Below are 112,801 nucleotides of genomic sequence, written 5' to 3' on the forward strand. Positions count from 1 at the left end.
GGCGCGCAGGCGTCGTGGTCGTCGTGCGGGCTGCCGGCGCCCGGGCTGCCGGAGCAGCAGATGCGGTCGCGGTTGCGGCCGGCCTGGCCGGTGCGGCGGCGGCCGGCGCGCCGGGCTTGGCCTCGCCCTCGCCGAAGCGGCGCTTGGCCTCGACTTCGGCCTTGCGCTTGGCCTCTTCCTCGTGGCGGTGCCGCTCCTCTTCCGCCTTGCGGCGGGCCTCGGCGGCCTCGCGCTCGACCTTCTCGGCAGCCTCGCGGACGGCGCGGCGCTTGGCTTCCTCTTCGGCCTGGCGGCGCTCCTCGATGTCGCGCTGACGGGCGTCGGCCAGCGCGCTGGCACGCGCGGAACGCTCGTCTTCAGTCAAGGTCGGCAGCACCACGCCGGAGCGGGTGTTGCGTTGCTGGCCGGGAGGCGGGCCCGAGGGGCGGCCCTGCGGCGGCCTCGGGGCGGGCGCCACCGGCTTTGCAACCACGGGTTCCGGCGCATGCGTCTCGCCGGGGCCATCGCCACCGACGCGACGCTTGCCGCGTTTCTCGACCACGACCTGCTTGGTCCGGCCGTGGCTGAAGCTCTGGCGCACGGTGCCCGTCTCGACGCGCGGCTTCAGCGACAACGTCTTGCTCGGGACACTCAGAGTCTTGTCGCCAGGGGTCTTGGTATCAACCATTCAGCAGTCCTAATCTCGTTTTCGCTGTGCGCTTCCGCACAAATCGTTTTCAAGGCTCGTCTTTTGCTGAGCATGATCCGGTCGGAAAGACGGCGTCCGCCTTCCTGGATCAGGCTCTGGAATTTCTGGCCGCTTCGGCGGTCTTGTCGTCGTCGGCCATCCGGTATCGGACCAGCATCTGGCAGCGCGACAGGAACGTCTTGCTCGCCGGGCCCGCGAGCAGCGCAGCATGTATCACATTTGACCGCCCAAGTGCCAAATCCAATTCTTCCGACGTCAAAACATTGACGACGGCGATTACCGGCGATTCACCACGTTTTTCGCCCCTTTGCCTGACGATCGCGTCCAATTTGCGGATTCCGTCCGCTGCGCCGTCCGAAGCGTGGATCAGGGCTGCAGTTTCGTTCCGGTTGAGTGCGTCCTCGACCTTGCCGAAGCCCGAAACGACCTGACCGGCCTTGGCGGCCATCGCCAGGGCCTCGGTGACGCTGCGGATCAGGAGGGCGTCGGTGTCGGCGGGAAGGGTCGGCGCGACGCGGACATCGCGCTTGAATCCCTTGCTAAATTGGTGACGGCGGACCGCTTCAGCAACGCTGCGCCGCGATGCCGAAACCCATAATCCGCGGCCCGGCAGCTTGCGCTTGAGATCCGGGATCACCTCGCCCGTGGGCGCGATGACGAACCGGATCAACTCGTCGATCGGACGCACCTCGCGGCTGACCGCGCACATCCGCGTGGTCGCGGACTTCTGCGTCCGCGGTCCATCGTCGAGATCGGGGTCAGCCTGAGCAAGCATCCGTGGGGCATCTCCTTACGACGCCGCTTCTGCTTCGGCGGCCTCGGCCTCCTCAGCAGGCTTGGCAAGGTCGGCTTCGGTGATCCAGCCGGCCTTCACACGGGCCTGCATGATCATCGCCTCGGCTTCGTCGCGCGAGACCTCGATGCCATCGAGGAACCCGGCATGCTTGGTCGGCTCGCCGCCTTCCTTGCGCTCGGTCCAGCCGACCAGATCGTCGGTGGCGCAGCCGGCCAGATCCTCGACGGTCTTCACGTCGTTCTCACCGAGCTTCACCAGCATCTTGCCGGTGACGCCGGGCACGTCCTTCATCGCGTCCTCGACGCCGAGTTCCTTGCGCTTGGCCTCGAGTTCAGCCTCGAGCTGCTCCAGATATTCGCGGGCGCGGGTCTGCAGCTCGGTGGCGGTCTCCTCGTCGAAACCTTCGATACCGGCGAGTTCCTTGACATCGACCAGCGCGAGCTCCTCGACCGAGGTGAAGCCTTCCGAGGCGAGCAGCTGGCCGACGACCTCGTCGACATTGAGCGCCTCCATGAACACGCGGGTCGAGTTCTCGAAGTCGGCCTGGCGGCGCTCCGACTCTTCCTGCTCGGTCAGGATGTCGATGTCCCAGCCGGTCAGCTGCGAGGCAAGGCGGACGTTCTGGCCGCGGCGGCCGATCGCCAGCGACAGCTGGTTGTTGGTGTCGGGAACCACGACCTCGATGCGCTCGCGGTCCTCGTCGATCACGACCTTGGCGACTTCAGCCGGCGCCAGCGCGTTGACGACGAAGGTCGCGATGTCGGGCGACCACGGAATGATGTCGATCTTCTCGCCCTGCAGCTCGTTCACCACGGCCTGCACGCGCGAGCCGCGCATGCCGACGCAGGCGCCGACCGGGTCGACCGAGGAATCGCGCGAGATCACGCCGATCTTGGCGCGCGAGCCGGGATCGCGGGCGACCGCCTTGATCTCGACGATGCCGTCATAGATCTCGGGCACTTCCTGTGCGAACAGCTTCGCCATGAACTGCGGATGGGTGCGGGAGAGGAAAATCTGCGGACCACGGGTCTCGCGGCGGACGTCGAAGATATAGGCGCGGACGCGGTCGCCGTTGCGGAACACTTCGCGCGGCAGCATCTCGTCGCGGCGCACGATCGCTTCGCCGCGGCCGAGATCGACGATCACGCTGCCATATTCGACGCGCTTGACGATGCCGTTGACGATGTCGCCGATGCGGTCCTTGAATTCCTGGTACTGCCGGTCGCGCTCGGCCTCGCGCACCTTCTGCACGATCACCTGCTTGGCGGACTGCGCGGCGATGCGGCCATATTCCAGCGGCGGCAGCGTGTCGGCGATGGTGTCGCCGACCTGGGCGCCCGGATTGGCGCGCTGCGCATCATGCAGCGAAATCTGGTTCGACGAGTTCTCGACGACGTCGACCACCAGCATGTGGCGTGTCAGCCGAAGCTCGCCCTTCTTGGCGTCGATCTCGGCATGGACGTCGGTCTCGCTGCCGTAACGGGCACGTGCGGCCTTGGCGATGGCATCTTCCATCGCCGCGATCACGATGGAGCGGTCGATCGACTTTTCGCGCGCAACTGCGTCTGCGATCTGCAGCAGTTCGAGTTTGTTGGCGCTGACTGCCATGGCTTAGTCTCCTTCGAATGGATCGATCTCGCCACGGCGCGCGCGTTCGGCGGCCAGGCGGTGCTTTTTGGTGTTGGTCGGCGCCGGCTTGGTGCCGGGCTTGAGAGCAGGCTTGGGTTTCGGCTTCTGACTCTTCGCGGGATCGCTCTTCTTGGCGTGGGCCGGCGGCGGCGGCGCGAGGCCGAGCTCGCGGCGCAGCTCGCGCTCGGCGGCCTTGCCGCGGCGCATCGATTCCTCGATCAGCTCGTCGGTCAGCACCAGCCGTGCGTCCGAAATGTCCTCCATCACCAGGAGAACCTCGGCGTCCTCGGTCGGACGCGGATCGTCGCGCTTGATGCGCACCGCATTGCCTTCGACGCCGGCGAGCAGGCCGCGGAACCGCTTGCGGCCCTGATGCGCCACTGCCATCTCGATCTTAACCAGATGCCCGGTGTAGCGCTCGAAGTCGGAGCGGCGCACCAGCGGCCGGTCGATTCCGGGCGAGGAGATTTCCAGCCGGTAGGCGCGCTCGATCGGGTCGGCGACGTCGAGCACCGGCGACAGCGCGCGCGAGATCGCCTCGCAATCCTCGAGCTGCATCGAGCCGTCGGGGCGCTCCGCCATGATCTGCACGGTGCAGCCGGAGTCGCCCGAAACCTTGATGCGCACCAGGCGATAGCCCATGCCCTGCAGCACCGGGACTGCGACCGCGGCGACGCGCGCCGCAACCCCGGGCTCGACGACGAGCCGCGGCTCGGCGAGCAGTTCGGTGTCCACGGACGTGGCGGTCGGATCGGTCATATCCAGTGTCAAAGGCTGTCTAGGTTCTATCGGTTGTCTGAGGTCTGTTGTGTTGTTCAGGTGGCCTTAAGGGGCCGCTAACGCTACCTAAACTGGACCCGGCCTCGCTGGGTCCCGCCAGGTAATAAAAAAGAGCGGGTCCCGGGGGGCCCACTCTCCTACGCGATCGTATGAGATACCATAAGTTGCGGTGGATATAGCCCTTTTGCCGGGGTCCGGCAAGGCCTCCATATCAGGCTGGAGGCGATTTTGCGGCTTGGAGGGTGCAGGTTTGACCTAACCCTCCGTTTACGAACCGGGCCATAGATTGCCGAAAATCGGCAGAAGCCGCCGGTTGGACAAGGCTCATGACGACAGCCCCCGCGCTGATCCCGGAACTCGACGACATCGTTCGCCGTGGCGACCCCAAGCGCCGCGCCGAGGCCGCGCGGCGGCTCGGCGAGCTGTTCCTGCAGGGTGCCGCGGGCTTCCACCCCGACCATGTCGACCTGTTCGACGGGGTGCTGACCAGTCTGGTCCCGCATGCCGAGCTGGCTGCGCGGATCGATCTCGCCGAACGGCTCGCGCCGCTCGCCAACGCGCCGAGGCATCTGGTCGGGCAACTCGCGCGCGAGGACGAGGTCGCGATCGCGGGGCCGGTGCTGCGCCGCTCGCCGGTGATTGACGAAAAGGTGCTGGTCGAGATCGCCAATGCCAAGGGCCAGGGCCATCTGCTGGCGATGGCCGAGCGGTCCAGGCTCTCGACCGCGCTGACCGACGTCATCGTCCGTCGCGGCGATCGCGATGTGATCCGAAGCGCGGCCGGCAATGCGGGCGCGGCGTTCTCGGACGCCTCCTTCACGACGCTGGTGCGGCGCGCCGGTCAGGATGGCGTGCTGACCTTGCGGATAGGCCGCCGTGACGATCTTCCGCCCGTGCATCTGAAGAGCCTGCTGGCCGGTTCGATCGACGTGATCCGCCGCCGGTTGCAGATCGTCGCCAAGCCGGAACGGCAGGCCGAGATCAAACTGGCGTTGACCGAGATCGAAGGCGTCGTCGCGCAGGTCGAGGGCCGTGACTTCGCTGCTGCGCAGCGCACGATCCTGGCGTTGCATCGCGCCGGCGAATTGAATGAGGCCGCGGTGGCAGGCTTCGCAAAGGCCTTCAAATATGAGGAATGCGTGGCGGCGCTCGCGGCGCTGACCGGCGTGAAGATCGTCACGCTCGATCGCCTGATCTCCGGCGATCGTTACGATCCGATCCTGATCGCCAGCAAGACGATCGGCTTCGAATGGCCGACCGTGCGCGCCCTGATCCTGATGCGGCTCGGGCCGAACCGCGTGCCGTCGCCGGCCGATATCGAAGGCGCGCGCGTGAATTTCGTCCGCCTGATGCCGTCGACCGCGCAGCGCGTCGTGGATTTCTGGAAGTCGCGCTAAGGTCGAACGCCGACGTTCAAACTCGTCATCCTGAGGAGCGCCGCAGGCGCGTCTCGAAGGGTGTACGGCCCGGCTGGTGGCCGTCGACCCTTCGAGACGGCCTGCGGCCTCCTCAGGGTGACGGGGACCTAAAAAGACCTGCCAAACCTGAACCGGCCCGCTATGCTTTCCGCAAGGCGCGACACAGCGCCAACGGGGAGATCGCCATGCTGACGGACGCCGACATCCAATCGCACGCCGAACGGATCCGCGACGACGGGTTTACCGTGATCGAGCGCGCCGCCTCGCCGGACCTGGTCGAGGGATTGAAGGCGGCGGTGCTGCGAATCGAGAGCGAGCACAATCTCGCACCTGCCAGGACGTCGTTCGAGGGTTTCAAGACGCTGCGCATCAACAACCTCCTGACCTATGACGATCTGTTCTGGGAGGTGCCGCTGCATGAGAACGTGCTGCCGGTGGTCGAGCGCGTGCTGGACAAGGAATGCCTGCTGTCGTCGTTCTGCTCGCTGGTGCTCGGTCCCGGCCAGGAGGCGCAGCCGATCCACGAAGACACCCAGTTGATCCCGCTGCCGCGGCCGCATATCCCGATCACGATCAATGCGATCTGGGCGCTGTCCGATTTCCGCGACGACAACGGCGCGACGCGGATCATTCCGCGCAGCCACACATTCGATTCGTCGCCGGAATACGGCAAGGATTACGACGCGGTCACCGCGACTATGCCGGCCGGCAGCGTGATGCTGTTCGACAGCGCGCTGTGGCATGGCGGCGGCGCCAACACCAGCGACGCCAGGCGCTTTGCGTTTTCTTGCGCCTATTGCTGGGGCTGGATGCGGCAGCAGGAGAATCTGCAGCTCGGCATTCCGCGCGAGACCGCGGCCCGCTTTCCGCGCCGCTTGCAGGAATTGTGCGGCTACAGCGTCTACAAGGGCCAGTTCGGCCACATCGACAATCATGATCCGATCGAGCTGCTCGGTCGCGAGCGCGGCAAGCGCATGGTCTGGGAAGCGACCGACGTCAGGAAGGCGCGGATGGCGGGGCAGGGATAGAAGTTTTCGTCATTCCGGGGCGCGCCTCTTGGCGCGAGCCCGGAATCCATTTCTCCGCTACCGCATGTCGCCTGATGGATTCCGGGCTCGTGCTTCGCACGCCCCGGAATGACGCATCAAGGCAGGCGCTTGAAGCGCAGATACGCCGCCTTGCGCCCTTCACGTTCGGCCTTGGCGCCGTAGCGCGTCATGGTGTAGTTCGGCCACGGCTGCTGCCAGTCGATCGCGCGCTCGGCGAGCCAGGCGAAGTCGGGCGAGCGCATTAGATGCGCGAGCGTCCAGGCGCAGTAATCGTCGATGTCGCTGACGAAGCGGAATTCGCCGCTCGGCGGCAGCAGCCGGGTCATCGCCGCAACCGTCGCATCCTGCACGAAGCGCCGCTTCCAGTGCCGCCGCTTCGGCCAGGGATCGGGATGAATCAGGTCGATGCGCGCCAGCGAGCGCGCCGGCGCCCAGGCCAGTAGCTCGGCGGCGTCGCCGGCGAACAGGCGGATGTTGGCGATATTGTGCGCCTCGATCTGGGTCAGGATCTTGGCCATGCCGTTGACATAGGGCTCGCAGCCGACGAAGCCGGTCGCCGGAAAGGCCTGTGCTTCCGCGATCAGATGCTCGCCGCCGCCGAAGCCGATCTCGAGCCTGACGTTTTCAATGCCATCATCGAACAGTTCGGTCAGCGCCTCGGGCGCGGGCGCCGCGATGTCGATCGAAAGGTGCGGCAGCAGAGTGTCGATCAGGTCGGCCTGGTGCGCGCGCAGCTTGTGGCCCTTGCGCCGCCCGAAGAACGAGCCGCGCGAATGCGCCATCGCGCCATCGTCGGACGAATCGCGATCGCCGCTGTCGTTCGGAGCCGTGGTCATCGCAGCGTCTGATAGAGCCGGTAGAGCAGTCGCGCGCGCGGCTCGATCGACGAGATGTAGAGCTGCTCGTAATGGGTATGCGCGCCCTTGCCGTCGACGCCGAGGCCGTCGAGGGTTGCGGTATGCGGCGCGGTGAAATTGCCGTCGGAGCCGCCGCCGGTGAACACATCGATCAGCTCGAAGCCGAGTTCGCCTGCAAGCTCCCTGGCGTGTTCGTAGAGCGCGGCGCCGGCATTGCTCTTCTCATAGGGCGGACGGTTCAATTCGCCGGTCACCTTCACGGTGACGCCGTCGGTGCGCGAGGTGATGCCGAGGATCTTCGGCACCAGCTCGTCGGCATCGGCCATGGTCGGCACGCGCATGTCGACTTCGGCATAGGCCTCTTCGGCGATCACGTTCGGCTTGGTGCCGCCGCGGACCACGCCGACATTGACGGTGACGCCGCGCTTGAGATCGTTCATCGCCTCCAGCGCCAGGATCACATGGCCGAGTTCCCGGATCGCGCTGCGGCCATCCTCGGGGCGGGTGCCGGCGTGCGCCGGCGCGCCCTTGATGTGGACGTCGAAGCGCGCGACGCCTTTGCGTCCGGTGACGATCTTGCCGCCGTCGCGCGCCGGCTCGGTCACCAGCACGTATTTGGCCTTGCGACCCTCGGCCTCGATCAGCGCCCGCGAGGTCGGGCTGCCAATTTCCTCGTCCGAGACGTAGAGCTGGGTGACGCCGAGCGGCGGGCGCACGTCGTCGGCGCAGATCTGCCGGAACGCGTGGTATGCGAGATAGGCGCCGCCCTTCATGTCGTAGATGCCCGGGCCGAACGCACTGTCGCCTTCGATCTTGAATGGTAACCGTTCGATGAATCCCATCGGATGAACTGTGTCGAGATGGCTCAACACCAGAATGCCCGGCGCGTCCTGCCCCCACGACGAGCGCGTCACCAGGTGATCGCCGCAGCCGTCGCGTCCCGCAACGCGGTCGACGGTGGCCGGCAGGTCGCGATATCCCGACGCGACGAGATCAGCCAGCTTGTTGACCTGATCCGGCCGCTCCGTCGGCGTTTCGATCTCGACCCAACGGCGAATGCCGTCGAGGATCTCAGTGGTTTCGAACGGGTTGCTGGACATGCTGTTGTCGTCGCCTGTGAATTCGCTTTGTCATTCAGCGCACGCGCCCAAGCATGATCCGGAAAAGTGCGAAGCAGTTTTCCGGAAAGATCATGCACAAACAAGGAGCTAAAGCGCGACGACGGTTCGGAACTCGTCACGCCTTAACGCATGCCGGAATGACATATTCCAGATTTGACGATCTCTCAAACGGATATGGCCGGATCAGACCTGTTCGGCCGCCTCGCGCGCCGCGATCTGCTCGACCAGCTCGACGATGCTGCGGCGGAGCTTGGCGTCCGCGATCCGCGTGAACGCGCGGGTCAGGGCCAGGCCTTCGGCGGTTGCCAGAAAATCGGACACATAGGCCGGCGAGGAGCCCTCGCTGAAGCCGTCAGCGGTCTTGACGCCGCTCGGGCCGCCGTCGAACAGGAAAGAGACCGGCACCTGCAGGATTTCGGAGATCTGCTGCAGCCGGCTGGCGCCGACACGGTTGGTGCCCTTCTCGTATTTCTGCACCTGCTGGAACGTCAGGCCTAACGCCTCGCCCAGTTTTTCCTGGCTCATGCCGAGCATGATGCGTCGCATTCGGACGCGGCTGCCGACATATTTGTCAACAGGATTGGGCGCTTTGGTGGACATTCCAACTCTCCTAAGGGATTGCGCGCCCGGGGGGTGAGGCAAGTTGGACGTGGAGTATGCCTCAGGCGCCGGTGCCGTCAAATCCTGCAAGGAGGATCGGGACGAAATGCGGACAATTTGCGCAAAGGGGCTGACTTGGCTTGTTATTTCGCGTGGACCCGTACAATGCGAAGTGCACGGTCGATCTGTCAACAGGTGGAATCACACTGAGGTAAATTTCGACACTTTTTCGGGTTCGTGTGACAACCGGCGATAAGCGCCGTCAGGTCTTTCGCCTGACAAAACGCCTCCGCAAGACGATTGCGAGGGCAACTAACACAATCACAGCGGCGGGGATGTTGCCGACACGCGCGTAGATCGTCGGCGCGATGGCCGTCGGCAGGCCGGCATCGAGCACGCCCTCGATGCCGAGCCCGAGCTGGGCGACGATCCGCCCGACCGGGTCGATGATGGCCGAGATGCCCGTATTCGCGGCGCGCACCATCGGCAGGCCTTCCTCGATCGAGCGCAGCCGGGCCTGTTGCAGATGCTGATAGGGGCCGGTCGAGATTCCGAACCAGCCGTCATTGGTGACGTTGATGATCCAGCCGGGACGGTCGTCGCGGCTCACGACGTTGCCGGGGAAGATCGCCTCGTAGCAGATCAGGGGCAGCGCGCGCGGCGCATTCGGAATATCGAGCGTGCGGCGGATGGTGCCGGGAATGAAGCCGCCCTGCACCTTGGTGAGCTGCACGAAGCCGAGCTTCTCCATCCAGTCCTGGAACGGCAGATATTCTCCGAATGGGACAAGATGCAGCTTGTCGTAGACCGCAAGCACGCTGCCGTCATGGTCGATGACGTAGATCGAATTATATGCGCGCGTGACGCGGACACCGGGCGGCAGATCGGGTGCGCGCACCGAGCCGGTGATCAGCACGGTTCCCTTCGGCAGCAGATCGGCGATCTGCGCCATCGCGTCGGCTTCCTTGGTCAGGAAGAACGGAAACGCGGATTCCGGCCAGATCAGGATGGTGGAGTCGCTCACACCGGTGGAGTGCGGCCCGGACGCACGATCCGACAGAGTGAGATATTTCTGCATCACCGCCGCCTTGGCGGAGTAGTTGAACTTGGCGTCCTGCTGCAGATCGGGCTGCATGATGCGCAGCTTGACGCCGCTGACCATGCTGGTCGGCTGTTGCGAGAGGCGCGCCGCACCGAACGCCAGCATCGCGGCGAGCACCAGCACCGCGGCCACCGGCGCGCGCCACGGCTTGCGGCCGCGCGAGGCGCCGTCGATCAGCACGGCCGGACTTGCGAAGATCGCAACGGCCAGGAGCGTCATGCCCCACAGCCCGATCAGCGACGCGGTCTGGGCCAGTGCCAGCGGCTCGGTCAGCGCGTAGCCGAATGCATTCCACGGAAAGCCGCTGAGCAGATGGCCGCGCAGCCATTCCGAAATCGTCAAGCCAACCGCCAGCGCCAGCACGCGCGAGGCGTCGCGCGGCCAGATCAGCCGTGCCAGCCCGAAGCCGAAGGCGGTGAACAAAGCGAGATAGGCAGGCAGGCCCAGCACCGCGAACGGCGTCAGCCAGGCGAAGGTGTCTGCATCGACGAAGAAGGCGTAACCGATCCAGTACAGCCCCGGCACGAAATAGCCGAGGCCGAACCAGAAGCCGGACAGCGCTGCGGCAGGTACGCCGCGCCAGCGTCCCGCAGCGCTGCCATCGATCAGCCAGACCGCGATGGAAAAGGTCAGAAACAGTACCGGCCAGGCGTTGAACGGCGCCATCGCCAGCGAGGACAAGGCGCCTGCCGCGAGCGCGAGCACGACGCGCTTCCATCCCCAGGTCAGGATGACGGCGAGACCGATCGATCGGAGCTTGTCGGAGAGCCTCACTGCGGACCGGCTCCCTCGCCGGGCGGCGGCAGGTTGTCATTCGCCTGCGGGGTGCCGGAATCCGGCGCCTGCTCGCGGCGCCGCTCGCGCTCCTTGCGCGGTGCCGGCCGTTCCTTGCGCGTCGTGACCCGCACGCGCTTGACCCGCCGCGGATCGGCGTCGAGCACCTCGACCTCGTAATTGCCCGGACCGGAAATCACCTCGCCGCGCACCGGCAGGCGGCCGACGAACGACACCAGATAGCCGCCCAGCGTCTCGACCTCCTCGCCGGCCTCGCCGGTGACGAAGTCTTCGCCGATCACAGAACGGACATCGTCGAGGCTGGCGCGCGCGTCGGCAATGAAGGAATTGTCCGGCTGGCGGACGATGGACGGCGGCTCGTCGGAATCGTGCTCGTCGTCGATCTCGCCGACGATCTGCTCGACGATATCCTCGATCGACACCAGCCCATCGGTGCCGCCATATTCGTCGACCACCAGCGCGAGATGGATGCGCGAGGCCTGCATCTGCGCCAGCAGGTCGATCGCGCGCATCGACGGCGGGATGTAGAGCAGCTTGCGGATGATATGAGCGTCCGCCAGCGGCAGCGCGAGATCGACGCTGCGCAGATCGAGCCCGGCCGGGAACGGCTTCTTGCGCTTCGTCTTGGTCGCATCGGTGACGCGCGCCTTCGCGGTCATGAAGGCGAGCAGGTCGCGGATGTGCACCATGCCCTCGGGGTCATCGAGGGTTTCGTTGTAGACGACGAGCCGCGAATGCGCGGCGCTCTCGAACAGGCTCATCAATTCGCCGAGCTGAATGTCGCGCTTGACCGCGACGATGTCGGCGCGATGGATCATGACGTCGGCGATCCGCCGCTCGTTCAGCGACAGGATGTTGCGCAGCATGGTGCGCTCGATTGCCGAGAAGCCGACGTCGTCGGGCGTCGAGGCGTCGAGCACCACCTGCAGATCGTCGCGTACCGAGCCAGCCTTCCAGCCGAACAGCGTGCGGATCGCGCGCACCAGCCAGCCTTCGGCCGCCGGGCGCTGAACCTCGCCGTCATGCACGACGGCGGGCAGGTTGCTCACGTTGCGCGGATTGTCATGGGTCGGGTCGGAATCCGGCATGTCAGGCGATCCGATCCGCATAGGGGTCGGGAATGCCGAGGGAGGCGAGGATCTCGCGCTCGAGCGCCTCCATGTCCTCGGCATCGTCATCGTTCTCGTGGTCGTACCCGATCAGATGCAGGAAGCCATGCACCGCGAGATGGCTCAAATGATGGTCGAACGGTTTCTGTTCTTCATCGGCTTCCCGCCGCGTCGTCTGATAGGCGATCGCGATATCGCCGAGCATGCGCGGGGCATCGTCGGGTCCGCCGGGGCCTTCCGGCTGGAGCGCCGGAAACGACAGCACGTTGGTCGGCTTGTCGATGCTGCGCCAGTTGGCGTTGAGGGTGCGGATCCCTGCGTCGTCCGTCAGCATCACAGCAACCTCGGCGCCGGCGACATCGGCATCGGCGATTGCGGCGGCAGCCTCGATGGCGCGATGGATCACCGCGTCGGCATCGGGCTCGGCCTGCCAGCATTCGGCGGTGACGAGAACCTCGGTTGCAGGAAAAGCAGACACGTTGGTTTCAAAATCTGCGTTATGGCCGGAACCCGCATCGCGCGGGCTCGCGGCCGAAGCTATTGGTCTCAAGATCTGGCGTTTGCCGGCTTTTGCGGCAATCCCTCATAGGCGGCCACAATGCGCGCCACCAATTCATGGCGGATGACGTCCTCGGCCTTGAAATGTACCTGCGCGATGCCCTCGACGCCGTCGAGCAGCTTCACGGCTTCGGTGAGCCCCGAAGCCTGGCCGTGCGGCAGGTCGACCTGCGACGGGTCGCCGGTGACGATCATCCGGCTGTTCTCGCCGAGACGCGTCAGGAACATCTTCATCTGCATCGTCGTGGTGTTCTGTGCCTCGTCGAGGATGATGGCGGCATTGGTCAGGGTGCGGCCGCGCATGAAGGCGAGCGGCGCGATCTCGATCTCGTTGCCTTGCAGCGCGCGCTCGACGACGCGCGCATCCATCAGATCGTACAGCGCGTCATAGATCGGGCGCAGATATGGATCGACCTTCTCCTTGAGATCGCCGGGCAGGAAGCCGAGCCGCTCGCCGGCCTCGACCGCGGGCCGCGTCAGGATGATGCGATCGACTTCCTTGCGCTCGAACAATTGTGCTGCGTGGGCGACCGCGAGCCAGGTCTTGCCGGTGCCGGCCGGGCCGATGCCGAACACCAGCTCGTGCCGCTTCAGCGCGCGGATGTAGGAATCCTGCGCCGCGGTGCGGGCGCGCACCGGGCGTTTGCGCAGATTGATCGTTTCAAAGGTCGGCTTGGCGGTCTTGTTGTCGAATTCGAACAGCGAGCCCTGCGCGATCACGGCGCGGATCGCGCCTTCGACTTCGCCCTGATCGAGGTCGTGCCCTTCGACGGCCTGCGCGTAGAGGGTCTCGAGCACGCGCCGTGCCGCATCGCAGCCGTCCCGGGAGCCTGCGATGGTGAGATGGTTGCCGCGGGAATCGACCACGACGCCGAGCCGCCGCTCGATCAGTGCCAGATTCTGTCCGTAGGGGCCGACCAGCGCGGATGCGGCACGGTTGTCGTCGAAATCGATGACGACCTGAGTTTCAGGCGGCCGGGTCTCGGGTGGCATTTGCATGTCGCGGTCAGGTTTGCGGCTGGGAGCTAACGAAGACGAATCCGATGCGCTTTTGGGCAAGGATTTCAGGCTCCAATGGTCTGCGAAATGAGGCCGGGTGCGGATTGCGTGGCGAGCTCGCCGATCAGGCTGTAGCGCTCGAGGCTGTCGATCCTCACCGGGAGGATCTGGCCGATGATGTCAGGCGATGCCATCACGTGGGCGGGCTGCAGATAGGCGGTCCGGCCGACGATCTGGCCCGGATTGCGCGCGGCGCGCTCGAACAGCACATCGACCGTTGTGCCAATCGCAGCCCGGTTGAAGGCCGATTGCTGGCTGTCGATCAATTCCTGAAGCCGCCCCAAGCGCTCGTCCATCTCGGCTGCTGACACCGTCTCCCGCATCTCCGCCGCCGGCGTGCCCGGCCGAGGCGAATACTTGAATGAATACGCCGCAGCGTACCCGATTTGCGTGACAAGCGCGAGAGTGGCGGAAAATTCTTCCCCGGTCTCGCCGGGGAAGCCCACGATAAAATCTGATGAAAAAGCAATGTCTTGCCGCGCGGCACGGAACCGGTCGATGACGCGCCGGTAGTCATCGGCGGTATGCTTGCGGTTCATGGCGGCCAGGATCCGGTCCGCCCCCGATTGCACCGGCAGGTGCACGAACGGCATCAGTTCGGGCAAATCGCGATGCGCGGCGATCAGGCTGTCGTCGACGTCGCGCGGATGGCTGGTGGAATAGCGCAGCCGCATGACCTCAGGAATCTCGGCGAGCTGCTGCAGCAATTTGCCGAGTGGCCAGACACGGCCATCGGGGCCTTCGCCGTGATAGGCGTTGACGTTCTGCCCGATCAGCGTGAATTCGCGCACGCCGTTGTCGGCGAGCTGCTTCACGTCGTCGATGATCTTCGCGACCGGACGCGAGACTTCCGTGCCGCGCGTATAGGGCACCACGCAGAAGGTGCAGAACTTGTCGCAGCCTTCCTGCACCGTGACGAAGGCGGAGATGCCGCGGGCGCGGATCGCAGCCGGCTTCGGCTGCGGCAGGAAGCCGAACTTGTCCTCGACCGGAAATTCGGTTTCAAGCGCGCGGCCGCTTTCCTTGGCGCGCTTCAGCAGCGCAGGCAGATGATGATAGCTCTGCGGCCCGACCACGATGTCGACGGTCGGCGCACGATGGATGATCTCGGCACCTTCCGCCTGCGCGACGCAGCCGGCGACCGCGATCTTCATCTCGCGGCCCGCCCGCGCGGCTTCATCCTTGGCGACGCGCAGCCGGCCGAGTTCGGAGTAGACCTTTTCCGACGCCTTCTCGCGGATGTGGCAGGTGTTGAGGATCACGAGATCGGCGTCTTCGGCGCTCGCGGTCTCGACAAAGCCCTCGCCGGCCAGCGTGTCCACCATGCGCTGCGCATCGTAGACGTTCATCTGGCAGCCATAGGACTTGATGTGCAGCTTGCGCGGCGTCGTCATGGAACCCTGAATGCGAAAATGGAAACGGCGCCATCAGGGCGCCGTTGCTCAAATAAGGCTTAAACCGGGGAAAATCCAGCTTTTCACCCCGTCATTCCGGGGCGATGCGGCAGCATCGAACCTCAGGGCCGCAATTGCGCCCTGGGGAATCTCGAGATTCCGGGTTTGCTCCCTTCGGTCGCGCCCCGGAATGACGGAGTGTGCTCAGTCGGCAATCTGGATGTCAGCACCAATTCTAGCGATCAAATCGGGCAATTGGCGCATATCTGCGAAGGTTATGGCCGCGCCGGCCTGGCGCAGCGTGTTCTCATGTTCCGCCGTGCAGTGGCTGCCGCCGTAAAAGCCGAGCACGGTCATCCCGGCGGCGCGGGCGCCGGTGACGCCGGCCACGCTGTCCTCGATCACGACGCTGCGCGCAGGGCTGGCGCCCATCTGGCTGGCCGCGAACAGGAAGAGGTCGGGCGCCGGCTTGCCGCGCTTGACCTGGGTGGCGGAGAAAATATGCGGCGCGAGCTGGTCGTAGAGCCCGGCGCAGGTCAGGCCGTGATGGATCTTTTCCGGCGTGCCGCTCGACGCCACGCATTTCGGCAAGGTCAGCGCTGATATCGTCTCGCCGACATGCGCGATCGCGTTGAGATCGTCGGCATAGAGACTGAGCGTCGCGTGCTTGACCTCGGCCTCGAAAGAGTCGGGCAGCGCACGGCCGATCTCGCTTTCGACGATCCGCCGCGCCTCGCGGTCGGACACGCCGAGGAAACGCTTCAGCACGCCGTCGGGCGTGATCGGAAAGCCGTGCCGCGTCAGCGTGTCCGCATGCGCGCGACAAGAGATCACCTCGCTGTCGACAAGCACGCCGTCGCAATCGAAGATGACGAGGTCGAAGCTCACCCGGTTACGACTTGCTGTCGTCGTCGAGCGGGACGCAATAGAGCTCGAGACGGTGATCGACCAGCTTGTAGCCGAGCTTGCGCGCGATCTCGGCCTGTAGCTTCTCGATCTCCTCGGAGGTGAACTCGATCACCTTGCCGTCGCGCAGATTGATCAGGTGGTCGTGATGGCTCTCGGGCATCTGCTCGTAGCGCGCGCGGCCTTCGCGGAAGTCGTGACGCTCGATGATACCGGCATCCTCGAACAGCTTGACGGTGCGATAGACCGTCGAGATCGAGATTTTGTCGTCGACTGCCACGCAGCGGCGATAAAGCTCCTCGACGTCGGGATGATCCATGGCTTCCGCCAGCACCCGCGCGATCACGCGGCGCTGTTCGGTCATGCGCATGCCGGTCGCGGCGCAGCGCGCCTCGATGCCGGTATTTTTATGCGCAGGCGGGATTTTCACCGTGGTCATGGGTTTCGGGCCGTATTCTTCAAACCTTGGGTGGCAGAGCGGAGGGTGTTCTGCCATCGCGCCGATGTTACGACAAGTCGCGCCGCATCAGAAGCGCGTTCAAATGTTCCCCACCGGGCTGCTTGTAATAGCGTTCGCGACGGCCGATCACGCCGAATCCGGCCCTTTCGTAGAGCCGCCGCGCCGGCTGATTGTTCTCTTCCACTTCGAGGAAGATGGTGCGGATACCGCGGCCGGCAAGATGGCCGAGATGGGTCAGCAGCAGGTCGCGCGACAGGCCGCGCCCGCGCTGATTGGAATCGATCGCAATCGACAGGATTTCCGCTTCGTCCGCCGCCATCCGCGAGACCGCGAAGCCGATCACCCTGCGGCCGTGGCGCAGCCGGTGCACCAGCGTGTTGCGCTCGGTCAGCATCGCCTCGAACTCGCCTTCGCCCCAGCCGCGATGAAACGACGCGCCGTGCAACTGCGCGAGCCGCGCCGCATCGCGCAAGGATGCGGGCTCGACCGCGGGCGGACCGCCGCCCCACCATCGCGACAGCCAGCCGATCATGTCGATGGCGGCGCGCTGATGACCAGGCGATCCTTCGGCGGCTTCGCGTCGGGTGCGCGCAGATAGAACGGACGCGGCGGCGCAGTGTCGGGATCCACCGCTGCGCCGACCCAGGCGACCCAAATGATGTCGGGGGCGGACTGCCTGTCGACCTTGACCGGCGGAGCCGCATCCACGGGCCAGCGCTCGGCAAGGATGTTGGCGGCGTTGCCGACCAGATGCAGCGCGCCGAACTGTGCGGCCTCGAGTGCCTCTGCGATCGGCGCAACCTTCGGCTTGAGCATCAGGCTGCCGTCACCGCCGACCAACTGGAAATAGACGTGATCGTGCCGCGCGTCGATCGCCGACAGGATCGGGGGTGCGGCATTCTCGGCGACTACCGGCGCGGCGAAGGCGGCGAGCGTCGACAGCCCGACCACCGGCTTTTCCGCTGACAGTGCAAGGCCGCGCGCCGCCGAGAGCCCGACGCGCAGGCCGGTGAAACTGCCGGGGCCGGTGGTGACGGCGATGCGGTCAAGCCCGGCAAAGCCGATGCCGCTTTCTTTCATCACCCGCGCGATCAGCGGCATCAGCGCCTCGGCATGGCCGCGCTGCATCGCCTGCGATTCGATGGCGATGGTGTTGCCGGAGTTGGTGTCGAGCACCGCCGCGGAGCAGGCGTCGAGCGCCGTATCGATCGCGAGAATGATCATGGGAGGGCGAATGGCGAATACGAAATGGCGGACAGGGAGTTCGAGGAGAACGCTGTTCGCGATCCGCCATGCGCCATTCGCCGCTCCATCACATCGGCCGGACTTCCTGCACGTCGGGCACGAAGTGCCGCAGCAGGTTCTGGATGCCGTGTTGCAGGGTCGCGGTCGATGACGGGCAGCCGGCGCAGGAGCCCTTCATGTTGAGATAGACGATGCCGTCCTTGAAGCCGCGGAAGGTGATGTCGCCGCCGTCATTGGCAACCGCCGGACGCACGCGGGTCTCGATCAGGTCCTTGATCTGCTCGACCGTCTCGGCGTCCGCCTCGTCGAAGAACTCGTCTTCCTCGTCGCGGGCGTCATCGCTGGCAGCGGTGCCGTCGGCGAGCAACGGCGCGCCGGACATGTAGTGCTCCATGATGGCGCCGAGGATCGCGGGCTTGAGGTGCTGCCAGTCGCCGTCCGCTTTGGTCACGGTGATGAAGTCGGCGCCGTAGAACACCCCGGTGACGCCTGCGACGGCGAACAGCCGTTCGGCAAGCGGCGATCGCGCGGCGGTCTCGACTGAGGAGAATTCCAGGGTGCCGCTGTCGAGCACGGCGCGGCCCGGAATGAATTTCAGGGTGGCGGGATTGGGTGTGGCTTCGGTCTGAATGAACATTTGCTGTCTCCGGCGTCGCCGGTTCAAGGCCGGCGCGTTGGGTTCCCTTACCAAATGGCAATTTAAAAGCCTGCGATCAAGCCGCAAAACCGCGGTTCCAGGCCTCAATCCATGCTCTGGAGCGATTTCCAGGCCCGATAAGGTTAGGACAGGGCGTCGATCTCGGCGTCGGTCAGGCCGCCAGGCACGATGGTCACCGGGATCGGGAACGCCCCCATGGTCTTGGCCATGGTGGTGATGATCGGCCCGGGCCCCTCGGCGCCCGGATTGGCGGCCAGCACCAGCATCGCGATATCGACGTCCTTGTCGATCACGTCGAGGATCTGCTCGGTCGGGTCGCCCTCGCGAATCACCCGCTCCGGGGTGATGGCGGCGATCCCGTTGGCGCGGCCGGCGGCGCGGTCGAGCGCCTCGTTGGCAGCCTCCTCGGCCTCGGCGCGCATGATGTCGGCGACCCCCAGCCATTGCTGGTTCTGGTCCTCGGTTTCGATCACCCGCAGCATCAGGACGCCGCCGCCGACCCGGATCGCCCACCGGCTGGCGTAATAGACCGCGCGGTCCCATTCCGCGGTGTCGTCAACGATGACGAGGCATTTCGGCTTGTGACCTGTCTCGTAGCTTCGTCGCTGGGCGGTCATGCATGTCCCGGTGCTGAACCAAACCAACCCATGCTGCCACACTCCCTCCCTGTTGGGGAGAGGGCGCGCGCAGGTCCGCCGGTGATGTCAGCGCGGGCGGATGAAGCCGACGATGTCCTTGGTGAGGCGCATGGTCTCGTCGGCTATGCCGCGGGCGCGGTTGGCGCCGTCGATCAGGATCGAATCGACATGGCCGGGATCGGCGACCAGCTTCTTCATCTCGGAGGCGATCGGCGCCAGTTTTGCGACGCAAACCTCGACCAGTGCGTTCTTGAAGCTGGAGAACTGCCCGCCGCCGAACTGCGTCAGCACCTCCTGCTTGGAGACGCCGGCGAGCGCCGCGTAGATGCCGACCAGATTGTCGGCCTCGGGGCGGGTCTCGAGCCCCTTTTCCTCCGACGGCAGCGGCTCCGGATCGGTCTTCGCCTTGCGGATCTTCTGCGCGATGGTGTCGGCGTCGTCGGTGAGGTTGATGCGCGAATTGTCCGACGCATCCGACTTCGACATCTTCTTGGTGCCGTCGCGCAGGCTCATCACTCGCGTCGCCGGCCCCGTGATCAGCGGCTCGGGCTGCGGGAAGAACAGGCCGTCGGCAAAGCCGTGACCACGAATAGAATCGCCGAAGTCGTTGTTGAACTTCTGCGCGATGTCGCGGGACAGCTCCAGATGCTGCTTCTGGTCCTCGCCCACAGGCACGTGGGTGGCGCGGTAAAGCAGGATGTCGGCAGCCATCAGCACCGGATAGTCGTAGAGGCCGACCGAGGCATTCTCGCGGTCCTTGCCGGCCTTCTCCTTGAACTGCGTCATGCGGTTCAGCCAGCCGATGCGCGCAACGCAGTTGAAGATCCAGGTCAGCTCGGCATGGCCGGCGATCTGGCTCTGGTTGAACACGATGTGCTTCTTGGCATCGATGCCCGAGGCGATGAAGGCCGCGGTCACCTCGCGGGTGTTGCGCGCCAGCTCGGCCGGGCCGCCCCAGACCTCGACGCCCTGCGTGATCGCGTGCATGTCGACGACGCAATAGATGCAGTTATGGGTCTGCTGCATCTTCACGAAGTTGACGATGGCGCCGAGATAGTTGCCGAGGTGCAGATTGCCCGTCGGCTGGACGCCTGAGAAAACCCGTTCAACGAACGCCATGGTCTAATTCCCGGAAATAGGGCTGCTTTTGCCGGGTCGTTTGCCACTTAAGCCCTGCGCGCGCAAGTCAGGCAGGGCGCCTTTGCCTGACGGCGTTAACCGCCTGTCGCCAGCCGGTGACGCCGAAAAGCTGCAAGAACAGCCCGTAACCGGCGATGCCGGCGGCGATCAGCACGAGAAGGGAGGCCGCCTGCACGAAACCGTGGCGGCCGGCGGCCGGCAGCGCGCCTTCCGCGAGCCACAACAGGCCGCCCATCGCGAGCGCTGCGGCCAGGATACGTGGCAGCCGGCGGCGCGCCTCCGCATCGATCGAAAAGCCGAAGGTCGTAGCGCCCTTGCGGATCAGCGCCAGCGCATTGCTCCAGGCGCCGAGCGCGATGCCGGCGGCGATTCCGCTCGCGCCGAAGATATGGCCGAGCAGGAAGGCCGCGGCGATTGCGACCACGATGGCCTTCAGCGTCGCAAACAGCGGCGTCAGCGTGTCCTCGCGCGCGAAGAACGCCGGCGACAGTGCCTTCACCAGCACGTGTGCCGGTAAAGCCAGCGTCAGCCAGATCAGGGCTTGCGCGGTTGCCGCGGAATCCTCCGCAGTGAACGCGCCATGCTCGAACAGCATCCGTACGATCGGCTCGCTCAGCACCATCAGGCCGAGCGTTGCGGGCAGCGCCAGCCCGACCGCGAGTTCGAGCCCACGCGATTCCGCATGCGCGATCGCGGCATGCTCGCCGCTGCGCACCGCGCGCGTCATCTCCGGGATCAGCACCGTGCCCATTGCGACGCCGACAATGCCGAGCGGCAGCTCGAGCAGGCGGTTGGCGAAATAGAGCCAGGACACCGCCGATGGCGAGGTCGACGCGATCACCGCGCCCGCTACGACAAGCCATTGCGGCGCGCTGCTCGCCACCATGCCGGGGACCGCGCGGCCGAGAAAGCCGCGCATCTCGGGACCGAAGGAGAGGCGGAGCGGCGCGGCGAGTTTTGCGCCGCGCAGCGCCAGCATCGAGAGTTGCAGGAAGCCGGCGATGCCGATCGTCGCCGCCATGACCAGCGCGGCCTGCACCGGATCCTGCTGCCGCGCCAGCAGCACGGCCATCACTGATATCAGCGCGATGTTGAACAGCAGCGGTGAGAACGCCGTCAGCGCGAAGCGTCCCTGCGCGTTGAGCAGCGCCATCATCACGGTGACGGGGCCGGCGAAGGCAAGATAGGGCAGCATCAGCCTCGCGTTGTCGACGGCGAGTTGCAGCGTGTCGCGGCCGATGAAGCCCGGCGCGATCGCCGCGATTACCAGCGGCATCAGTGCGCCGATCACCAGTGCGGCCACGATCACGGCAGCGCTGACGGTGCCCAGCACGCGGCCGGCAAAGGCAGTTGCCGCGGCCATGCCGTCGGCATCGCGCGCCTTCAGCCAGGCCGGCACCAAGGCGGCATTCAATCCACCCTCGGACAGCAGCCGCCGCACCACATTCACGAGCTGGAACGCCGCCAGGAAGGCATCCGCCACCGGCCCCGCGCCCAGCAGCGCGGCGATCACGGAATCGCGCACGAAGCCGAGCAGTCGCGAGGCCAGCGTTCCCGAGGAGACCGTGAGGAAGGAGCGGAACATGGCGCCTGTATAGCAGCCGCGCGCTTTGCTGCCAGCAGTGCCCTGCTAGACCCGTCATCCTGAGGTGCGAGCGTAGCGAGCCTCGAAGGATGAATCGGCCAGAGCCGGGCCGTGCATCCTTCGAGGCTCGCCAAGAGGCTCGCACCTCAGGATGCGGGAACAGGCAGCTTCAGCTTCCCTTGCTGCCCCGAGGCCTAACGTGATAGGTCGCGGCTCTTGTTGGGTGGCGTTAACACAGGGCAGGTCTATGGCTGACGCAAAATATGACGTTCTCGGGATCGGCAACGCGATCTTCGACGTGCTGGTGCAGACCGACGAGGCATTCCTTGCCCGTCACGGCATGACCAAGGGCTCGATGCAGCTGATCGACGAGGCGCGCGCCACCGCGATCTACAGCGACATGGGGGTAGCGACCGAGGTGTCGGGCGGCTCGGCTGCCAACACCATCGTCGGCGTCGGCAATCTCGGCGCCCGCGCGGCCTATGTCGGCAAGGTCAAGGACGACCAGATCGGCAAGCTCTACGTCCACGACATCCGCGCCGCCGGCGTGGCCTTCGACACCGCGCCGGCCAAGAGCGGCCCGGCCACCGGCTGCTGCTACATCCTGGTGACGCCGGACGGCGAGCGCACCATGAACACCTATCTCGGCGCCGCGCAGGACCTCACGCCCGACGACATCGATCCGGCCCAGATCGCAGCCGCCAGGATCGTCTATCTCGAGGGCTATCTCTGGGATCCGAAGAACGCCAAAGACGCCTTCGTGAAGGCGGCCGATATTGCGCATGGCGCGGGCCGCCAGGTCGCGCTGACGCTGTCGGATTCGTTCTGCGTCGATCGCTACCGCGACGAATTCCTCGCTTTGATGCGCAAGGGCACGGTCGACCTCGTTTTCTCCAACGAGTCCGAGCTGCACTCGCTGTACCAGACCTCGGATTTCGACACCGCGCTGAAGCAGTTCGGCAAGGACACCAAGCTCGGCGTCGTCACCCGCAGCGAGAAGGGCTGCGTCGTGATCTCAGGCGATGCCGTCGTATCGGCACCCGCCTCTCCGATCGACAAGCTCGTCGACACCACCGGCGCCGGCGACCTGTTCGCCGCCGGCTTCCTGGTCGGCCTGGTGCGCAATGTCGGCCATGAGAACGCCGGCCGCCTCGGCGCGCTCGCCGCTGCCGAAGTGATCCAACACATCGGCGCCCGGCCGCTGGTGTCGCTGAAGGATCTGGCGAAGGGGAAGGGGCTGTTGGTCTAAGTGCCTCTTATCTCGCCCCGCTCGCGGGGAGAGGCCGGAACGCATCGTGAGATGCGTTCCGGGTGAGGGGGAGTCTCCGCGTACTCACTGCTTTCGAATTTGCGGAGGCGGCCCCTCACCCCGACGCTCTCCCCGCAAGAGCGGGGCGAGGGAGAAGGGACCTCACGCCGTCTTCGCAGCCTTCAATCCCAGCCGCTGCTCGACCGCGTCGCGCATCACGAATTTCTGGATTTTGCCGGTCACGGTCATCGGGAATTCCTCGACGAACTCGACATAGCGCGGGATCTTGTTGTGGGCGATCTGGCCCTGGCAGAAGGCGCGAACTTCGTCGGCGGTCAGCGTCTCGCCTTGTCGGACCCTGACCCAGGCGCACAGCTCCTCGCCATAGCGTGCGTCGGCGACGCCGAAGATCTGCACGTCCTGGATCTTCGGATGGCGATAGAGGAATTCCTCGATCTCCCGGGGATAGAGGTTTTCTCCGCCGCGGATCACCAGATCCTTGATGCGGCCGACGATGTTGCAATAGCCCTCGTCGTCGATCACGGCGAGATCGCCGGTGTGCATCCAGCCATTTGCGTCGAGCACGTCGCCGGTCTTTTCCTTCTCCTCCCAATAGCCTGACATCACGCTGTAGCCGCGGGTGCAGAGCTCACCGCGTTCGCCGCGCGGCACCACCTTGCCGTCAAGGTCGACGACCTTGACCTCGACATGCGGATGGATGCGGCCGACGGTGGAGACGCGGCGCTCCAGCGGATCGTCCGTCGCGCTCTGAAAGCTCACCGGGCTGGTCTCGGTCATGCCGTAGGCGATCGTCACCTCGCGCATGTTCATCTCGGTGTTGACGCGCTTCATCACCTCGATCGGGCAGGGCGCGCCGGCCATGATGCCGGTGCGCAGCGACGACAGGTCGAAGCGCTTGAACTCGGGATGGTCGAGCTCGGCGATGAACATGGTCGGCACGCCGTACAGCGTGGTGCATTTCTCCTTCGCGACCGTCGCAAGCGTCGGCAGCGGATCGAAACCTTCGCCGGGATAGACCATGGTGGTGCCGAGCGTGACCGATGCGAGGTTGCCCATCACCATGCCGAAGCAGTGATAGAGCGGCACCGGAATGCAGATGCGGTCCTGCTCGGTCAGGCGCATGGCGCGGCCGGTGAAGTAGCCGTTGTTGAGGATGTTGTGATGCGTCAGCGTCACGCCCTTCGGCGAGCCGGTGGTGCCGCTGGTGAACTGGATGTTGACGGGATCGTCGAACTGCAGGCTTGCGCCGAGCGCCGCAAGCTGTTCGCGATGGCGCTCCCCGCCCATCTGCGACACCTGCTCAAATGGAATCGTGCCCGGTGCCGCCGGTCCGCCGATCTGGATCACGGCGCGCAGCTGCGGCAGCCGCGCCGAGCGCAAATGGCCGGGCTCCGAGCTCGCAAGCTCAGGCAGTAGTGTGTTCAGCATCTCCATATAGGCCGAGGTCTTGAACGCGGTCGCGGTCACGATCGCGGCGCAGCCGACCTTGCCGAGCGCGAATTCGAGCTCGCTCAGCCGATAGGCGGGATTGATGGTGACGAGGATCAGGCCGGCTTTCGCGGCGGCGAATTGCGTCAGCGTCCATTCGGGCCGGTTGAGCGACCAGATGCCGATCCGCTCGCCGCGCTGCAGCCCGAGCGCGAGGAAGCCGGCCGCCAGCGCCTCGACCCGCGCGGCGAATTCGTTCCAGGTCCAGCGCACATTGTGGCTGGGCGAGACCAGCGCCTCGCGCTCGCCCCAGCGCGCGCGTGCGCGGTCGAGGCTGCGGCCGATGGTTTCGCCGAGCAGCGGCGTATCTGAAATGCCGCAGACATAGCTGTCTGCCTTGGGTGTGGATGCCAAGCTCGTCCTCCTCGTGGTCGTGTTCGTGTCGTCGCGCTTTTTCCGCGATCTTAGTCGTTTGGTGCCGGCAGGACAGGCCCGACCTATGGCGGGTATGAAAAATCCCTCCCCGCGAGGGGAGGGATTTGTTGCTGCTGGACTGGAACCTCAGGCTGCTCGCTGTCCGCTGCCGGCGTCGAGGCCGGCATAGATGCCCTTCTCGAAGCCGGCGAAGGCCTCCAGGCTGTGCTTGTCGGCGAACGGCAACAGCTGGGTCAGGATCACGCCGCAGACGTCGCGCGACGGATCGATCCAGTAATAGGTGTTGGCGAGGCCCGCCCAGGCGAGGCTGCCGGCGCTGCGGCCTTCCGGAGTCTTGGCGGTGTTGATCAGGAAGCTCAGGCCCCACTTCTTAACGATGTCGGGCCAGAGATCGACGTCGTTGGTGTACATCGGCGCCGCGGTCGTCATCTTGTCGACGGTGAGCTCGCCGATGTGGTTCTGCCCCATCGTCGCGACGGTCTCGGCCTTCAGCACCTGGTTGCCGTTGCCTTTGCCCTTGTTGAGGATCATCTGGCAGAACTTGAGGTAGTCGGCCGCGGTCGAATAGAGGCCGCCGCCACCCATGTGGAATTCAGGGTTCTGCTCGAGCTCGAACGGGATCGCGGCGAGCGTGCCGTCCTCGCCGCGGGCATGCATGCCGACCAGTCGCTTGCGCATGTTGTCCGAGATCTTGAATGCGGTATCGCTCATGCCGAGCGGCGCGAACATGTTGTCGCGCAGATAGGCATCGAGCTTCTTGCCGGACGCCGCTTCCACCGCCTTGCCGACGAAGTCGATATTGGTGCCGTATTCCCAGCGCGTGCCGGGGTCGGTCATGATCGGGGTCTTCAGCGCGGCATTCAGGCAGGTGATGATGCCCGGCGTGCCGGTCTTCTCGAGATATTTGCCGAGATCGGCGTCCCACATGTCGTAGGCGAAGCCGGCGGTGTGGGTCATGAGCTGGCGCAGCGTGATCGGCTTTTTCGCCGGCCGCAGCTTCGGCTCGCCCTTGGCGTCGAAGCCGTCGAGCACCTGCACGGCGGCGAGATCGGGCAACAGCTTGCCGATCGGCTCATCGAGCGAGAGCTTGCCCTGCTCGACGAGCTGCATCGCGCCCGCGGAGGTCACCGCCTTGGTCATCGAGGCGATCCAGAACACGCTGTCCGCCGTCATGGGATCGCTCTTGGAAAGGTCGCGCTTGCCGAACGCGCCCTCGTAGATCACGTCCTTGCCGGTGGCCGCGATGGCGACCACGCCGGGAATCTCCTTTGCCTCGCTCTTCTGCCGCAATACCTGATCGATCTGAGCCTTGCTCTGCATTGGGGGCTTCCTCCGGTGGGTTTATTGTTTTGAAGTGCGGGGATCATCCTCCCGCTTTTCCGCTCCCGCAAGGCGGGCGCGATGCGATGATGTCGCGATGTCGTGACAGCCGGGCCATTAGGAACGGCCGTGCTCAACAGATGTTCACCACGCGCGCAGATTTTGCGGTGGACTCCGCACAAGTCCCGGTGACCTCCGGCGACGGCCACGGTAACGTGATCAAGGAATGATTTTCGCACCTGATTATTTGCATTAACGCATTCAGATCGCTGCACAAACGGTGCGGCGAATTGGGATGGATTTGACGAAAAGATTCGTCATTTCGCGCCTTGCGGGGACGCAGCAATGATTTCGACATGGAGTGAATGGAAGCGCTATCCGCGGCTGGGCCGCGGCGAAAATATCGAGGCGCCAATCAGCCCAGGTCTTTATGAGGTTCGCTACGCGGGTACCGGCGCCCTGCACTCGTTTGAGGCCGTCGACAATGTCGCCCAGGCGCTGGCGCTGCTGCAGACCGGCGCCAAGTCCTGGTTCGGCCGCCGCGACGCGCGGGCGCAGGCCGACCTCGAATACCGGACCTGCGCGACCTCGACCAAGGCAGATGCCAAGGCCGCGGCCGAACGCATGATCGGTCGCCGCGAAACCTACATGTCGGGCGGCGCGATCTGACGAGATTCCCCGGTGCGCAATTGAGCACCTGAGGTTCGGTGCTGCGCTTCGTCCTGGAACAGCAGCTCGCAACGGCGCCGCGTTTGCGTCCAAGCAGGGTCGCGCTGGCCGCCAGTGCATCGCCGCGGCTTTCCGCCTATATAGGCGGCGAATACCCCTCCAAAGAAATTCCAGGAGTAACGCCATGACCCCGCCCGTTGCCGCACGCGCCACGCAATCCGCAGCCACCTCCCTGCAAAGCCGCCTGAAGGATCCGTCGTTGCTGCGCGACCGCTGCTACATCGACGGCGCCTGGGTCGGCACGCCGGAATTCGCCGTCAACAATCCGGCGACCGGCGTCGAGCTGATCAGGATTCCGCAACTGGGTGCCGATGATACGACCAGGGCTGTCGAGGCCGCCCAGCGCGCGTTTCCGGCCTGGGCCAAGCTGACCGCCAAGCAGCGCTCCAATATCCTACGCAAATGGTTCGACCTGATCATCGCCAACCGCGAGGATCTCGCGCTGATCCTGACCTCCGAGCAGGGCAAGCCGCTGGCGGAAGCGCTCGGCGAAGTCGATATCGGCGCGGCCTATGTCGAGTTCTTCGCGGAGGAAGCGCGCCGCGTCTATGGCGAGACGATTCCGACCCAGCGCCCGGATGCCCGTTTGCTCGCGATCCGGCAGCCGATCGGCGTCTGCGGCGCGATCACGCCGTGGAATTTCCCGAACTCGATGATCACGCGAAAAGTGTCGCCGGCGCTGGCCGCGGGCTGCACCGTCGTGCTGAAGCCCGCCAACGAGACGCCGCTGTCTGCGCTCGCGCTGGCGGTGCTGGCCGAAAAGGCCGGCGTGCCGAAGGGCGTGCTCAACATCATCACCGGTGATGCGCCGCCGATCGGCAAGGTCTTGTGCGAACATCCGGCGGTGCGGTTCGTCGGCTTTACCGGTTCGACCAATGTCGGAAAGATCCTGTACCGGCAAGCATCGGTCGGAGTGAAGAAGCTCGGCCTCGAGCTCGGTGGCAACGCGCCCTTCGTGGTGTTCGACGATGCCGACATCGACGCCGCGGTCGAAGGCGCCATCGTTTCGAAGTATCGCAACATGGGCCAGACCTGCGTCTGCGCCAATCGTCTCTACGCGCAGGACAAGATCTACGACCAGTTCGTCGAGAAGCTGTCGAAGAAGGTCGCCGAGATGAAGATCGGCGACGGCACCGAGCAAGGCGTGACCCAGGGACCGCTGATCAACATGAAGGCGATCGAGAAGGTCGAGCGGCACATTGCCGACGCGGTGAAGGGCGGCGCCAAGGTCGTGACCGGCGGCAAGCGCTCGGCGCTCGGCCGCAGCTTCTTCGAGCCGACCGTGCTGTCGGACGTGCGGCCCGATGCGCTGGTTGCACAGGAGGAAACCTTCGGCCCGCTCGCGCCGGTGATCCGCTTCAAGGACGAGGCCGACGTGATCGCGATGTGCAACGCCTCGCCGTTCGGCCTCGCCTCCTACTTCTATTCGCGTGACATCGGCCGCGTCTGGCGCGTCGCCGAAGCACTGGAGTCGGGCATGGTCGGCGTCAACTCCGGCCTGATCACCACCGAGGTCGCGCCGTTCGGCGGCGTCAAGGAAAGTGGCCTCGGCCGCGAAGGCTCGCGCCACGGCATGGATGAGTATGTCGAGATCAAATACGTGATGATGGCCGGCGTCTGATCGCGGAGCCGCGTCCCTTCGCCGTTGCGGGCGAAGGGACGCATGCCGGCGAACCCATCGATCGTGCTTGTCGATCGCTCCGTCTGCCAGCGTGCGACAATTCACCGCGTCCGCCGAAATGATGGCGCTCCGATCGCGACGGCGATCGCATCAAGAATCTTTCTAATCTCGAAGCGAGCTTTCAGAATCTAGCTGCGTACGCGCGATGCCGCGCAACGGAAGCAAATTCGAATCATCGAATCTGCCGCGTCGATATCGCTTCGCGCAGCAGGCTTCATCCCGTGTCCTAGATACGTTCTAGTTGGCGTCACTGCGCGTGATGCTTATGCCCCGGTGGTCGCGCTCGAACTCTGACGATGTTCGAGCCGAAACCAAGAACAAGAATCCGGGGACCTTATGCTCGTCACTTCAAACGTTCCGTGCGCATTCCGAGTCGTGTGCGCGTCTCTTCTCCTGACCACGGTCCCTTCGCTCGCGCAGTCGCCGGAGCAACCACCCGCAAGCAGTGCCGCGCCGCTTCCGCCGGTCGTCGTGGCCGCGCCACAGCATCGCGCCACGCCGGTCCGGAGGCCGTCATCGTCACGGTCGACGCGCTCGTCGGCATCGCATCAGGCGAGCAGGCGTGAGCATGTGCAGACACCCGCGGCCACGCCCACCGCCGGTGCGCGGCAAGCGGCGTTGCCCGTGCCCTATATCGGCGGCCAGGTCGCGCGCGGCGGGCAACTCGGCCTGCTCGGCAACAAGGACTATATGGATACGCCATATAGCCTGACGAGCTACACCGAGAAGACGATCCGCGATCAGCAGGCAACCAGCGTTGCCGAAGTGCTGACGAATTCCGATCCGTCGGTGCGCGCCGCGATCGGCAGCAGCAACCGCTACGACGCGCTCACCATCCGCGGCTTCCGGGTCGAGAACAGCGAAATCGCGTTGAATGGGCTCTACGGCCTCGTTCCGGCCTATCGCATCAACCCGGCTCCCATCGAGCGCATTGAGCTGCTCAAGGGGCCGGGTGCCTTCCTCAACGGTATGGCCCCGCAAGGCAGCATCGGCGGTACGGTCAATGTCGTGACCAAGCGGGCGGCGGAGGACCTCACGCGCCTCACCGCGGGCTACATTTCCGATGGACGTTTCGGAACGGAGCTCGACCTCGCCCGCCGCTATGGCGAACAGAAGGAGTGGGGCGTTCGCTTCAACGGCGGGATCGACGGCGGCAACACCTCGATCGATCGGCAGTCCACGCGCAACGGCGTGGGCTCGCTCGGTGTCGACTATCATGGCGAACGCTTTCGCTGGTCCGCGGACATCATCTCCCAGGACGATTGGATGAAGGCGGCCCAGCGTGGCTACACGCCGGTGCCCGGCATTGCCATGCCGAAGGCCCCCGATCCGCGCATCAATCTCGCGCAGCCGTTTGACCGTGCGCGGTCGCAGAGCCTGACCGGCTTGACCAGGGCCGAATACGATCTGAGCAACAGCGTCACCGTGTTCGGCGCGATCGGCGCCAACCAGTTCCGCTACGACAAGCAGGAAGATCCGGGCGCGACGATTCTCAATACCGCGGGCGATGCCCGGGGCACGTCCCGATTCCAGACCGGCAAGTCGGACGGCGTCTCCGGCGAGGCGGGCGTCCGTGCGCGTTTCGACACGGGACCCGTCGGCCATGAGGTCGTGGTCAGCGGCAGCGCGCTCGACCGGACCGATTGGCTCGGGCAGACCAACTACGCGACTTACCTCACCAACATCTACCGGCCGACTTTGCTGGCGACCGCCGGCACCCCGGTATCGACGTTCCCGGAGGGCAAGTCGGGATTCCTCGGGCTGCGCAGTGTCGGCGTTGCCGATACCATCACGACAATGGGGGGCATGCTCCAGGTGATCGTGGGTGCGCGCCAACAGCAGGTGATCGCGAGCAGCTTCGATCCCGTCAGCGGCCTGGAGACCACGCACTACGACGCAAGCGCAACGTCGCCTTCGATCGCGCTGGTGGTGAGGCCAGTCAAACAGCTCTCGCTCTATGCCAACTACATCGAAGGCCTGACGCCGGGGCCGACGCCGCCTTCCGGCGCGGTGAATACCAATGCGGTGTTCGCGCCCTTCAAGACCCGGCAGGTCGAAGTCGGCACAAAGCTCGATCTCGGAGGCTTCGGCGCGAGCCTCTCGGCGTTCCAGATCAGCCTGCCGAGCGGTGTGATCGATCCCATCACCAAGATCTACAGCCTCGATGGCGAACAGAGAAGCCGCGGCGTTGAGCTCAATACATTTGGCGAGGTCGCGCCCGGCGTCCGCGTGCTCGGCGGCGTGACCTGGCTCGATGCCCGGCTCACCCAGACGCAAGGCCATCTCTACGACGGCAATCGCGCGATCGGCGCGCCTGACCTGCAGGGCAATCTCGGCGTCGAGTGGGATACGCCCTTCGTGCCCGGCCTCACCGCGACGGCGCGAGCCATCTACACCAGCCGGGCCTATGTCAGCGCCGACAACATCCAGAGCGTCCCCGCCTGGGCGACCTTCGACATCGGTGCGCGTTACGCGACGACCCTCGCGGGGCGCCCGACCACGTTCAGGGCGTCACTGACCAATCTGTTCGACAAGCACTATTGGATCGGCAATCCGACCGGCTATGTGATCAGCGGCATGCCGCGGACGTTGTGGCTGTCGATGACGGTCGATTTCTAAACGTCGCAAAGGCCATCGCGCGCCACTAGCCGGTGCGCGACGGCCGTTCCGTTGTCGCGATCCGGCGATTGCCGGTCACACGCCCTTGTCGTTCGGATTGGCCACCGCGTCCTTCAGTGGCGCCGTCATCGGGAAATTCAGGTTCACGTTTTTCGGCGGGATCGGCCGCGTGAACCATTTGGCGTAGAGCTCCTGGAATTCATTGCTCTTCATCATTGCGACCAGCGTCCGGTCGACCAGCGCCTTGAATTCCGGATCGCCCTTGCGGATGATCAGCCCATAAGGCTCGGTACGGAGGCTGTCGTCGATGATGCGCCAGTCCGCGGGATTGGTGCTGCCCGCGATCAGGCTCGCGAGCAGAATATCATCCATGACGAAGGCGTCGCTGCGCCCGGTGGTCAGCGCCAGGAACGACGCGGCGTGGTCCGGGGTGAGGATATTCTTGGTCTGAAAGTTTTTCGCCTGGGCGCGCGCGCTCAGGAGTCCGATTGAGGTCGAGCCCGAGGTCAGCGAGACCGGCCTGCCGCCGAGATCCTCGAAGGTCTTGATCGGCGCATCCTTCTGCACCACCGCGCGGATGCTCGACACGAAGATCGTGGTGCTGAAGGCGACGACCTTCTGCCGTTCCAGCGTGTTGGTCGCGGGACCGCAGACAATGTCGATGGTGCCGTTCTCGATCAGCGGTATCTGGGTGGAGAGCTGGATCGGCTGCAGTTTGGTCTGCAGCGCCGGCAGCTTGAGCTCGTCCTTCACCGCATCGACGATCCGCGCGCAGAGGTCCATCGCGAAGCCGACCGGCTTCTGGTTGTCGTCGAGATAGGAGAACGGGACCGAGACATCGCGGTGTCCGAACCGGATTTCGCCAATGTCGCGGATCTTGGCCAGCGTGCCGCCGGGCGATTGGGCCTGCGCCGGCGCCGCTACCGTCGCCCCAAGAAAGGCTAGGTAAATCAATCGCTTGAGTGCTCTATTCATCAGATGCTCGCAACGCCGGCAGAAGTGGATACGATAGGTCAAGATTTTATACACAGGATTGCATAATTAGCAATCCGATTTTATACAATCATGGCCAAGTCGGATACCATGGCTTGGCGCCAGCGAGAGAGATGCCGGATGGAACCTGCAGCCGCCGCAACCCATCGAGGGGCCGGACCTCACGGTTCCGCGCCGGACGCCGTGCGCGAGGCATTGCGGGCCGCGATCAGCTCCGGCGAGCTCGCGCCCGGACTGCAGCTCCGCCAGGACGAACTCGCTGCGCGGTTCGGCACCAGCCGCATCCCGGTGCGCGAGGCGCTGCGCCAGCTCGAGGCCGAAGGCTTCGTCACGTTCCTGCCCAACCGCGGAGCGGTGGTTTCGGACCTGTCGATCGACGAGGTGATCGAGCTGCTCGAGATCCGCATCGCACTCGAATGCCACGCGCTGCGCTTGGCGATCCCCGCGATGGGCGAGATAGATCTCGAGGCGGCAACGAAGATCCTCCGTGCCTACGATGCCGAACCCGATCCGGTGCAATGGGGCGCCTTCAACTGGAAATTCCACGCCACGCTCTACGCGCCGTGCAACCGACCGCGCCTGCTCGGCATGATCGAGGCGAATTACGGCCACGTCGGCCGCTTCACGCGGGCGCTGGTGTCGCAGGCGACCGGCAAGGAGCGTCCGCAGCGCGAGCACTACCGGCTGCTCGAATTCTGCCGCGACGGCGAGGTCAAGAAGGCCGTCCGCCTGCTGCGCGATCACATCGAGGAGACGCAGAAGACGCTGCGCTCGGCGCAACGCCAGGCGGTGCGCGATGCGGGCCCGGAACGTCCCGCCTGATTGCCATGAGACAGTTTGAATCATCGCAGGCCACGTCGCTGGCCGCAGGAGAATATGCGTGAAGACCAATGACGTCGAAATCCTGGTGATCGGTGCGGGCATCGTCGGCATCGCCACAGCCTATTACCTCGCCGTCCAGCACAAGCGGTCGCGTCTGCTGATCGTCGACGAAGGCCAGCCGATGGCGCTGACCTCGGCGCAATCAGGCGAGAACTACCGCAATTGGTGGCCGCATCCGACGATGGCGGACTTCACCAATCACTCTACCGACCTGATGGAAGAGATCGCGCACCGCAGCGACAACCGCATCCACATGACGCGACGCGGATATCTTCTGGTCACGCGCGAGGAGAAGCCTGAGGAACTACTGCATCAGCTCTACGCCGGCTACGGCGAGCAGGCTGCAAAACTGATCCGCCTGCATGAAGGAGCGAGCCGCGGCTACCTGCCGCCGCATTCGGCGGACTGGCAGAGCGCACCCGACGGCGTTGACGTCCTGCTCGGCCGCGATCTTATTCAGGAGCATTACCCGACCTTCGACAAGGAGGTCGCAACCGCGCTGCATATCCGCCGGGCCGGCGACATCAGCGGCCAGCAGCTCGGCCAGTACATGCTGGAGACCATGCGCCCGCTCGGCGCGCAGTTTCAGCAGGCGAAGGTGGTCGGCATCGCAAAGACCGATCGCTTCGCCGTCGACGTGCTGGCCGATGGCGCGAGGCAGACAATTACGGCCGACATCATCGTCAATGCCGCGGGCCCGTTCGCCGCGGATGTCGCGGCGATGCATGGCGAGCAGCTTCCGATCGTCAATGTGATGCAGCAGAAGATCGCGTTCGCCGATCGCAACCGCGCGGTCGATCGCAAGATGCCGTTCGCGATTGATCTCGACGGCCAGACGCTGGCGTGGTCCGATGACGAGCGCGAGGCGCTGTCGGCGGCGCCGGAATTCGCGCAACTGCTGGCGCCGATGCCGGGTAGCATCCATTGCCGGCCCGATGGCGGCGATCATGGCGAGTGGATCAAGCTCGGCTGGGCCTTCAACACCGAGCAGACCACGGCGCCGGTGCGCGAGCCGGAACTCAACCCTTACTTCCCCGAGGTGGTGCTGCGTGCGGCGAGCCGGCTGCAGCCACGGCTCGCGCAATATCTTGGCGCCTTGCCGCGCGACCGGGTGCATTACGGCGGCTACTATCCGATGACGAAAGAGAACTGGCCGTTGATTGGGGCCGCGAAAACATCAGGCGTCTTCCTTGCCACCGCGCTGTCGGGCTACGGCACGATGGGTGCCTGCGCCACCGGCGACCTCTGCGCCCGCGCCGTCGTCGGCGCGCCCACACCCGGATTCGCCCGCAGCCTCTCGCTCGCGCGCTATCAGGACAAGGCGCTGATGGATGAGCTCGCGGCGAGCGCCAGCGGCTTGCTCTAGAGTATTTTCGGTTCTGATTGAATCAGAACCGAAGCTCTAGATTCTTGTTTTGACGCGTTTTCTTCACGCGAACCGGCGTCCACTTCGCTCGAAAACGCTCTAGCCGAGGCTGTCCATGAACGCGCGCAACCGCGGCGCCCATTTGTGCGCGTCGCGGCCCGACGCGGAGTGGCCGTAGTCGCTGTCGAGCAGGAAATAATCGGCGTCGACGCCGGCGGCTTTCAGCGCCGGCATCACCTGGGGCGCGAGCTCCGGCGGGAACAGTCTGTCGGTCCGTGACAGGACATAGAGCACCTTGGCCTTGATCCGTCCGAACTGCGCCGTGACGTCGAAGCCGCGCAGCGCCCTGGCCAACGTCAACAGCGAATTGGCGTCAAACCCCCTGGCCCATTCCGCCGCCTCGGCGCGGATCGCGGCCTCGATGTCAGCGGGGTCGGTCAGCGTGTCACGCAGCCGCGTTTCGATGCCGTAGGTCTTCAGCGTCGCGGTGCGGATCTGGATCATGCTTTCGAGCACGCCGCCGTGATCGTAATAGTCGCCGCCGTTCCAGTTCGGATCCTGCGACAGCGCCGCCATCAGGCGCGCGACATTGCCCTCGGCGCGCCCGCGCGGCACCAGCGGCGCGGTGACGACAGCGGCGATGCCGCGCATCGCGTCCGGATAGTTCACCGCCCATTGCAGTGCCTGGAAACCGCCATAGGACGGACCGACGATCGCGACGAGCTTGTCGATGCCGAGTTCATCGAGCATCGCGCGCTGGGTGGCGACGATGTCGCCGACGGTGATGTCAGGGAAGCGCGGCCCGTAACGCCGGCCGGTCCGCGGATCGATGCTCGCCGGATTGGTCGAGCCGTAGGACGAGCCCAGCATGTTCGGGCAGATTGCGAAGTAGCGGTTGGTGTCCACCGCCTTGCCGGGGCCGACGATCTCGTTCCAGCTGCCTTCGCCGGTCGATCCGCCGGGATCGATCATCTGCGGCCCGCTGGTGTTGCCGTGGGTGATCAGCACAACATTGTCGCGGTTGGGCGCCAGCGTACCGACGGTGCGGTACGCGATGGTGACTTCGCCCAGCACGCTGCCGTTCTCCAGGCGGAAATCGGATGTGGTGAAATGCTTCAGCTCGGTTGCGGGCATCATGGGTTTCCGGATGGCTGGGTCAGCTCAGCACGTTCGCGACAGGAACGCAAAGCCATGCGCCTACGCACCGCGATGGTGCAATTCGCAGACGTCAACCATTCCCGACCTCATTGCCGAAGGCGCCGTGACGGCCGATGCCCGAAGCAAAGCGCGTCGCACCCGCCAGCGTTTCGCCCGACCCGATCACCTCGAGCCCGCCGCGCATCTCGTTCTTGATCGCTTCTTCTTCCTCCAGATCCCACTGCCGCAACGCCGACAGCCGGTCGGCGCGCATGCAGTTCTGCGGGAATTTCGCGATGTCCTTGGCGAGCGCGATGGCGTGCGCGCGCGTCTCGCCCTTGGGCACCAAGCGGTTCGCCAGCCCCATGCGAAGCGCCTCGGGCCCTGCCACCGGGCGTCCGGTGAGGATCAGATCGATCGCCTGCGAATGGCCGATCAGGCGCGGCAGGCGGATGGTGCCGAGGTCGATCAGCGGCACACCGAAGCGACGGCAGAACACGCCGAAGGTCGCGTCCTCGGCGACGACGCGCATGTCGGCCCACAGCGCAAGCTCCATGCCGCCGGCGACCGCAAAGCCCTCGATCGCGGCGATCACCGGTTTCGACAGCCGCAGCCGGCTGGGCCCCATCGGCGCGATGGTGTTGTGGCCGCCGACCTCGCGCTTCTTCTCGGGATCGCCTGATGCCACCGCTTTCAGGTCGGCGCCGGCGCAGAAATATCCGCCGGTGCCGGTGAACACTGCGACCGACGCGCTTGCGTCGGCGTCGAAGGCCAGGAACGCGTCATACAATTTGCGCGCGGTGGCGCCGTCGACGGCATTGCGGTTATGCGGACGATTGATGGAGATGATGGTGACGGGACCATCGCGCTCGACGAGCACGGTATCGGCATCGGACATGGGTCGCTCCCTGAGTTTGTGGGTTGGAGCCAACCTAACGGTCCCCGTCAGGCAATGCCATCACGAACGAAGGCGACGCGGATGGTCGGGTCCCCGATCGCCTCGCGCGCATCCTCGAAACGAACGCAGCGGGTGATCACCTCTTCGGGGTGGTAATGTCCTGCCGCCACATGCGCGACGCAGTTTGGCAGTTCGGCGCGAACATTGACGCGGCTGACCTTCAACGTGATCCCAACGCCGTACATATGCCGCAGCGGCACCGGCGTCGTCTCGGCAAAGTCGCCATACATGCGCTGGCAGATGCCGTTGGGTTCCGTCGCGCGGAATGCCAGCAGGATGCTGGCGTCGGTCGCGGCCGCATCCATCACAATCGGAAACAGGCCGGGCGGCTCCATCGACAGGCCGCTTGGGGCTTCGATGATGTCGGCGCCGAGCGACTTCGCCTTGGCGAGGCGCGGCGCGTGGTCGTCGAGATAGACGACACGTCCCGCACCACGCGCCACCGCCGCCTGCACCGCGAACAGCGCGAGCGACTGCGCGAAACCGCCGATCACAAGCACATCGGCGCCGGGCCGTTGCGCGAGCCAGCGCGCCACCGCGCTGAACCCGTCGGTCGCTCCATCCGCAAGTCCTGCCGTCTGCGACAGGGCATGGCCGTTCGGCTGGCGGATCAGCATGTGATCGGCAAACGGCACGCGGATCAGGTCGGACAGGCCGCCGCCATATTCCACGCCGCAGACAGGCTTCAACCCGTAGGACGAGCGAAACGGCACCGCCGTGCAGGCATTGGTGTGGCCGCGCCGGCAGCGGTCGCAGGCCCCGCAACTGATCTGGAACGGAACGATGACGAGATCGCCGGGCGCGAAATTCCTCACCGCGCCGCCGATGTCGACGATGCGGCCCGCTGTCTCATGTCCGAGCGCAAATGGACCTGCGAGACCTGATCGGCCATGCACGATCGTAAAGTCGAGATCGCAGCGCGTCACCGCGAGCGGCTGCACCAGCGCGTCGCGGTCATCCTGGAGCCTCGGCTCGGGAACGTCCCACCATTCGACCTCGTTGTCGCCGATATAAGTCAATTGCCGCATCGTGCACTCTCCGCTTTGAGCTGAGAGTGCAGGGAGGCTGACGCGACGACAAAAGGTTTGTCTTCAACAGGGGTGAATTGGATTCACCTGGCCTAACGGGATTGCACGATCAGTCGATGCAGCCGCAACGCCCCTCTCCCCGTCATCCTGAGGTGCGAACGGAGCGCGCCTCGAAGGATGCCGGCCACCAGCCGGGCCGTCGACCCTTCGAGGCTCGCTTCCGCGAGCACCTCAGGGTGACGGTGATAGATCGGGGCGTGAGGACAGCAGCTAGACCGTCAGCTCGCTGCCCGTCACGCGGCGGTACGCCTCGAGGTACCGCTTGCTGGTCGCGTCCACCACGCTGGCGGGCAGCGGCGGGGGCGGGGCGTCGCCGTTCCAGCGGCCGGCGTGGCGTTCGACGTCGAGATAGTCGCGCAGCGGCTGCTTGTCGAAGCTCGGCTGCGGCTGGCCGGGCTTGTAGGCATCGACCGCCCAGAAGCGCGACGAATCCGGCGTCATCACCTCGTCAATCAGGATGATGCCGCCGTCTCTGTCGCGGCCGAATTCGAACTTGGTGTCGGCGATGATGATGCCGCGGGCGCGGCTGGTCTGTTCGCCATAGCCGTAGACGTCGCGCGCCATCTTCTCCAGCGTCGCGGCAACGTCGTCGCCCAGGATCTCGCGCACCCGCTTAACCGTGATGTTCTCGTCGTGGCCGGCCTCGGCCTTGGTCGCCGGGCTGAAGATCGCAGGCTCGAGCTTCTGGCTCTCCACCAGGCCCGCCGCCAGCTTCTCACCGGCGAGCGTGCCTTCAGCCGCGTATTCCTTCCAGGCCGATCCGGAGATGTAGCCGCGGATCACGCATTCGATCGGAAACACGGTGGTGCGCTTGCACAGCATCGCGCGGCCGAGAATGTCTGCACGATGGTTCTTCAGTTCAGGGACCGCGCGGATGATCTCGTCGGCATCGGCGCTGATCATGTGATGCGGCACAGTGCCTTCGAGCTGCCGGAACCACCAGGCGCTGATCTGGGTCAGCACCGCGCCCTTCATCGGAATGGTTTCGGCCATCACCACGTCGAACGCCGAGATGCGGTCGGTGGTGAGCAGCAGCACGCGATCGTCGCCGACGGCGTAGATATCGCGCACTTTGCCGCGGCCGATCCGGGGCAGGGGCAAATCGCTGGATAGCATCGCGGTCATTGGCGTGATCTTTCCGGGCTCGGGTCTCAACGCGGTGTTCAAAGACGTGCGCCCGCACGAGGCGTGCGGGCGCCGAAGATTATCACAGGAAATAGCTCACTCCGGCAGCGGAATGAACTCGTGTTCGTGCGGAACCTGCGCGAAACGCCCGGTTTTCCAGTCCTGTTTGGCCTGCTCGATCCGCTCCTTCGAGGATGAGACGAAATTCCACCAGATGTGGCGCGGCCCCTCCAGCGCGTCGCCGCCCAAAAACATCATGCGGGTCGGCCGCAGCGTCTTCACGGTGATGCGGTCGCCGGGCCGGAAGATCAGCAGCCGCGGCCCCTCGTGGCGGTCGCCCGCGATCTCGACCTCGCCGTCGACGAGGTAAATCGCGCGCTCCTCGTGGTCAGGGTCGAGCGGCACCGAGGTGCCGGCCTGCGCGGTGACTTCCGTGTAGAACCACGGCGACACCATGCTGACCGGCGAGCTGATGCCGAACCCCGAGCCGGCGATGACGCGCGCGGTGAAATCGCGCTCCGAGATCATCGGCAGGTCGCCGGCGCCATAATGCTGGAACGACGGCGCGATCTCCTCTTTGCCTGCCGGCAGTGCGATCCAGCTCTGAAGCCCGAGCATCTTCTGGCCGTCGCGGCGCTGCACGTCGGGGGTGCGCTCGGAGTGCGTGATGCCGGCGCCCGCGGTCATCAGGTTCATGGCGCCGGGCTGGATCTCCTGGATGTTGCCCTCGCTGTCGCGGTGCATGATGCTGCCGTCGAACAGATAGGTGACGGTCGCGAGCCCGATATGCGGATGCGGCCGCACATCCATGCCCTTGCCGGCGAGATATTGCACCGGGCCGAAATGGTCGAAGAAGATGAAGGGCCCGACCATCTGCCGCTTGCCATGCGGCAGCGCGCGCCGCACCGCAAAGCCGTCGCCGAGATCGCGGGTGCGCGGCACGATGATCAGATCCAGCGCGTCGCAGGTCTTGGGATCGCCGAGTTCGGGATCGGTCGAGGGCTGCCAGCTCATGGAAAGTCTCCTTGCAGTTTTGCCGGATCATACTCTTTTGCCGCGATCATACTCTCTATCCGTCGTCCCGGCCAAGCGAAGCGCGAGCCGGGACCCATAACCACCGATGCCGATGTTACGAAGGCTGCGGCCCCAGCCCTGCTCACCAAGTGATATCGGTGGTTATGGGTCCCTGCTTTCGCAGGGACGACGAATTTATTTGTGGCTTGCACCTGTTCTCGATGGCAGCAGTACAATCCTGGAAACTGGAGCATGTGATGGTTTCTCTGATCAAGCCGGGCGCAAAGCTGTTGCAGATCGATGGTCCGGTGATCGAGACCGCGCGTCTCATCCTGCGGCCGTGGCGCGCTTCCGACATCGCTGACAACACGAAAATGCTGTCCGATCCCGAGACGGCGCGCTTCATCACGCCGGATCATCAGCCGGTCACCTCGGAGCTGAAGGGCTGGCGCAACGCCGCCGTCATCTCCGGCCATTGGGCGCTGCACGGCTTCGGCATGTTCGCGGTCGAGGAGAAATCCTCCGGCCGCTACATCGGCCGTGTCGGGCCGTATTGTCCGCCGGAATGGCCGGGCTTCGAGGTTGGCTGGGGCATCGCCAAGGAGTGTCGCGGCAAGGGCTATGCGGTGGAAGCCGCACGCGCCGCGATCGACTTTGTGTTCGCGAACTTCACCGTCGACCGCATCATCCATTGCATCGATCCCGCCAATTTCGCCTCGCAGGCCGTGGCGCGGCGGTTCGGTGCGGTGAACGAGGGCCCGGGCAAGCTCGAGGGCGATGTCGTCGAAATCTGGGTCACGCAGCGCAGCCGCTGGCCGCGCGATGGTTCTTGAAAAAGCCGGCGTGACGGCCGATGTTCGAGCCGTTGCCGTTTCGAGCCCGAAGCAAACCGACCGATGACCTTTGCCGCGACCGAACTGTGCCTGCGCGCCGCCACCGTGACGCTGCTGCTGGTGCTTGCGGCCTCGATGTTCGCAGATTTCCGCAAGGTGCTGGCCGGGCGGCTCGCGATCGCCTTCGCGCTTGGCGCGGCCGCGCATGCGGTGACCGCGTCGTTTGGTGCCGGGCCGCCGGTCTCGGACTGGCATGCGCCACTGATCGCGCTCTCGACCGGCGCCATCGTGGTGTTCTGGCTGTTCACGCGCGCACTGTTCGATGACGCGTTTGTGCTGCGCTGGTGGCACGGCCTGATCTGGGCCGCGGTCGTGGCCTACAGTTTCGTCAGTTGCATGTGGATCGCACCCGCCGGACACGCGCAGATCGCGATCACCATGGTCAATTCGCTCTCGCTCGTCTTCATTGTGCTTGCGGTGGCGCAGACCATCGGATCGTGGTCGGCAGATCTGGTCGAGCGCCGCCGTCGTGTCCGCGTCTTCATCGTCGCCGCGTCTGCGCTGTACGGCGGCATGAACGCGCTGCTTCAGATCGCCTATGCCGGCAGCCGCGTGACCGTGGAATGGGCCAATTTGCTGAACGCGGCCGTGCTCACCGCCGTCGTGGCCGCAATCACCTGGGCGATGATGCGCGTCGACGGCGCCGACCTGTTCACGGTGCCGGCGGAGGCCGTCGTGCCGACGAAGCCCGCCGCGGTCGAGGAGGCGGCGGACCAGAGACTGGTCGATGCCCTGATGCGGCTGATGGCGGACGAGCGCATCTATCGCCACGACAACGTTACGATCGGCACCTTGGCGTCCCGGTTGAAGATCCCCGAATATCGTCTCCGGCGGCTGATCAACCAGCGGCTCGGCTACCGCAATTTCAACGTCTTCCTCAACAACCACCGGATCGAGGAGGCCAAGGCCGCGCTCGCCGATCCAACCCAGGCCGAAGTCCCCGTCATCACCATCGCGATGGACGCCGGCTTCCAGTCGCTCGGCCCCTTCAACCGCGCCTTCAAGGCGACCACAGGCGTGACCCCGACCGAGTACCGGCGGCTGAAGGCGAGCGCGGCGTGATCAGGTTGCCGCGAGCTCCGCTGCACCTTCTCCCGCAAGGGGAGAAGGGAAAGGGCGTTGCGATTACAGAGCCTTGTAATCACTTCACAATTCCAGAATCGGCGAGCCTCGCGCAATCCTCGGCCAGCCCGATTCCAATTCCGGCGAGCGCTTCCCCACCCGCTGCAGCCTGATCCCCGCCACGCACTCAATGCGCCATGCCGGAGGATCCCGTGACCCGTCGAAAGCTCGCCTTCATTCTCATAGCCACCACCGCCTGCGGTGCGCTGGCGCTGTCCGCCGCCCGCGCCCGCGATGTGCCCCGGGTCGCGACCGGCTTTGTTGCGAATATCGTCTGCTCGGAGACCTTTGTCAGCGGGCTCGACCCCAGGCGAAACCTGGCCGAGACCACGGATGCGATGCCGGGGGCCGGCCTGATCACCTGGGCGATGGATACCGAGGTCGACCTCGATCGCCGCGACGTCACCGTGACGCTGTTCGGGCTCGGCCGCAGCCACGCGGTCTATCGCGAGGGGCTCGGCTGCACGCTCGACCATGGCGAGACGCTGGCCGGAATTGGGTTCCCGGCTGCGAAGCCGCAGGCCGCGCTGCTGCCCGAGATCGCCGGTCCCGCGCTCGTCGCGCCGCAGAGCCCGCAGCTCGCGGCCGCGCTCGATCGCGCCTTTGCCGAGCCGGCGGAGCCGCCGTTCCGGCGCACCCGCGCGGTCGTCGTCATGAAGGACGGCCGCATCGTCGCCGAGCGCTACGCCGATGGCATCGGCATCGACACCCCGTTGCTCGGCTTCTCCGCGACCAAATCGGTGATCGCGGCCCTGATCGGAATTCTGGTGCGCGACGGCAAGCTCACGGTCGACCGGCCGGTGCCGATCGCGGCCTGGCAGGATCCGAAGGATCCGCGCCACGCGATCACGGTCGACGAGCTGCTGCGCCACACCGCGGGCCTTGCGCTCGGCAGCTCGCTGCAGGCGTCGCTGGCATCCGTGCTCGAGCCGGTCAACCGGATGAAGTTCATGGAGCCGGACATGGCCGCGTACGCCGAGAGCATTCCGCTCGAGACCGCCCCGGGCGCGGCGTGGAATTATCACGACGGAAATTTCATCATCCTCTCGCATTTGATCCGCAACGCAGCCGGCGGCCACGCCGCCGACGTGATGCGGTTTGCGCGCCGCGAATTGTTCGATCCGCTCGGCATGCGCAATGTCGTGATGCAGTTCGATGCTGCGGACACGCCGGAAGGCTCGGGCTCGATGATGGCGAGCGCGCGCGACTGGGCGCGTCTCGGCCAGCTCTACCTCAATGACGGCATGGCCGGCGACAAGCGCATCCTGCCCGAAGGCTGGGTCAAGTACTCCGCATCGCCGACGCCGAACGCCTGGGTCGGCATCGGCGCCGGCTTCTGGACCAATCTCGGCGACAGCTTTGGCGCCAACTTCCGTGTCAAGCACGGCTGGCCGCGCGACGCCTTCTTCGCCAAGGGCACGATCGGGCAATATGTGATCATCGTGCCGTCGCAGCACCTCGTCATCGTGCGGCTTGGCCGCTCGCCGAACATGCCGCCCGACGCGGACGGTGTGTTCGATCTGGTTCGCGATGCCGTCGCGGCGACCTCGACCGGCGCGCGGCTCGCGGGCGGCAATTGACCGGCACGTCACACACCACCCGCGCGATCGTGAATTGAATCTCGGTCTCCGGAATTTTCTGATGTCGTGGCGCATCTCGCAGGAGGTGCGCCACGTTCTCTAAGATCGCTCAGCCGGAGACCATCATGCCGAAAGCCTACTGGATCGTGCACGTCACGGTGCACGATGAAGCCCGCTATCCCGAATATCTCGCCGCCGCGATGCCGGTATTCGCCAGATACGGTGCCAATTTCATTGTGCGCAACGGTCCCTACGAGGTGATGGAAGGCGCGACGCGCCAGCGCAATTTCGTCATCGAGTTCAGGGACCGCGCCACCGCGATGGAATGCTACACCTGCCCCGACTATCAGGCCGCCAAGGCGATCCGGCAGAGATATTCGGACGGGGATTTCGTGATCATCGATGGAGCGGAGTAGGCGTTCCGTCATTCCGGGGCATGCGAAGCTGCGCCCTCATCCTCACTTGTCATCGCCCGGCTCGACCGGGCGATCCAGTACGCCGCGGCCTCTCGGCTCAAGCATTGCTTTCTCTGGAATACTGGATCACCCGCTTTCGCGGGTGATGACACCGCGCTGTTTGACGTCTTGAATTGCGCCCCATCCCCATCGTCGTCCTGGCGAAAGCCAGGACCCATTACCCCAGATGTGGATCGTTGCGCGAGGCTGGGGCCGCGATCCCGTTCATGAGTCAATGCGGTGGTTATGGGTCCCGGCTTTCGCCGGGACGACAGCGGTGGGTGCGGTGTGCGGCTTGAGCTGTGACGACGGCCGCCGCTTACTGCCGCCCCAACTGCGTCGCCTTCGCCACGCGGTCGAAGCGCTCCAGCGTCAGGATCGCGTCGGCAAGCTGGTCGGCGCGCTTGTCGAGTACCGGACGGGCCAGCGTCAAAAACTTCTGCTGCATCGCCTGCGCATCGGGGAACGAGGTCGGCTCTCCGGAGGGATCGGCATAGAGGCGCTCATGGGTGCCGTCATCGGTGGTGATCGAGACGCGGGCGCCGAACGGATGGGTGCGGCCGATCTCGAGGCGGTCGTCCTGCACCACGTCGAACTTGTCGGCGAGCGCGTCGATCGCCGCATCACCGAGCCGGTCGTAATCGTCCCACCCGAAATGGCCCTGGTCGAGCGCAATCGCACCGGTGAAGAACATCGAGAACTGGCCGCCGACCACCGAGGTCGGGTGGCGCTTGGTGGCGGCGTCGCCGGTCAGCGTGATGCCGTTGCGGTGCAGACCGATCTCGACCTTCCTGATCTGGTCCGGCGTCAGATTGTGCTCGCGTCGCATCGCGATCAGCGCGTCGATCGCGGCATGAGTATAGCGGCAGCTCGGATACGGCTTCACGCCGATCTTGAGGGTCTCGTAGGTGCTGCCGAGTCCGGCTACTGCCTTGTCCGGATGCGCGTCATCGGTATAGCCGACCAAGAGGCCATGCTTGCCCTCGACCGACTCGCTCGAACCGATGAAGTCGTTGCGCGCCAGGGTCGCTGCGATCACGCCGTTCATCGCGGCGGCGCCGACCTGGTAGCGCTTGTTCCAGGCGCCGTTGACCAGGAATTGTAGCGAGCCCGCAGCCTGGCTGCCGGAGACGCCGAAGGCGGAGACGATCTGCTCCTTCGACAGCCCGAACAGTTTTGCCGCCGCCGCCGCGGCACCATAGGTGCCGGCGGTCGCGGTCGGGTGGAAACCCTTGGCATAATGCGAGGTCGGGTCGAGCGCGTTGCCGAGCCGGCAGCACACTTCATAACCGGCAACGATCGCGGTCAGCACGTCGCGGCCGGAGGCGCCGACCATCTCGCCGATCGCGAAGGCGGCGGGCACCACCGGCGCGCTCGGATGCAGCGAGGAATCGGCGTGGGTGTCGTCGAAGTCGAGCGAATGGCCCAGCGCGCCGTTGAGCAGCGCCGCCACCGCCGGCGTCCAGGTCTTGGTGTCGCCGAACACCGTGGCCTCGCCCTTGCCGTCCAGCGCGAGCGCCTCCAGCATCTTCATCAGCGCCGGCGTCGATTCCGCATCGCGGCGGGCGCGGATGGTGCTGCCCAGGAAATCCAGCGTCAAAACCTTGGCGCGCGCCAGCACCTCCGGCGGGATATCGGAATATTTCAGGTCAGCGACATAGGCGGCGAGCGTTGCGGTTTCGTGGGCCATCGTGTTTCCTCAATTTTGCGGCGCAGGGTAGGCGGGCAGGTTTGGCCTTTCAAGCCACCTTGCCGCCGCGGGCAGCAGCCATGCTTCAGGTCGCTGGAACTTCAAGTCATGTAACACGGGCCTTTCCATTGATTGCGGATCAGGGTGCATGAGGACCTTCGTAAAACGCATGTTCGCCAAGCTTTGGACCCGCAAGACGCAGCTGGCGTTGGCGATCCGGATCGCGTCCGCCGGCGTGGCGGCCTATGTCATCGCGCTGGCGCTGAACCTCATGCTGCCGCTCTGGGCGGTGCTGACCTCGCTGATCGTCACGCAAATGAGCGTCGGCCGCTCGCTGAAGGCGACCCGCGACTACATGCTCGGCACCATCGGCGGCGCAATCTATGGCGGCGCAATCGCGGTCTTGATCCCGCATTCCGGCGAGGGCAGCCTGCTGGCACTGCTGGTGTTGGCGATCGTGCCGCTGGCCTTCATTGCCGCGCTCAATCCCAGCCTGAACTCGGCGACGGTGACGGCGGTGATCGTGCTGCTGCTGCCGACGATGCATCACTCCAATCCGCTGGACTCCGCGATCGACCGCGTGCTCGAGGTCACGGTCGGCGCGCTCACCGGCCTTGTGATCTCGTTCCTGGTGCTGCCGTCGCGCGCGGTCAGCCAGATCAGGGTCAATGCGTCGAAGCTGCTGGAACTGCTCTCGGCGGCATTCGCCGAATTGCTCGCCGGCCTGACCCGCGGGCTCGACAACGATGCACTGCACCGGATCCAGGATGGCATCGGCACCGCGGTGACCAATTTGCACGCGACCGGCCTCGAGGCCGAGCGTGAACGCACCATGCATCTGTCATCCGGGCCGGACACCGGTCCGCTGCTGCGGACGGTCCAGCGGCTGCGGCACGACGTCGTGATGATCGGGCGCGCCTGCGTCGTGCCGCTGCCGGCCGATATCCAGGCCAGGCTGGCGCGGCCGTTGGCCGACGTCAGCAATGCCATCGTGACTTACATGGTGGCGGTCGCGACCGCCCTGCGCGCCGGCAGCGGTCCGGCCGACATGGCACCTGTCGATGCCGCGCTGCATGCCTATAGTGAGGAGGTTGCCGCTGTTCGTAGCCAGGGCCTGACCCGCGGCCTTCCGGTCGATGCCATGGAGCGGTTCTTCGCGCTTGGATTTTCGCTCGACCAGATGCGGCAGAATCTGAACGACCTCAAGCGCTGCCACGGCAATTGGTGCACGAACGAAGAGGCTGCCGAAAAGATCGTTGCCGAAACGTCGGAGAAGAGCGCGGCATGAACTTCGGCTATGCCGTGCGGCGCGTCAGGCCCTTGCTCTCCATGCGCCAGATCAGGAGGTCGATACGGTCCTGACCGAAGAATGGCTCGTTCTCGAACACGAAGGTCGGCACACCCCAATGGCCGGAGGCGGCGTGCGCGTCCTCGTTGCCCTTGATGACCGCTTCATAGCGATCGGGATCGGCCGCGATCGTCGCATCCATCGCCGCGAGATCGAAGCCGGCGGCATCGGCCGCTTGCGCCAGATGATCGCCCTCGTTCCAGCCCTTCACCGAGCCGTCCCACAGCATGCGGCTGATCGCGGCAGTGAAGGCGAGCGACCGCCCTTCGAGTTGCGCCGCGGCGCCGAGCCGGGTCAGGCGGTGGATGTAGGGCTGATGCGTGGCGACGTCGAGCGTCGTCATGTCCTGCACGATCGGGTCCGGGCGCGGAAAGCGGAACGGGATACTCTCATGCTTGGCGACGCGGCTGGAATCGAGCACGACATAGCGGGCGAATTGCGGATTGGTCTTCTTGAAGAAGCCGGGCACGCGCACCGCGAGCGGATAGACCGGCCGCAAATTCACCGCGACATCGTAGTCGGCGACCATCTTCAACGTCTTCGGCAGCGCCAGATAGCTGTAGGGACTGCGGAACGAGAAGAACAGGTCGACCGACAAGGTCATGCGCTAGCCTCCGTTCGGTGTGATCTCATCGACCTTCATGCGGCAACCTTCATCCAACCAGTCTGCGTGCCAGCAGGCGGAAACGCAAGATCAGGAGGGTCGCATAGACCGCGGTGCCGAGCGACAGCCCGATCCAGACACCGGGGGCGTTGAGCCCGGCCCAGAAGGCCAGCGCAGAGGCCGACGCGAAGCCGATCAGCCAGTAGCTGATGACGGCGAACAGCAGCGGCACCTGGGTGTCGTTCATGCCGCGCAGCGCGCCGGCGGTGGTGGTCTGCACGCCGTCGGCGATGAAGAAGGTCGCGCCGATCAAGAGCAGCATCGCGGTGAGCTGCGCGGTGGCGTCGGAGGCCTCGCCAAGGAACAGGGCCGCGATCTCGAAGCGCGCCAGGATCACCGCGAGCGTCATGACGCTCATGAAGACGCCGGCGAGCGCGATCGCGACGAAGCCGGCGCGCTGCACCGCGTCGGTGTCGCGGCGGCCGACCGCCTGGCCAACCCGCACGGTGGCGGCCATGCTGACGCCGAACGGCACCATGAACAGGATCGCCGCGATCTGCAGCGCGATCTGGTGCGCAGCCAGCGCCGTGGTGCTGATCAGCCCCATCAGCAGGCCGGCCGCGCCGAACAGGCCGTATTCCAGCAGGAACGCGATCGAGATCGGCGCGCCGACGGCAACGAGCTTGCCCATCAGCGGCCAGTCGATGCGCCAGACGCGGCTGAACACGTGATACTTGCGGAACGGGCGGCGCCGCGCCGCAAACCACACGCCGGCGAGGAAGGTGGCGAGATTGACGATCGTGGTCGCAAGTCCGGCGCCGAACATGCCGAGTTCAGGCATGCCCCATTTGCCGTAGAGCAGAAGATAGACCATCAGCGCATTGGCCGGGATCGCCGCGAGCGTGATCCACAGCACCGGCTCCGGCCGGTTCACCGCGCTCATGAAGCCCCGGATCGCGATGAACCACAGCGCCGGCAGGATGCCCCAGGCGAGCCCGAACAGATATTGCTGCGCCAGATGCGCGGTGGCCTGGGTCTGGCCGAGTGCGAGCAGGATGCGCTCGCCACGGAACGGCAGCGCCATCAGCGGCAGCACCATGAAGAACCCCGCCCACAGGCCGACGCGGAGTGCCCGCCGCATCACGCGCGGGTTGCGGGCGCCGAACGCCTGCGCGGCCAATGGCGAGACCGCGGACATCATGCCCATGCCGATGGTGAAGCTGACGAAATACACGGTGTGCGCCAGCGCCGCCGCGGCGACATTCTCGCTGCCGAGCCGGCCGATGAAGGCGAGATCGGTCGTCATCATCGCGATCTGCCCGAGCTGCGTCAGCGCAAGCGGCACGGCGAGCTTTAGCGTTTCGGCGAGCTCGGCCGTGAGCAGCTTGCGAGGTGGGACGACGGCCGCGCGCACCGCGGCCGGGTCGATCTTGTCGATGCAGGTCATGACGGCACGCTTAGCACGGCAAACCGGCCGGAAGGATGGCCAAGCTGCCGCAGGGAGCTACGATCGCGCAGGTATCCGCTTGATCTTGGCGCCGAGCGCGTTGAGCCGCTCGTCGATCCGCTCATAGCCGCGCTCGATCTGGTCGGCATTGTTGATGGTGGAGGTGCCGTTGGCGCACACCGCGGCGAGCAGCATCGCCATGCCGGCGCGGATGTCGGGCGAGTTCATCGGCGCGCCGCGCAGCCGGCTCGGTCCGGCCACGATCGCGCGATGCGGGTCGCAGAGCACGATGCGGCCGCCCATCGCGATCAAATTGTCGACGAAGAACATCCGCGACTCGAACATCTTCTCGTGCATCAGGATGACGCCGTCGCACTGCGTCGCGGTGACGATCGCGATCGACATCAGGTCGGCCGGGAAGGCCGGCCAGGGCTGGTCCTCGAGCTTCGGCACATGGCCGCCGAAATCATCCTGGATCTTCATGGTCTGGTTCGACGGCACGACGAGGTCGTCGCCCTCGACGCCGCAGACGATGCCGAGCCGCTCAAAGCCCATCCGGATCGAGCGCAAATGCTCGACGCCGGCGCGCGCGATGCGCAGCGGCGAGCGGGTCACCGCGGCAAGGCCGATCAGCGATCCGACCTCGATATGGTCGGGCTGGATCGCGTAGGTCGTGCCGCCGAGCGTCGCCTGGCCGTGCACGACGATGGTGTTGGTGCCGATGCCTTCGATCTTCGCGCCAAGCGCGACCAGGAAATTGGCGAGGTCCTGCACATGCGGCTCGGAGGCCGCGTTGCGCAGATAGGTGGTGCCGCGGGCGGCGACGGCGGCGACCAGCGCGTTCTCCGTCGCGGTGACGCTGGGCTCGTCGAGGAACACATCAGCGCCCTTCAGGCGCGCAGCGCGGAATTCCAGACGGTGCGTCGCGGTGACCGTGGCGCCGAGTTGCTCGAAGGCCAGAAAATGCGTGTCGAGCCGGCGGCGGCCGATCACGTCGCCGCCGGGCGGCGGCAACGCGACCTCGCCGCAGCGGGCGAGCAGCGGACCCGCCAGCAGGATCGAGGCGCGGATGCGCGCGCACAGCGCCGGATCGAGATCGGCGGCGCGGATCTCCTTGGCATGGATCTGCAGCGTGTTGCGCTCGGTCCATTCGGCGCTGGCGCCGACCGAACGACACAGCTCGACCAGCGTTTCGGTGTCGCGAATGCGCGGCACGTTGGTCAGCGTGACCGGATGCTCGGTGAGCAGGGCAGCTGCAATGATCGGCAGCGCGGAGTTCTTGTTGCCCGACGGCTCGATGGTGCCCGAAAGGCGGCGGCCGCCTTCGACGATGTATTGGATCGGCGGCACGCGGAATGTCCCCTAACGCATCATCCAGACTTGGATGCAGACTTGGATTTGAACTTGGCCATGTGAAATTCCGCAACGGAATCAATGGCTGTCCGGCACCGTAACACAACTCCCGGCGCAGCTTCCACACGAAAGGTAGCCGCGCGACGGTGCCGATCGCCTTGTCACGGACACGTCACTCTCGCCGAGCCATCGCGTCGGAAGCCGCATGGCCGCCGGGAGCAGGTCGTCAGATGTCGATGGTGGCGCTGAGCGAATTTTCCTGGATGAAGTCGCGGCGCGGCTCGACCACGTCGCCCATCAGCTTGGTGAAGATGTCGTCGGCCTCGTCGACCTCCTTGATCTTCACCTGGAGCAGCGAGCGCGCCTCGGTATCCAGCGTGGTCTCCCACAGTTGCTCCGGATTCATCTCGCCGAGACCTTTGTAGCGCTGCAGCGAGACGCCCTTGCGGGCGGCATCCGTCACCGCCTCGAACAGGTCGATCGGGCCGTGAATGGTCTGCTCGGCATCCTTGCGCCGGAGCTTGCCGGCCCGCACGTAGATCTCCTGCAGCCTGGTCGCATACTCGTCGAGCTTGCGTGCATCGGCCGAGCCGAGAAACGCGTCGTCGATCACAGCCACTTCCTTGACGCCGCGCACGGTGCGCTCGAACTGGAAGCCCTGGCCTTCCGTGAACGTGCCGATCCAGCCGCGCTCGACTTCGTCGGCAACCGCGTCCAGCCGCTTGGCGATGTAATCGGCCGCGGAGTTGGCAGTCGCGATATCGCTGGTGATTTTCGGGGTCAGCACGCCCGCGATCGCGGCCTGCTCGATCACCGCGCGGTTATAGCGGCTGTGCAGGTTGCGCAGCACGGAGCGGATCGTCCGGGCGTCTTCGACCAGCGACAGCAAGTCACGGCCCGAGCGGTCTTCGCCGGAGGCCGGCTTGAAGACACATTCGTCGAGCCCGGTCGAGATCAGATAATCCTCGAGCGCGCGCTCGTCCTTCAGATATTGCTCGGACTTGCCGCGCGAGACCTTATAGAGCGGCGGCTGGGCGATATAGAGAAAGCCGCCGTCGATGATCGAGCGCATCTGGCGATAGAAGAAGGTCAGCAGCAGCGTGCGGATATGGGCGCCGTCGACGTCGGCGTCGGTCATCACGATGATCTTGTGATAGCGCAGCTTTTCGACCGAGAAATCGTCGCTGATGCCGGTGCCGAGCGCGGTGATCAGCGTGCCGATCTGCTCCGACGACAGCATCTTGTCGGGGCGCACGCGCTCGACATTGAGGATCTTGCCGCGCAGCGGCAGCACCGCCTGGAATTCGCGGTTGCGGCCCTGCTTGGCGCTGCCGCCTGCCGAGTCACCCTCGACGATGAACAGTTCGGACTTCGCCGGATCCTTCTCCTGGCAGTCGGCGAGCTTGCCGGGGAGCGAGGAGACGCTGAGCGGGTTCTTGCGGGTCAGCTCGCGCGCCTTGCGCGCAGCCTCGCGGGCTGCGGCCGCCTGGATCACCTTGCCGACGATTTCCTTGGCTTCCTTCGGATTCTCTTCGAACCAGGCTGCCAGCGCCTCGTTGAGGACGTTCTCGACCACCGGTCGAACCTCCGAGGACACCAGCTTGTCCTTGGTCTGCGACGAGAACTTCGGATCGGGCACCTTCACCGACAGCACCGCGGTGAGGCCTTCGCGGCAATCGTCACCGGTCAGCGCGATCTTTTCCTTCTTCGCATTGGCCTCGGCATAGCCGTTGACCTGGCGCGTCAGCGCGCCGCGGAAGCCGGCCAGATGGGTGCCGCCGTCGCGCTGCGGGATGTTGTTGGTGAAGCACAGCACGTTCTCGTGGTAGCTATCGTTCCACCACAGCGCGGCTTCGACGCCGATGCCGTTGGCTTCCGCGCGCACCATGATCGGCGCCGGCACGATCGCCTTCTTGTTGCGGTCGAGATATTTGACGAATTCCTCGACGCCGCCGGAATAGTACATCTCCTCGCGCTTCTCGACCGCGTGGCGCATGTCGGACAGCACGATGTGGACGCCGGAATTGAGGAAGGCGAGCTCGCGCAGCCGGTGCTCGAGCGTCGCGAAATCATATTCGATGTTCTTGAAGGTCCCGGGCGAGGCGAGGAAGGTGACCTCGGTGCCGCGTTTGCCCGGTGCATCGCCGACCACCTTGAGCGGCGCCACGGCATCGCCGTGCGCGAATTCGATGTAGTGCTCCTTGTCGTCGCGCCAGATCCGCAGGCCCAGCTTGCTCGACAGCGCGTTGACCACGGAGACGCCGACGCCGTGCAGACCTCCGGAGACCTTGTAGGAGTTCTGGTCGAACTTTCCGCCGGCGTGCAGCTGGGTCATGATGACCTCGGCCGCGGAGACGCCTTCGCCCTTGTGGATGTCGACCGGAATGCCGCGGCCGTCGTCGTAGACGGTGACGGAATTGTCGGCATTGAGGGTGACCAGGACGCGGCTCGCATGGCCCGCCAGCGCCTCGTCGATCGCGTTGTCGACGACCTCGTAGACCATGTGATGCAGGCCGGACCCGTCATCGGTGTCGCCGATATACATGCCGGGCCGCTTGCGGACAGCGTCAAGGCCCTTCAGCACCCGGATCGATTCCGCACCATATTCGGCCGGAACGGGATGCTCAGATTCGGCAGGGGTCTGCCGGGCAGGTTCAGTCATGTGAGGCCTTCGAGGATGTCCCGAATCAGCTGCACAAAATGAGGCGCTGATTCCGCTATTTGTGCCATGAAAGAGCAGTTGCGCCTAGCGCAAAGTCTCCGTCTACAAACTATTGAATAAATAGGATTTTTTCGGCCTGTTTCAAGGCGCTCAAAGGCCGATTCCGGAGGCTCTGAAAAGCCCGATTCGAAGGCGGATTCGAGGCCCTTTCGGAGACGATTCCGCGTGCTTAGCCGCGCCGTGTGGCGCGGCCGGATTCGACGTCGAAAATCTCTCCCGTCGGGCCGATATCGACGAAGGCAGCAGGGTCGGCGCCGGTCATCCAGACCTGGGCGCCGAGCTTGGCGAGCTCCTCGAACAGCGCCTTGCGCCTGTTGGGGTCGAGATGGGCGACGACCTCGTCGAGCAGCAGCAGCGGCACGATACCGGTCATCTCCGCGACCATCGTGGCATGCGCCAGCACCAGCCCGATCAAGAGCGCCTTCTGCTCGCCGGTCGAGGCGTCGCGCGCCGGCATGCTCTTCGGCGCGTAGATCACCTGCAGATCGGTCAGATGCGGTCCGTCCAGCGTGCGCCCGGCGGCGGCGTCGCGCGGCCGGCTGGCGCGCAGAATCTCGCGGTAGCGGTCCTCCACCGCGGTCGCGGGCTCCTGCAGCAGCGCGCTCTCCATCCAGCCGTCGAGCATGATCTCGGCGGACGGGAAGGCCGACGCCGCGCCGCGCTCGCGCAGCATCGCAGCGAGCTTGGCGGCGGTCTGGCCGCGCGATGCGGCGACCGCGACCGCAAGCTCGGCGGTCTCGCGCTCGATCGCATCACACCAATGGTCGTCGTAGTTGCGCACCTCGAGCAGCCGGTTGCGCGAGCGCAGCGAGCGCTCCAGCGCCGAGACCCGGCTGGAATGCTCGGAATCGATCGCCAGCACCAGGCGGTCGAAGAAGCGCCGCCGTTCGGACGCTGCGCCCATGAACAGCCCGTCCATCGCCGGCGTCAGCCACACCATGCGCAGATGGTCGCCAAACGCGGTCGCGGACCCGACCGGTTCGCGATCGATGCGGCAGCGCCGGCTGTTGCTCGCCTCGCCGGTCGGCGGATCGATGCCGGTGCCGAGTGTGGCGAGGCCGAGCGCGCCCTCGACTTCGGCCGAGACCGCCCAGGAGCCGTCGCCGTGATTATCGGCGATGTCCTCCAGGGTCGCGCGGCGCAGGCCGCGGCCCGGCGACAGGAACGAGACCGCCTCCATGCAATTGGTCTTGCCGGCGCCGTTCGGCCCGACCAGCACCACCATGTCGCCCGCGACCTGCAGCGTCGCCGCCCGGTAATTGCGGAAATGCGTCAGCGACAGGCGATGAATGCGGGACGGGGTCATCTCAGCTCGTCATTGCCGGGCAGTCGTGCCCAGCCACGACGCTATCTAGTGCCAATGCGCGCCAAGAGAAGTGCGTCACACCCGCATTGGCATCAGCACGTAGAGCGCGCCTTTGCTGTCGCGGTCCTGCACCAGGGTCGGCGAGCCGGGATCGGCGAGCTTCAGCACCGCGACCTCGCCCTCGATCTGGGCGGCGATGTCGAGCAGATAGCGCGAGTTGAAACCGATATCGAGTGCATCGGAGGCGTACTCGACCTCGATCTCTTCGGTGGCGCTGCCGGAATCCGGGTTGGTGACCGAGAGCACCAGCTTGCCGGCGGACAGAGCCAGCTTCACCGCGCGGCCGCGTTCGCTGGAAATGGTCGAGACGCGGTCGACGGCGGCCTCGAAATCCTTCTTGTCGACCACCAGTTCCTTGTCGTTGTTCTGCGGAATGACGCGGCCATAGTCCGGGAAGGTGCCGTCGATCAGCTTCGAGGTCAGCACCACATTGCCGAGCGTGAAGCGGATCTTGCCGTCCGACAGTTCGATCGAGATCTCTGCGTCGTCACCCTCGATCAGCCGCTGCACCTCGCCGACGGTCTTGCGCGGGACGATCACGCCGGGCATGCCGGTCGCGCCCTTGGGCAGCGCGAGGTCGATCTGCGCCAGACGATGGCCGTCGGTCGCAACCCCGCGCAGGGTCGCCGCCTTGGCGTTGCCGGCGGCGTGCAGATAGATGCCGTTGAGGTAATAGCGGGTCTCTTCGGTCGAGATCGCAAACTGGGTGCGGTCGATCAGCCGCTTGATGTCGGAGGCCGGCAGCGAGAACGAATGCGTCATATCGCCGGCGGCAAGGCCCGGGAAATCGCTTTCGGGCAGCGTCTGTAACGTGAAGCGCGAGCGGCCGGCGCGCACCGCGAGCACCGAGCGGTCGCCGTCGGCCTCCAGCACGATCTGCGAGCCGTCGGGCAGCTTGCGGACGATGTCATAGAACATGTGCGCCGGCACCGTGGTCGAGCCGGCGGTTCCGGTCTCGGCCGGCAGCGTCTCCGTCACCTCGAGATCGAGGTCGGTCGCCTTCAGCGACAATTTGGCGCCCTCGGCGCGGATCAGCACGTTGCCGAGGATCGGGATGGTGTTGCGGCGCTCGACCACGCGGTGAACGTGACCCAGCGATTTCAGGAGTTGCGCGCGCTCGACGGTGACCTTCATTGCAATACCCGCCAGATCCCTCAGATGGAAAAGCCGGGCGGCCGTTCAGGGCAGCACCGCGGCATTGGAAACCCGATAAGCCGGATCAATACCGGATTTGATCAAACCCACGGGGGGACCGCAAGGTGGCGCGGATGGGCCGCCGGTGCAAGGGAGACGGGCCAGAAACGGGCCCCGTTCCCCACGTTTTGGGCCGGAAAAAAGTTTAGCCCTCCCCTCTTGATAAAGGAGAGGGCTATGGAACGAGCCGGCCAGATGAGGCGGTCTTATGCCTGCAGTCCTATTCCTGCAGCTGACGCTTCAGCGATTCGACTTCCTCCGACAGCGTCGTGTCCTTGGCGACCAGTGCCTCAATCTTGCGCACCGCGTGCAACACCGTGGTGTGGTCGCGGCCGCCGAAGCGCCGGCCGATCTCCGGCAGCGAGCGCAGGGTCAGCGTCTTGGCCAGATACATCGCAACCTGGCGCGGGCGCACCACATTGGCGGTGCGGCGCGACGACAGGAGGTCGGAGCGGCTGACATTGTACTGCCGGGCGACGACGCGCTGGATGTCCTCGATCTTGATCCGCTTCGGCTCCTGCGGGCGGATCAGGTCGCGCACCTCGCGCTCGGCCATCTCCAGCGTCACGGGCTGGTTGTTGAGCTTGGAGTGCGCGAGCAGGCGGTTGATCGCGCCTTCGAGGTCGCGGCCGTTATGGGTGATGGTCCGCGCCAGATAGTCGAGCACTTCTTCCGGCACATCGAAGGTCGCATGGTGGGCGCGGGCCGCGGCGACGCGCGACTTCAGGATGCCGAGCCGCAGTTCCTCGCCGAGCGAACCCATCTCGACCACCAGGCCACCGGCGAGCCGCGAGCGCACGCGGTCGTCGAGGCTTTCGAGATCGGACGGCGGACGGTCGGCCGCGATCACGACCTGACGGCCGGCGTCGATCAGCGCGTTCAGCGTGTGGCAGAACTCGGCCTGCGTCGACTTGCCCTGCAGGAACTGCAGATCGTCGATCACAAGCACGTCGATGCCGCGCAGCGCCTCCTTGAACGCCAGCGCCGTCTGCGTCTTCAGCGCCGCGACGAAGCCGTACATGAACTTCTCGGCGGTGAGATACAGCACCTTGCGCTCGCCGCCGGAATTGCCGGCCCAGGTCACGGCCTGCAGCAGGTGCGTCTTGCCGAGGCCGACGCCGGCATGGATGTAGAGCGGGTTGAACATCACGGGATCGCCGCGGCGACCTTCCGCGACCTGGCGCGCAGCCGCATGGGCCAGCGTGTTGGAGCGGCCGACGACGAAGCTTGCAAAGGTCAGGCGCGGATCGAGCGGCGAGCCGCCGAGCGCGTCATGGCTGGCGGACACCGGCGCGGTCGCGAACGAGCGCAGTTCAGGCGCGGGACGGCCGTCATGGCGCTCGACACGGCGCACTTCGACCGGCGCAGCCGCTTCCTTCACTGGAGCCACCGCGCGGATCGCCGAACGCACGGTGAGGTCGATGCGATGCACTTCGGGCATCTCGGCCTGCCAGCAGGTGAGCACGCGTTCGGCGTAATGCGCCTGGATCCAGCTCTTGAGGAACCGGGTCGGAACCGACAGGTGCACGCTCTCGTCGTGCACGCTCTCCAGATCCATCCGCGCGAACCAGCTCGTGTAAACGTCCTCGCCAACACTCGTCCGCAAACGTCCCTTCACCCGCGACCAGCGATCCTGTTCCGTGTTCGTCATTGCTTTCGTACTTTTCCAAATCTGAGAGATGATGATTGCGAAAGCGCCGTGCAGGGGGCCTGCCACGACGCGACCTCTAGCGGGCGCGGTCTGCTCCGGACAAAGCTCTCCCGTGTGGCGGCCATGCGCCACGCGACAGGTCAGCTGTTTGGAGAAGATGCGTCCCGCGAGGTCAGCGCGTACTCGACGGTCTCTGCGGGTAAGAGCCAGCGTCCGAGGGGTTGATTACGGCACCACAGGAAGTCTGCACTTGGGCTGTCGTTGGTTCGACTGCAGTGATGATACCGTAAGGCATAAGTCCTCCCCCTCCCACCGCGACGTATCGCGGCAAGTTGTCAGCTTGCTGGTGTCTTCAAAATCGAACTGCTGCTACCGAACACCGAAATGCCCGGCGCTTCGCCGCCGCGTGTCGTCGTCAACCTGTTCGCTTGCGCCGCGTTCCCGCTGCCAGATTCCGACTGACGCCCTGGTCTCTCTTGTTCGATCCCCCAAATTGCCGGGGACACCGCCGGAGATATTTTGACACAGGTCGACCGTCCCCATATCGCTATGAGCCGTCAATCTAGCTTCGCTTGGAAAGCGTCGCTAACGCACACACCGCCGCCGATTTGTGCGTCCGCCCTTGGGTCTCAAACCGCGCTGATCTGGAGAGCCGTGGGCGTCGCGAACAAGAAATAAATACACCAAGCGTATTTTCTGACAATCCGTGGATTCGACGGGGGTCGAGACTCTTCGCGACTGTTGCGGCGGTGCCGACGCTGAGTTGCGAAAGCAAGGTTTTGAATCAGCGCGCAGATTCACGCGCGTCACAAACGACGGTGCAATACCAAAAATTTTTCATAGAAAATTTACATTTGGTCTCGCGCCGGTCATTTTTCCAATCGCTGTCCAGCGCTATGTGCATAAGTAACTCGCGAAGCGTGAGTTTTCTCGATTACTTTTGCAGGGTAACCCGCGTCGCAATTTCCGACGCGCGATGCCGCGCCTTATTCCATTTATTGCGCTTAGTGCAGAACAATCTGCACGAGTGCGGCGCGTTAAGCATATTGGGCCGGTAGAACTACGGACGCGACGAAACATGACACGCAGTTCGTCGCGCGGCAACGCCGACTCTTCTCGCGCTATGAAACTTCCACGACAAAATGCGAGACCAAAACAAAAAGCCCGGCGCGAGCCGGGCTTCGTGACAAACGTGTTCCTCAGTCAGCTCGCGCGGCGAGCTCTACTCGCTGAGCTTATTTGGCCAGCTTACTTGGCGAGCTTGGCGATGCTCTGCGTAAGGCGCGACACCTTCCGGCTCGCGAGGTTCTTGTGAATGATGTTGCGCTGCGCTGCCTTCATCAGTTCGGGCTCGGCCTTGCTCATCGCCTTGAGTGCCGCCTCGCGGTCGCCGCTCTTGATCGCTTCCTCGACGGTGCGCACCGCGCCACGCATCTGCGTGCGACGCGACTTGTTGACGATGGTGCGGCGAGCAATCTTGCGGGTCGCCTTCTTGGCGGAGGTGGTGTTGGCCATGGTTCTCTAACTGTCCTTCGGCGGTGATCGCTCGGTGGTCGGGCTGGCGCGCACCGGCCGGTTCAAATCTCAACTCTGATGTATTTGTCCAAGGTGTTGTCTTGGGTGTCCTTGAGGCGGCCATACGAAGAGCGCAAAATGCTGCCCCGGCATGCGGCACTGTCCAAAGAACAGCGGCGGCAGGATTGCACCCGCCGCCATCGGCCGGTCTTATAGATGGCGCAGGCTTAACCGTCAACGCTTTCGGGACCGAAAAAGGGCCCGAAATCGGCCTCGTGAGGGCCGGATAAGCCGCTGAAGAGGTTGAATTTCCGGGGGGCGCCCGGTAAGGCCTGTCGACGCGTGGGGCGCGACTGGGAGTTAGGGTGACGCATGATCCGCGGCTTTTTCCGCCTGATCGGCCTTTTGCTGCTGGCCGGCAGTTTCATCTTCATGGTCTATGACGGGGCCCGCTACGTCGCCGACCAGAGCCTGCGGTTCACCCAATTCGGCCAGTTCTGGAACGATATCCACCAGTCGAGCCAGCAGGCGTTCCATGCCTGGGTGGATCGTTTCGCGCCCTGGCTGTGGAACGACGTGATCCGCGTGCTTCTGGAGCAGCCGGTGTTCGCGGTGCTCGGCATTGCCGGCATCCTGCTGATGATCCTGTTCCGGCCGCGCAAGCCGCTGATCGGCTACGCGCGCGACTGAGCCGGCCGCGGCCCGCTTGAGCTTGTCTTGGCCGCAGCCGTTCAGTAACGGGGCTGCCATCATCCGCGTAAGGACATATATAGGTGACAGCCGGCCCGCAGGCCCCAGCCCGCGTCGGCCGATGTCCCGCCCGGAGGTATCCATGTTGTTCATGCGCAAGACCACCGCGTTGCCAAGCGCCGCCGAGGCGCTGCCTGGCCGCGCGACGCCGATCCCGACCGCGACCACCCATTTCGTCAATGGCAGCAAATTGACGCCGCCCTATCCGCAAGGCCTCGAGCAGGCCGTGTTCGGGCTCGGCTGCTTCTGGGGCGCGGAACGGAAGTTCTGGGAACTCGGCGACGGGATCTACACCACGGCGGTCGGCTATGCAGGCGGCCACACGCCGAACCCGACCTATGAAGAGGTGTGCTCGGGACGCACCGGCCACACCGAGGTCGTGCTCGTCGTGTTCGACCCGAAGAAGATCTCCTACGAGAAACTCCTGAAGACGTTCTGGGAGAACCACAACCCGACGCAGGGCATGCGCCAGGGCAACGATATCGGCACGCAGTATCGTTCTGCGATCTACACGTTCAGCGATGCGCAGCACAAAGCCGCCGATGCTTCGCAGGCGATGTATCAGAAGGCGCTTGCCGCCAAGGGCCTCGGCGCGATCACGACGGAAGTGGCGCCGGCCGGCGAGTTCTACTTCGCCGAGGACTACCATCAGCAATACCTCGCCAAGAATCCGGCGGGCTATTGCGGGCTTGGCGGCACCGGCGTGTCCTGCCCGATCGGCGTCGGCGTCACCGCCTAATCGCCGTGTCGTGCGCCAAATCGAGGGGGAGGCGGGCTTTCCGGCTCCCCGCTCGGTCCTCGAAAACCCTTTATTAACCATAAGTGGTGCAAGACTGGGCTTGTCTCGCCGTTGAGGGATAGGTCCGGTGCCGGTTGCACACGCGTTACGATTGCCGATCACTGCCGTTGTGGCTGCGCTCGCGCTGTCTGGCTGCATGAGCACGTCCGGCCCCATTGCCGTCGGCCCGCAAGGTGTCGATGCCGTCACCTATGGACCGGCCTATGCACCCGCCCCGGTTGCCGACGCAGGCGGCGGTGGTGCGATCAGCGCATTGCGGTCCGCCTTCGCCAGCACTTCTCCCGGTTATGGCTATGCCGCGCCCGGCGCCGCCCCGGTGGTCTATGCCGCCGCGCCGGGTGGGCCCGCTGGCTACGACAACTCCTATCATCTCGGCCCGGGCGACAAGCTCCGCGTCGTGGTCTACGGCCAGGAAGGCCTGACCAACTCCTACGCGATCGACGCTGCCGGCTCGATCACCATGCCGCTGATCGGCTCGGTGCCGGCACGCGGCCGCACGCCGGCCGGGCTTGCCGGTGAAATCTCGGCACGCTTGCGCAACGGCTTCATCCGCGATCCTTCAGTCGCGGTCGAGATCGAATCCTACCGGCCGTTCTTCATCCTCGGCGAAGTCCAGGCTCCCGGCCAATATCCCTACGTGCCGAACATGACCGTCGAAAGCGCGGTCGCGATCGCCGGCGGCTTCGCGCCACGCGCCCGCCGCGACAGCGTGACGCTGACCCATACCGATGCATCCGGTTCCGGCCGCTTCGTGGTGCCGCTGGGCACGCCGATGAGCCCCGGCGATACGGTGTTCGTCGGCGAGCGCTGGTTCTGAGCAACATCTCTCTGCTGTCATTCCGGGATGCGCCGCAAGGCGCAGGCCCGGAATCCATTTTGCCGCAGCGTCTATTGAGAGATGGATTCCGGGCTCGCGCTTCGCGCGCCCCGGAATGACGAGTTTGGGAAAGCGGCGCCCTATTTCTTCAGATGCTTCCCGAAAAATTCCATGCTGCGCGGCCAGGCGATGTCGGCGCTCGCCTTGTCGTAGCTTGCGCGCTCGTCGCAATGGAAGCCGTGCTGCGCGCCGGAATAGATGAAGACCTCGACCTCGGTCCGCTTCGACTTAATGGTCTCGACATCGCTCAAGGGAATGCCGGCATCTTTCTCGCCGAAATGCAGCTGCGTCGGCACGGTCGGCTTGTCGTCGGCGAAGCGAATGATGGCGCCGCCGTAATAGCCGATTGCGGCCGAGAGCCCGCTCAGCTTGGTGGCCGCCGCATAGGCGATGCTGCCGCCGAGGCAGAAGCCGATGATGCCGACCGGCCCGACCGCCTTCACCGCGTCGATCGCCGCCTGGCTGTCGCGCAGCATCGCGGCAAAGTCCGGATTGGCCACGAATTTCCGCGCCTCGGCCACCTCATCGGGGGAGTAGCCGCTCTGGAAGTTCGGCGTGATGCGGTCGAAGATCGACGGCGCAACCGCGACGTAGCCTTCCTTCGCCAGCCGGTCGCAAACCGAGCGGATGTGGTGGTTGACGCCAAAGATCTCCTGGATCACCACGATCGCGCCCTTCGGCGCGCCAGCGGGATCGGCGCGATAGGCGCCGAGTTCAAATCCGTCCGAAGCCTTGAGTTTGATGTCTTGTCCCATGGTCCAACCTTGTCATGTTGGGGGTTGCATGAAGCTCATCGATGATGAGGGCGCCTCATATTTTGAGCATGATCTTCGCGCAAACGCGTTCGCGTTTGTCGCGAGGGAAAACCGCTTCGCACTTTTCCGGATCATGCTCTATCGCCACATCCAGTTCTCGCCCCAGTCGCCCTTCCAGCCGGCGAGCCGGCCCTTGCGGAATTGCAGATAGAGACGGTCATGGTGCGGGAACAGCCCGCTGCCGCCGAGGTCGCGGAAGGTCAGGAAGATCTCATTGCCGGGCCGCCCGCTGACATGGGTGAAGGGGGTGCCAAGCGCGCGCTGCGCGTCCACGACGCCCATGCCGAACACCAGCGGTGTGTTGTTCGATAGCGTCGCGGTGAAGGTCGGCGTGGCCGGGTCGGCGAACGGCCGTAGCTTCTGGGCGTTCCCTGCGGTCGCTGCCGCCGTCAGCAACAAGGCGACGACAATCGTCTTCATGAGGCGGCCTTTCCCGGCGCGCCGGCTTCAAGGCTATCGAGGAACGGCAGCACGGCGGCGATGAAGGCCTGCGGCTGATCGATGTTGACGGCATGGCCGGCGTTCGGAATCACCGCCTTCTGCCCACCCGGGATCTTCGCGGCCATGTAGTCGGACGCGGCCAGGAACGGCGTGTCGTCGGCGCCGACCACAACCAGCGACGGCACCTTGATCCCGGGCAATGACTCGATCACCCGCGCATCGCGTTGCGCCAGCATGCCGCGCGCGGCGAGCGCGAGACCCTTGGCATTGCGATGCGTGACCGACGCGCGCTCGGCACTCGCCGACTTCAGCACCTCGAGCCCCTCACGATCGAAGCGGTCGCCGGTGTCGCGGGCACGCGTGTTCCAGACCTCGCGGGCGTCGTCCTTCTTGAATCCCGGACCGGTGTCGATGATCAACAGCGCACGCACCCGCTCCGGATGGGCGCGGTGGAAGGCGAGCGACATGTAGCCGCCGAGCGACAGACCGCCGACGATCGCCTTGTCGGCGCCGGCGGCGTCGAGCAGGGCGGCAATGTCGCCGACCGTCGCCGCCTCGCTATAAGCATCCGGATTGTCGGGATAGTCGGACTGGCCGTGCCCGCGCATGTCCCACAGGATCAGTTTGTGCCGCTTCGACAGCGCCTCGATCTGGCCCTGCCACATCGCAGACGTCGACGAATACCCGTGGGTGAGGATCAGGGGCGGGCCGCTGCCGTGAATCTCGTAGTAGATATCGACGCCGCTGCGGTTGAGCTTGGCCATTGACGGGCTCCTTCTGTTGTCGATGTCAGGTCCGGCAGCGCTACCGACCTTGGTAGGAGGCATCGATACGGCATCAATACTGGCATTTCAAAAGCTTCATGCCGTTACCGCATTGCACAACGGGCAGTTTCCGAAATTTATTCCTTTCGAGCAATTCCAAATTGGATTGCCTCCAGCCGGGAACCGGATCATTGTTTCGGCAACTGTCGCTTACCCGGTGGGCGCCAGCCATGACCCAACAGTGAGTTGCCGCCGTAAGCGGCTGCCTACACCGGAAGGGGAGAGAGATGCCAAATCTCAATATCAACGGACGGAATATGTCCGTCGAGGCGGCCAATGACACGCCGCTGCTTTGGGTCATCCGCGAGCAATTGCAGATGACGGGCACCAAATTCGGTTGCGGCGCCGGTCTCTGTGGCGCCTGCACGGTTCACCTCAACGGCGAAGCGGTGCGGTCCTGCCAGACCTCGCTCGCCGACGCCGTCGGCAAGAAGATCACCACCATCGAAGGCCTCTCCGCCAAGGGCGAACATCCCTTGCAGAAGGCCTGGGTCGCCGAGCAGGTGCCGCAATGCGGCTACTGCCAGTCCGGCCAGATCATGCAGGCGGCAGCGCTGCTGTCGAAGAACACCAACCCGACGAAGGAAGAAGTGGTCGCGCATATGGACGGCAATCTCTGCCGTTGCATGACCTATTCACGAATCCAGAAGGCGATCATGCGCGCTGCTTCCGACATGCGCACCGCATCGGCCACCGGATCCGAGCGGAGGGCCACATGAACAAGCACGTGAAAGACCTCGCCCCCGAGACGACCGATCTCAGCCGCCGTTCCTTCCTGGTCGGCACCGCTGCAACCGGTCTCGTGCTCGGCTACGCCGCGTCCGGCATTGACCACGCGCTCGCGGCACCCGCGTCCGCTAACGTCGAGCCGAGCGTCTGGTACTCGATCGCGCCCGATGGTCTCGTCACCGTGACCTGCGGCAAGGCCGACATGGGCCAGCACGTCGCCTCGACGATGGCGCAGATCGTGGCCGAAGAGCTCGGCGCGAACTGGAAGGACATGCGGGTCCAACTCGCATCCAACGATCCGAAGTTCAACGACCCCGTGCTTGGCGCGCAGATCACCGGCGGCAGCTGGTCGACGATGATGAACTTCGACGCCATGAGCCGCGCCGGCGCTGCCGGCCGTATCGCATTGACCGAGGCGGCGGCAGCCTCGATGGGCGTGCCGGCCAGCGAGCTGGTGGTGCGCGCGTCGACGATCAGCCATCCGAAGTCGAAGAAGTCGATGTCGTTTGCCGAGGTGGTGAAGAGCGGCAAGGCGACCAAGACCTTCACGGCGGATGATCTGAAGGCGATCAAGCTGAAGTCGGCCGACCAGTACACCATGATCGGCGTCTCGGTGCCGCAGCTCGACATTCCGTTGAAGGTCAACGGCACGGCCAAGTACGGCATCGACGTGATGCTGCCGGGCATGGTCTACGGCGCGCTGGTCACTCCGCCGGTCCGCTACGGCGCCACCGTGAAGTCGGTGGACGATAGCGCGGCCAAGAAGGTGCCGGGCTTCATCAAGGCCGTCACCCTGGACGACAAGACCACAACCACGACCGGCTGGGTCGTCGCGGTCGCCAACACCTACGCCAACGCCAAGAAGGCGGCGGCGGCGCTGAAGATCGACTACGATGGCGGTCCGAACGCCAAACTGTCGAGCGAATCGCTGTTCGCCGAAGCCAAGCGGCTTCAGGGATTGAGCGATTCCGGTGAGTTCTTCGTCAAGGACGGCGATCCGAACGCGGCCTTCGGCACGGCGGCCAAGGTGCTCGAGGCGGAATACACCACCAACATCAACATCCACGCGCCGATGGAGCCGATGAACGCCACCGCGGAGTTCAAGGGCGACATCCTGCACATCTATTCCGGCAACCAGTTCGCGACGCGCTCCGGTGCGATCGCGGCCGGCGCCGCCGGGATCGATCCGAAGTTCGTGGTGATGCATCAGATGTGGCTGGGCGGTGGCTTCGGCCGGCGTCTCGACGCGGACATGATGGTGCCCGCGGTGCAGGCGGCCAAGGCCGTCGGCAAGCCGGTCAAGGTCATCTACACGCGCGAGAACGACATGACGATGGATTTCTCGCGTCCGCTGACCTACCAGAAAGTAAAGGCCGGCGTGGACGGCGACGGCAAGCTCGTCGCATTGAGCCACGATGTCGTCTCGGCCTGGCCGACCCAGCGTTGGGGCATCCCCGACTTCCTGTCGCCCTCGGTCGACAAGAAGGGACCGCTCGATGCGTTCACGGTGAACGGTTCGGACTTCTTCTACACCGTTCCCAACCACTACGTGCGGGCGATCAAGAACGAGATGGCGCACAACGCCACCCCGTCGGGTCAGCTCCGTTCGGTGGCACCGGGCTGGACGTTCTGGGCGGTCGAGAGCATGGTCGACGAGATCGCGCATGCGACCGGCAAGGATCCGGCCCAGCTTCGCGTCGAGCTGCTCGACGGCAAGGGCAAGAACGACGGCGGCGCGCAGCGCCTCCGTAACACCTTGCTCGCGGCGATGGGTCTCGCCGGCTACGGCACCAGGAAGCTGCCCAAGGGCGAAGGCATGGGCGTTGCCTGCGTGTCGTCGCAGGAGCGCGCCACGGCGAGCTGGACCGCCTGCGTCGCCCATGTCGCCGTCGCCCCCTCGGGCGAGGTGACGGTGAAGAAGCTGACGGTTGCGACCGACGTTGGTACGCAAGTGAATCCCGACGGCATCCGGGCCCAGGTCGAGGGCGCGGCTCTGTGGGGCATGTCACTGGCGCTGTTCGAGAAGGCGACGTTGAAGGACGGCGGCATCGAGCAGACCAATTTCGACAGCTACACGCCGCTTCGGATGAGCCAGCTGCCGGAGGTCGCGGTCAACGTCATCGCCAATGGCGAGAAGGCGACCGGCGTCGGCGAGCCCGCAGTGACGGTGGTGGCGCCGGCGATCGGCAACGCCGTCTTCAACGCGGTCGGTGCCCGCGTCCGCGGCCTGCCGATCACCGCGGAGGCCGTCAAGGCTGCGATGAAGGCGTAACGGCCTGAACCAATGAAAACGCCGGAGAGCCTAACCGCTCTCCGGCGTTTTTCTTTGCTCCGGGCACCGGCCAGGTGGTGGCGGCGTCGACGCCTTTGACGCTGCAAAAATTCACGACTCGCCGGCGCTGCAGCCGTCCGCCTGCATTTGCGGTGGGCCTGATTCTGCTGGCGGATTTCGCGGTTCCTCAAATTGTATCCATTGCGCTTAACCGCCGTTCAGCATCCCCATTAAGCCGGAGGGAACGCATCGTCAGGTAGCGTCCCGGCGTCGGTCGTTACCGCGACGGGGATTGCATGACAGCCTTAGCCAACAACCAGACTTCGAAGCGCCGCCTCCTGCTGGCGTCAGATCGAAGCGATCAGAGCAACGAACTCGCCAGCATTCTGCGCTCGGTGGGTGAGGTCGACACCGTTCCGACCTCGGACATTCCCGAGCAGCCGGCCCGCGATCTCTCCGGCATTGTGGTCGACATCAACCTGCGCTCGCCCGAAGCCGTGCAACTGGTTCGCGCCAAGCTGCAGACCGACGCCTATCGTGAGATGCCGCGGCTGTTCGTGCTGGCGGATGCATTGCATCACGCCTCGATGCAGGCCTGGGCGCTCGGCGCCACCGACACGATCTCGCGACCGTTCGATGCGCGCGGCATCCTGCAGCGCATCCGTGCCGCATTTCCCGACAACAGCGGCTATGACGAGACCGACCGCGGCAAGGCGCTCAACCGCGGCGTCGAAGCCGCGCATGGCGTGATGGTCAAGATGTTCGAGCGGATGCGCGCCGGCGAGCCGCTGAAGTTCGAGGACATCGTCGCCGCCGAAAACAAGATCCTGAAGGCGATCAAGCACAACTCGCTGCGCGAATGGCTGACCACGGTCGGCTGCCATCACCAGGAGACCTATCGCCACTGTCTGTTCGTGACCGGCTTTGCGGTGGCGTTCGCGCAGCATCTCGGCATGCGCGACGACGACCAGCGCCGGCTCGCCCGTGCCGCGCTGCTGCACGATGTCGGCAAGGCCTTCGTCCCGGTCGCGCTGCTCGACAAGCCCGGCGCATTCACGGTGGAGGAAATGGCCGAGATGCGCGAGCATCCGCGCCGCGGCTACGAGGCGCTGTCGGCGCAGGGCGGCTTCCCGCCGGAAATGCTCGACGTGATCCTGCATCACCACGAATTCCTCGACGGCACCGGCTATCCGAACGGGCTGAGCGGCAACCAGATCAGCGACATCGTCCGCGTCACCACGATCGTCGATGTCTATGCCGCTTTGGTCGAGAAGCGTGCCTACCGGCTGCAATTCACCCACGCCAAGGCGTTCTCCATGATGGAGGAGATGGGCGGCAAGCTCGACCAGCAATTGCTCCAGGCGTTCCGCCCGGTGGCGTTCGGGCACTATTGAGCCCCCAACTCCGTCATTGCGAGCGAAGCGAAGCAATCCATCGCTCCGCGTGTGCGGGCCGATGGATTGCTTCGTCGCTTCGCTCCTCGCAATGACGCCTTTGGCGACGACCCTAGCCAATCAACGCAAGTCGTCCTCCTTACCTCCGCCTAGATTTCGGCGATCATCGGCGCGCGACCGGTGCTTGGGCAGGTGAGGACGATCATGGACACGGCAACGACCGGGGATTTTGATATCCCCGCCAATATCGCGGAAACCCTCGTCGATCCCGTCGCCTATGCCGACGACCGCATCCACGATAGCTATCGCTGGCTGCGCGCCAACAACCCGCTCGGCATCGCGCGCCCCGAGAAGTTCGACCCGTTCTGGGTGGTGACCAAGCACGCCCATATCCAGGCGATCAGCCGCCAGAACGAGCTGTTCCACAATGCCGACCGGCCGACCACGCTGACGACACAGGCGCTCGAGGAGCGCGTGCGCAAGATCACCGGCGGGCCTAATCTGGTGCGCTCGCTGGTGCAGATGGATGCGCCCGACCATCCGAAATACCGCGCGCTGACGCAGGGCTGGTTCATGCCGGCCAATCTCGGCAAGTTCGAGGCCCGCGTCCGCGAGATCGCGCGCACCACGGTGCAGCGCATGCTCGACCGCGGCGGCGCGTGCGATTTCGTCGAGGACGTCGCGCTCGGCTATCCGCTGCACGTCATCATGGAGATCCTCGGCGTGCCCGAGGCGGACGAGCCGCGCATGCTCAAGCTGACGCAGGAGCTGTTCGGTCCGCAGGATCCCGACACCGCGCGCGTCCGCGACGCGCTGAGCGCGGAACAGGTCTCCGCGATGCTGCAGGCGATCATCGCCGACTTCTCCGCCTACTTCCGCAAGATCACCGAGGAGCGTCGCCAGAACCCGCGCGACGATCTCGCCACCGTCATCGCCAATGCGAAGATCGGCGGCGACTACATGCCGGAGCACGATCAGACCAGCTATTACATGATCGTCGCGACCGCGGGCCACGACACCACCTCGTCCTCGACGGCGGGCGCGATCTGGGCATTGGCTCGGGACCCCGCCGAATTCGCCAAGGTGAAGGCCAACCCGGAATTGATCCCGGGCCTGGTCGACGAGTCGATCCGCTGGATGACGCCGGTCAAGCATTTCATGCGTTCGGCCACCGCGGATACCGAGCTCGGCGGCCGCAAGATCGCGAAGGGCGACTGGCTGATGCTGTGCTACGCCTCGGGCAACCGCGACGAGGACGTGTTCGAGGAACCCGATCGCTTCCGCAGCGATCGCAAGCCCAATCGCCACGTCGCGTTCGGCTATGGCGCGCATCTCTGCCTCGGCCAATATCTCGCCAAGCTCGAGATGCGCATCCTGTTCGAGGAGCTGCTGCCGCACCTCAAATCGCTGTCGCTCGACGGCGAGGTGAAGATGACGCAGGCCTATTTTGTGAGTGGCCCGAAGAAGCTGCCGATCCGGTTTGAGGTGAATTGAGGTCTGCCCGTCATTGCGAGCGAAGCGAAGCAATCCATAGTTCCACACACGCGGCTGTATGGATTGCTTCGTCGCTTCGCTCCTCGCAATGACGGAGAAAGCCTCACTCCAGCATCTTCCTCAACTCCGCCTTCGCGACCTTCTCCAGTGTCGAGCGCGGCATCTCGTCGACGAAGTGGATTTCCCGCGGCACTTTGAAATCGGCCAGCGCGTTGCGGCAGGCGGTCATGACCTTGTCGTGCAGATCGGCGGGCAGCGCCGCGACGCCGGTTTGCGGGATGATGAAGACGACCGGCACCTCGTCCAGCATCGGGTGCTTCTTCGCCACCACGGCGGCTTCGCGCACGCCCGGCACCACCGCGATCACCTGCTCGATCTCGGAGGCCGCGACGTTCTCGCCGCCGACCTTGAGCATGTCCTTGGAGCGATCGCCGAACTTGAGATAGCCGCGCTCCAGCATCGTGACGCGGTCGCCGGTGATGAAATAGCCGTGCTCGTCAAAGCTCTCGCGCGTCGCCTTCTCGTTGTGCAGATATTCGGCGAACAGCGACAGGCCGGGAATGCCCTTGATCAGGAGATTGCCGGTCTCGCCGACGGCGGTCGGCGCGCCGTCATCATTGGTGATGCGGATTTCGTATTCCGACGCGGCGCGGCCGATCGACATCGGCGGGTTCGGCTGGTCGACCTCGCCGATGATGCCGTGGGTGATGGTCTCGGTCATGCCCCACCAGCCGATGATCTTGATGCCGAACACGGCGAATGCCGGCGGCTCGTTCACGGCAGTGCCCCAGAGGCGGAACTTGTGGTTCTTCGGAACCTCGTGCTCCAGCAGCGCCTTCATGCAGAACGGAATCGTCGAGGTCCACGTCGAGCCGTGCTCGAGCGCCACCGGCCAGAAGCGGCTCGCCGAGAAGCGCGGCTGGATCACGCAGGTCGAGCCGACCCACAGGCTCGCCAGCATCGAATAGGCCAGCGCGTTGGTGTGGAACAGCGGCAGATAGGTCTGGTGCACGTCCGTCGCGTGCAGGTCCTGATGCGCGGCGTTGATCTTGCCGCCCCACAGCGCGTTGGCATGCGTCCATAGTACCGCCTTTGGCCGCGACGTGGTCCCTGAGGTGTATTGCACGCTGCAGGGAGCGAGCGGATCGATCGGGCGCTTCGGCCGGTCGGCGCTGTCGGCGAACAGGGCGTCAAAGCTGTCGCCGCGGACGGGCGGCTGTGCCGGCGCTTGGCCCGCATCATGCGAGGTCACCGCGATCCAGCGCAGCCCCTTGCAGTTGGCGGATATCAGTTCGGCATAGGCCGGCTGGGTGATCGCGGCGACCGCGCCGCAATGGTCGGCAAAATATTCGATCTCGGCCGCAGCCGAGCGGGTGTTGGTGGTGACGGCAATGGCGCCGAGCTCGACACAGGCGAACCACGCCATGATCGCCTCGACGCAGTTGTCGAGATGGATCAGGACATAGTCGCCCTGCTTGATGCCGCGCCTGGCGAGGCCCGCCGCGAGCGCGCCGACGCGCTCATGGAATTCGCCGTAGCTCCAGCGCCGCGCCGGCGCATCGAACGGCGCCCAGATCAGGAACGGATGATCGCGGCGCACCTCGGCGCGCATCCTGAGCAGCCATGGCACGTCGAGCCCCGCAAACGGTCCCACGATGCCCGGCACTGGCTGTGAAGTCGTCATATGTCCTCCCGCGCAGCCTTGCCGGCCGCCATTGATCTTGGTTGAGATCAGTTCTGCCATCGGCGTGCGCCGAGAGCAAATCGGAATTTGCAAAGTGATCTTGCGCTGAAGCAATCCGTTCCGCCGCGCGGAACGGATGGATCTGTTCGCGCAGCCTGTCGTCGGGCGCGCATTCGCGCGAATGGTTCGCTCGCAGTGACGAACGACAGCTAGCTTGGATCCCTCTCATACGACGAGATCTCGATCAGGCTGCCGTCGGGGTCGCGGCAATAGACCGAGCGCAGCGTGCCGCGCGCGCCTTGCTTGGCGACGGGGCCTTCCTCGATCTTGACGCCATGGGCCTTCAGATGCGCGACCACCTGGTCAGGCGTGCTCGAGGTGAGGAAGCAGAGATCGTCGCTGCCGGCCGCTTCATGATCGGCGGTGAACCACTCCACCTTGTCGGCATCGCGCGGCCGCACATTGATCTTCTGGTTGCCGAACACCAGCGAGGTGCGCGGTGTCTTGCCCTTGCCGGGATCGAACACCTTCACCTCCATGCCGAGGATCCTGCTGTACCAGGCAACCGAGCGCACCACATCGGTGACATTGATCACGAGATGGTCGAGCCCATTCACCTTGACGGACATGATCGATCCTCTTCGGTCCGGAGCGTTGCAGCTTAGTCTTTCGTCGCGGTCGGTGTCGCACGTGTCGCACTGGCCGCTTCAGACATTGTTTGTTAAAACCGCGCCGCACGCAACGCAACAGAAACGGGCAGGGGTCAAACCCTGCGGGATTGGGAGAGACTTCATGATTTCACGCCGCGCCGCGCTGGGCCTGATCGGGTCGGGGATTTCGACATTCGCGATCGGCCGCGCTTCGGCTGCCGACTATCCGGCGCGACCGGTGCGCTGGATCGTGGGTTATCCGCCGGGCGGCGCCACCGACATCATTGCGCGGCTGATCGGGCAGCGGCTGTCGGAGAAGCTCGGCCAGCAGTTCGTGATCGAAAACAAGCCGGGCGCCGGCAACAATATCGGCACCGAAGCTGCGATCAATGCCGAGCCGGACGGCTACACCGTGCTGCTGGTCAATCCGGCGAACTACATCAATGCCTCGCTGTACGCCAATCTGAAGTTCAACTTCGTGCGCGACGTCGCGCCGGTCGCTTCCTTCAACCGCGTGCCGAACGTGATGACGGTCAACAAGGACGTGCCGGCGAAGAACGTCGCCGAGTTCATCGAGTATGTGAAGGCCAATCCCGGCAAGGTGAACATGGCCTCTTCCGGCAATGGCACCTCGGTGCACCTCTCCGGCGAGATGTTCATGTCGATGACCGGCTGCAAGATGCAGCACGTGCCGTATCGCGGCGCCGCGCCCGCGATCACCGACATGCTCGGCGGCCAGGTGCAGGTGATCTTCGACAACATGCCTTCGATCATCCAGCACATCCGCTCCGGCTCGCTGCGCGCGCTCGGCGTGACCACGACGGAACGCTCCTCGCAACTGCCGGACGTGCCGGCGATCGCGGAGACCGTGAAGGGCTATGAGGCGAGCGCGCTGTTCGGCATGGGCGCGCCGAAGAACACGCCGAAGGAGCTGATCGCCAAGCTCAACACCGAGATCAACGCCGTTCTCGCCGAAACCGATATGAGGAAGCGCCTGGTCGAGCTCGGCGGCGACTCGCTGATCCAGACGCCGGACGCCTTCGGCAACGACATCAAGGCCGAGACAGACAAGTGGAAGAAGGTGGTCGAGTTCGCCGGCCTCAAGGTCGAGTAGGGCCTTTGTATGTTCAGCTCCGCTGAACCGTGCTGGGCAGGTCTGATCCACGCAGCGATGCCTGTCCTGTGAGGCAATTGCCGGGCCTTGACGCGGAATAAAATGACCTTCAGGAACCTTACCCAAGATGCCGCGCTTTAACTGCGGCATCTGAGGAGGCGGATCATGCGCGCATCGCAAATGGCAATGCTTTTCTTGGGAGCGATGACGCTTGCCGGTGCGGCGAGCATCAGTCCTGCTGCCGCCGATCCCTATGATTACCCGTGGTGCGCACAGGGCCCGAGCCTGGGCTATCCCGGTGAATGCGCCTATCAGACCTACGATCAGTGCCTTGCGAGCGTGTCCGGACGCTTTCTTGCTTGCGGAGAAAATCCGCGATTCCTGTTTCGCGAGCAGCTCGAGCCGGAGCAGCCTCGGCCGCATCGTCACCGGCATCGGCACCACCGGCAGTAGCCTCCGCTGGAAGGGCGCTGCTGCCGTCCGCCTGCGATCGTCCCAATCATCCGGCGTCGTGACGCCCCGGCTTTAACGTGATCGTGATGCCGGGCGCTTGACGCCGCGCCGTTTGCGTCTATACTAAACCACATGGTTAAGTATCAAGACGAGACGCTGGACCGTACCTTCGCGGCGCTTTCCGACCCCACCCGCCGCGCGCTGCTGGCGCGGCTCGGCGAGCAGGAAAGCCTGTCGGTGAGCGAACTGGCGCAGCCATTTGCGATGTCGTTGCCGGCGATCATGAAGCATCTCGACGTGCTCACGGATGCCGGCCTGGTCGCGCGCGAGAAGACCGGCCGCACGGTGGCCTGCCGGCTCACCGCGAGGCCAATGGAGCAAGCGATGAACTGGCTCAATCGCTATGCGCAATTCTGGTCCGACAATCTCGACCGCCTTGCCGCTTTTGTGGAGGAAGACCCATGGCAATCGAATCGGCAATTAAATCAGCAACCCAATCCGCAGCCGACGCCGGCCTTGCCGCGCGCCCAAGCCTCACCCTCACGCGGCGCCTCCGCGCCCGGCCGGAAAAAGTCTACGCCGCGTGGACCGAGCCGGAAAACCTAGTGCAGTGGTTCGGCCCGGGCCAGGTCAAGCCCGGCACGACACAGGCCGAGCTCGACGTCCGTGTCGGCGGACGCTACCGGATCAAGTTCACCGGCGCCAACGGCGAATATCACGAGGTCGGCGGCATCTATCGCGAGGTGGTGCCGAACGAGAGACTGGTGTTCAGCTGGGCCTGGCATTCGACGCCGGAGCGCGAGTCCGAGGTGACGGTGTCGATCAAGCCCGACGCCGGCGGTACGTTGCTCACCTTCCATCACGCGCAGTTCGTCGACGAGACCGCGCGCGACAACCACCAGCGCGGCTGGAACGAATTCCTCGGCAATCTCGTACAGTACGTCGACGCCTGAACCGCAAGGGAGCATCTCATGCAACAGCACAAGATCGTTTCACGCGACGAATGGATCGCGGCCCGCAAGGCGCTGATGATCAGCGAGAAGGAACTCACCCAGGCCCGCGAAGCGCTGAGCCGGCAACGCCGCGAGCTGCCGTGGGTGAAGGTCGACAAGGACTATGTGTTCGACGGACCTGGTGGCAAGGTGACGCTCGGCGATCTCTTCAAGGGTAGGCCGCAGCTCGTGGTGCAGCATGTGATGTTCGCGCCCGAGTGGGACGCAGCCTGCAAGAGCTGCTCGTTCTGGGTCGACGGCTTCGACCGCATGGCGCCGCATCTGGCGGCACGCGACACCACGATGGTGGCGATCTCGCTTGCGCCGTTGGCCAAGCTCGAGGCCTTCAAGCAGCGGATGGGCTGGAGCTTCGACTGGGTTTCGTCGGGCGCCAATGACTTCAACTACGATTACGGTGTGTCGTTCACACAAGGCCAGATCGATGCCGGGGACGCGAAATACAATTATGGAACGACCCCGCTCTATGGTCCCGAACTGCCCGGCATCAGCGTGTTCTTCCGCGACGGCAAGGGGAGCGTGTTCCACACTTACTCGACCTTCGCGCGCGGCCTCGACATGATGAATGCGGCCTATCACTATCTCGATCTGACGCCGCTCGGCCGCCACGAGGAGGGCTTGCCCTATCCGATGGATTGGGTGCGGCTACGTGACCAATACCAACCGGCGCCGGTTCAGGCATCCTGCTGCCGCTCCTGATCGTCATTGCGAGCCAACAGGTCGCGCGAGTGCGCGCCTCGTTGGCTCCGCGCAATGACGGGGAACCAGACAACAGGAAACGCCAATGCCTTACGTCGATGGTTTCGTCGTCGCCGTGCCGAAGAAGAAACTCAAGGCCTATGCGCAGCTCTCGAAGATGGCCGGCAAGGTCTGGCGCGAACACGGCGCGCTGGATTATCGCGAATGGGTTGCCGACGACGTCAAGCCGGGCAAGCTGACGTCGTTTCCGCAGAGTGTGAAGCTGAAGGTCGGCGAAACGGTCGTGTTCGCCTGGATCACCTACAAGTCGCGCGCTCAGCGCGACAGGATCAATGCCAAGGTGATGGCCGACCCGCGCCTGGCGTCGTCGATGGATCCGAAGACGGCGCCATTCGACGTCAAGCGGATGATCTATGGCGGCTTTACCAGTCTGGTGAAGGTCTGAGGCGGCACGGTTTCGCCGCAATCCGCGCAGTAACCGGCCGTTAAGCATCGCGCGGCAAGCGGCGCGGTGCCGCTTGCGTTTGCTTGGTGATCCCGTATACTTTGCATTGCAAAGTGCGGGCGAATCATGCGCGACCTCGACAAGGCGTTGGCCGATATTCTCGCGATCCGCAGCCAGATTGCGGCCGGAACCGCATTCCGCGGCTACGGTCCGGCGACCGTCGCCGCCACCAGCGGTATCGCGCTCGTCACGGCGCTTGCCCAATATCTCTGGCTTGCCGATCCCACCGGTCATCCGATCGCATTCCTTGCGGGCTGGGCGGCCGCCGCGTTGCTGTCCGCGGTGCTGATCTGGATCGAGATGCAGGCGCGCTCGCGGCGGCATCATTCCGGCCTTGCAGACGCGATGGTCCAGCAGGCGATCGAGCAATTCGTTCCCGCTGTTATCGCCGGCGTGCTGCTCGCGATCCTGCAATGGAAATTCGCGCCCGAGACGCTGTGGATGCTGCCCGGCCTGTGGCAGGTGCTGGTCAGCCTCGGCGTGTTTGCCTCGGTTCGCCTGCTGCCGCGCACGATCGCGCTCGGCGGCGCCTGGTATTTCCTGTCGGGCTTCACGGTGCTGCTGATCGCAAGCCAGAGCCACGCACTATCGCCCTGGACCATGGGCCTGCCATTCGCGATCGGCCAGTTGCTGCTCGCAGCACTGTTGTATTTCGCTTCCGGAGGCAATGATGTCGAAGACTGACGTGACCACCGCGCCATTCGCCTATGATGGCCTCGACCGCGTCATCCACGAGAAGGCGCGGCTTGGATTATTGACCTCGTTGATGGCGCATCCGAAGGGGCTCGCCTTCGCCGATCTCAAGCAGCTTTGCGGCCTGACCGACGGTAATCTCAGCCGGCATCTGCAGGTGCTGCAGGAGGCCGGCCTCGTCGACGTCATCAAGGGCTATGAAGGCAATCGCCCGCACACCACCTGCCGTTTGACCAAGAGCGGTCGCCGCCGCTTCCTCGATTATCTCGCCGTGCTCGAGCAGCTGGTGCGCGACGCCGCCAAAGCCGCCGGCAAGCACGAAGGTGCGCCCGGACGGCTCGGCGTTCAGACGATTTGATTATGCCATTTTTTACCCGGAGACTTTGTGATGCAAAGTAATGTTGCGCTCAAGCCGATAGCCGCCGCGCGGCTCCATGTCGGTATCATCATGGACGGCAACGGCCGCTGGGCGACACGGCGCGGCCTGTCGCGTCTGCGCGGACATGAGGCGGGCGTCGAGGCGATCCGCCGCATTGTCGAGGCCGCGCCGGACCAGGGCGTCGGCACGCTGACGCTCTACGCGTTCTCGAGCGACAATTGGCGCCGTCCGAAGGCCGAAGTCACGGCGCTGATGGGGCTGCTGCGGTTCTACCTCGCCAACGAGATCGCAGCCCTGGTGCGCAACGGTGTTCGCCTCACCGTGATCGGTCGCCGCGACCGGTTGCCCGACGGCATCGCCGCCGCGATCACGCGCGCCGAGGCCGAGACCGCCGACGGCGCCACGCTGCATCTGCGCATCGCGATCGACTATTCGGCGCGCGACGCCATCCTGAACGCCGCCGCGCGCGCCGCCGGCGCAGGCCCGCTGGACCGCGAGGCTTTTGCCGATCTCATCACCGGCGAGCCCGGCCTGCGCGATGTCGACCTGATCATCCGCACCTCGGGCGAGAAACGGCTGTCGGACTTCCTGCTCTGGGAAGGCGCCTATGCCGAGCTGCATTTCACCGAACGGATGTGGCCCGAATTCGAGGCCGATGATCTCGCCGACGCGCTCGCTTCCTTCCATCGCCGCGAGCGCCGCTTCGGCGGGCTGACTGCGAGCGCACCGGCGGAGGTGCCGACTTTCTAGCGCACAGTTGCGCTTCCAATGGTTCCTAAAGCCCGGCCGGGGGGTTGGGCTCTCCTTACACAAGATGCGGGGACGAACGATCACGCCAACCAAAGCGGGAGCGATCATCCATGCGCATACTTCTCATCAACGTGCCGCATCCGGCGATCGGCAGCCGGATTCCCGACGACCATTTGCCGCCGCTCGGGCTGCTGTCGATCGGAGGTCCCCTGATCGATGACGGACATGAAGTCCGTCTTCTCGATGCCGAGTTCGGGCCGATGCCGCTTGCGGCGATCCTGGCGGAGGCATCGCGGTTTGCGCCGGATGCCGTGTTGTTCGGCCATTCCGGCTCGACCTCGGGCCATCCGGTCATCGCGCAAGTGGCGCAAGCGATCGTCAGGGCTGTGCCTGGGGCGCTGATCGTCTACGGCGGCGTATTCCCGACCTATCACTGGCGCGAGATCCTGCGCGAGGAGCCTTACGTCACCGCGATCGTGCGCGGCGAGGGCGAGGAGACCGCGCGCCGCCTGATGCGGGCGCTGGAATATGGCGGCGACCTCGGCGGCATCGACGGCATCGCATTTCGCGACGATGACGGACCGCGCGCCACGCGGCCCGCGCCTGTCATCCGCGATCTCGATGCCTATCGCGTCGGCTGGGAGTTGATCGATCACGCGCGCTACAGCTACTGGGGTGGACTGCGCGCCGTCGTGGTGCAGTTCTCACGCGGCTGTCCGCATCTGTGCAATTATTGCGGCCAGCGCGGCTTCTGGACGCGATGGCGGCACCGCGATCCCGCGCGGTTCGCCAGGGAGCTGGCACGGCTCCATCGCGAGCACGGCGTCAAGGTGATCAATTTCGCCGACGAGAATCCGACCGTCTCGAAGAAAGCCTGGCGCACGTTCCTCGAGGCCCTGATCGCTGAGAATGTCGATTTGATCCTGGTCGGCTCGACCCGCGCCGACGACATCGTCCGCGATGCCGACATCCTGCATCTCTACAAGAAGGCGGGCTGGCAGCGCTTCCTGCTCGGCATGGAGAACACCGACGAGAAGACGCTGGAGCTGATCCGCAAGGGCGCGACCACCACCATCGATCGCGACGCGATCCGCCTGTTGCGCCAGCACGGCATCCTGTCGATGGCGACCTGGGTGGTCGGCTTCGAGGAGGAGACCGATCGCGATCACTGGCGCGGCCTGCGGCAGTTGCTGTCCTACGATCCCGATCAGATCCAGATGCTCTACGTCACGCCGCATCGCTGGACGCCGTATTTCCGTCTCGCGGCAGAACGGCGCGTCATTCAGACCGATCGCAGGCTCTGGGACTACAAGCATCAGGTGCTGGCGACGCGGCATATGCCGCCATGGCGGGTACTGCTCTGGTTCAAGTTCACCGAGATGGTGCTGCAATGTCGCCCGAAGGCCTTGCTCCGCGTGCTGTTTCATCGCGACGCCGGGCTTCGTCATGCGATGCGCTGGTACACGCAGATGGGACGCCGGGTCTGGCCGCACGAGATTCTCGGCTTCCTGCGCGCCCGCAGATTGAAGCACGGGCCGACGGTGCGGGAATTTTGGGGCGCGCCGCAGGATATGGAAGAGGAATCGATGTCGTCGCAGCGGCCCGAGCGCCGCGTCGGCACATCACACGCAGCGTAAATCGATACCGTCGTGCCGTCTTCTGGATAACTGGCGCTGATGACTGGACGCCTGAGTCATCAGCGCGATAATTTCCAGATCGGCTGCGCAGAACAAAAAGAACCGTGGCGGTCGAGGCTTTGAGTTGAGCATACAGGTTGCGATTCTAAAAATATTGGCCAGTCACGTCAGCGGCAGGGCCACGCTCGATTCACTCAAGCATGACCTCGCTATCCTTGCGTCGAGCGGCGACGATTGGCATACGCGGATCAAGCGTTTGGCGTCGCGGGTTCCCGAACTCGACATCTTTAGCAATCGCTATGTGCTGCGTGACGTCGAAGGCTGGGAGATCACAGCGGCCGGCCGCGAGTTCCTGTGTACGCTGGAGGCCGTCACGCAAGACAATCTGCCGCCTGCGCCATTGGCCGAGTCTGCGATCCGCGAAGAAGGCAAGCTGATCGTGGTCGGCCACCGCTTCAGGAACAAGGCGCGGCCGCAGCGTGACCCGGAGCCGAGTGCATCGGTGCGCCGCCGGCCGTTCCGCGAGCCGCGTTGAACCTCATGGCCCTGCGCGCGACCTAACTTCGGGACGTGGCTCTGGAGGTCGCAAATGACTGCTTTGGCTCAATCGATCGCACGCGTGTTTCCGGCCAATTCGCTTCGGAGCAATATCGCCCGGCATGTCCTGCTGTTCGCCTTTGCGATCCTGTTCGTCGCGGTGCTCAGGGCGAGCTATGGCCTCGATCTCAGCGCGGGTTTCTTCTGATTTTTCCGGCGGCGCGTCACACTGGGTTAACCGGACCGGGGTAGCTAGGTGCACGCTTCCTTGCATCTCGAACCCGGGCCGACCCTCCATGGATAAGCCGATGCGCTGCCAATGCGGCAGGACGCGCACCATTGTGCTCGACAAGCATTTTCGGACCGCGCTGGTTTGCCCCAAATGCGATGAGATCGAGCTGGCCCGGCCGGCCGAGCCGGAGGAAGAGGTATTGACCGAGCGATAGCGCGATGGGGTTCGACCTACATCGCGCTCCAGCTCGTTGTTTAAGCATGATCTTCCGGAAAGCCGCTTCGCACTTTTCCGGATCATGCTCGACCGCGGTCGTTTTCGGCGCCGAAACACGCTAGGTTCCGTCTGACGAAACGGACCCAAGCGAAACCCAATGCCGCATCCTTCCAATACACCCGCCGTTACCCTTGCTGACGTAACTCTCGCCGACGTGCGCCGTGCCGCCGACGTGATCCGGGATTCGGTCATGGTTACGGCGTGCAACGAGAGCCGTACGCTGGGCGAGATTTGCGGCTGCCGCCTGTTCCTCAAATTCGAGAACCTGCAGTTCACCTCGACCTTCAAGGAGCGCGGGGCGCTGAACCGGCTGCAGGCGCTTTCCCCCGAGGAGCGCAAGCGCGGGGTGATCGCGATGTCGGCCGGCAATCACGCCCAGGGCGTCGCCTATCACGCCAAGCGGCTCGGTATCCCCGCCACCATCGTGATGCCGGTGGGCACGCCGATGGTGAAGATCGAGAACACCAGGCGGCACGGCGCCGAGGTCATCATCACCGGGCAGACGCTGGAAGAATGCTTCGCGTTCATCGGCGCGCATGCCGCAGAGCGCGGCCTGATCCTGGTCCATCCCTATGACGATCCGCTGATCATTGCCGGACAAGGCACGATCGGGCTCGAAATGCTCGCGGCGGTGCCGGAGCTCGATATCCTGGTGGTGCCGATCGGTGGCGGCGGGCTGATTTCGGGCATCGCCACGGCCGCGAAGGCGATCAAGCCGTCGGTGCAGGTTATCGGCGTGCAGGCCCAGCTCTATCCCTCGATGTACAATGCCGTCAAAGGCGCGCAGCTGCCGATGCGCGGCGATACGCTCGCCGAGGGCATCGCCGTCAAGGCGCCGGGGCGGATCACCACCAAAATTGTTCGCGAACTCGTCGACGACATCGTGCTGGTCAGCGAGGATCAGATCGAGCGCGCGGTCGCGACCCTGATCTCGATCGAGAAGACGGTGGTCGAGGGCGCCGGCGCCGCTGGCCTCGCGGCGGTGCTCGCGGCACGCGGGCGCTTTGCTGGCCGCAATGTCGGCCTCGTGCTGACCGGCGGCAATATCGACACCAGGCTGATCGCCTCGGTGCTGACCCGCGAGCTGGCGCGCGAGGGACGGCTGACCCAACTGGCGCTCGACATCGTCGACCGGCCTGGCCAGCTCGCGGCAGTGTCGATCCTGCTCGCGGATGCCGGCGCCAACATCATCGAGGTCTCGCATCAGCGCACCTTCTCCGACCTGCCGGCCAAGGCGACGCTGCTCGAACTCGTGATCGAAACCCGCGACCGCGCGCATCTGGAAGAAGTGCTGACGAGGCTCGGCGCCGAAGGATTTGTCGTGCACGAGAGGTAATCGACGCTGAAGTACGTAATCCGTCATCCTGAGGAGCGCGTAGCGCGTCTCGAAGGATGCACGGCCCGGCTGGTGGCCGATTCATCCTTCGAGGCTCGCCGAAGTGGCTCGCACCTCAGTATGACGGGTTCGGCTTAGTCATCGCCCGCCGCCATCTCGGCGAGCTTCGCGATCGTGTTGAGGTTGCGCGCGGTGCCGTTGGCGGCGGCGGGGATCTTCAGCTTCGAGCGGCCCATGCCGCTGCCATTGACGACATAGATCTCGCGCTTGCCGAGCCGCATCTGCTCGTCCTGCTGGCCCTTGACGTCCTTCAAGGCATCCTTGGGCGGCGGCTCGTCGAGGAAGATCGCGACCGTCGTGTTCGGCGGCGCTTTCGGAAACGGATTGGCCTTCAGCACCGCGGCGATCTCGTCCGCGCTCCGCACCGCGACGCCCACCGGCTTGCCGGCATAGGCGTGCAGCCGCTGCTCCAGCGCGGCCTTGACCTTGGGCGCGCCGAGCTTCGAGGAGAACACGACATTGCCGCTGGCGATATAGGTCTGCACGTCGGCAAATCCCGCATCGACGCACATCGCCTTCAACTCGGTCATCGGCAGCTTGCCGGTGCCGCCGACATTGACCGCGCGCAACAAGGCGACGTAACGCGGCATCACGACCTCACGTCAGCAGCAGCGCCATGCCCGGATCGCCCTTCTGCATCGCGCGCTGATAGGCCGGGCGCGCCGCGATGCGGCCGAGATAATTCCTGATGTTGGGGCGGTGGCCGAGATCGTAGGGCAGGAAATAGCGCATCGTCGTCAGCGAGAAGCCGATCATGATATCGGCCGTCGTGAACACCTCGCCCGCAAGATATGTCGCGTCGCGCACCCGTGCCTCGATCAGATCGAATGAGCGGTCGACCCGCGCCCGGGTCGCAGCCAGCACCGGATTGTCGGCGGCGAGGTTGAGCCGATTCAGGATCATGCTGCGGCCCATCTGCGCCTGCAGCGTGCCGTTGGCGAAGTGAAACCAGTACAGGAACTGCGCGAAGTCGGGATGGTCCGATGTCGGCGTCAGCCGTCCATTGCCATATTTGGCGACGATGTATTCGACGACCGCGCCGGATTCGGCCAGCACCAGCGCGCCGTCGGTGATGACGGGCGCGGCGCCGATCGGGTGCAGCGCCTTGTAGTCGGCCGGCGCGAGCATCGTGACCGGATCGCGCGTGGTGCACTTCAGCTCGTACGGGATCGCAAGCTCCTCACACAGCCAGACGATCCGCTCCGATTGCGACTTGCCGAGATGGTGAACGGTGAGCATGCGTGCTCCTTAGCTAAGCGTCCTCTTTCTTCTTCGCAGGCTTCTTGGCCGGCGGCGGCTCTTCCATCGCCTTCTTCATGGCGCGGGCATAGGCGTCGGCGGCGTTCTCCGCCGAATTCTGCAATCGCTTGGCGGTCGCGGTCGCGTTCAGGATCGTGCTCTTTGCCAGGAAGCGGAAGCGCGCCTTGGTCTCCTTGTCCTTGGCCTTGGCGGCGCGCGCGACCCAGACGGCCTGGCGCTTCTTGGCAGCCGCCATCACGGCCTTGGTCTGCGCTCTTGCGGTTTGCCGGATGACGGCGTCGAGGTCGGCTTCGGCCATTCAGATACACTCATTGACTGGACGTACGCCGGGTGGGCGCACGGTGGGAGGAGGGGGAACTACCACTAGCGTAACCCGCGCCGTTTGAACATGCGATCCTTGGCGTTGCCCCCGAGGCCGCGGCCCGGCGGATGGTTGCGCGCTCTCTATCCAGGCAAGGCGTATGGCTTCGACTTTGCGGACAACGGTCCAATGACCGCCGATGCAGTTAACCGTGTCGCCGGTTTCTGCCAGGTTCGTCTGAACGCGGCCTGAGTCTCAGTCCGCGGACGGACCCGGCGGCACCTTGGCGCCGGCGAGCAGTCCGGCCAATTCAACCTGTCGGCCGAGCCCGGTCTTCGCCAGCACGGCCTTGAGCTGGTTGCGCACCGTTTCGCGGGAGATGCCGAATGCGCCGGCGATGGCCTCGACGGTGCGTCCCTCGCCGATGCCGCGCGCGACGCGCGCCTCGGCCGGCGTCAGGTCGAACAGGCCTTGCAGCACTTCCGCGGTAGGCACTTCTGCCGGCACCACCGGCGTCACGATCACGATCGCCAGCGCGCGATCGAACAGGTCGCGCGCTGCGCCCTGGATCGGGACCAGATGCACGATCAGCGGCGGGCGATCGTCCTGTGCCGCGATCGGGACCGAGCGGACCTCGGCGCTGATGAGACCCTGATCGAGTGCCGCCACTGCCTGTGCGAACAGCGCGTCGGCGGCGGCTGCCGCCAGCGTCAGGCGATCGGTGCGATCCTGCATCACATCGGGCACCAGGCGGTCGAACAGCGGGTTGGCCGCCATCAGACGGCCGCCGCGCCGCAGCACCGCCGCGGGCAGTCCGAGCATCGCCAGCGACTCGGTTGCCGCCCGGGCGCGCTCCATCCCGAGCCGCGCCGACAGCAGCGCCGCCCGCGCCAGATGCGGGCGCAGCGCGTCGAGCTGCTCGATCGCTTCCCGCTCGATCGGTCCGTGCCGGTATTCGCGCTCGACGCTGTAGATCAGTACGTCGCCGCTCGGCACCGGGATCGCGGTGCCGGCACCCCATCCGAGCCCGCGCGGGCGGAAGAACTCGCGGATCTGGAAATCCTGCTGCACGTCCTCGGGGGTGTCGAACACGTCGATGTCGCGCAGGAAGCCGGCATGGTTGGCCGCCAGCAGGCGCGGCAACCGCCCGTTGCGCTCGTGCCAGCCGCCCTCGACATAGGCAACCGTGTCGTCGTGCATGTCGGGGGATGCGACCCAGCGGACGTCGTGCGGGGCCGCCGTCAGCAGCACGATACCGCGGGCCCGCGCGATCCCGCCGACCTGATGCAGCACGTTCGGCCACAGCTCGGGGACGACCGCGGCCTCGTAGGCCAGGTCAATCAGATGCTCGTGCAGGTCGTTCGCCATCGGTCATTCCAGGAAATATTGCTGCCCAACAGATTAACCCCTCGACCGCGTAAGTATTGCGTAGAGCAATTCAGCCCAAGCCACGAGTCCGGGCTTTCCCGGTGCGCGTCAGCGCGCATCAAGGGGAATTGCGGCGTTTCGCCGGGCTCGTTCGGGATTTTCGCGCGGGCGCGGAGGGCCGTGCTCGTTTGGCTGCGACCCGGCGCGCGGCGGCCAGCGCGGCCTGCGCCCAGACGACGAGTTCGTCGGGCTCGTCAAACAGCCGTTCCGGCACCCGCCAGAAGGCGAGATCGATGGTCGCGCCCTGCTTGGCGTAGTTGAGCGGCGGGCTCGCCGCCGCCTCCTTGAAGGTCTCGCGGTTCTGATCGTCGACCCGCACGTAGAGTGTATTGTCGGTGACCATCCCGAGCATCACGCCGTCGCAGAACACGCCGGTCTTGCCGAACATGCGCCGCAGCGTGATGCGGCCGAGCGGCGCGAGTTGCTCGCGCAGGAATTCGGCAAAGGCAGGACTGGCAACCATTCCCGGTCTCGCAGGGCAATCAGGCCCGCGGAATGATGACTGGAACCTCAGCGTCCGACAACTGCCGTGACGCGATCCGGAGTCTGGGAAGGATATTACCTGGATGCTTGGGAGCGGGTGGATTGGTCGAATGGCGAGGCGTGCAGGAAGCTCTCGGCCAGAGCTGTTGGGAGGACACCTCGGTGCCCTCCCGACATCGGCACTTGGTTGCAGCCGCAGCCGTGCGAGCGGCCGCCGCCTTGACGGTCAAGACCTGACGATCATCGCCGCGTGTGGCGAAATTGAACCTGCGAGACAGTCAGACATATTTCCGAAGCGTCTCGAAACGTATCCGGCATGAATTGCTGCGGCGCGAGGCTCGCCAGCGTCACACGTTTGCAACGCTGTGCGCGATCCTTCGACCATGAACATCCTTTAATTTGTATCCGCGCGACTTGTCGCGCCTGCTAAGCGGCGACATGCAGTCGAGCCTTCGCCGGCTCGGGGGAGGGCCGATGATCAGCCGCAGGGCGCTTTCCGGATTGTTGATGACGCTGGTCGGACCCTCGTCGGTCACCGGCAACACGCTGACGCTGAGTCATTGCCAGGGATCGTGCGCGAATGTCGATCTGCCGGCGCTGGGCTACGATACGTTCTGCCGGTCGTTCTTCGACATCGCGACCAGAGGAAAGCTGCGCGCAGTCGCCACCGGCCCGGACATTCGAAGGGAGATGCATTCGTTGTTCCGTGCGCGCCGGCTGTATCGGCCATCGCGCGACGAGATCCGGATTCTCTGGCGCGGCACGGCGGATGGATTCTCGGTCGTGAAGGTCGAGTTCGATCTGGAATGCGGCGTGCCGGTGCGTGGATGTCTCGGGATTCCCGACAGCGCGTTCAAGGGATTGATCCTGCTCGGCCATGGCATGGCGAGCACGCCGGAGCGGTGCTTCGATGATGCCGACAGGGACTACATGAACGCGCTCGGCAAGCAGCTTTGCCAGGACGGCTATGTCGTCTGGTGTCCCTACATCGTCCAGATCGGAAATCAGGAAAGCCAGAACAACATCGCCGCGATGCTGGCATCCCATGGCGTCTCCGCGCACAACGTGTCGTGCGCATCGATCGACGCCGGCGAGACCGTCTGCCGGAAGCTGACCGGCGCGTCCGGTCTGAATGTCGGCGTCTATGGGGTGTCCTCGGGCGCCTTCCTCGCGCTGCACCTGGAAGCCGCGACGGGGCGGATGCGGCCGACCATCGCCTCCGGATATATGCGTGACGAGAAGAAGTTTCTGATGTCGTCCGCCATCAGCAAGAACCTCGGCATTGAACTTGCGGCCTACATTCATTTCGCCAACAGCCGCGCCAAATACACCGGTGCAGAGCTGGCGTATCTGCTCCGTCCGTGTCCGCTGTTCGTCGAGATCGGCAACCGTGATGCTGCAAACGCGATCGAGCTCGGGCGGGACGAGAAGTTCGCGGAGATGCGATCCGTCTATGCATCATCGGCTCATCCGGATCTGATCGACATGGATGTCTTCGACGGCGTGCACGAGGCCAGCGGCAAGCGCGCAAGGCCATGGCTGTACGGCCATCTGGCGTCGCCCGCCTATCAAGAGACGTCGCGCTTGAAGAACGCCATCGCGTTGTGAGCGGCACGGGCCGTTGCGTCCGCTTTCAAGACGCCGTCATACAGGCGCCACGTCTGACTTCGACCATACATAGCTCGAAGCGCCTGTTGCCGGGATCAGCGAAGCAGGCGATCGGGTTACAGGATTGTCGGATTGGTCGCATTATGATCTCCTGTCATGCATCTTGCCCATCCTGACCCTCCCGGTCTGAGGGAACTCGACGTCATATCCGTCTCGTAGAGCTTGTTGGTAGCCGAAGGGTTGGACAGCATGAGTGGTACGGAACGAATGCTCGGTGGATTGGCAGGGCTTCTGGTATCGGCGGGATTGGCGGCACTCGGGATGTCGGCGGCCCATGCTCAGGCGGGGCCGCCCGGACCTCCTGCCGTGGGCGTGTTCGAGGCGGTGAAGCGGCCGGTCACCGAGACCAGTGAATTCCTGGGACGCATCGAGGCCCCCAACCGTGTCAACGTGGTGGCGCGCGTCACGGCGTTTCTTGAGAAGCGGAACTTCGTCGAGGGCGCCGAGGTCAAGGCCGGCGACCTCTTGTATCAACTCGAGCGCGGTCCGTTCGAGGCCGACCTGGCATCGAAGAAGGCGCAAGTCGCCCAGTTGCAGGCGACGCTGGTCAACGCCAAGCTGACCACCGATCGGGCCAAGGCCTTGATGGGCGGACCGGCCGGCCAGCAATCGAACGTCGACGCGGCGGTCGCCAACCAGCAGAGCCTCGAGGCGCAGGTGCAGGCCGCGCAGGCGCAGGTCGACTTGTCCCAGATCAATCTCGACTACACTGTGATCCGCTCGCCGATCGACGGCCGGATCGGACGCACCGCCGTCACCGAGGGCAATGTCGTGACGCCGAGCTCGGGAACCCTGACGACCATCGTCAGCCAGGACCCGATGTATGTCACGTTCCCCGTACCGGTGCGCGAGGCGCTCGATCTGCGCGAACGCTATGCGACGCGCGGTGGCTTCAAGGCCGTCGTGATCCGGGTGCGCCTGACGGATGGCCGGCTCTACGATCAGGTCGGCGAGCTGAACTTCGTCAACAACACGATCACTCAGAACACCGACACCATCTCGTTGCGCGGTACTATCCCCAACCCGTCGACGTACACATCGGTCGCAGCCGGCGGTGCGGTCCGCGAACTGACCGACAATGAGTTCGTGACCGTGCTGCTGGAGGGCGTGCAGCCGGTCGAGGTGTTGGCGATCCCGCGCTCGGCGGTGCTGTCGGACCAGCAGGGCGAATATGTCTATGTCGTCGGCGCGGACAACAAGGCCGAGCAAAAGCGGATCCAGCTGGGGCAATCGACATCGACGATCGCCGCGGTGACGAGCGGCATCGCGCTTGGCGACAAGGTCGTGGTCGAGGGATTGCAGAAAGTCAGGCCGGGCGAGGTGGTTGCGCCAGGACCCGCCAGCGCGCTGATCCAGTCCAGCATGAAGGTTTCTGCAGACGGCAGCGCTGGCAGCACGCCGAAAGCAACGGGCAACAACCCATGATTTCCGCTGTCTTCGTCGATCGTCCGCGGCTTGCGATCGTCATCGCGTTCGTGATCACGATCGCGGGCGCGCTGGCGCTGATGCAAATCCCGGTCGCCCAGTTTCCTGACATCGTGCCGCCGCAAGTCACGGTCTCGGCCGTATTCCCCGGCGCTTCAGCCGAAGTCGTCGAATCGAGCGTCGCCCAGCCGCTGGAAGCGCAGGTCGTCGGCGTCGACAAGATGCTCTACATGAAGTCGACCAGCGGCAATGACGGCAGCTATACGCTGACGGTCTCGTTCGCGCTCGGCACCGACCCCGATATCAACACCGTCAACGTCAACAACCGGGTGCAGAGCGCGCTCGCGCAATTGCCGACCGAGGTGCAGGCGCAGGGCCTGACCGTGCAGAAGAAATCCTCGGCCGTGCTGCAGTTCATCGTGCTCTACAGCAAGAGCGGCGAGCAGGATCCGCTGTTCATTACCAACTACGCGATCATCAACGTTCTGGATGCGATCTCGCGCACGCCCGGCGTCGGACAGGCCTCGCTGTTCGCCAAGCTGAACTATTCGATGCGGATCTGGTTCGACACCCAGCGCCTGACCAGCCTCAATTTGGCGCCGTCGGACGTGATCGCCGCGATCCGCGCCCAAAGCGTGCAGGCGCCGGTCGGCCGCATCGGCGCGCGCCCGATCAGCGACGACCAGCAGTTCCAGTTCAACGTGCAGACCCAGGGCCGCCTGACGACATCCAAGCAGTTCGGCGACATCGTGCTGCGGGCCAATCCCGACGGCTCGGTGCTGCGGATCAGGGACGTCGCAACCGTCGAGATCGGCGCGCAGAACTCGGACTCGGAGTCGCGGATCGACGGCAATCCCGGCGTACCGATGGGCATCTATCTTGCGCCCGGCGCCAACGCCGTGACCACGGCCAAGGCCGTGCAGGCCACGCTTGCGAAGTTGTCGGAGCGGTTCCCGCCGGGGCTGACCTACCTCGTGCAGTACGACTCCACGACCTTCGTCTCCGATACGATCAAGGAAGTGATGAAGACGCTCGGCGAGGCCTTCGTGCTCGTCGTGATCGTGGTGTTCCTGTTCCTCGGCAATCTGCGCGCCACGGTGATCCCGGCGGTCGCGGTTCCGGTCAGCCTGATCGGCGCCTTCGCGGTGCTGCTGGCACTCGGCTATTCCGCCAACACGGTTTCGCTGCTGGCGATGGTGCTTGCGATCGGCATCGTGGTCGACGACGCCATCGTCGTGGTCGAGAACGTCGAGCGCGTCATGGAGGAGGAGCCGGAGCTGTCGCCGGCGGATGCCACCAAGAAGGCGATGGAGCAGATCACGGCGCCGATCATCGCGATCTCGCTGGTGCTGCTCTCGGTGTTCGTGCCGATCGCGTTCATTCCCGGCATCTCAGGCACGCTGTTCCGCCAGTTCGCGGTGACGATCAGCGCCGCGATGGTGATCTCGGCGCTGAACGCGCTGACATTGTCGCCGGCGTTGTGCGCCGTGTTCCTGCGTCACGGCGGGCCGCGCCGCGGCATCATGGGACGGGTGCTCGACGGTATCGACTGGGTCCGCGACGGCTATGCCGGCATCGTGCAGCGGCTGGTCCGCGTGGCGGTGTTGTCACTGGTTGCGGTGCTGGTGTTTGCCGGCGCAGTGTTCGGCGTGTCGAAGATCACGCCGACCGGCTTCTTGCCCGAGGAAGACCAGGGCGCGTTCTTTATCGCGGTGCAGCTGCCTGACGGCGCTTCGGTGGCGCGCACCAGCGAGGTCACCAAGCAGGTTGAAGCGATCCTGAAGAAGAACCCGGCGGTCGACCACGTGCTGTCGATCATCGGCTTCTCGCTGCTCGACGGCGCCAGCGAGCCCAATTCGACATTCATGGTGGCGCGCATGAAGGCGTTCGCCGACCGCAAGGCCGTCACCGACTCGGTGCAGGCCGCGATCCGGCAGACCTTCATCGCGGGATCGCAGATCCGTTCAGCCTCGGTGCTGCCGTTCAACCTGCCGCCGATCATCGGGCTGTCGACCTCCGGCGGCTTCGAATATCAGCTCGAGGCGCTGGAGGGGCAGGATCCGGCATCGCTCAGCAGCGTGATGGGCGGGTTGATCGGCGCGGCGAACCGCAATCCAAATCTGGCCCGCGTGTTCTCGACCTTCACCGCGACCAACCCGTCGGTCTTTCTCGATATCGACCGCACCAAGGCGCAGGCGCTCGGCCTCAACATGGCCGACGTGTTCACCGCGCTGCAGGCCACGCTCGGCGGCATCTACGTCAACAATTTCAACCTGTTTGGCCGCACCTGGCAGGTCAACGTGCAGGGCGATGCGGCCAACCGGCGCGACATCCCCGACATCTGGCAGATCTATGTGCGCAACACCGGCGGCGAGATGGTGCCGATCCGCTCGATCGCAAGCCTGCGCATCGTGACCGGCCCGCAGGTGATCACGCGCTACAACAATTATCGCTCGGTAACGGTGAACGGCAGCCCGGCGGCGGGCGTGTCCTCGGGCACCGCGATCGCGACGATGGCCGACCTGTCCAAGACGACGCTGCCTTCCGGCTATTCCTATGAATGGACCGGCACCGCCTATCAGGAGCAGGCGGCGTCCGGCCAGACCGGCATCGTCCTCGCGCTCGCGGTGTTGTTTGCCTATCTGTTCCTGGTGGCGCTCTATGAGAGCTGGACGATCCCGATTCCGGTGCTGCTATCGGTCACGGTCGGCGTGCTGGGCTCCTATCTCGGGATCAAGCTCGCGGGCCTCAATCTCGATCTCTACGGCCAGATCGGCCTCGTGGTGCTGATCGCGCTCGCCGCCAAGAACGGCATCCTGATCGTCGAATTCGCCAAGGAGCAGCGCGAGGCCGGTAGGCCGATCGCGGAGGCCGCGACGATGGGCGCGCAGATGCGCTTCCGCGCGGTCATGATGACCTCGATCGCCTTCATCCTCGGCCTGGTGCCGCTGGTGGTCGCGACCGGAGCCGCGGAAATCAGCCGCCGTGCGGTCGGCACCGCGGTGTTCGGCGGCATGCTGGCCGCCAGCTCGATCGGCATCTTCCTGGTGCCGATGCTGTTCGTCACCTTCCAGGGCTGGCGCGAGGGTGTGAAGAGCCGTTTCGGTCGTCGCGGCAAGCCGGAACAGCCGGCGTCGCATTAGCGCATGATCCGGAAGGATCATGCGTGAACAACGAGCTAATCTGCGATGACGATCCAGCGTAACCCCATCGGGTATTAGCGGCGCGGGTCAGGCGGGGCTATACTGCCCGCTTGATCGATGGAGTTCCGGATTGAGCGTTGCCTTTACCAAGGAAGAAAGTGCCGAGACCGCGTCCGAAACGCTGTTGCCGGACCGCCCCATATCGCCGCATCCCAATCTGGTGACCGAGACAGGACGTAAGGCGCTGGAGCTCCAGCTCCTGGAGGCGCGCGAGGCCTACGAGGCCGCGCAGCGGCTGGACGACGTCAACGAACGGCGACGGCAGTCGGCGGTGCCGTTGCGCGACACACGCTATCTCACGGAAAGGCTCCGCACCGCGCAGGTCGTCCCCGACCCCGCCTCGACCGAAACCGTTGCCTTCGGCAGCACCGTGACGTTCAGCCGCGCCGATGGCCGCGTGCAGACCTACCGCATTGTCGGCGAGGACGAAGCCGATCCAAAGGCAGGCTCGATCTCCTTCGTCTCGCCGGTGGCGAGATCGTTAATGGGGAAAGCCGTGGGCGACGTCGCAGGCTCGGGCGCCCAGGAGCTGGAGATCGTCGCGATCGCCTAGAGCATTTTCGGTTCTGATCGAATCAGAACCGAAGCTCTCAAGTCTTGTCTTGACGCGTTTTCTTCACGCGAACCGGTGTCCATTTCGCTCGACGACGCTCTAGCGCAACCAATGAACTCAAGCACGATGATGGTTCAATTCAATCTTACCGCGCGGTCGTTGCAGACGGTGATCGTTTAGTCGGTCGAGATGAAGCGCAGTGTGCCTGCGCGACGCGTCGGCCTGCCGGTGTCGTTGGTATGATTTACGCCGTCCATCACAGGTACTTCCGGGAAATCGAACGGGCTTACCCCGTCGAGGCAAGCTACGTTGACGGCATAGAGACTCTGGTCGGATCGCCGTTGATGATGCGTGTATATTCCGCAGCGAGAGCAGAAGAAGTGCTGCGCTGATCCGGTATGGAAGCGGTAGGTCGTCAACACGTCCTCACCTTGCAGGAACTTGATCCCGCCCATTTCTGCCATGGCAACGACGGCGCCGCGCATTCGGCAATAGGAACAGGTGCAGCGGCGAATCGAATTGAAGTCGTCGCTGAGCATCACCTCGAAACGCACCGCGCCACAGTGGCACTGGCCCGCTCGTACCTTCATGTCGTCCACCATGCTGCCCGTGTGTCTCACGTTCAGAGTGAACGTATCTCTCGGTTGCGAGCCGGACAATCTTCAAGAACTCGCCCATGGTGTGAGAAAAACTAACGTAGAGCGGATCGCTGCTCCAATCACGCCGCCGGCAAGGCAAGCCGCTCGATCGTTTGAATGTGGCGCGCGAGCAGGCTGCAGGCCTGCTCGATGTTGCGCGCGCGCAGTGCCTGCAGGATCACGCGATGATCCTGGCTCGGCCGCGGCCGCCAGCCGGCGTTGCGCGCCATCGCAAACACCAACCGTGAATTTGCGAGCTGCAATCCGTCGAGGCTGGCGAGCAGCCGCGGCATCGCGCAAGGCGCCACCAGCGCGTAATGGAAGGCGCGATTGGCCAGTTCGAATTCCTGAACCGTCTCGGCATTGTCGCCTTCGATCAGCGCGACCTCGATCCGTGCCAGATGGGCGGATGTGTACCTGGGAGCGGCATTGCGCAACGCCACCACCTCGAGCGCGGCGCGCATCTCGGCGATCTCCTTCACCGACTTGGTGTCGAGCGGAGCAACCCGCACCCCGCGGCGCGGCACCGCAACGACGAGATGCTGCGCCTCCAATTGCCTGAAGGCCTCGCGTACCGGGACGTGGCTGGAATGGAATTCCCGCGCGACATGGTCCTGCCGCAGCGGAGCATCCGGCGGCAATGCGCCGCCGATGATGCGCTCGCCGATCGCCTCGGCAATGCGTCCCGCGGTCGTCATGTTCTCGCCTTCGCCGCTCATAGATTATCTATCGCAAAAATGGGTGCGCTCTTGTTTGGCCTCGGCTAGCATCATTCTAAGTCCGATATCATAGATAATATATGGAATTATCTATGATCTGTACAAGGAAGAAGGCAAGCCCGATGGTTGATGTCGTTGAGATCGAACGGACCGAAAGCCACAGCAGCGCACCGCTCCGCAAGCACTGGGAGCGTACCGAGGCCGAGGCGCTCTACAACCTGCCGTTCGCGGACCTGATGTTCCAGGCGCAGGGCATCCACCGCGCCAATTTCAATCCGAACCACGTCGAAACCGCGAGCCTGCTCAGCATCAAGACCGGCGGCTGTCCGGAAGACTGCGGCTACTGCTCCCAGAGCGCCCATTACGACACCGGCCTGAAGGCCACCCGCCTGATGCCGCGGGACGAGGTGGTTGCGGTCGCGCAGCGCGCCAAGGATGCCGGCGCAACCCGCTTCTGCATGGCCGCCGCCTGGCGCAGCCCCAAGGACCGCGATCTCGATCAGGTCTGCGACATGGTCAGCGCCGTGAAGGGGCTGGGCATGGAAACCTGCGTCACGCTCGGCATGCTGACGCCTGACCAGGCCGGACGCCTCTCCGACGCCGGGCTCGATTTCTACAACCACAACGTCGATACCTCGCCGGAGTATTACGACAAGATCATCACCACCCGCACCTTGCAGGACCGCGTCGATACGCTTGCGCATGTGCGCGACGCCGGCATCAAGGTCTGCTGCGGCGGCATTATCGGCATGGGTGAACAGGTCGAAGACCGGCTCGGCATGCTGATGCTGCTCGCGAATCTCCCGAGCCATCCGGAGAGTGTGCCGATCAATCTGTGGAACGAGGTCAAGGGCGTGCCGGTCAACGACACTGCCGAGCGCCCCGATCCGATCGCGCTGGTGCGGCTGGTCGCTACCGCGCGGATCATGATGCCGAACAGCGTGGTGCGGCTGTCGGCCGGACGGCAATACATGACCGATGAGCTGCAGGCGATGTGCTTCCTCGCCGGCGCCAATTCGATCTTCATCGGCGACGTACTGCTGACCACCAAGAACCCGCAGCGGGATCGCGACGCCGATCTGCTGGACCGGCTCGGCATCACATCCCGTCTCGCCTGACCGCAATCATCCGCGAGCGCGCGGCGTCGTTCGCCGTGTGACCAACCACTATCCTGAGAGTGAAGCATGAGCGCAATCCAGGCGGCCAAGGCCGCTGATTACGCCGCGGCCTTGCACGCCCTGAGCAAGGACGATCGGCTGCGCGGCCTCAAGCCGCGCGCGGGCATCGATTTCGTATCGAACGACTATCTGGCGCTGGCGAACGCGCCACGCATCAAGCGGGCCGTCTCGGCCGCGATCGAGGCCGGCACGCCGGTCGGCGCCGGCGGTTCGCGGCTGTTGCGCGGAAATTGCGAGGAGCACGAAAGGCTGGAGGCCGAGGCCGCCGCGTTCTTCCGCGCCGAGACCGCGCTGTTCTTCGGCGGCGGCTATGTCGCCAATTTCGCCGTGCTGACGACGCTGCCGCAGCGCGGCGATCTGCTCGTGCTCGATGCGCTGGTGCACGCCAGCATCCACGAAGGCGCGCGGGCCGGCCGCGCTGAGTTCCGGTTCAGCGCGCACAATGACCCTGGGTCGGTCGAGGGCACCATCCGCGGCTGGCGCGCCGAGGGTGGAACGGGCCGGGTCTGGATCGTGGTCGAAAGCGTCTACAGCATGGACGGCGATGTCGCACCGCTCGACGACCTCGTCGCCATCGCCGAGCAGCACGATGCGTTCCTGATGGTGGACGAAGCGCACGGCACCGGCGTCTACGGCGAACAGGGCCGCGGGCTGACGGCGCCCTATGAAGGGCGCGAGAATCTCGTGATCGTTCATACCTGCGGCAAGGCGCTGGGCGCCGCAGGCGCGCTGGTCACGGCGTCCACCGTGCTGCGCGACTTCATGGTCAATCGGTCCCGCCCGTTCATCTTCGCCACCGCGCCGTCGCCGCTCGTGGCCGTCGCCGTGCGTGAGGCGCTGCTGATCCTGCAGCAGGAGCCCGAGCGCCAGCAGCGCCTCGCAGATCTGGTTGCGTTCACCCATCGCGAGCTCGATCTGCGCGGCTGGTGCAGTCCGTCGCGTTCGCAGATCGTGCCCTATATCGTCGGCGACAATGCGCGCGCGATGCGGCTTGCCTCTGCGCTGCAGGCGCGCGGCTTCGACGTCAGAGGCATCAGACCGCCGACCGTGCCGGCGGGCACCGCGCGGCTGCGCATTGCGCTGACTCTTAATGTCGACGAGGACGACGTGCGCGCACTGCTCGATGCGCTCGTCGCGGAGACGCAGGGTTGGTCGCAATGATCAGCCGCATCGTGGTGACCGGTACCGATACCGGGATTGGGAAAACGATCTTCTCCGCGGGCCTCGCCGGCTTCCTCGGTGCGAGCTACTGGAAGCCGGTTCAGTCCGGCCTTGAGGAAGAGAGCGATGCGCAACTGGTGGCGCGGCTTGCGGGTGTTGCGGCCGATCGTATCGTGCCGGAGCGCTATCGCCTTCGGACGCCGGCGTCGCCGCATCATTCTGCGGCGATCGACGGCGTACGCATCGAGCCTGACGCGCTCGACGTGCCCGATATCGCCGGCCGGCCGCTGGTGATCGAGGGCGCCGGCGGACTGATGGTGCCGCTGAACGACGACACGCTCTTTATCGACATGTTCGCGCGATGGCGGCTTCCGGTGGTGCTGTGCGCCCGCACCGCCTTGGGCACCATCAATCATTCGCTGTTGTCGGTCGAGGCGCTGCGCAAGCGCAACATCGACATTCTTGGGATCGCCTTCATCGGCGAAAGCAATCCCGAGAGTGAGCGGGCGATCTGCGAAATCGGGCAGGTCCGCCGGCTGGGCCGGTTGCCCTGGCTGTCTCGGCTCGCCGCAGACACGCTGCAAACGGCTTTCAACACCTCGTTCCGGCGCGACGATTTCAACCCATGATGTCAGCTCAGAAATCGCCGATCTGGCACCCGTTCACCCAGCACGCGCTGCACGACCGGATGACCAGGATCGTGCGCGGCGAGGGCGCCTATCTCTACACCGCGGATGACCGCCGCATCATCGATGCGATCTCATCCTGGTGGGTCGTGACCCACGGCCATTGCCATCCGCATATCGTGCGCGCGATCCAGAACCAGGCGGAACAGCTCAACCAGATCATCTTTGCCGGCCATACCCATGATCCGGCCGAAGAGGTCGCCGCGCAGCTCCTGAAGCTGGCGCCGCGCGGCCTGGAGTATGTGTTCTTCTCCGACTCCGGCTCGACCAGCGTGGAAGTGGCGCTGAAGATGGCGCTCGGCTACTGGCACAATATCGGCGTGCCGCGCACGCGGATCATCGTGATGCAGCACTCCTACCACGGCGACACCGTGGGGACGATGTCGGTCGGCGCGCGCGGCGTCTTCAACAAGGCCTACGAGCCGTTGCTGTTCGATGTCGAATCAATCCCGTTTCCCGCTGCTGGCCACGAGCAGGCAACGCTTGATGCGCTCGAAGCTGCGTGCAAGACGGAAACCGCGGCGGCGTTCATCGTCGAGCCGCTGGTCCTGGGCGCGGGCGGGATGCTGATGTATCCGACCTCGGTGCTGAAGGAGATGAAGCGGATCTGCGAAGCCCATGATGTGCTATTCATTGCCGACGAGGTGATGACCGGCTGGGGCCGCACCGGCACCTTGTTCGCGTGCGAGCAGGCAGACATCACGCCCGATATCGCCTGCTACTCAAAGGGGCTCACCGGTGGATCGCTGCCGCTCGCGGTGACGCTCTGCCGCGCCGAGATCTACGACGCACATTATTCCAGCGATCGTTCGCGGATGTTCTTCCACTCCAGTTCCTATACGGCAAACCCGGTCGCCTGCGCCGCGGCAAGGGCAAACCTAGAGCTCTGGCAGCATGGCGCGGGCGAGCGCGCCACATCGCTCGCCGCGATGCAGGAGCGTCTGATCGCACCGTTGCGCGCCGACACACGCTTCGAGAATGTCCGCCGCACCGGCACGATCACCGCGCTTGACCTGAAGGCAAGCGATGCCGGTTATCTCGCAGGCATCGGTCCCAGACTTCAGGCCTTCTTCGCGCACCGAAACCTGCTGCTGCGGCCGCTCGGCAATACGATCTATGTCATGCCGCCTTACTGTGTAACGGAGGCGGACCTCAAGGAAATCTACGCCGCGATCGGGGATGCGGCCGACGAACTGGTCTGACGTCGCGCCTCGCGTGCCTCTGTGCAGCGATGGGTTTGATACGAAATCGGCGTGCCCTTGCAGGCACGCCGATGAACTGGATCGTCAGTGCTTGTGTGGCGCCGGATGCGGCCTCGCAGCAGGATGCGGCCGTGGCGCAGGATGGGGCCGAGGTGCCGGCCGTGACACATGCGGCGGTGGCGCACGCCGGGGCGGCGGCGGAGGACGGTGCACGGCCGGCGGATGCACGACCGCACGTGGCGGCGGTGGTGCATGCTGTGCGAATTGCGGTCTCGGCGCATGCACGGCTGGCGCTGCGACGTGCGGCGCCGGAGCGGGATGGTTGACGGCAACAGGCCGAGCGTGTCCCGTCGGCAGTGCGTGTACAGCCGGCGAAGCGTTTGCCGCAGGCAAGGCGTGTCCCGTTGTCGACGCGTGTGTCGGCGGTAGCGCGTTTCCGGTGGGCAGGGCGTGTCCTGTCGTGGTTGTCTGTGCTTGCGGCAGCGCGTTTCCGGAAGGCAGGGCGTGCCCCGTCGGCGACGCATGTGTTGGCGGCAGAGCGTTTCCGCTCGGCAGAGCGTGTCCTGGCGGCAGGGCATTCCCCGTCGGCAGAGTGTGTCCTGTCGTAGGCTGCGCATGCCGGGGCGGCGGTGCCGCGATTGGCTTGCCCGGGTGCGCGGCGATCACGCCTGCGCCGCTGAACCGTGCCGCGTGCGCGGTCGCGGCGATCGCCGGATGACCGTGATTGTTGGCAAGCGTCAGCGCCGGATCCTTCATCGCCGCTTCCGCGTGCCGCGTCTGCTCGCCGGTTGCAGCCACGTGGTGCTCGTTCGCGGCGGCGAGCTGTTGCGGCGTCGGTCTCACTGTGATGCCGCCGGTGCCGCCGTTGTAGCTGACGTTGGTCGTGTTGTTGATGACGGTCTTGCTGTAGACGTTGGTGACCGAGACATTCGTGATGTTGGTGACGGAGCGGTTGTAGAAGAAGCTGCCGCCGCGCCAATAGCCGCCGTCATAGCCGAGACCGGTGTAGCCGAAGCCGTATGCGATGCCGCCGTAGAAGCCGACGCTCGCTCCCCAGTATCCGGCGTGGAAGCCGTAGGCGCCATCGTTCCAGCCCCAATAGCCGGGCGTCCATAGCAACTCTGGTGCGGGCGGAAGCACCCACGTGCCGGGCACCCAGTAGTAACCGATATCGTCGCTCCACGCCCAATAGCCCGGCGTCCAGATATAGCCGTCGCCGGGGATCGGCGGCTGCTCGTACACCGGCAATGGCGGCGGTGCCGCATCGACGCTGATGCCGATGGCGAGCTGCGCGCGCGCTGGCGCAGGTGGTGAAAGACAGCAGAGGCTAAGAGCCAGAGCGAGAGGCAGTCCGGCGATGCGGCGCATGGCAGATACTCCAATCTTGCTTCCCCCAGCTTCGGACTCGAATAGTCGCGCCGGCATGAACCCGTTGTGAATATGTGCGCTGATGAGCGATCACGTGATCGCGCGACGATGGGATCGTTAACGACGACAGATGCAATTCAGTTTGGTGTCAGGATGGAACGCGAGCGCGCGCTCTCGCCGGCTTCATCACTGCGCCAAATAGTCGAATTTTCGTTTTGAATTGGACGACGACCCCCTGCGCGTCATCAATCGACGATCGGAACATCCGGCTCGCATAAGGCCGGGCAGGGAGGTTTGGAATGGCGCGATCCGCCGACATCGACATCAACGCGGGCGCGCGCCTCGACAGGCTGCCGATCTGCGGATTCCACTGGCGCATCCTGGCCCTGATCGGCGCCGGCATGTTTCTCGACGCATTCGACATCTATCTGGCCGGCGGCGTGCTGGGCGCGGTGCTCAAGGAAGGCTGGTCGACGCTCGAGCTCAACGCCGCATTCGTCTCCGCGACCTTCGTCGGCATGACGATCGGGGCCTGGTTCTCCGGTATCCTTGGCGACCGCTTCGGTCGCCGCTTCTCCTACCAGATGAACCTCGCGATCTTCGGCCTCGCGTCGATCGCGGCGGCCTTCGCACCCAGCATGACCGTCCTGATCGGCCTGCGCTTCATCATCGGCATCGGGCTCGGCGCGGAGATCGTGGTCGGCTACGCGACCTTGACGGAGTTCGTGCCGGCCGCTTCGCGCGGCCGCTGGATCGGACTCTTGGCCGTGATCACCAACTTCTCGCTGTTCGCGTCGTCCATGATCGGCCTGTGGGTGATCCCGACGCTCGGATGGCGCTACATGTTCGCCCTCGTCGGCATCCTGGCGATGATCGTCTGGTTCTTGCGCAAGTCGATGCCGGAATCGCCGCGCTGGCTTGCCGCGAACGGACGCACTGACGAGGCCGAGAAGATCTTGTCGACGATCGAAGCGGGGGCCGCGCGCAAGGGAACGCTGGCTCCCGTCGCCGCCAGCACGTTGGCGCAGGAATCGCCCGGCGCGGTCTGGCGCCTGTTCCAGCCGCCGTATCTCGCGCGCACGCTGCTCGGCAGCCTGCTGCACATCGTCGTCGGCTTCAGTCTCTACGGGTTCATCGGCTGGCTGCCGACCTTCATGGTCAAAGGCGGCCACAGCGTGGTCTCCTCGCTGGGCTACACCACCGTGATGGCGCTGGGCGGGCCGGTCGGATCGCTGATCGGGCTCGTGCTGGCGGATCGGCTGGGACGCCGGCTCTCGATCGTCTGCTCGTCGATTGCGGCAGCCGTGCTCGGTATCGCCTATCCGCATATGCCGGATGGCGTTGCGCTCGCGGGCATTGGCTTCCTGCTGGTCACCGCGATCTACGTCATGCTGGCGACCGGGTTCGCGATGCACGTCCCCGAACTGTTCCCGACGCGCTATCGGCTTCGCGGCACGGCGATCTGCGCCACGTCCGGACGGATCGCGACCGCGCTGGTGCAGTATGTCGTGGTCGCGATCTTCGCCTGGCAGGGCTTGACCGGCGTGCTGACGACGTTGGCCGGCATCCTCGTCTTCCAGGCGGTGGTCTTTCTTGTGTTCGGATTCGAGACCAAGGGACGATCGCTAGAGGACGCATCGGCTATCGCCGACGGAGAGACAGCGAGTCACTCGTCCATCGCGCGGAGGCCGGCGGACATCGGGGCCTAGCCCAGATCGGAGCACGCCGCCCTGAGCCGATCGCGGAGCCAGCCGTTCGCATTGCTCTGATCGTATCTGCGATGCCAGTACAACATCCAGTCGAACGGCGCCGATTCGAACGGCAGTTCTTCCATCCGCAGACCGTCGTCCATCAGCACGGCAGCGAGATGCCTCGGCATCACGGCGAGCAGATCGGCGCTCTTCAAGACATGAGGCACGACCAGCCAATGCGGCACATTCAGCGTGATGCGCCGTCGATGGCCGCGTTCGGCGAGCACATCGTCGACGAAGCGAAGATCGGTCGGGCTCATCGAGACCTTCATGTGCTCCTGCGCGATGAAGCGCTCGAAGGTCAGCCGCCCGCGCTTGATCGGGTGACCGCTCCGCATCAGGCAGACCATGCGGTCGCGCAGCAGCGTCTCGGATCGGATCGATGCGGAATGCTCGAGACCCATGCTGACAGCGACGTCGATCTCGTCCCGCTCCAGCGCATCGATCGTGAGCGAAGGCGGCAGATGGATGATGTTGTAGGAGATCCGCGCGTCCGGCGGCCGCGCCGCCGCAAGTCGCGGCAGCAGCAGACACGCAAGAATATCCGACATTCTGATCGTGAAGCCGCGTTCCGTTCGGCCTGGATCGAAGCCGGCATCGCTCGCCATCACGCGCTCGACCTGGCGCAGCACCTGGCGCAGCGGCTCTGCCAGTTCGGTGGCGCGGGGCGTGGGCTTCATCCCGCTTGTCGTCCGCACCAGAAGCTCGTCCTCGAACATCGCGCGCAGCCGGTTGAGCGCGTTGCTCATCGCAGGTTGACTGAGGCCGACGCGGTCGGCTGCCTTGGTGACATGACGCTCGGTCAGCAGTGCGTCCAACGCGACGAGCAGATTGAGGTCGATGGATCGGAGGTTCATGCCGTCATTCATATCGTGAATAGTCAGAGATCACAAATCCATTTCATCTATGGCAGCGCAGCGCCTATCCAATCGGCTGAACCCAGGAGGCATCAATGAGCTTTGAGACCATCAAGCGCGAAGTGAAGATCTGCATGTTCGATCAGTACGGCACGGTCGTTGACATGCAGGGCGGCCTGACCAGGATCGCGACGCCGTTCCTTGCGAAGAAGGGCTGGAAGGGCGACCCGAATTCCTTCGTCACATGGTGGCGGCGCACGCATTTCGAGAATTCGATGATCGACGCGCTGCTGCATCGCGAGCACACGCCCTATCGCGAGATCGGACACCGCGCGGTGTCCCACGTGATGGACCGCGCCAAGATCGACTACACGATGGACGACGTGCGCTATCTTGTCGGCGAGATCGAAAAGCTGGTGCCGTTTCCGGAGGTGCCGGAAGCGCTGGCGCGGTTGCAAGCCAAATACAAGCTGGTGGTGCTCTCGAACGGCGATCCGGACATGCTCGAGACCGCGAAGCAGTACCACAAGGTCCCGTTCGATCGCGTGATCTCGGTGGCGGAAGCCAATTCGTTCAAGCCGCATGTCGCGACCTATACCAAAGCGGCCGAGATCATGGGTGTGAAGCCCGATCAAGTGCTGTTCGTCGCCAACCACGCCTTCGACTGTATCGGCGCCAAGTCCGCCGGCATGCGCACCGCCTTCATCGACCGGCGCAGCCGCCCGTTCGGCATCACGCCGCACCAGCCCGACATCCTGGTGCCGTCGATGAAGGACCTCGCCGATGCGATCGTCTGATCGCGAGCCGCTGTCGGGCATCAGGGTCCTCGATCTCTGCCGGGTGGTCTCCGGTCCCTTTGCAACGATGCAACTCGGAGATCTCGGCGCCGACATCGTCAAGATCGAGGATCCGCGGCAGGGCGACGAAAGCCGCCGCTACGGGCCGCCGTTCGTCGGCGGCGAGAGCGCGTATTTCCTCTCGGTGAACCGCAACAAGCGCAGTTGCGCCATCGATCTGAAGTCGCCGGCGGGCCGCGACGCGGTGCTCGATCTCGTATCCGTGGCCGACGTCGTGATCGAGAATTTCCGTCCCGGCACGCTCGACAAATGGGGGCTCGGTTTCGACGCGCTGTGCGCCCGCAAGGGCGATATCATCCTGTGCAGCATCTCGGGATTCGGCCGCACCGGTGCGGACGCCTTGCGCCCCGGCTACGATCTGATCCTGCAGGGCGAGTCCGGCGTGATGGACATCACCGGTGATCCCGAGGGGCCGCCGACCAAGGTCGGCACCTCGATCGCCGATCTCGTCACCGGCCTGTATGCGTCGCATTCGGTGCTCGCCGCGTTGATGCGGAAGAGCCGGACGGGCGAGGGCGGCCGGGTCGACGTCTCGATGCTCGACGCCATGGCATCGCTGCTGACGTTCAACGCCGGCATGTACTTCGCCACGGGAGAGAGCCCGAGGCGCCGCGGCAACGTCCACCCGACCATCAGTCCGTACGAACCGTTCGAGGCGAGTGACGGCTGGATCAATGTCGGGGTCGCGAACGACAAGTTCTGGGCGGCCTTTTGCGACGTCATCGACCGCCCGGACCTGCGCGAAGATGCGCGTTTCGAAACCGCCCCTAAGCGCGCGGCGAGCCGCAACGAACTCGTCGCGATCCTCGCCCCGATCTTTGCCCGCAGGAGCCGCGCCGATTGGTTGCAGGCGCTCGCCGCGGCCGGCATTCCCTGCGGCGCGATCAAGTCCGTCGGCGAAGTCTGCGAGGCGCCGCAACTCACGCAGCGCGGCATGGTCCAGACCGTCAGCCATCCAGCGGCAGGGGACGTCAAGTTCATCGCCCGGCCGACGCGGTTCGGCGACGAACCGCCGGCGCCTTCCACGCCACCGCCGATGCTCGGCGAACACACCCGCGAGGTGCTTGCGGAATGGCGCGGCTGGACCGACGATCGGCTCGAGAGATTCGCCCTCGAAGGCGCGTTCGGAGACTTTGGACGGACCTTCGTGCGATCGCCCATTTGAGCCGTCATGTGAGTGTCGTCATGAGAGATATCGCCGAGCAGATGATGCGCCGCGCCGTCGAAGACGAACGGCAGGAATTCGGATCGTTCTTCCTGTCGCGCTTGTTCGGCCTCGATATCGCCTACCAAGGCGAGGCGTGCATCGTCTCCTTCGACGTCGAGAGGCCGCTGTTCAACCCGCAAGGCACGCTGCACGGCGGGGTTCTCGCGACCGCGCTCGACATCTCGATGGGGCATCTCGTCAACCACGTCGCGGGTGCCGGCACCACGCTCGAGATGAAGGTGCAATATCTCGCCGCGGTCCGCGAAGGGCGCGTGACCTGTCATGCGACCTTCCTGAAGCGTGGCCGGAAGACCTTCTTCGTGCAATCCCAGGCCTCCACCGCAGCCGGCGAGCCGATCGCGCATGCGACGTCGACCTGGCAGCTGCTGAGCCGGAGCTGAGAAGCGCGGCCGGCTCGGGTCGGCCCGTTGTCTCGCTGCCAAAGCCGTGGGTATCGCGGCGGAGCGGACCCCTGACGCAAATCCCCGATGTCGTGAAAGCACGACCTGCTGAGGCTCGTTCCTTCGCACGAAACGGTCACGAGCATTGCCAGGATCGTGATCCGGCTTCATACTCTGAAGCCGGAACTGCATCTCCACGGCGCGGCCGACGCGAAGATGCGAAGCGGCGATACCTCAAAAGCGGAAGGACGGCGATGCGGTTTCGTCTCGCATTTGCCCTTGTATCGATGGCGGCGCTGCTCGTTGATCCGATTGCCGCCATGTCGCAGGACATGTTGCGCGGCGTCGACCTCGAAAGTCCCGAGATGACGACGTCGGAGATGACGCGCGCCGAAGTCGACGCGCTCCTCAAGGTCGCGCCTCAGGGGGACCGACGCGGCGCAGATTTGGAAGGAAAGCGGCTGTCGCACCTCGATCTCGCGGGCCTCGACTTCTCCGGCGGCAACCTTCATCTCGCAAAGCTCAACCGAACCAATTTGAAAGCAGCGCGCTTCGATCGGGCCATGCTGAACCAGGCTTGGCTCATCGACGCAGATCTGACGGGCGCGTCCCTCGTCAAGGCGACGCTGCTCGGCACGCAGATGCAGCGCGCCAAGCTTGGCGGCGCCGATTTGAGCGGCGCTCGCATCACCGCCGATCTATCCGGCGCCAGCCTGATCGGGGCCAAGCTCGCGGGCGCGGATTTGAGCGCCGATATGCGCAACCAATCGATGGGCCTGATGCGTGGCGTCCTCAAGTCCGCCGATCTCCGGAATGCGGATCTGAGCGGCGCCAATCTCTCGCGCGCCGATCTCGAATTCGCGCAGTTGCAGAATGCCAATTTGGCGAACTGCAACCTCATCAAGGCTGATCTTGCGGGAGCAGATCTATCTGGCGCCAATCTCGCCGGCGCCGATTTCACCGGGACCGACCTTGCGTCGGCCGTCCTGCCGGGCGCGGCCGCCCTGGCAGAGGCCAGCAATCTGGACAAGGCCTGGAACCTGGACCTGGCACGGCGGCCAAATTAGGGATCGAATTGCGGCGCCCTGGTCGCAGCGCCTTGACCAAGGCGCAGCACGCATGCGGTCACGCCCGATCTGTCGTATAGTTGCGAGCGAGGGGGCTGCTGCCTTGCAACGGAGGTCCTCCATGAAGGTCAAGGATGTGATGCACAAGGGCGTCGATTGGGTCAGCCCTGATACCCCGATCACTGAAATCGCGAAATTGATGCAAGGGCACGACGTCGGCTGCATTCCGGTCGGGCAAGACGATCGTCTGATCGGGATGGTGACGGATCGCGATCTTGTCTGCAAAGGTCTTGCGAGCAAGGACTTCAACTCTACGCGCACCACAGCGCGCGATGTGATGACCGAAGGAATCCACTGCTGCCGCGAAGACGACGATCTTGCGAAAGCGGTGCATCACATGGAGACGCTGAAGATCCGCAAGCTACCTGTCATCAACAAGAGCAAACGGATGGTCGGCATGGTCAGCCTGGGGGAGATAGGCCACTTTGCCGGTGCCGATCTGATGTCCCAATACATGAAGAGCGTGTCGGCTCATCATTGAGGCGAGGCCGGTCTGCTGAAACCCGGCAGATCGGCCGGCACCATGGCCGGACGACAAACCCGACAATGAAGTGGCGCACCCGACACGATTCGAACGTGTGACCTTTGCCTTCGGAGGGCAACGCTCTATCCAGCAACACTGAAAAATCGCTGTAAAATCAATGGTATTCTAAGTGCAGTCATTGCGCAACCGGCTGCTACGCAGCCGGGGCTGTGACAGGGCTGTGACAAGCCGCTACACGAATACGCGCAACGCAGTATCGCGATCCAAAAACCCTTGGTTCGCGTCCAGAATTTCGAAGCACTTTGCAAATATCGTTCGGTTCGTGGACGCTTGTTCAGGTGATAGCTCTCCCTTGCGGTGCAACTCAGACGTGGCCTCGTCAACAACATGCCAATAAGACTCGCGGCTTCTGCGGAAAAGGCGCGTCAGCAAGAGCCCTAGCTCTAAGCAATCTTCCGGAATGTCCTCGTATCCCGGCGGATCCCGTGCGAGCAAGAAATCAGGTGTTACGTGCAAGAAATGGGCGGCTTGGAGCAGCCGACGGACGGGAATGTTGGACTTCCCTCCTTCGTAATTCTGTATTTGCTGAGGGCTTACGCATAACTCTGATGCGAGCCGTAACTGAGTTGCCGTGGCCGCCCGGCGAGCCGTTCGTAGTCTTCTTCCGCCGACCCGCGTCGCAACGCCGACGCGTGGCCGCCCGCGCTTATTACTCATCACCTAGCTCCAACGATCATGACGCACTCCAAACGAAAATTCGAACAAGATCAACAGGTCAAAAAAACTTTCGATTTTCTATTTTCATTTGGGTGACGGACGACGCCCCTTGCGCCAATTGATGGCCACGCTCTTTCTCACATGGTGGATAGACCGGCCCTGGGTTGAAACGGCGATCGTGACTCATTTGGAATGTGTATGCCGCAAATCTCTACAGTGACTGATCGACAGCGATCCTTCGACGCTGGTGCAGTGCGTCGATACATTGAAATAGTGAGTCAATGTGCACGTGGAACGGCTGGTAAGCTTGTGATTCCAGCAATATTCGATAGTGGACCAGGCGCAATTGCTCACCACAAGTGCAGTGAGATTGATGGAATTGTCGCTTCAATCATGTCACACGCGAACACACCAGGTGCAAACGTCTATTGCGGTCTGCACCTGATGCGCCCCGACTTGCCTCGCGGAAAGAAAGGTAGTGAGGATGACGTTGTCGGGGTGCTTGGCTTGGTCGCTGATATGGACGCAGACACAGGCAAAATTGGTGAAATGCCGATTGAGCCAAGTTTCGTGATCGAAACATCGCCGGGCAACACGCAGCAAGTGATCATGTTCGATCGACCCATGCATCCGAAGGACGCGAAGCCTTTGGCAAGGGCGTTACAAAGAGCGACCGGAGCGGATTTCGGAACCGCTGACATTTCCCACATCTGGCGAATTCCCGGCACGCTCAATTGGCCAACTCAGGCAAAGATCAAGCGCGGGCGATCAGCCCAACCATTCCTTGTAAGCTTGCGGTGAGATCCAATGAAAACATACGACCAAGCAGCGCTTTCGCGCGTGCTTACGCGCTACCTAGAGGCGCCCGCCGAGAGCGATCGTCAGGCGCTCGAACATAATACATCACTGCTTTTAGCTCGTTTGAGCGAGCTTGGTCGCCGGGCGCTTGAAGACGACGGCGGTGAGGACCGGTCCCGTCACGTAGCGCGGGTTATCGAGCGTCTCCACTTCGAGGGCTTTGGGGAAGACGAAGCCATCGCCGTGATCCGAGAACGCGGTGGATCGTGGAAGGAGCGCTACAAAAATGACGCCGCACTTACCAAGGATCTAAGGCGAATCTGGTCAAAGTACGCCGTGCCGAAGGAAGAGGAGCAGCGAGCCAATGCAGTTTCGACAGAAGCATTCCTCAATGGTCAGCGGCCTCCGGTGTCTGAGCCGCTTATTAAGGCCACGCCTTTCCAGCCTATGGACGCTGCCTTAATACCCCGACGGCAGACCTTATATGCGGGTCACTTTAACAGGCAGTTCTTTTCGGCCACGTTTGGAATCGGTGGTGGCGGAAAGTCTAGCTTGGTCCTGGTGGAAGCCGTCGCATTGGCGACAGGTCTGCCGCTGCTGGGCCATGAGCCGAGCAAGCCATTGAAGGTGTGGTACTTCAACCTCGAAGACCCACCAGAAGAACTGCAACGTCGTGTGACCGCGATCGCAATTCATTACGGCGTCAATACGGAGCTTCTGGCCAAGAACCTGTTCGTTGACTCCGGGCGATTGCAGGAGCTTGTCTTATTGAGACAACAGGGGCGTGACTCGATCGTCGCAGAGGCGTTGATCCAGGCGCTGATCAGCGAGCTTGAAAAGCGAAGTATCGATGTGTTCATTCTTGATCCGCTTGTATCGGCGCATCAAGTGGATGAGAACGATAACAGCAAGATCCAGCAATTCGCGAATCAGTTGGCGAGGATAGCGAATGACGGAAACGTTGCTGTTGAAGGGGTGCACCACGTCAACAAGTCAGCTGGTGACGGCAAGAACGAGGTGACGGCTGACTCAGGACGAGGCGCTGGTGCTTTGAAAGACAAGGCAAGGTCAGTTCGCGCAATCAACACGATGAGCGAAAAGGAGGCGGAGAAGGCAGGTATCGACAACAACGATCGCTTCTCCTACTTTCGCGTTACGAGTGCTAAATCCAATATGGGACGGCGTTCGGGTCGGTCTGACTGGTATCGGATCGTGTCGGTTGATCTTGGCAACGGGACGAAATGGACACCAGGCGATAGCGTCGGTGTGGTCGAACGTTGGCAATGGCCATCAGACACGTTTTCTATCGACGAAATCACTCCTGAACATCTTGCGGAGATCAAGCGGCGCATCGGCCAAAGTCCCCACGGCGAGAACGCTCAATTTAAGGATTGGGCCGGGCGGGTCTTTGGGGAGGTTCTCGGATTGAACGCCGAGAAAGACAAGCGCAAAATTGCGCGAACGATGAAGGCTCTGACAAGCCAGGGTCACTTCGCCATTGTGCACCGAAGGGCAGACAACGGGCGGGCGCGACCGATGTTCGAAGTTGCATCTGATCCACACCACCAAGTGGGTGGGGTAGTGGGTGGTGTCTCATAGCCCACCCAGACACCCCACCACCGCCTTATCCCTATAAGGCGGATGGTGGTGGTGTGGTGGAATTCTGCCAAGCAGTGTCAAGCAACAACCCTGTGGCCGCGCAGCGTCGCGCGTCCACGCGACCTCAATTATCCGGCGTCATAGGTAAAAATGATCAAAGTACCCGACATCTACGAATATAGCGGCGGACTTCGGGCTAAAGCCGAGCGGCAGCAAGAGATTGCCTCGCAAAGGGCGGCAGCAGAGCAGAAGGCTATTGAACTTCAAAATAGGCTGGCATCCGGACTCAGCAAAGAAGATCGTGATGCCAATGCTGCGCGAGCCTTGCGGGGCGAGTCCATCCCAGACATTGAAGCGGGACTGAAAGCGGCGATACGCGACCTGCGAGCACTCCAAGATGCTGAGGCTATTCATGCTCGGCAACTTGACGATCTGAGGCTAGAGGAAGGCCGAAGGCTGTGTGACGATTTCCGTCCGCATTCCGAGAAATATTCGGCAGAGATTGCCGTAGCACTTTACGACGCTCTGGAAGCTTGGACCAAATTGTTCGCGATAAAGCGAGGCTTCCTCAACCAAGGGCTTGGCCTCTACGGGCTGTGCGAGATAGACCCGCAAGAGCTTCTCGGTGTCCCCACGGATCGAAGCAGTACACTCGCAGACTTTATGCGCCGTTGCGTACATAAGGGTTATATCAAGAAACTGCCGGAGGGCCTTCGCAAATGAATCCTCGCGACTACGAGACCGCCGCGAAGAATCCGTTCGGACTTGAATATGGTGGGGGCGGCTTCATCAGTCAAATCGATGGTCGATCGGTCGTGCCTGCCGTCAAGCTCGAACGAGCAGACGATGGAAAAGTGTTGCAAGGGTACGCCTGCTTCTACAACAAAGCGGCGATAATCGCTGACGGCACGGTCAAAGTCATTCGGCCAGGGGCATTCGACCACTGCCTATCCAACCGACGCAAAGTGGATTTCTGGTTAGATCATTCCTCATTGCTGTGCGTAGGCAGCACACGCACCGGTTTGGAACTCCACACCGACAATAGGGGGTTGGCCTTCCGCTTCAAGTTTCCTGACACGGCGCTGGGCCAACATGCCCGTCAATTGGCCGACGACAAGGAATATACAGCCATGTCAGTAGGCTGTTCCTTCAAGGACTATACGGTTGAAGAAATGGAGGGTTTGAACGTCACCATCATAAGAAAGGCGGACCTGGAAGAAATATCCTTCGTACGACGCGGCGCGATTGAAGCGGCCTTTGGAGTCTTGGTCGAGCCGCGCGGTCCATTAGCGCACGTATTGGATACCGAAATGGCAAATCAAGGTGCATTCACAGCAGTCATTCGGGCGCTTCAAAAGGTGCAAGAAAGTCTAAAGAACGGAAGGTAGGCCGCCGGTTTCATCTTCGGTTGCCGGGCGGCTAGCACGCGTAGCATCCCGATGCGCAGTGCGGCGGCACGGTCGGCAGGGCGATGGCTGCCGACCGTGTTTGCTTGCGGCAGCTCGTTACAGGCTGGCCCCGTATATAGTGCGCGGCGGTGATGACGGCTCTCCGTCACCCCCAATCGAATTCTCACCGTGAGTTGCCTTTTCCACATCGTTTCAGCTACATTTGTAGGCGTACAGGCGCTATTAGAAAATCAGAATTGTTTTCCCATGGAACGGCGGGTAGGGCTTCGGCTCAACAACTTTCCCAAGACGCCTAACTCATTGCGAAGAAACCCGGTGATAGACGCTCCGGTTGATGAGATCACCATCAATCTGACCGATCTTTATTTTCACTATTACAGGGATCAGCATGGCAGGAATCCGCCTAAGCCGGACCCCGCCCTTTTCGAACATCTTCAATATCTCACACCGACAAGCGACTTTCGCATACTCGGCGACGGGCTAGGTGTCTCAACGCATTCGCGTCGCATCCTTTCCAGCCAACTGGGCCAAGCCTTCTGTAGGCAGTTTCTCCATGATCACCTCAACATCACATATTTTGCGCATATTGATCGCGTTTTAAATCGCACGCTTAAGCCTGGTTTTGGCGATATGTTGATCAAGCGCTGTGATGTCGGCCTTTTACCTGACTTCTTTTGTGCTGAAGCGGTTGACAGGATATTCTTGGCTGAGGCCAAGGCGCGCCATGAAGCCGTGAACTTCGGAAACAGGGCTTTTAAAAGTTGGCGCGATCAATTTGGAACAGTCGTCGTAGAACGCCCGAAGGGAACGCCTCTAAGCGTTAAGGGCTACATCGTTGCGATAAGATTCGCGACAGAAGCCATGCCTTACACAAAGTCTAGCTTGTATGCAGAAGATCCGAAAACCCCAGGCGAAATCGATTTGCATGGGGAACGCGGCCTGCCTTTAGGCAGGGCGGTGATTTCGCTGCACTACGCCGAGTTAGTCGAGAAGCTAAATCAACCGTTACTCGCTGAAGCCCTAGAGAATGGGTTTGTCGTACCAGCCGAGGTCCCTATCAGGGCGGCAGTATGGCAATTGTTGATAGGGCCACTTGCTGGAAAGCGATTTGTTGGTGGGTACTATTCTTCCGACAGCGGCGCGCGCGCTTATTTGGATGGTAATGGCAAGGTCGGCTTTATGTTTTCGGACCCCTTTCGGCTGGATATCCGCCACGCCACCTTTGTGGGAGTTGAGGAGGGCATCTTTGGCCAAGTCGTGGCATTTGCGCGTGGTGCACCCGTTCAAGAGATAGGGCAGCTTCAGGGAGTTCAATTCGCTTCTAACGCCATAAGCATACTGCGAGATGGTTCGGTAATTGGTCCGGTAGAATTCTTCTCGCCAATCGCAGTTCGAAATTTCTAGTCGTTAATTCCTGCGCATGTTGTCTTCTTCGGATCACGGCATGCGAGACCAGCGTTCTGGTCCCTTCCCCGACGTTGGTACGGTGCTTAATCGATCGGAGGAACTTTTCATGAAGGCAGGTCAGCCTTGTTGGAAGCCATACGACGCCATTAGCATCCGATTATCCAGGCTGCCGTTTGGCAGAAGCCACCGGTCGTGCTCTCAATACGCATGAGTCAGGGGTGGCTAGCTCTCCCTCCACTTACCGTCACGCCGGTCGTCCTCGCTACAGAGAACTTCATATGTCCATATCGGGCATCTGAACGTCGTCGCTTCGCCCAGGGCCGTCAGCGACTTCCGTTCATCATCGTAAGACCGTCCAGTGCGCTCCATCCAGGATTCGTATTCGTACCAAATATCCATGTTCGAGCGGGCGTTAGAAAGGTCTACCTCAGAGAAAAAGGGCTCTAACAGATCGTACTTCTTTCGTGCCTCCCAAGCCGCGAAGTCGGCTGCTTGCAGTGGTTGCAGATTCTTGGCGCTAAGTTCACCCTTGACCGAAGTAATAGTCGAAAGATCGCGTCTGCCAATCATTCTGGGGCTAGTTCGGAGATACTCCTTGGCCAGTGCAATTTTGCTTTCTGGCTTTTCGATACGATCCAACCAAGCCTCAATGGTTTTGCCCTCGAAGTAATGCTGCATCAGCACGTCGCAGGTGAAGATCGCCAAGGGAATGGCCTGCAATCGTCTTCCTCTGGCCTTGTTAAACCTCTCCAGAGGCTCTTTCGGCACGACGCAGCCAATCGCAGCGAATTCCTTTAGGGACCAGCACCTATTCAGAGCCGTGGCCAAGTCCCTGAACAGCGCCTCGGATTTGTCCTTGTTTTCGACGCCGAAGAATTTGTGCATTGGGCTGCTAGGCTTGGAAATCTCCTTCATGTGGAAGTAGCTGATTTGGTTTCGGGCGAGCGCACTTTTCCATTCGATTTCGAATGCACTCCAAAGCCGCTCTGCGCCAACATATCCTGCCACCGAAAGCGCCGGAAGATCGCTTTGACCGCTATCGTCGAAGTAACCTCTGAGTACGGCCATGTATCGGGTCCGTTGATTGACTGCTCGAAATCTGAACGACCGCCTGAATCTCAAGCACGCGGCCTTTCGTGCTGGGTTCTGGTCGCGAAATCGCGACGGTTCGCTTGTTGAAGCCTCCGGGCACTTGGCTGCGGCACTTCGCCGGAGGATCATACTCAATGTTAAGGGACAAGGCACACATTGCGCGGGTAGATAACGCGAACGATTTCTGACGAAAACGGAAGTGATGAAAAACCTTGTGCTAGCTATCGCTCTTGTTGTTCCCACAATTGCGTTCGCAGAAGATGACGACGAGAAAGTACCCCCGACTATAACCTGTGACCAGTTCCGCGAGAGGTTCACTGATGCATTGATTGGCAACGGGGAGGGAGTTTCGCTAGCATCGTTGTTCACCGGGGCAAAACGGCAGAAATTCGATGTACCTGGCATCCAGGCCGCGATCGGCTGTACCGCCGACGGGATGTTTGAGGGATTTGGAGCTTCGTTGTTGGAAGCGGATGACGGGAGCGTCAAACGGTACACCCGGTTTTCCGGTGCAGCGGTGAGAGCGATTGAACCACGCTTTGACCATGCCGAAGCAATTCAGGTTGTGGTTGACCTTACGCGACAGGCGCTAGAAGACGCTCGCAATACCGAGCGGAAGTCCGGCTGGCTACAGGGATCCGCCGAAAAGAAGTTCGGATCCTACGTGGTTGACTACCGGATGAATAACTCTCTCGTCAGTACTCATATCGACCTTAGATACAAGAACGCCGAGTAGCTTCCGGAAAATTACTGCTGACCTCGAACCCGCCGGGCTGGGCAACAACGTGCGGCGGTAAGCGGCGGCACTCCGCTGATGCGTGGGGGGGTGGTGAATCTTCG

The 112,801-nt window shown here is 64.3% G+C and carries 106 protein-coding genes; 53 read left to right on the forward strand and 53 right to left on the reverse strand.

From position 1 onward, the window contains the following. From BraRD5C2_RS22700 to rimP, 4 genes are all read right to left on the reverse strand, one after another. Window positions 1-667 (reverse strand): translation initiation factor IF-2 associated domain-containing protein (locus tag BraRD5C2_RS22700; protein ID WP_223971603.1); only part of this gene is annotated, 667 nt, incomplete at its 3' end. Window positions 668-776: 109 nt separating this feature from the next. Next, window positions 777-1,463 carry an RNA-binding protein gene (locus tag BraRD5C2_RS22705; protein ID WP_223971604.1) on the reverse strand — a complete coding sequence of 229 codons (687 nt, stop codon included), beginning with the start codon at window positions 1,461-1,463 and terminating at the stop codon, window positions 777-779. Window positions 1,464-1,478: 15 nt separating this feature from the next. Then, the gene (gene nusA / locus BraRD5C2_RS22710) at window positions 1,479-3,092 is read right to left on the reverse strand and encodes a transcription termination factor NusA (RefSeq protein ID WP_223971606.1); all 1,614 of its coding nucleotides are present in this window, start codon (window positions 3,090-3,092) and stop codon (window positions 1,479-1,481) included. Between the two features lie 3 nt (window positions 3,093-3,095). Continuing rightward, window positions 3,096-3,872: a ribosome maturation factor RimP gene (rimP, locus tag BraRD5C2_RS22715; RefSeq protein WP_223971608.1), complete on the reverse strand. Its 777-nt coding sequence runs from the start codon at window positions 3,870-3,872 to the stop codon at window positions 3,096-3,098. Between the two features lie 347 nt (window positions 3,873-4,219). Here rimP and BraRD5C2_RS22720 point away from each other — a divergent pair, with 347 nt between their 5' ends. Together BraRD5C2_RS22720 and BraRD5C2_RS22725 are read left to right on the forward strand one after the other, a co-directional pair. Next, complete coding sequence (locus BraRD5C2_RS22720; protein ID WP_223971610.1) at window positions 4,220-5,290, forward strand: DUF2336 domain-containing protein; 1,071 nt, start codon at window positions 4,220-4,222, stop codon at window positions 5,288-5,290. Window positions 5,291-5,496: 206 nt separating this feature from the next. Then, window positions 5,497-6,339 carry a phytanoyl-CoA dioxygenase family protein gene (locus BraRD5C2_RS22725; RefSeq protein WP_223971612.1) on the forward strand — a complete coding sequence of 281 codons (843 nt, stop codon included), beginning with the start codon at window positions 5,497-5,499 and terminating at the stop codon, window positions 6,337-6,339. Between the two features lie 116 nt (window positions 6,340-6,455). Here BraRD5C2_RS22725 and BraRD5C2_RS22730 read toward each other — a convergent pair whose 3' ends face one another. The 16 genes from BraRD5C2_RS22730 to murJ all read right to left on the reverse strand — a co-directional run bounded on the left by BraRD5C2_RS22730 (window position 6,456) and on the right by murJ (window position 21,587). Next, window positions 6,456-7,196 (reverse strand): tRNA (guanine(46)-N(7))-methyltransferase TrmB, encoded by a 741-nt coding sequence (locus tag BraRD5C2_RS22730; RefSeq protein ID WP_223971614.1) that lies wholly within the window; start codon window positions 7,194-7,196, stop codon window positions 6,456-6,458. Continuing rightward, complete coding sequence (locus tag BraRD5C2_RS22735; protein ID WP_223971616.1) at window positions 7,193-8,317, reverse strand: M20 family metallopeptidase; 1,125 nt, start codon at window positions 8,315-8,317, stop codon at window positions 7,193-7,195. The genes BraRD5C2_RS22730 and BraRD5C2_RS22735 overlap by 4 nt, the downstream gene beginning before the upstream one ends. A 204-nt stretch (window positions 8,318-8,521) precedes the next feature. Next, window positions 8,522-8,938 (reverse strand): helix-turn-helix domain-containing protein, encoded by a 417-nt coding sequence (locus tag BraRD5C2_RS22740; RefSeq protein ID WP_021082652.1) that lies wholly within the window; start codon window positions 8,936-8,938, stop codon window positions 8,522-8,524. A 262-nt stretch (window positions 8,939-9,200) separates the two neighbouring features. Then, on the reverse strand, window positions 9,201-10,814 hold the full coding sequence (lnt, locus tag BraRD5C2_RS22745; protein ID WP_223971618.1) for an apolipoprotein N-acyltransferase: 1,614 nt from the start codon (window positions 10,812-10,814) through the stop codon (window positions 9,201-9,203). Beyond that, on the reverse strand, window positions 10,811-11,923 hold the full coding sequence (locus tag BraRD5C2_RS22750; RefSeq protein ID WP_223971620.1) for a hemolysin family protein: 1,113 nt from the start codon (window positions 11,921-11,923) through the stop codon (window positions 10,811-10,813). Before BraRD5C2_RS22750 ends, lnt begins: the two co-directional genes overlap by 4 nt. A gap of 1 nt (window position 11,924) precedes the next feature. Then, on the reverse strand, window positions 11,925-12,422 hold the full coding sequence (gene ybeY / locus BraRD5C2_RS22755) for an rRNA maturation RNase YbeY (protein ID WP_223971622.1): 498 nt from the start codon (window positions 12,420-12,422) through the stop codon (window positions 11,925-11,927). A 68-nt stretch (window positions 12,423-12,490) separates the two neighbouring features. Then, window positions 12,491-13,561 carry a PhoH family protein gene (locus tag BraRD5C2_RS22760; RefSeq protein ID WP_077231173.1) on the reverse strand — a complete coding sequence of 357 codons (1,071 nt, stop codon included), beginning with the start codon at window positions 13,559-13,561 and terminating at the stop codon, window positions 12,491-12,493. 5 nt (window positions 13,562-13,566) lie between these two features. Further along, entirely contained in the window at window positions 13,567-14,955 is a 1,389-nt protein-coding gene (gene miaB / locus BraRD5C2_RS22765) for a tRNA (N6-isopentenyl adenosine(37)-C2)-methylthiotransferase MiaB (protein ID WP_223971625.1), read from the reverse strand. 204 nt (window positions 14,956-15,159) lie between these two features. Beyond that, a complete protein-coding gene (locus BraRD5C2_RS22770; protein WP_223971628.1) occupies window positions 15,160-15,843 on the reverse strand; it encodes an HAD family hydrolase in 684 nt (227 codons plus the stop codon). A gap of 4 nt (window positions 15,844-15,847) precedes the next feature. Beyond that, the gene (locus BraRD5C2_RS22775) at window positions 15,848-16,300 is read right to left on the reverse strand and encodes a Fur family transcriptional regulator (protein ID WP_092120651.1); all 453 of its coding nucleotides are present in this window, start codon (window positions 16,298-16,300) and stop codon (window positions 15,848-15,850) included. 67 nt (window positions 16,301-16,367) lie between these two features. Further along, window positions 16,368-16,853 (reverse strand): ribosomal protein S18-alanine N-acetyltransferase, encoded by a 486-nt coding sequence (rimI, locus tag BraRD5C2_RS22780; RefSeq protein ID WP_223971631.1) that lies wholly within the window; start codon window positions 16,851-16,853, stop codon window positions 16,368-16,370. Continuing rightward, window positions 16,850-17,545, reverse strand: a complete 696-nt coding sequence (gene tsaB, locus BraRD5C2_RS22785; RefSeq protein WP_223971634.1) for a tRNA (adenosine(37)-N6)-threonylcarbamoyltransferase complex dimerization subunit type 1 TsaB — start codon at window positions 17,543-17,545, stop codon at window positions 16,850-16,852. Before tsaB ends, rimI begins: the two co-directional genes overlap by 4 nt. Window positions 17,546-17,633: 88 nt before the next feature. Continuing rightward, window positions 17,634-18,203 carry a NifU family protein gene (locus BraRD5C2_RS22790; protein WP_223971637.1) on the reverse strand — a complete coding sequence of 190 codons (570 nt, stop codon included), beginning with the start codon at window positions 18,201-18,203 and terminating at the stop codon, window positions 17,634-17,636. A 143-nt stretch (window positions 18,204-18,346) separates the two neighbouring features. Then, window positions 18,347-18,841, reverse strand: a complete 495-nt coding sequence (locus tag BraRD5C2_RS22795) for a universal stress protein (RefSeq protein ID WP_092120638.1) — start codon at window positions 18,839-18,841, stop codon at window positions 18,347-18,349. A gap of 87 nt (window positions 18,842-18,928) precedes the next feature. Next, window positions 18,929-19,981, reverse strand: a complete 1,053-nt coding sequence (gene trpS, locus BraRD5C2_RS22800) for a tryptophan--tRNA ligase (RefSeq protein WP_223971640.1) — start codon at window positions 19,979-19,981, stop codon at window positions 18,929-18,931. Window positions 19,982-20,048: 67 nt separating this feature from the next. Next, window positions 20,049-21,587: a murein biosynthesis integral membrane protein MurJ gene (murJ, locus tag BraRD5C2_RS22805; protein WP_223971643.1), complete on the reverse strand. Its 1,539-nt coding sequence runs from the start codon at window positions 21,585-21,587 to the stop codon at window positions 20,049-20,051. A 247-nt stretch (window positions 21,588-21,834) separates the two neighbouring features. Here murJ and BraRD5C2_RS22810 point away from each other — a divergent pair, with 247 nt between their 5' ends. Further along, window positions 21,835-22,836: an adenosine kinase gene (locus tag BraRD5C2_RS22810; RefSeq protein ID WP_223971646.1), complete on the forward strand. Its 1,002-nt coding sequence runs from the start codon at window positions 21,835-21,837 to the stop codon at window positions 22,834-22,836. A 162-nt stretch (window positions 22,837-22,998) separates the two neighbouring features. On the opposite strand, the gene BraRD5C2_RS22815 is transcribed toward BraRD5C2_RS22810, so the two are convergent. After that, on the reverse strand, window positions 22,999-24,699 hold the full coding sequence (locus BraRD5C2_RS22815; protein WP_223971649.1) for an AMP-binding protein: 1,701 nt from the start codon (window positions 24,697-24,699) through the stop codon (window positions 22,999-23,001). A gap of 147 nt (window positions 24,700-24,846) precedes the next feature. Further along, window positions 24,847-26,040, reverse strand: coding sequence for a serine hydrolase domain-containing protein (locus BraRD5C2_RS22820; RefSeq protein ID WP_223971652.1), 1,194 nt, complete (start codon window positions 26,038-26,040; stop codon window positions 24,847-24,849). A 345-nt stretch (window positions 26,041-26,385) separates the two neighbouring features. On the opposite strand from BraRD5C2_RS22820, the gene BraRD5C2_RS22825 reads away from it, so the two are divergent. From BraRD5C2_RS22825 to BraRD5C2_RS22835, 3 genes are all read left to right on the forward strand, one after another. After that, entirely contained in the window at window positions 26,386-26,709 is a 324-nt protein-coding gene (locus BraRD5C2_RS22825; protein WP_223971655.1) for a hypothetical protein, read from the forward strand. 184 nt (window positions 26,710-26,893) lie between these two features. Then, window positions 26,894-28,390 (forward strand): NAD-dependent succinate-semialdehyde dehydrogenase, encoded by a 1,497-nt coding sequence (locus tag BraRD5C2_RS22830; protein WP_223971657.1) that lies wholly within the window; start codon window positions 26,894-26,896, stop codon window positions 28,388-28,390. Window positions 28,391-29,020: 630 nt separating this feature from the next. Then, window positions 29,021-31,069: a TonB-dependent receptor gene (locus BraRD5C2_RS22835; protein ID WP_223971660.1), complete on the forward strand. Its 2,049-nt coding sequence runs from the start codon at window positions 29,021-29,023 to the stop codon at window positions 31,067-31,069. A gap of 75 nt (window positions 31,070-31,144) precedes the next feature. On the opposite strand, the gene BraRD5C2_RS22840 is transcribed toward BraRD5C2_RS22835, so the two are convergent. Then, window positions 31,145-32,044, reverse strand: coding sequence for an amino acid ABC transporter substrate-binding protein (locus tag BraRD5C2_RS22840; RefSeq protein ID WP_223971663.1), 900 nt, complete (start codon window positions 32,042-32,044; stop codon window positions 31,145-31,147). A gap of 138 nt (window positions 32,045-32,182) precedes the next feature. Between BraRD5C2_RS22840 and BraRD5C2_RS22845 the strand changes: the two genes are divergently transcribed. Then, window positions 32,183-32,884: a GntR family transcriptional regulator gene (locus BraRD5C2_RS22845; RefSeq protein WP_223971666.1), complete on the forward strand. Its 702-nt coding sequence runs from the start codon at window positions 32,183-32,185 to the stop codon at window positions 32,882-32,884. 58 nt (window positions 32,885-32,942) lie between these two features. Continuing rightward, window positions 32,943-34,310: an NAD(P)/FAD-dependent oxidoreductase gene (locus BraRD5C2_RS22850; protein WP_223971668.1), complete on the forward strand. Its 1,368-nt coding sequence runs from the start codon at window positions 32,943-32,945 to the stop codon at window positions 34,308-34,310. A gap of 99 nt (window positions 34,311-34,409) precedes the next feature. On the opposite strand, the gene BraRD5C2_RS22855 is transcribed toward BraRD5C2_RS22850, so the two are convergent. From BraRD5C2_RS22855 to BraRD5C2_RS22875, 5 genes are all read right to left on the reverse strand, one after another. Beyond that, the gene (locus tag BraRD5C2_RS22855) at window positions 34,410-35,444 is read right to left on the reverse strand and encodes a homoserine O-acetyltransferase family protein (RefSeq protein ID WP_223971670.1); all 1,035 of its coding nucleotides are present in this window, start codon (window positions 35,442-35,444) and stop codon (window positions 34,410-34,412) included. A gap of 94 nt (window positions 35,445-35,538) precedes the next feature. After that, window positions 35,539-36,345: a crotonase/enoyl-CoA hydratase family protein gene (locus BraRD5C2_RS22860; RefSeq protein WP_223971671.1), complete on the reverse strand. Its 807-nt coding sequence runs from the start codon at window positions 36,343-36,345 to the stop codon at window positions 35,539-35,541. Between the two features lie 47 nt (window positions 36,346-36,392). Further along, the gene (locus tag BraRD5C2_RS22865; protein ID WP_223971673.1) at window positions 36,393-37,433 is read right to left on the reverse strand and encodes a zinc-dependent alcohol dehydrogenase; all 1,041 of its coding nucleotides are present in this window, start codon (window positions 37,431-37,433) and stop codon (window positions 36,393-36,395) included. Window positions 37,434-37,703: 270 nt separating this feature from the next. Continuing rightward, window positions 37,704-38,618, reverse strand: a complete 915-nt coding sequence (locus tag BraRD5C2_RS22870) for a phosphoribosylaminoimidazolesuccinocarboxamide synthase (protein ID WP_223971675.1) — start codon at window positions 38,616-38,618, stop codon at window positions 37,704-37,706. Between the two features lie 96 nt (window positions 38,619-38,714). After that, the gene (locus tag BraRD5C2_RS22875) at window positions 38,715-39,632 is read right to left on the reverse strand and encodes a pirin family protein (RefSeq protein WP_223971677.1); all 918 of its coding nucleotides are present in this window, start codon (window positions 39,630-39,632) and stop codon (window positions 38,715-38,717) included. Window positions 39,633-39,889: 257 nt separating this feature from the next. Here BraRD5C2_RS22875 and BraRD5C2_RS22880 point away from each other — a divergent pair, with 257 nt between their 5' ends. The 4 genes from BraRD5C2_RS22880 (at window position 39,890) to BraRD5C2_RS22895 (ending at window position 43,643) form a co-directional block, all read left to right on the forward strand. Continuing rightward, window positions 39,890-40,465 carry a GNAT family N-acetyltransferase gene (locus tag BraRD5C2_RS22880; RefSeq protein ID WP_223971679.1) on the forward strand — a complete coding sequence of 192 codons (576 nt, stop codon included), beginning with the start codon at window positions 39,890-39,892 and terminating at the stop codon, window positions 40,463-40,465. Window positions 40,466-40,528: 63 nt separating this feature from the next. Next, on the forward strand, window positions 40,529-41,587 hold the full coding sequence (locus BraRD5C2_RS22885) for a helix-turn-helix domain-containing protein (RefSeq protein ID WP_223971683.1): 1,059 nt from the start codon (window positions 40,529-40,531) through the stop codon (window positions 41,585-41,587). A 212-nt stretch (window positions 41,588-41,799) separates the two neighbouring features. Then, window positions 41,800-43,227, forward strand: coding sequence for a serine hydrolase domain-containing protein (locus tag BraRD5C2_RS22890; RefSeq protein ID WP_223971686.1), 1,428 nt, complete (start codon window positions 41,800-41,802; stop codon window positions 43,225-43,227). 125 nt (window positions 43,228-43,352) lie between these two features. Continuing rightward, entirely contained in the window at window positions 43,353-43,643 is a 291-nt protein-coding gene (locus BraRD5C2_RS22895) for a DUF1330 domain-containing protein (RefSeq protein ID WP_223971689.1), read from the forward strand. A gap of 358 nt (window positions 43,644-44,001) precedes the next feature. Here BraRD5C2_RS22895 and BraRD5C2_RS22900 read toward each other — a convergent pair whose 3' ends face one another. Beyond that, entirely contained in the window at window positions 44,002-45,372 is a 1,371-nt protein-coding gene (locus tag BraRD5C2_RS22900; protein ID WP_223971692.1) for an MmgE/PrpD family protein, read from the reverse strand. A 148-nt stretch (window positions 45,373-45,520) separates the two neighbouring features. Between BraRD5C2_RS22900 and BraRD5C2_RS22905 the strand changes: the two genes are divergently transcribed. Beyond that, window positions 45,521-46,660, forward strand: a complete 1,140-nt coding sequence (locus BraRD5C2_RS22905; protein WP_223971694.1) for an FUSC family protein — start codon at window positions 45,521-45,523, stop codon at window positions 46,658-46,660. Between the two features lie 7 nt (window positions 46,661-46,667). Here the strand turns inward: BraRD5C2_RS22905 and BraRD5C2_RS22910 are convergent, their stop codons facing one another. From BraRD5C2_RS22910 to rpsT, 8 genes are all read right to left on the reverse strand, one after another. After that, window positions 46,668-47,324, reverse strand: a complete 657-nt coding sequence (locus tag BraRD5C2_RS22910) for a 2-hydroxychromene-2-carboxylate isomerase (protein ID WP_223971695.1) — start codon at window positions 47,322-47,324, stop codon at window positions 46,668-46,670. 49 nt (window positions 47,325-47,373) lie between these two features. Beyond that, window positions 47,374-48,771: an MATE family efflux transporter gene (locus BraRD5C2_RS22915; RefSeq protein ID WP_223971697.1), complete on the reverse strand. Its 1,398-nt coding sequence runs from the start codon at window positions 48,769-48,771 to the stop codon at window positions 47,374-47,376. 57 nt (window positions 48,772-48,828) lie between these two features. Further along, window positions 48,829-50,121 carry a UDP-N-acetylglucosamine 1-carboxyvinyltransferase gene (gene murA / locus BraRD5C2_RS22920; RefSeq protein WP_223971699.1) on the reverse strand — a complete coding sequence of 431 codons (1,293 nt, stop codon included), beginning with the start codon at window positions 50,119-50,121 and terminating at the stop codon, window positions 48,829-48,831. Window positions 50,122-50,350: 229 nt separating this feature from the next. Then, a complete protein-coding gene (gene gyrB, locus BraRD5C2_RS22925) occupies window positions 50,351-52,786 on the reverse strand; it encodes a DNA topoisomerase (ATP-hydrolyzing) subunit B (protein ID WP_223971701.1) in 2,436 nt (811 codons plus the stop codon). 229 nt (window positions 52,787-53,015) lie between these two features. Next, window positions 53,016-54,152, reverse strand: a complete 1,137-nt coding sequence (gene recF, locus BraRD5C2_RS22930) for a DNA replication/repair protein RecF (protein ID WP_223971704.1) — start codon at window positions 54,150-54,152, stop codon at window positions 53,016-53,018. 75 nt (window positions 54,153-54,227) lie between these two features. Beyond that, on the reverse strand, window positions 54,228-55,346 hold the full coding sequence (dnaN, locus tag BraRD5C2_RS22935; protein ID WP_223971707.1) for a DNA polymerase III subunit beta: 1,119 nt from the start codon (window positions 55,344-55,346) through the stop codon (window positions 54,228-54,230). A 280-nt stretch (window positions 55,347-55,626) separates the two neighbouring features. After that, window positions 55,627-57,057, reverse strand: a complete 1,431-nt coding sequence (dnaA, locus tag BraRD5C2_RS22940; RefSeq protein WP_223971709.1) for a chromosomal replication initiator protein DnaA — start codon at window positions 57,055-57,057, stop codon at window positions 55,627-55,629. Window positions 57,058-58,305: 1,248 nt separating this feature from the next. After that, the gene (rpsT, locus tag BraRD5C2_RS22945) at window positions 58,306-58,572 is read right to left on the reverse strand and encodes a 30S ribosomal protein S20 (protein WP_029079417.1); all 267 of its coding nucleotides are present in this window, start codon (window positions 58,570-58,572) and stop codon (window positions 58,306-58,308) included. A 372-nt stretch (window positions 58,573-58,944) separates the two neighbouring features. On the opposite strand from rpsT, the gene BraRD5C2_RS22950 reads away from it, so the two are divergent. From BraRD5C2_RS22950 to BraRD5C2_RS22960, 3 genes are all read left to right on the forward strand, one after another. Then, complete coding sequence (locus BraRD5C2_RS22950) at window positions 58,945-59,262, forward strand: hypothetical protein (protein ID WP_223971711.1); 318 nt, start codon at window positions 58,945-58,947, stop codon at window positions 59,260-59,262. A gap of 142 nt (window positions 59,263-59,404) precedes the next feature. Continuing rightward, window positions 59,405-60,061 (forward strand): peptide-methionine (S)-S-oxide reductase MsrA, encoded by a 657-nt coding sequence (msrA, locus tag BraRD5C2_RS22955; protein WP_092120552.1) that lies wholly within the window; start codon window positions 59,405-59,407, stop codon window positions 60,059-60,061. A gap of 127 nt (window positions 60,062-60,188) precedes the next feature. After that, window positions 60,189-60,938 carry a polysaccharide biosynthesis/export family protein gene (locus tag BraRD5C2_RS22960; protein WP_374708034.1) on the forward strand — a complete coding sequence of 250 codons (750 nt, stop codon included), beginning with the start codon at window positions 60,189-60,191 and terminating at the stop codon, window positions 60,936-60,938. Window positions 60,939-61,078: 140 nt separating this feature from the next. Here the strand turns inward: BraRD5C2_RS22960 and BraRD5C2_RS22965 are convergent, their stop codons facing one another. From BraRD5C2_RS22965 to BraRD5C2_RS22975, 3 genes are all read right to left on the reverse strand, one after another. Continuing rightward, window positions 61,079-61,753, reverse strand: coding sequence for a dienelactone hydrolase family protein (locus BraRD5C2_RS22965; protein WP_223971713.1), 675 nt, complete (start codon window positions 61,751-61,753; stop codon window positions 61,079-61,081). A 138-nt stretch (window positions 61,754-61,891) separates the two neighbouring features. Next, the gene (locus tag BraRD5C2_RS22970) at window positions 61,892-62,233 is read right to left on the reverse strand and encodes a hypothetical protein (RefSeq protein WP_223971715.1); all 342 of its coding nucleotides are present in this window, start codon (window positions 62,231-62,233) and stop codon (window positions 61,892-61,894) included. Continuing rightward, on the reverse strand, window positions 62,230-63,018 hold the full coding sequence (locus BraRD5C2_RS22975) for an alpha/beta fold hydrolase (protein WP_223971717.1): 789 nt from the start codon (window positions 63,016-63,018) through the stop codon (window positions 62,230-62,232). Before BraRD5C2_RS22975 ends, BraRD5C2_RS22970 begins: the two co-directional genes overlap by 4 nt. A 287-nt stretch (window positions 63,019-63,305) precedes the next feature. On the opposite strand from BraRD5C2_RS22975, the gene BraRD5C2_RS22980 reads away from it, so the two are divergent. The 4 genes from BraRD5C2_RS22980 (at window position 63,306) to BraRD5C2_RS22995 (ending at window position 68,967) form a co-directional block, all read left to right on the forward strand. Beyond that, a complete protein-coding gene (locus BraRD5C2_RS22980) occupies window positions 63,306-63,797 on the forward strand; it encodes a (2Fe-2S)-binding protein (protein ID WP_050425001.1) in 492 nt (163 codons plus the stop codon). Next, a complete protein-coding gene (locus BraRD5C2_RS22985; RefSeq protein ID WP_223971719.1) occupies window positions 63,794-66,079 on the forward strand; it encodes a xanthine dehydrogenase family protein molybdopterin-binding subunit in 2,286 nt (761 codons plus the stop codon). The genes BraRD5C2_RS22980 and BraRD5C2_RS22985 overlap by 4 nt, the downstream gene beginning before the upstream one ends. A gap of 296 nt (window positions 66,080-66,375) precedes the next feature. After that, entirely contained in the window at window positions 66,376-67,473 is a 1,098-nt protein-coding gene (locus tag BraRD5C2_RS22990; protein WP_223971722.1) for an HD domain-containing protein, read from the forward strand. 204 nt (window positions 67,474-67,677) lie between these two features. Continuing rightward, window positions 67,678-68,967 carry a cytochrome P450 gene (locus tag BraRD5C2_RS22995; protein ID WP_223971726.1) on the forward strand — a complete coding sequence of 430 codons (1,290 nt, stop codon included), beginning with the start codon at window positions 67,678-67,680 and terminating at the stop codon, window positions 68,965-68,967. 103 nt (window positions 68,968-69,070) lie between these two features. Here the strand turns inward: BraRD5C2_RS22995 and BraRD5C2_RS23000 are convergent, their stop codons facing one another. Then, window positions 69,071-70,651, reverse strand: coding sequence for an AMP-binding protein (locus BraRD5C2_RS23000; RefSeq protein ID WP_223971729.1), 1,581 nt, complete (start codon window positions 70,649-70,651; stop codon window positions 69,071-69,073). A 209-nt stretch (window positions 70,652-70,860) separates the two neighbouring features. Beyond that, a complete protein-coding gene (locus tag BraRD5C2_RS23005) occupies window positions 70,861-71,280 on the reverse strand; it encodes a VOC family protein (protein WP_223971732.1) in 420 nt (139 codons plus the stop codon). A gap of 163 nt (window positions 71,281-71,443) precedes the next feature. Here BraRD5C2_RS23005 and BraRD5C2_RS23010 point away from each other — a divergent pair, with 163 nt between their 5' ends. The 13 genes from BraRD5C2_RS23010 (at window position 71,444) to BraRD5C2_RS23070 (ending at window position 80,922) form a co-directional block, all read left to right on the forward strand. After that, a complete protein-coding gene (locus BraRD5C2_RS23010) occupies window positions 71,444-72,415 on the forward strand; it encodes a Bug family tripartite tricarboxylate transporter substrate binding protein (RefSeq protein WP_223971734.1) in 972 nt (323 codons plus the stop codon). A 165-nt stretch (window positions 72,416-72,580) separates the two neighbouring features. Continuing rightward, the gene (locus tag BraRD5C2_RS23015; protein WP_223971736.1) at window positions 72,581-72,868 is read left to right on the forward strand and encodes a DUF3551 domain-containing protein; all 288 of its coding nucleotides are present in this window, start codon (window positions 72,581-72,583) and stop codon (window positions 72,866-72,868) included. Window positions 72,869-73,000: 132 nt separating this feature from the next. Further along, window positions 73,001-73,474: an ArsR/SmtB family transcription factor gene (locus BraRD5C2_RS23020; protein ID WP_223971738.1), complete on the forward strand. Its 474-nt coding sequence runs from the start codon at window positions 73,001-73,003 to the stop codon at window positions 73,472-73,474. Beyond that, on the forward strand, window positions 73,474-73,821 hold the full coding sequence (locus BraRD5C2_RS23025) for an SRPBCC family protein (protein WP_223971740.1): 348 nt from the start codon (window positions 73,474-73,476) through the stop codon (window positions 73,819-73,821). The genes BraRD5C2_RS23020 and BraRD5C2_RS23025 overlap by 1 nt, the downstream gene beginning before the upstream one ends. 18 nt (window positions 73,822-73,839) lie before the next feature. Then, window positions 73,840-74,577: a DUF899 domain-containing protein gene (locus tag BraRD5C2_RS23030; protein ID WP_223971741.1), complete on the forward strand. Its 738-nt coding sequence runs from the start codon at window positions 73,840-73,842 to the stop codon at window positions 74,575-74,577. Between the two features lie 85 nt (window positions 74,578-74,662). Then, window positions 74,663-75,022 carry a DUF1428 domain-containing protein gene (locus tag BraRD5C2_RS23035; RefSeq protein ID WP_223971743.1) on the forward strand — a complete coding sequence of 120 codons (360 nt, stop codon included), beginning with the start codon at window positions 74,663-74,665 and terminating at the stop codon, window positions 75,020-75,022. Window positions 75,023-75,148: 126 nt separating this feature from the next. Beyond that, on the forward strand, window positions 75,149-75,766 hold the full coding sequence (locus BraRD5C2_RS23040) for a hypothetical protein (protein ID WP_223971748.1): 618 nt from the start codon (window positions 75,149-75,151) through the stop codon (window positions 75,764-75,766). Next, the gene (locus tag BraRD5C2_RS23045; RefSeq protein ID WP_223971751.1) at window positions 75,753-76,133 is read left to right on the forward strand and encodes a transcriptional regulator; all 381 of its coding nucleotides are present in this window, start codon (window positions 75,753-75,755) and stop codon (window positions 76,131-76,133) included. The genes BraRD5C2_RS23040 and BraRD5C2_RS23045 overlap by 14 nt, the downstream gene beginning before the upstream one ends. Before the next feature lie 30 nt (window positions 76,134-76,163). Further along, on the forward strand, window positions 76,164-76,904 hold the full coding sequence (locus BraRD5C2_RS23050; RefSeq protein ID WP_223971754.1) for a di-trans,poly-cis-decaprenylcistransferase: 741 nt from the start codon (window positions 76,164-76,166) through the stop codon (window positions 76,902-76,904). 110 nt (window positions 76,905-77,014) lie between these two features. Further along, window positions 77,015-78,541, forward strand: coding sequence for a magnesium-protoporphyrin IX monomethyl ester anaerobic oxidative cyclase (gene bchE / locus BraRD5C2_RS23055; protein ID WP_223971757.1), 1,527 nt, complete (start codon window positions 77,015-77,017; stop codon window positions 78,539-78,541). A 256-nt stretch (window positions 78,542-78,797) separates the two neighbouring features. After that, the gene (locus BraRD5C2_RS23060) at window positions 78,798-79,076 is read left to right on the forward strand and encodes an aminoacyl-tRNA deacylase (RefSeq protein WP_223971760.1); all 279 of its coding nucleotides are present in this window, start codon (window positions 78,798-78,800) and stop codon (window positions 79,074-79,076) included. Between the two features lie 54 nt (window positions 79,077-79,130). Next, on the forward strand, window positions 79,131-79,286 hold the full coding sequence (locus BraRD5C2_RS23065; protein WP_223971763.1) for a response regulator: 156 nt from the start codon (window positions 79,131-79,133) through the stop codon (window positions 79,284-79,286). A gap of 397 nt (window positions 79,287-79,683) precedes the next feature. Continuing rightward, window positions 79,684-80,922, forward strand: coding sequence for a threonine ammonia-lyase (locus BraRD5C2_RS23070; protein ID WP_223971765.1), 1,239 nt, complete (start codon window positions 79,684-79,686; stop codon window positions 80,920-80,922). Window positions 80,923-81,056: 134 nt separating this feature from the next. Here BraRD5C2_RS23070 and BraRD5C2_RS23075 read toward each other — a convergent pair whose 3' ends face one another. From BraRD5C2_RS23075 to BraRD5C2_RS23095, 5 genes are all read right to left on the reverse strand, one after another. Next, entirely contained in the window at window positions 81,057-81,572 is a 516-nt protein-coding gene (locus tag BraRD5C2_RS23075; RefSeq protein ID WP_223971770.1) for a DUF1697 domain-containing protein, read from the reverse strand. A 7-nt stretch (window positions 81,573-81,579) separates the two neighbouring features. Then, entirely contained in the window at window positions 81,580-82,221 is a 642-nt protein-coding gene (locus tag BraRD5C2_RS23080) for a glutathione S-transferase family protein (protein ID WP_223971774.1), read from the reverse strand. Window positions 82,222-82,234: 13 nt separating this feature from the next. Beyond that, window positions 82,235-82,540 (reverse strand): hypothetical protein, encoded by a 306-nt coding sequence (locus tag BraRD5C2_RS23085; RefSeq protein ID WP_223971777.1) that lies wholly within the window; start codon window positions 82,538-82,540, stop codon window positions 82,235-82,237. A 258-nt stretch (window positions 82,541-82,798) separates the two neighbouring features. Further along, window positions 82,799-83,911, reverse strand: coding sequence for a helix-turn-helix transcriptional regulator (locus BraRD5C2_RS23090; RefSeq protein WP_223971779.1), 1,113 nt, complete (start codon window positions 83,909-83,911; stop codon window positions 82,799-82,801). A 118-nt stretch (window positions 83,912-84,029) separates the two neighbouring features. Then, complete coding sequence (locus BraRD5C2_RS23095) at window positions 84,030-84,434, reverse strand: TfoX/Sxy family protein (RefSeq protein ID WP_223971781.1); 405 nt, start codon at window positions 84,432-84,434, stop codon at window positions 84,030-84,032. A gap of 494 nt (window positions 84,435-84,928) precedes the next feature. Here BraRD5C2_RS23095 and BraRD5C2_RS23100 point away from each other — a divergent pair, with 494 nt between their 5' ends. From BraRD5C2_RS23100 to greA, 4 genes are all read left to right on the forward strand, one after another. Continuing rightward, complete coding sequence (locus BraRD5C2_RS23100) at window positions 84,929-86,062, forward strand: hypothetical protein (RefSeq protein ID WP_223971784.1); 1,134 nt, start codon at window positions 84,929-84,931, stop codon at window positions 86,060-86,062. A 249-nt stretch (window positions 86,063-86,311) separates the two neighbouring features. Continuing rightward, on the forward strand, window positions 86,312-87,547 hold the full coding sequence (locus BraRD5C2_RS23105) for an efflux RND transporter periplasmic adaptor subunit (protein ID WP_374708035.1): 1,236 nt from the start codon (window positions 86,312-86,314) through the stop codon (window positions 87,545-87,547). Then, window positions 87,544-90,690 carry an efflux RND transporter permease subunit gene (locus BraRD5C2_RS23110; RefSeq protein WP_223971785.1) on the forward strand — a complete coding sequence of 1,049 codons (3,147 nt, stop codon included), beginning with the start codon at window positions 87,544-87,546 and terminating at the stop codon, window positions 90,688-90,690. Before BraRD5C2_RS23105 ends, BraRD5C2_RS23110 begins: the two co-directional genes overlap by 4 nt. A 130-nt stretch (window positions 90,691-90,820) precedes the next feature. Then, window positions 90,821-91,303: a transcription elongation factor GreA gene (gene greA, locus BraRD5C2_RS23115; protein WP_223971787.1), complete on the forward strand. Its 483-nt coding sequence runs from the start codon at window positions 90,821-90,823 to the stop codon at window positions 91,301-91,303. A gap of 176 nt (window positions 91,304-91,479) precedes the next feature. On the opposite strand, the gene BraRD5C2_RS23120 is transcribed toward greA, so the two are convergent. Both BraRD5C2_RS23120 and BraRD5C2_RS23125 read right to left on the reverse strand, forming a co-directional pair. Further along, window positions 91,480-91,905 (reverse strand): GFA family protein, encoded by a 426-nt coding sequence (locus BraRD5C2_RS23120; RefSeq protein ID WP_223971789.1) that lies wholly within the window; start codon window positions 91,903-91,905, stop codon window positions 91,480-91,482. 116 nt (window positions 91,906-92,021) lie between these two features. Further along, entirely contained in the window at window positions 92,022-92,660 is a 639-nt protein-coding gene (locus BraRD5C2_RS23125; protein WP_223971792.1) for a GntR family transcriptional regulator, read from the reverse strand. Window positions 92,661-92,782: 122 nt separating this feature from the next. Here BraRD5C2_RS23125 and bioB point away from each other — a divergent pair, with 122 nt between their 5' ends. The 4 genes from bioB (at window position 92,783) to BraRD5C2_RS23145 (ending at window position 96,887) form a co-directional block, all read left to right on the forward strand. Beyond that, window positions 92,783-93,778, forward strand: a complete 996-nt coding sequence (bioB, locus tag BraRD5C2_RS23130; RefSeq protein ID WP_223971794.1) for a biotin synthase BioB — start codon at window positions 92,783-92,785, stop codon at window positions 93,776-93,778. A 66-nt stretch (window positions 93,779-93,844) separates the two neighbouring features. Beyond that, window positions 93,845-94,999, forward strand: a complete 1,155-nt coding sequence (locus BraRD5C2_RS23135; RefSeq protein ID WP_223971796.1) for an 8-amino-7-oxononanoate synthase — start codon at window positions 93,845-93,847, stop codon at window positions 94,997-94,999. Next, the gene (gene bioD / locus BraRD5C2_RS23140) at window positions 94,996-95,628 is read left to right on the forward strand and encodes a dethiobiotin synthase (protein ID WP_223972541.1); all 633 of its coding nucleotides are present in this window, start codon (window positions 94,996-94,998) and stop codon (window positions 95,626-95,628) included. The genes BraRD5C2_RS23135 and bioD overlap by 4 nt, the downstream gene beginning before the upstream one ends. Beyond that, window positions 95,625-96,887, forward strand: a complete 1,263-nt coding sequence (locus BraRD5C2_RS23145) for an adenosylmethionine--8-amino-7-oxononanoate transaminase (RefSeq protein WP_223971798.1) — start codon at window positions 95,625-95,627, stop codon at window positions 96,885-96,887. Before bioD ends, BraRD5C2_RS23145 begins: the two co-directional genes overlap by 4 nt. Window positions 96,888-96,971: 84 nt before the next feature. Here BraRD5C2_RS23145 and BraRD5C2_RS23150 read toward each other — a convergent pair whose 3' ends face one another. Then, window positions 96,972-98,255, reverse strand: a complete 1,284-nt coding sequence (locus BraRD5C2_RS23150; RefSeq protein WP_223971800.1) for a YXWGXW repeat-containing protein — start codon at window positions 98,253-98,255, stop codon at window positions 96,972-96,974. A gap of 299 nt (window positions 98,256-98,554) precedes the next feature. On the opposite strand from BraRD5C2_RS23150, the gene BraRD5C2_RS23155 reads away from it, so the two are divergent. Further along, window positions 98,555-99,964: an MFS transporter gene (locus tag BraRD5C2_RS23155; protein ID WP_223971802.1), complete on the forward strand. Its 1,410-nt coding sequence runs from the start codon at window positions 98,555-98,557 to the stop codon at window positions 99,962-99,964. Here BraRD5C2_RS23155 and BraRD5C2_RS23160 read toward each other — a convergent pair. After that, window positions 99,961-100,863 carry a LysR family transcriptional regulator gene (locus tag BraRD5C2_RS23160; protein ID WP_223971805.1) on the reverse strand — a complete coding sequence of 301 codons (903 nt, stop codon included), beginning with the start codon at window positions 100,861-100,863 and terminating at the stop codon, window positions 99,961-99,963. The genes BraRD5C2_RS23155 and BraRD5C2_RS23160 overlap by 4 nt on opposite strands. 95 nt (window positions 100,864-100,958) lie before the next feature. Between BraRD5C2_RS23160 and BraRD5C2_RS23165 the strand changes: the two genes are divergently transcribed. From BraRD5C2_RS23165 to BraRD5C2_RS23185, 5 genes are all read left to right on the forward strand, one after another. Further along, window positions 100,959-101,660 (forward strand): haloacid dehalogenase type II, encoded by a 702-nt coding sequence (locus BraRD5C2_RS23165; protein WP_223971808.1) that lies wholly within the window; start codon window positions 100,959-100,961, stop codon window positions 101,658-101,660. Beyond that, entirely contained in the window at window positions 101,647-102,885 is a 1,239-nt protein-coding gene (locus tag BraRD5C2_RS23170) for a CaiB/BaiF CoA transferase family protein (RefSeq protein ID WP_223971810.1), read from the forward strand. The genes BraRD5C2_RS23165 and BraRD5C2_RS23170 overlap by 14 nt, the downstream gene beginning before the upstream one ends. Window positions 102,886-102,905: 20 nt before the next feature. After that, entirely contained in the window at window positions 102,906-103,328 is a 423-nt protein-coding gene (locus BraRD5C2_RS23175) for a PaaI family thioesterase (protein ID WP_223971813.1), read from the forward strand. Window positions 103,329-103,582: 254 nt separating this feature from the next. Beyond that, window positions 103,583-104,395, forward strand: coding sequence for a pentapeptide repeat-containing protein (locus BraRD5C2_RS23180; protein WP_223971817.1), 813 nt, complete (start codon window positions 103,583-103,585; stop codon window positions 104,393-104,395). Window positions 104,396-104,516: 121 nt separating this feature from the next. Then, window positions 104,517-104,936 carry a CBS domain-containing protein gene (locus tag BraRD5C2_RS23185; protein WP_223971820.1) on the forward strand — a complete coding sequence of 140 codons (420 nt, stop codon included), beginning with the start codon at window positions 104,517-104,519 and terminating at the stop codon, window positions 104,934-104,936. 234 nt (window positions 104,937-105,170) lie between these two features. Here the strand turns inward: BraRD5C2_RS23185 and BraRD5C2_RS39710 are convergent, their stop codons facing one another. Then, window positions 105,171-105,656 carry a helix-turn-helix domain-containing protein gene (locus BraRD5C2_RS39710; RefSeq protein ID WP_223971821.1) on the reverse strand — a complete coding sequence of 162 codons (486 nt, stop codon included), beginning with the start codon at window positions 105,654-105,656 and terminating at the stop codon, window positions 105,171-105,173. A 393-nt stretch (window positions 105,657-106,049) separates the two neighbouring features. On the opposite strand from BraRD5C2_RS39710, the gene BraRD5C2_RS23195 reads away from it, so the two are divergent. The 5 genes from BraRD5C2_RS23195 to BraRD5C2_RS23215 all read left to right on the forward strand — a co-directional run bounded on the left by BraRD5C2_RS23195 (window position 106,050) and on the right by BraRD5C2_RS23215 (window position 110,866). Then, entirely contained in the window at window positions 106,050-106,457 is a 408-nt protein-coding gene (locus tag BraRD5C2_RS23195) for a DNA-primase RepB domain-containing protein (protein WP_223971822.1), read from the forward strand. Window positions 106,458-106,463: 6 nt separating this feature from the next. Continuing rightward, window positions 106,464-108,053, forward strand: a complete 1,590-nt coding sequence (locus BraRD5C2_RS23200; RefSeq protein ID WP_223971823.1) for an AAA family ATPase — start codon at window positions 106,464-106,466, stop codon at window positions 108,051-108,053. Window positions 108,054-108,203: 150 nt separating this feature from the next. After that, window positions 108,204-108,776 (forward strand): hypothetical protein, encoded by a 573-nt coding sequence (locus BraRD5C2_RS23205; protein WP_223971824.1) that lies wholly within the window; start codon window positions 108,204-108,206, stop codon window positions 108,774-108,776. Then, window positions 108,773-109,441 carry an HK97 family phage prohead protease gene (locus BraRD5C2_RS23210; protein ID WP_223971826.1) on the forward strand — a complete coding sequence of 223 codons (669 nt, stop codon included), beginning with the start codon at window positions 108,773-108,775 and terminating at the stop codon, window positions 109,439-109,441. The genes BraRD5C2_RS23205 and BraRD5C2_RS23210 overlap by 4 nt, the downstream gene beginning before the upstream one ends. Before the next feature lie 189 nt (window positions 109,442-109,630). After that, window positions 109,631-110,866, forward strand: coding sequence for a hypothetical protein (locus tag BraRD5C2_RS23215; RefSeq protein WP_223971828.1), 1,236 nt, complete (start codon window positions 109,631-109,633; stop codon window positions 110,864-110,866). 225 nt (window positions 110,867-111,091) lie between these two features. On the opposite strand, the gene BraRD5C2_RS23220 is transcribed toward BraRD5C2_RS23215, so the two are convergent. After that, window positions 111,092-111,937, reverse strand: a complete 846-nt coding sequence (locus BraRD5C2_RS23220) for a hypothetical protein (protein WP_223971831.1) — start codon at window positions 111,935-111,937, stop codon at window positions 111,092-111,094. Window positions 111,938-112,163: 226 nt separating this feature from the next. On the opposite strand from BraRD5C2_RS23220, the gene BraRD5C2_RS23225 reads away from it, so the two are divergent. Continuing rightward, window positions 112,164-112,697 (forward strand): hypothetical protein, encoded by a 534-nt coding sequence (locus tag BraRD5C2_RS23225; protein WP_223971834.1) that lies wholly within the window; start codon window positions 112,164-112,166, stop codon window positions 112,695-112,697. The last annotated feature ends 104 nt before the right edge of the window (window positions 112,698-112,801 follow it).

It is taken from the genome of Bradyrhizobium sp. RD5-C2 (assembly GCF_019972155.1).
GTDB lineage: Bacteria > Pseudomonadota > Alphaproteobacteria > Rhizobiales > Xanthobacteraceae > Bradyrhizobium.

Bases quoted from the DNA above. Each gene is read 5' to 3' on its own strand.
- BraRD5C2_RS22705 (WP_223971604.1), bottom strand. From the start codon at position 1,463: ATGCTTGCTCAGGCTGACCCCGATCTCGACGATGGACCGCGGACGCAG.
- nusA (WP_223971606.1), bottom strand. From the start codon at position 3,092: ATGGCAGTCAGCGCCAACAAACTCGAACTGCTGCAGATCGCAGACGCA.
- rimP (WP_223971608.1), bottom strand. From the start codon at position 3,872: ATGACCGATCCGACCGCCACGTCCGTGGACACCGAACTGCTCGCCGAG.
- BraRD5C2_RS22720 (WP_223971610.1), top strand. From the start codon at position 4,220: ATGACGACAGCCCCCGCGCTGATCCCGGAACTCGACGACATCGTTCGC.
- BraRD5C2_RS22725 (WP_223971612.1), top strand. From the start codon at position 5,497: ATGCTGACGGACGCCGACATCCAATCGCACGCCGAACGGATCCGCGAC.
- BraRD5C2_RS22730 (WP_223971614.1), bottom strand. From the start codon at position 7,196: ATGACCACGGCTCCGAACGACAGCGGCGATCGCGATTCGTCCGACGAT.
- BraRD5C2_RS22735 (WP_223971616.1), bottom strand. From the start codon at position 8,317: ATGTCCAGCAACCCGTTCGAAACCACTGAGATCCTCGACGGCATTCGC.
- BraRD5C2_RS22740 (WP_021082652.1), bottom strand. From the start codon at position 8,938: ATGTCCACCAAAGCGCCCAATCCTGTTGACAAATATGTCGGCAGCCGC.
- BraRD5C2_RS22750 (WP_223971620.1), bottom strand. From the start codon at position 11,923: ATGCCGGATTCCGACCCGACCCATGACAATCCGCGCAACGTGAGCAAC.
- miaB (WP_223971625.1), bottom strand. From the start codon at position 14,955: ATGACGACGCCGCGCAAGCTGCACATCAAGTCCTATGGCTGCCAGATG.
- BraRD5C2_RS22775 (WP_092120651.1), bottom strand. From the start codon at position 16,300: ATGACCACGGTGAAAATCCCGCCTGCGCATAAAAATACCGGCATCGAG.
- rimI (WP_223971631.1), bottom strand. From the start codon at position 16,853: ATGATCGGCTGGCTGTCGCGATGGTGGGGCGGCGGTCCGCCCGCGGTC.
- tsaB (WP_223971634.1), bottom strand. From the start codon at position 17,545: ATGATCATTCTCGCGATCGATACGGCGCTCGACGCCTGCTCCGCGGCG.
- BraRD5C2_RS22790 (WP_223971637.1), bottom strand. From the start codon at position 18,203: ATGTTCATTCAGACCGAAGCCACACCCAATCCCGCCACCCTGAAATTC.
- BraRD5C2_RS22795 (WP_092120638.1), bottom strand. From the start codon at position 18,841: ATGACCGCCCAGCGACGAAGCTACGAGACAGGTCACAAGCCGAAATGC.
- trpS (WP_223971640.1), bottom strand. From the start codon at position 19,981: ATGGCGTTCGTTGAACGGGTTTTCTCAGGCGTCCAGCCGACGGGCAAT.
- murJ (WP_223971643.1), bottom strand. From the start codon at position 21,587: ATGTTCCGCTCCTTCCTCACGGTCTCCTCGGGAACGCTGGCCTCGCGA.
- BraRD5C2_RS22810 (WP_223971646.1), top strand. From the start codon at position 21,835: ATGGCTGACGCAAAATATGACGTTCTCGGGATCGGCAACGCGATCTTC.
- BraRD5C2_RS22820 (WP_223971652.1), bottom strand. From the start codon at position 26,040: ATGCAGAGCAAGGCTCAGATCGATCAGGTATTGCGGCAGAAGAGCGAG.
- BraRD5C2_RS22825 (WP_223971655.1), top strand. From the start codon at position 26,386: ATGATTTCGACATGGAGTGAATGGAAGCGCTATCCGCGGCTGGGCCGC.
- BraRD5C2_RS22830 (WP_223971657.1), top strand. From the start codon at position 26,894: ATGACCCCGCCCGTTGCCGCACGCGCCACGCAATCCGCAGCCACCTCC.
- BraRD5C2_RS22840 (WP_223971663.1), bottom strand. From the start codon at position 32,044: ATGAATAGAGCACTCAAGCGATTGATTTACCTAGCCTTTCTTGGGGCG.
- BraRD5C2_RS22845 (WP_223971666.1), top strand. From the start codon at position 32,183: ATGGAACCTGCAGCCGCCGCAACCCATCGAGGGGCCGGACCTCACGGT.
- BraRD5C2_RS22855 (WP_223971670.1), bottom strand. From the start codon at position 35,444: ATGCCCGCAACCGAGCTGAAGCATTTCACCACATCCGATTTCCGCCTG.
- BraRD5C2_RS22860 (WP_223971671.1), bottom strand. From the start codon at position 36,345: ATGTCCGATGCCGATACCGTGCTCGTCGAGCGCGATGGTCCCGTCACC.
- BraRD5C2_RS22865 (WP_223971673.1), bottom strand. From the start codon at position 37,433: ATGCGGCAATTGACTTATATCGGCGACAACGAGGTCGAATGGTGGGAC.
- BraRD5C2_RS22870 (WP_223971675.1), bottom strand. From the start codon at position 38,618: ATGACCGCGATGCTATCCAGCGATTTGCCCCTGCCCCGGATCGGCCGC.
- BraRD5C2_RS22875 (WP_223971677.1), bottom strand. From the start codon at position 39,632: ATGAGCTGGCAGCCCTCGACCGATCCCGAACTCGGCGATCCCAAGACC.
- BraRD5C2_RS22880 (WP_223971679.1), top strand. From the start codon at position 39,890: ATGGTTTCTCTGATCAAGCCGGGCGCAAAGCTGTTGCAGATCGATGGT.
- BraRD5C2_RS22885 (WP_223971683.1), top strand. From the start codon at position 40,529: ATGACCTTTGCCGCGACCGAACTGTGCCTGCGCGCCGCCACCGTGACG.
- BraRD5C2_RS22895 (WP_223971689.1), top strand. From the start codon at position 43,353: ATGCCGAAAGCCTACTGGATCGTGCACGTCACGGTGCACGATGAAGCC.
- BraRD5C2_RS22900 (WP_223971692.1), bottom strand. From the start codon at position 45,372: ATGGCCCACGAAACCGCAACGCTCGCCGCCTATGTCGCTGACCTGAAA.
- BraRD5C2_RS22905 (WP_223971694.1), top strand. From the start codon at position 45,521: ATGAGGACCTTCGTAAAACGCATGTTCGCCAAGCTTTGGACCCGCAAG.
- BraRD5C2_RS22910 (WP_223971695.1), bottom strand. From the start codon at position 47,324: ATGACCTTGTCGGTCGACCTGTTCTTCTCGTTCCGCAGTCCCTACAGC.
- BraRD5C2_RS22915 (WP_223971697.1), bottom strand. From the start codon at position 48,771: ATGACCTGCATCGACAAGATCGACCCGGCCGCGGTGCGCGCGGCCGTC.
- gyrB (WP_223971701.1), bottom strand. From the start codon at position 52,786: ATGACTGAACCTGCCCGGCAGACCCCTGCCGAATCTGAGCATCCCGTT.
- recF (WP_223971704.1), bottom strand. From the start codon at position 54,152: ATGACCCCGTCCCGCATTCATCGCCTGTCGCTGACGCATTTCCGCAAT.
- dnaN (WP_223971707.1), bottom strand. From the start codon at position 55,346: ATGAAGGTCACCGTCGAGCGCGCGCAACTCCTGAAATCGCTGGGTCAC.
- dnaA (WP_223971709.1), bottom strand. From the start codon at position 57,057: ATGACGAACACGGAACAGGATCGCTGGTCGCGGGTGAAGGGACGTTTG.
- rpsT (WP_029079417.1), bottom strand. From the start codon at position 58,572: ATGGCCAACACCACCTCCGCCAAGAAGGCGACCCGCAAGATTGCTCGC.
- BraRD5C2_RS22950 (WP_223971711.1), top strand. From the start codon at position 58,945: ATGATCCGCGGCTTTTTCCGCCTGATCGGCCTTTTGCTGCTGGCCGGC.
- msrA (WP_092120552.1), top strand. From the start codon at position 59,405: ATGTTGTTCATGCGCAAGACCACCGCGTTGCCAAGCGCCGCCGAGGCG.
- BraRD5C2_RS22965 (WP_223971713.1), bottom strand. From the start codon at position 61,753: ATGGGACAAGACATCAAACTCAAGGCTTCGGACGGATTTGAACTCGGC.
- BraRD5C2_RS22970 (WP_223971715.1), bottom strand. From the start codon at position 62,233: ATGAAGACGATTGTCGTCGCCTTGTTGCTGACGGCGGCAGCGACCGCA.
- BraRD5C2_RS22975 (WP_223971717.1), bottom strand. From the start codon at position 63,018: ATGGCCAAGCTCAACCGCAGCGGCGTCGATATCTACTACGAGATTCAC.
- BraRD5C2_RS22980 (WP_050425001.1), top strand. From the start codon at position 63,306: ATGCCAAATCTCAATATCAACGGACGGAATATGTCCGTCGAGGCGGCC.
- BraRD5C2_RS22985 (WP_223971719.1), top strand. From the start codon at position 63,794: ATGAACAAGCACGTGAAAGACCTCGCCCCCGAGACGACCGATCTCAGC.
- BraRD5C2_RS22990 (WP_223971722.1), top strand. From the start codon at position 66,376: ATGACAGCCTTAGCCAACAACCAGACTTCGAAGCGCCGCCTCCTGCTG.
- BraRD5C2_RS22995 (WP_223971726.1), top strand. From the start codon at position 67,678: ATGGACACGGCAACGACCGGGGATTTTGATATCCCCGCCAATATCGCG.
- BraRD5C2_RS23000 (WP_223971729.1), bottom strand. From the start codon at position 70,651: ATGACGACTTCACAGCCAGTGCCGGGCATCGTGGGACCGTTTGCGGGG.
- BraRD5C2_RS23005 (WP_223971732.1), bottom strand. From the start codon at position 71,280: ATGTCCGTCAAGGTGAATGGGCTCGACCATCTCGTGATCAATGTCACC.
- BraRD5C2_RS23010 (WP_223971734.1), top strand. From the start codon at position 71,444: ATGATTTCACGCCGCGCCGCGCTGGGCCTGATCGGGTCGGGGATTTCG.
- BraRD5C2_RS23015 (WP_223971736.1), top strand. From the start codon at position 72,581: ATGCGCGCATCGCAAATGGCAATGCTTTTCTTGGGAGCGATGACGCTT.
- BraRD5C2_RS23020 (WP_223971738.1), top strand. From the start codon at position 73,001: ATGGTTAAGTATCAAGACGAGACGCTGGACCGTACCTTCGCGGCGCTT.
- BraRD5C2_RS23030 (WP_223971741.1), top strand. From the start codon at position 73,840: ATGCAACAGCACAAGATCGTTTCACGCGACGAATGGATCGCGGCCCGC.
- BraRD5C2_RS23035 (WP_223971743.1), top strand. From the start codon at position 74,663: ATGCCTTACGTCGATGGTTTCGTCGTCGCCGTGCCGAAGAAGAAACTC.
- BraRD5C2_RS23040 (WP_223971748.1), top strand. From the start codon at position 75,149: ATGCGCGACCTCGACAAGGCGTTGGCCGATATTCTCGCGATCCGCAGC.
- BraRD5C2_RS23045 (WP_223971751.1), top strand. From the start codon at position 75,753: ATGTCGAAGACTGACGTGACCACCGCGCCATTCGCCTATGATGGCCTC.
- BraRD5C2_RS23050 (WP_223971754.1), top strand. From the start codon at position 76,164: ATGCAAAGTAATGTTGCGCTCAAGCCGATAGCCGCCGCGCGGCTCCAT.
- bchE (WP_223971757.1), top strand. From the start codon at position 77,015: ATGCGCATACTTCTCATCAACGTGCCGCATCCGGCGATCGGCAGCCGG.
- BraRD5C2_RS23065 (WP_223971763.1), top strand. From the start codon at position 79,131: ATGACTGCTTTGGCTCAATCGATCGCACGCGTGTTTCCGGCCAATTCG.
- BraRD5C2_RS23070 (WP_223971765.1), top strand. From the start codon at position 79,684: ATGCCGCATCCTTCCAATACACCCGCCGTTACCCTTGCTGACGTAACT.
- BraRD5C2_RS23075 (WP_223971770.1), bottom strand. From the start codon at position 81,572: ATGCCGCGTTACGTCGCCTTGTTGCGCGCGGTCAATGTCGGCGGCACC.
- BraRD5C2_RS23080 (WP_223971774.1), bottom strand. From the start codon at position 82,221: ATGCTCACCGTTCACCATCTCGGCAAGTCGCAATCGGAGCGGATCGTC.
- BraRD5C2_RS23085 (WP_223971777.1), bottom strand. From the start codon at position 82,540: ATGGCCGAAGCCGACCTCGACGCCGTCATCCGGCAAACCGCAAGAGCG.
- BraRD5C2_RS23090 (WP_223971779.1), bottom strand. From the start codon at position 83,911: ATGGCGAACGACCTGCACGAGCATCTGATTGACCTGGCCTACGAGGCC.
- BraRD5C2_RS23095 (WP_223971781.1), bottom strand. From the start codon at position 84,434: ATGGTTGCCAGTCCTGCCTTTGCCGAATTCCTGCGCGAGCAACTCGCG.
- BraRD5C2_RS23100 (WP_223971784.1), top strand. From the start codon at position 84,929: ATGATCAGCCGCAGGGCGCTTTCCGGATTGTTGATGACGCTGGTCGGA.
- BraRD5C2_RS23105 (WP_374708035.1), top strand. From the start codon at position 86,312: ATGAGTGGTACGGAACGAATGCTCGGTGGATTGGCAGGGCTTCTGGTA.
- BraRD5C2_RS23110 (WP_223971785.1), top strand. From the start codon at position 87,544: ATGATTTCCGCTGTCTTCGTCGATCGTCCGCGGCTTGCGATCGTCATC.
- BraRD5C2_RS23120 (WP_223971789.1), bottom strand. From the start codon at position 91,905: ATGGTGGACGACATGAAGGTACGAGCGGGCCAGTGCCACTGTGGCGCG.
- BraRD5C2_RS23125 (WP_223971792.1), bottom strand. From the start codon at position 92,660: ATGAGCGGCGAAGGCGAGAACATGACGACCGCGGGACGCATTGCCGAG.
- bioB (WP_223971794.1), top strand. From the start codon at position 92,783: ATGGTTGATGTCGTTGAGATCGAACGGACCGAAAGCCACAGCAGCGCA.
- BraRD5C2_RS23135 (WP_223971796.1), top strand. From the start codon at position 93,845: ATGAGCGCAATCCAGGCGGCCAAGGCCGCTGATTACGCCGCGGCCTTG.
- bioD (WP_223972541.1), top strand. From the start codon at position 94,996: ATGATCAGCCGCATCGTGGTGACCGGTACCGATACCGGGATTGGGAAA.
- BraRD5C2_RS23145 (WP_223971798.1), top strand. From the start codon at position 95,625: ATGATGTCAGCTCAGAAATCGCCGATCTGGCACCCGTTCACCCAGCAC.
- BraRD5C2_RS23150 (WP_223971800.1), bottom strand. From the start codon at position 98,255: ATGCGCCGCATCGCCGGACTGCCTCTCGCTCTGGCTCTTAGCCTCTGC.
- BraRD5C2_RS23155 (WP_223971802.1), top strand. From the start codon at position 98,555: ATGGCGCGATCCGCCGACATCGACATCAACGCGGGCGCGCGCCTCGAC.
- BraRD5C2_RS23160 (WP_223971805.1), bottom strand. From the start codon at position 100,863: ATGAACCTCCGATCCATCGACCTCAATCTGCTCGTCGCGTTGGACGCA.
- BraRD5C2_RS23165 (WP_223971808.1), top strand. From the start codon at position 100,959: ATGAGCTTTGAGACCATCAAGCGCGAAGTGAAGATCTGCATGTTCGAT.
- BraRD5C2_RS23170 (WP_223971810.1), top strand. From the start codon at position 101,647: ATGCGATCGTCTGATCGCGAGCCGCTGTCGGGCATCAGGGTCCTCGAT.
- BraRD5C2_RS23175 (WP_223971813.1), top strand. From the start codon at position 102,906: ATGAGAGATATCGCCGAGCAGATGATGCGCCGCGCCGTCGAAGACGAA.
- BraRD5C2_RS23180 (WP_223971817.1), top strand. From the start codon at position 103,583: ATGCGGTTTCGTCTCGCATTTGCCCTTGTATCGATGGCGGCGCTGCTC.
- BraRD5C2_RS23185 (WP_223971820.1), top strand. From the start codon at position 104,517: ATGAAGGTCAAGGATGTGATGCACAAGGGCGTCGATTGGGTCAGCCCT.
- BraRD5C2_RS39710 (WP_223971821.1), bottom strand. From the start codon at position 105,656: ATGAGTAATAAGCGCGGGCGGCCACGCGTCGGCGTTGCGACGCGGGTC.
- BraRD5C2_RS23195 (WP_223971822.1), top strand. From the start codon at position 106,050: ATGTCACACGCGAACACACCAGGTGCAAACGTCTATTGCGGTCTGCAC.
- BraRD5C2_RS23200 (WP_223971823.1), top strand. From the start codon at position 106,464: ATGAAAACATACGACCAAGCAGCGCTTTCGCGCGTGCTTACGCGCTAC.
- BraRD5C2_RS23205 (WP_223971824.1), top strand. From the start codon at position 108,204: ATGATCAAAGTACCCGACATCTACGAATATAGCGGCGGACTTCGGGCT.
- BraRD5C2_RS23210 (WP_223971826.1), top strand. From the start codon at position 108,773: ATGAATCCTCGCGACTACGAGACCGCCGCGAAGAATCCGTTCGGACTT.
- BraRD5C2_RS23220 (WP_223971831.1), bottom strand. From the start codon at position 111,937: ATGGCCGTACTCAGAGGTTACTTCGACGATAGCGGTCAAAGCGATCTT.
- BraRD5C2_RS23225 (WP_223971834.1), top strand. From the start codon at position 112,164: ATGAAAAACCTTGTGCTAGCTATCGCTCTTGTTGTTCCCACAATTGCG.